Origin of the sequence: Nocardia spongicola (assembly GCF_047200775.1) — a bacterium.
Taxonomy (GTDB): Bacteria; Actinomycetota; Actinomycetes; order Mycobacteriales; family Mycobacteriaceae; genus Nocardia.
The window spans coordinates 115,344-230,686 of record NZ_JBJZOO010000004.1; the positions used below are offsets into that span (position 1 = coordinate 115,344).

Annotated in this window: 103 protein-coding genes, 1 tRNA gene and 1 pseudogene (1 of these 105 only partly in view); 40 read left to right on the forward strand and 65 right to left on the reverse strand. The window is 64.9% G+C overall.

Annotated features, from left to right (window positions below; translation table 11 throughout):
- Positions 1 to 626: 626 nt before the first annotated feature.
- Positions 627 to 2,090, reverse strand: a complete 1,464-nt coding sequence (locus ACL02S_RS10660; protein WP_412802201.1) for an MDR family MFS transporter — start codon at positions 2,088 to 2,090, stop codon at positions 627 to 629.
- Between the two features lie 752 nt (positions 2,091 to 2,842).
- Between ACL02S_RS10660 and ACL02S_RS10665 the strand changes: the two genes are divergently transcribed.
- Positions 2,843 to 4,078 carry a lipase family protein gene (locus ACL02S_RS10665; protein WP_412802202.1) on the forward strand — a complete coding sequence of 412 codons (1,236 nt, stop codon included), beginning with the start codon at positions 2,843 to 2,845 and terminating at the stop codon, positions 4,076 to 4,078.
- A gap of 198 nt (positions 4,079 to 4,276) precedes the next feature.
- Here the strand turns inward: ACL02S_RS10665 and ACL02S_RS10670 are convergent, their stop codons facing one another.
- Entirely contained in the window at positions 4,277 to 5,875 is a 1,599-nt protein-coding gene (locus ACL02S_RS10670; RefSeq protein WP_412802203.1) for a serine/threonine-protein kinase, read from the reverse strand.
- Between the two features lie 188 nt (positions 5,876 to 6,063).
- On the opposite strand from ACL02S_RS10670, the gene ACL02S_RS10675 reads away from it, so the two are divergent.
- Complete coding sequence (locus tag ACL02S_RS10675; protein ID WP_412802204.1) at positions 6,064 to 7,509, forward strand: ATP-binding protein; 1,446 nt, start codon at positions 6,064 to 6,066, stop codon at positions 7,507 to 7,509.
- 40 nt (positions 7,510 to 7,549) lie between these two features.
- Here the strand turns inward: ACL02S_RS10675 and ACL02S_RS10680 are convergent, their stop codons facing one another.
- The 3 genes from ACL02S_RS10680 to ACL02S_RS10690 all read right to left on the reverse strand — a co-directional run bounded on the left by ACL02S_RS10680 (position 7,550) and on the right by ACL02S_RS10690 (position 13,013).
- Positions 7,550 to 9,049: an AAA family ATPase gene (locus tag ACL02S_RS10680; RefSeq protein WP_412802205.1), complete on the reverse strand. Its 1,500-nt coding sequence runs from the start codon at positions 9,047 to 9,049 to the stop codon at positions 7,550 to 7,552.
- 83 nt (positions 9,050 to 9,132) lie between these two features.
- Positions 9,133 to 11,859: a hypothetical protein gene (locus ACL02S_RS10685; RefSeq protein ID WP_412802206.1), complete on the reverse strand. Its 2,727-nt coding sequence runs from the start codon at positions 11,857 to 11,859 to the stop codon at positions 9,133 to 9,135.
- Positions 11,860 to 11,975: 116 nt separating this feature from the next.
- Entirely contained in the window at positions 11,976 to 13,013 is a 1,038-nt protein-coding gene (locus ACL02S_RS10690; RefSeq protein ID WP_412802207.1) for a DUF5655 domain-containing protein, read from the reverse strand.
- A 493-nt stretch (positions 13,014 to 13,506) separates the two neighbouring features.
- Between ACL02S_RS10690 and ACL02S_RS10695 the strand changes: the two genes are divergently transcribed.
- Positions 13,507 to 13,902, forward strand: coding sequence for a hypothetical protein (locus tag ACL02S_RS10695; RefSeq protein WP_412802208.1), 396 nt, complete (start codon positions 13,507 to 13,509; stop codon positions 13,900 to 13,902).
- A 119-nt stretch (positions 13,903 to 14,021) separates the two neighbouring features.
- Here ACL02S_RS10695 and ACL02S_RS10700 read toward each other — a convergent pair whose 3' ends face one another.
- A complete protein-coding gene (locus tag ACL02S_RS10700) occupies positions 14,022 to 14,162 on the reverse strand; it encodes a hypothetical protein (RefSeq protein ID WP_412802209.1) in 141 nt (46 codons plus the stop codon).
- Between the two features lie 226 nt (positions 14,163 to 14,388).
- Between ACL02S_RS10700 and ACL02S_RS10705 the strand changes: the two genes are divergently transcribed.
- The 3 genes from ACL02S_RS10705 to ACL02S_RS10715 all read left to right on the forward strand — a co-directional run bounded on the left by ACL02S_RS10705 (position 14,389) and on the right by ACL02S_RS10715 (position 18,115).
- Positions 14,389 to 15,078, forward strand: coding sequence for a response regulator (locus ACL02S_RS10705; RefSeq protein ID WP_412802210.1), 690 nt, complete (start codon positions 14,389 to 14,391; stop codon positions 15,076 to 15,078).
- Positions 15,075 to 16,103 (forward strand): sensor histidine kinase, encoded by a 1,029-nt coding sequence (locus ACL02S_RS10710; protein ID WP_412802211.1) that lies wholly within the window; start codon positions 15,075 to 15,077, stop codon positions 16,101 to 16,103. Before ACL02S_RS10705 ends, ACL02S_RS10710 begins: the two co-directional genes overlap by 4 nt.
- A gap of 530 nt (positions 16,104 to 16,633) precedes the next feature.
- Positions 16,634 to 18,115: a DUF4153 domain-containing protein gene (locus ACL02S_RS10715; protein WP_412802212.1), complete on the forward strand. Its 1,482-nt coding sequence runs from the start codon at positions 16,634 to 16,636 to the stop codon at positions 18,113 to 18,115.
- 177 nt (positions 18,116 to 18,292) lie between these two features.
- Here ACL02S_RS10715 and ACL02S_RS10720 read toward each other — a convergent pair.
- A tRNA-Asn gene (locus ACL02S_RS10720) sits at positions 18,293 to 18,365 on the reverse strand.
- A 199-nt stretch (positions 18,366 to 18,564) separates the two neighbouring features.
- On the opposite strand from ACL02S_RS10720, the gene ACL02S_RS10725 reads away from it, so the two are divergent.
- On the forward strand, positions 18,565 to 18,810 hold the full coding sequence (locus ACL02S_RS10725) for a hypothetical protein (protein ID WP_412802213.1): 246 nt from the start codon (positions 18,565 to 18,567) through the stop codon (positions 18,808 to 18,810).
- An 82-nt stretch (positions 18,811 to 18,892) separates the two neighbouring features.
- Here the strand turns inward: ACL02S_RS10725 and dnaG are convergent, their stop codons facing one another.
- From dnaG to ACL02S_RS10755, 6 genes are all read right to left on the reverse strand, one after another.
- Complete coding sequence (gene dnaG / locus ACL02S_RS10730) at positions 18,893 to 20,809, reverse strand: DNA primase (RefSeq protein ID WP_412802214.1); 1,917 nt, start codon at positions 20,807 to 20,809, stop codon at positions 18,893 to 18,895.
- Between the two features lie 113 nt (positions 20,810 to 20,922).
- Positions 20,923 to 21,672, reverse strand: coding sequence for a Mut7-C RNAse domain-containing protein (locus ACL02S_RS10735; RefSeq protein WP_412802215.1), 750 nt, complete (start codon positions 21,670 to 21,672; stop codon positions 20,923 to 20,925).
- 16 nt (positions 21,673 to 21,688) lie between these two features.
- A complete protein-coding gene (locus tag ACL02S_RS10740) occupies positions 21,689 to 22,840 on the reverse strand; it encodes an FIST signal transduction protein (RefSeq protein WP_412802216.1) in 1,152 nt (383 codons plus the stop codon).
- Between the two features lie 65 nt (positions 22,841 to 22,905).
- Positions 22,906 to 24,165, reverse strand: coding sequence for a deoxyguanosinetriphosphate triphosphohydrolase (locus ACL02S_RS10745; protein ID WP_412802217.1), 1,260 nt, complete (start codon positions 24,163 to 24,165; stop codon positions 22,906 to 22,908).
- 6 nt (positions 24,166 to 24,171) lie between these two features.
- On the reverse strand, positions 24,172 to 24,861 hold the full coding sequence (locus ACL02S_RS10750) for a YdcF family protein (RefSeq protein ID WP_503129055.1): 690 nt from the start codon (positions 24,859 to 24,861) through the stop codon (positions 24,172 to 24,174).
- A 22-nt stretch (positions 24,862 to 24,883) separates the two neighbouring features.
- Complete coding sequence (locus tag ACL02S_RS10755; protein ID WP_412802218.1) at positions 24,884 to 25,561, reverse strand: MBL fold metallo-hydrolase; 678 nt, start codon at positions 25,559 to 25,561, stop codon at positions 24,884 to 24,886.
- A 30-nt stretch (positions 25,562 to 25,591) separates the two neighbouring features.
- Between ACL02S_RS10755 and ACL02S_RS10760 the strand changes: the two genes are divergently transcribed.
- On the forward strand, positions 25,592 to 27,568 hold the full coding sequence (locus tag ACL02S_RS10760; RefSeq protein ID WP_412802219.1) for a TPM domain-containing protein: 1,977 nt from the start codon (positions 25,592 to 25,594) through the stop codon (positions 27,566 to 27,568).
- 66 nt (positions 27,569 to 27,634) lie between these two features.
- Here ACL02S_RS10760 and ACL02S_RS10765 read toward each other — a convergent pair whose 3' ends face one another.
- Positions 27,635 to 28,912 carry a phthiocerol/phthiodiolone dimycocerosyl transferase family protein gene (locus ACL02S_RS10765; protein ID WP_412802220.1) on the reverse strand — a complete coding sequence of 426 codons (1,278 nt, stop codon included), beginning with the start codon at positions 28,910 to 28,912 and terminating at the stop codon, positions 27,635 to 27,637.
- A gap of 158 nt (positions 28,913 to 29,070) precedes the next feature.
- Between ACL02S_RS10765 and ACL02S_RS10770 the strand changes: the two genes are divergently transcribed.
- Positions 29,071 to 29,481 (forward strand): DUF1707 domain-containing protein, encoded by a 411-nt coding sequence (locus tag ACL02S_RS10770; RefSeq protein ID WP_412802221.1) that lies wholly within the window; start codon positions 29,071 to 29,073, stop codon positions 29,479 to 29,481.
- Positions 29,482 to 29,519: 38 nt separating this feature from the next.
- Here the strand turns inward: ACL02S_RS10770 and ACL02S_RS10775 are convergent, their stop codons facing one another.
- Positions 29,520 to 30,890 (reverse strand): flavin-containing monooxygenase, encoded by a 1,371-nt coding sequence (locus ACL02S_RS10775; protein WP_412802222.1) that lies wholly within the window; start codon positions 30,888 to 30,890, stop codon positions 29,520 to 29,522.
- Positions 30,891 to 31,048: 158 nt separating this feature from the next.
- Positions 31,049 to 32,440 (reverse strand): glycine--tRNA ligase, encoded by a 1,392-nt coding sequence (locus ACL02S_RS10780; RefSeq protein ID WP_412802223.1) that lies wholly within the window; start codon positions 32,438 to 32,440, stop codon positions 31,049 to 31,051.
- A gap of 240 nt (positions 32,441 to 32,680) precedes the next feature.
- Here ACL02S_RS10780 and ACL02S_RS10785 point away from each other — a divergent pair, with 240 nt between their 5' ends.
- Both ACL02S_RS10785 and ACL02S_RS10790 read left to right on the forward strand, forming a co-directional pair.
- Complete coding sequence (locus tag ACL02S_RS10785; protein ID WP_412802224.1) at positions 32,681 to 33,031, forward strand: ArsR/SmtB family transcription factor; 351 nt, start codon at positions 32,681 to 32,683, stop codon at positions 33,029 to 33,031.
- Positions 33,032 to 33,034: 3 nt separating this feature from the next.
- Positions 33,035 to 33,469 carry a Fur family transcriptional regulator gene (locus ACL02S_RS10790; RefSeq protein ID WP_412802225.1) on the forward strand — a complete coding sequence of 145 codons (435 nt, stop codon included), beginning with the start codon at positions 33,035 to 33,037 and terminating at the stop codon, positions 33,467 to 33,469.
- 92 nt (positions 33,470 to 33,561) lie between these two features.
- Here the strand turns inward: ACL02S_RS10790 and ACL02S_RS10795 are convergent, their stop codons facing one another.
- Complete coding sequence (locus ACL02S_RS10795; protein WP_412802226.1) at positions 33,562 to 34,533, reverse strand: hypothetical protein; 972 nt, start codon at positions 34,531 to 34,533, stop codon at positions 33,562 to 33,564.
- 99 nt (positions 34,534 to 34,632) lie between these two features.
- On the opposite strand from ACL02S_RS10795, the gene ACL02S_RS10800 reads away from it, so the two are divergent.
- Positions 34,633 to 35,235 carry a TetR/AcrR family transcriptional regulator gene (locus ACL02S_RS10800; RefSeq protein WP_412802227.1) on the forward strand — a complete coding sequence of 201 codons (603 nt, stop codon included), beginning with the start codon at positions 34,633 to 34,635 and terminating at the stop codon, positions 35,233 to 35,235.
- Positions 35,236 to 35,315: 80 nt separating this feature from the next.
- Here ACL02S_RS10800 and ACL02S_RS10805 read toward each other — a convergent pair whose 3' ends face one another.
- The 5 genes from ACL02S_RS10805 to ACL02S_RS10825 form a co-directional block, all read right to left on the reverse strand.
- Complete coding sequence (locus ACL02S_RS10805; protein WP_412802228.1) at positions 35,316 to 35,738, reverse strand: YbjN domain-containing protein; 423 nt, start codon at positions 35,736 to 35,738, stop codon at positions 35,316 to 35,318.
- A gap of 14 nt (positions 35,739 to 35,752) precedes the next feature.
- Positions 35,753 to 36,571, reverse strand: coding sequence for an isoprenyl transferase (locus ACL02S_RS10810; RefSeq protein ID WP_412802229.1), 819 nt, complete (start codon positions 36,569 to 36,571; stop codon positions 35,753 to 35,755).
- Between the two features lie 127 nt (positions 36,572 to 36,698).
- The gene (recO, locus tag ACL02S_RS10815) at positions 36,699 to 37,481 is read right to left on the reverse strand and encodes a DNA repair protein RecO (protein ID WP_412802230.1); all 783 of its coding nucleotides are present in this window, start codon (positions 37,479 to 37,481) and stop codon (positions 36,699 to 36,701) included.
- Positions 37,482 to 37,557: 76 nt separating this feature from the next.
- Positions 37,558 to 38,163: a TetR/AcrR family transcriptional regulator gene (locus tag ACL02S_RS10820; RefSeq protein WP_412802231.1), complete on the reverse strand. Its 606-nt coding sequence runs from the start codon at positions 38,161 to 38,163 to the stop codon at positions 37,558 to 37,560.
- The gene (locus tag ACL02S_RS10825) at positions 38,150 to 39,016 is read right to left on the reverse strand and encodes an alpha/beta fold hydrolase (RefSeq protein ID WP_412802232.1); all 867 of its coding nucleotides are present in this window, start codon (positions 39,014 to 39,016) and stop codon (positions 38,150 to 38,152) included. The genes ACL02S_RS10820 and ACL02S_RS10825 overlap by 14 nt, the downstream gene beginning before the upstream one ends.
- A 156-nt stretch (positions 39,017 to 39,172) precedes the next feature.
- On the opposite strand from ACL02S_RS10825, the gene ACL02S_RS10830 reads away from it, so the two are divergent.
- Positions 39,173 to 40,603 carry an amidase gene (locus ACL02S_RS10830; RefSeq protein WP_412802233.1) on the forward strand — a complete coding sequence of 477 codons (1,431 nt, stop codon included), beginning with the start codon at positions 39,173 to 39,175 and terminating at the stop codon, positions 40,601 to 40,603.
- Positions 40,604 to 40,661: 58 nt separating this feature from the next.
- On the opposite strand, the gene era is transcribed toward ACL02S_RS10830, so the two are convergent.
- The 10 genes from era to hemW form a co-directional block, all read right to left on the reverse strand.
- The gene (gene era / locus ACL02S_RS10835) at positions 40,662 to 41,591 is read right to left on the reverse strand and encodes a GTPase Era (protein WP_412802234.1); all 930 of its coding nucleotides are present in this window, start codon (positions 41,589 to 41,591) and stop codon (positions 40,662 to 40,664) included.
- A complete protein-coding gene (locus ACL02S_RS10840) occupies positions 41,581 to 41,982 on the reverse strand; it encodes a cytidine deaminase-like protein (protein ID WP_412802235.1) in 402 nt (133 codons plus the stop codon). The genes era and ACL02S_RS10840 overlap by 11 nt, the downstream gene beginning before the upstream one ends.
- Positions 41,979 to 43,343: a hemolysin family protein gene (locus ACL02S_RS10845; RefSeq protein WP_412802236.1), complete on the reverse strand. Its 1,365-nt coding sequence runs from the start codon at positions 43,341 to 43,343 to the stop codon at positions 41,979 to 41,981. The genes ACL02S_RS10840 and ACL02S_RS10845 overlap by 4 nt, the downstream gene beginning before the upstream one ends.
- Complete coding sequence (gene ybeY, locus ACL02S_RS10850) at positions 43,340 to 43,894, reverse strand: rRNA maturation RNase YbeY (protein ID WP_412802237.1); 555 nt, start codon at positions 43,892 to 43,894, stop codon at positions 43,340 to 43,342. The genes ACL02S_RS10845 and ybeY overlap by 4 nt, the downstream gene beginning before the upstream one ends.
- A 64-nt stretch (positions 43,895 to 43,958) precedes the next feature.
- Positions 43,959 to 45,026 carry a PhoH family protein gene (locus ACL02S_RS10855; protein ID WP_412802469.1) on the reverse strand — a complete coding sequence of 356 codons (1,068 nt, stop codon included), beginning with the start codon at positions 45,024 to 45,026 and terminating at the stop codon, positions 43,959 to 43,961.
- Between the two features lie 318 nt (positions 45,027 to 45,344).
- Complete coding sequence (locus ACL02S_RS10860; RefSeq protein ID WP_412802238.1) at positions 45,345 to 46,085, reverse strand: 16S rRNA (uracil(1498)-N(3))-methyltransferase; 741 nt, start codon at positions 46,083 to 46,085, stop codon at positions 45,345 to 45,347.
- A complete protein-coding gene (dnaJ, locus tag ACL02S_RS10865; RefSeq protein ID WP_412802239.1) occupies positions 46,086 to 47,240 on the reverse strand; it encodes a molecular chaperone DnaJ in 1,155 nt (384 codons plus the stop codon).
- A gap of 149 nt (positions 47,241 to 47,389) precedes the next feature.
- The gene (gene hrcA / locus ACL02S_RS10870; protein WP_412802240.1) at positions 47,390 to 48,421 is read right to left on the reverse strand and encodes a heat-inducible transcriptional repressor HrcA; all 1,032 of its coding nucleotides are present in this window, start codon (positions 48,419 to 48,421) and stop codon (positions 47,390 to 47,392) included.
- 251 nt (positions 48,422 to 48,672) lie between these two features.
- On the reverse strand, positions 48,673 to 49,476 hold the full coding sequence (locus ACL02S_RS10875) for an alpha/beta fold hydrolase (RefSeq protein WP_412802241.1): 804 nt from the start codon (positions 49,474 to 49,476) through the stop codon (positions 48,673 to 48,675).
- 213 nt (positions 49,477 to 49,689) lie between these two features.
- On the reverse strand, positions 49,690 to 50,898 hold the full coding sequence (gene hemW / locus ACL02S_RS10880) for a radical SAM family heme chaperone HemW (protein WP_412802242.1): 1,209 nt from the start codon (positions 50,896 to 50,898) through the stop codon (positions 49,690 to 49,692).
- A gap of 397 nt (positions 50,899 to 51,295) precedes the next feature.
- On the opposite strand from hemW, the gene ACL02S_RS10885 reads away from it, so the two are divergent.
- From ACL02S_RS10885 to ACL02S_RS10905, 5 genes are all read left to right on the forward strand, one after another.
- Positions 51,296 to 53,107, forward strand: coding sequence for a nitrite/sulfite reductase (locus ACL02S_RS10885; protein ID WP_412802243.1), 1,812 nt, complete (start codon positions 51,296 to 51,298; stop codon positions 53,105 to 53,107).
- The gene (locus ACL02S_RS10890; RefSeq protein WP_412802244.1) at positions 53,104 to 53,844 is read left to right on the forward strand and encodes a phosphoadenylyl-sulfate reductase; all 741 of its coding nucleotides are present in this window, start codon (positions 53,104 to 53,106) and stop codon (positions 53,842 to 53,844) included. Before ACL02S_RS10885 ends, ACL02S_RS10890 begins: the two co-directional genes overlap by 4 nt.
- Positions 53,845 to 53,978: 134 nt before the next feature.
- Complete coding sequence (gene cysD / locus ACL02S_RS10895; protein ID WP_412802245.1) at positions 53,979 to 54,911, forward strand: sulfate adenylyltransferase subunit CysD; 933 nt, start codon at positions 53,979 to 53,981, stop codon at positions 54,909 to 54,911.
- A gap of 1 nt (position 54,912) precedes the next feature.
- Positions 54,913 to 56,208, forward strand: coding sequence for a sulfate adenylyltransferase subunit 1 (locus ACL02S_RS10900; protein ID WP_412802246.1), 1,296 nt, complete (start codon positions 54,913 to 54,915; stop codon positions 56,206 to 56,208).
- 1 nt (position 56,209) lies between these two features.
- On the forward strand, positions 56,210 to 57,070 hold the full coding sequence (locus tag ACL02S_RS10905; RefSeq protein ID WP_412802247.1) for a sirohydrochlorin chelatase: 861 nt from the start codon (positions 56,210 to 56,212) through the stop codon (positions 57,068 to 57,070).
- A 23-nt stretch (positions 57,071 to 57,093) separates the two neighbouring features.
- Here ACL02S_RS10905 and ACL02S_RS10910 read toward each other — a convergent pair whose 3' ends face one another.
- From ACL02S_RS10910 to ACL02S_RS10920, 3 genes are all read right to left on the reverse strand, one after another.
- The gene (locus tag ACL02S_RS10910) at positions 57,094 to 58,122 is read right to left on the reverse strand and encodes an AurF N-oxygenase family protein (protein ID WP_412802248.1); all 1,029 of its coding nucleotides are present in this window, start codon (positions 58,120 to 58,122) and stop codon (positions 57,094 to 57,096) included.
- Between the two features lie 165 nt (positions 58,123 to 58,287).
- Positions 58,288 to 58,638: a TetR family transcriptional regulator C-terminal domain-containing protein gene (locus tag ACL02S_RS10915; RefSeq protein ID WP_412802249.1), complete on the reverse strand. Its 351-nt coding sequence runs from the start codon at positions 58,636 to 58,638 to the stop codon at positions 58,288 to 58,290.
- 78 nt (positions 58,639 to 58,716) lie between these two features.
- Complete coding sequence (locus tag ACL02S_RS10920; RefSeq protein WP_412802250.1) at positions 58,717 to 58,902, reverse strand: hypothetical protein; 186 nt, start codon at positions 58,900 to 58,902, stop codon at positions 58,717 to 58,719.
- 105 nt (positions 58,903 to 59,007) lie between these two features.
- Between ACL02S_RS10920 and ACL02S_RS10925 the strand changes: the two genes are divergently transcribed.
- On the forward strand, positions 59,008 to 59,691 hold the full coding sequence (locus tag ACL02S_RS10925; protein WP_412802251.1) for an SGNH/GDSL hydrolase family protein: 684 nt from the start codon (positions 59,008 to 59,010) through the stop codon (positions 59,689 to 59,691).
- Positions 59,692 to 59,702: 11 nt separating this feature from the next.
- Here the strand turns inward: ACL02S_RS10925 and ACL02S_RS10930 are convergent, their stop codons facing one another.
- The 4 genes from ACL02S_RS10930 to ACL02S_RS10945 all read right to left on the reverse strand — a co-directional run bounded on the left by ACL02S_RS10930 (position 59,703) and on the right by ACL02S_RS10945 (position 65,031).
- Positions 59,703 to 60,716, reverse strand: coding sequence for an AurF N-oxygenase family protein (locus tag ACL02S_RS10930; protein ID WP_412802252.1), 1,014 nt, complete (start codon positions 60,714 to 60,716; stop codon positions 59,703 to 59,705).
- Positions 60,717 to 61,309: 593 nt separating this feature from the next.
- Positions 61,310 to 62,893: an FAD-dependent oxidoreductase gene (locus ACL02S_RS10935; RefSeq protein ID WP_412802253.1), complete on the reverse strand. Its 1,584-nt coding sequence runs from the start codon at positions 62,891 to 62,893 to the stop codon at positions 61,310 to 61,312.
- Between the two features lie 7 nt (positions 62,894 to 62,900).
- Positions 62,901 to 63,908: an AurF N-oxygenase family protein gene (locus tag ACL02S_RS10940; protein ID WP_412802470.1), complete on the reverse strand. Its 1,008-nt coding sequence runs from the start codon at positions 63,906 to 63,908 to the stop codon at positions 62,901 to 62,903.
- Between the two features lie 163 nt (positions 63,909 to 64,071).
- Positions 64,072 to 65,031 carry an Hsp70 family protein gene (locus ACL02S_RS10945; RefSeq protein WP_412802254.1) on the reverse strand — a complete coding sequence of 320 codons (960 nt, stop codon included), beginning with the start codon at positions 65,029 to 65,031 and terminating at the stop codon, positions 64,072 to 64,074.
- Between the two features lie 219 nt (positions 65,032 to 65,250).
- Between ACL02S_RS10945 and ACL02S_RS10950 the strand changes: the two genes are divergently transcribed.
- Positions 65,251 to 65,541, forward strand: coding sequence for a hypothetical protein (locus ACL02S_RS10950; protein ID WP_412802255.1), 291 nt, complete (start codon positions 65,251 to 65,253; stop codon positions 65,539 to 65,541).
- An 86-nt stretch (positions 65,542 to 65,627) separates the two neighbouring features.
- Here ACL02S_RS10950 and ACL02S_RS10955 read toward each other — a convergent pair whose 3' ends face one another.
- From ACL02S_RS10955 to ACL02S_RS10975, 5 genes are all read right to left on the reverse strand, one after another.
- On the reverse strand, positions 65,628 to 66,623 hold the full coding sequence (locus ACL02S_RS10955) for a sulfate/molybdate ABC transporter ATP-binding protein (RefSeq protein ID WP_412802256.1): 996 nt from the start codon (positions 66,621 to 66,623) through the stop codon (positions 65,628 to 65,630).
- A complete protein-coding gene (gene cysW, locus ACL02S_RS10960) occupies positions 66,620 to 67,426 on the reverse strand; it encodes a sulfate ABC transporter permease subunit CysW (protein ID WP_412802257.1) in 807 nt (268 codons plus the stop codon). The genes ACL02S_RS10955 and cysW overlap by 4 nt, the downstream gene beginning before the upstream one ends.
- Positions 67,427 to 67,565: 139 nt before the next feature.
- A complete protein-coding gene (cysT, locus tag ACL02S_RS10965; protein WP_412802258.1) occupies positions 67,566 to 68,360 on the reverse strand; it encodes a sulfate ABC transporter permease subunit CysT in 795 nt (264 codons plus the stop codon).
- Between the two features lie 134 nt (positions 68,361 to 68,494).
- The gene (locus ACL02S_RS10970) at positions 68,495 to 69,541 is read right to left on the reverse strand and encodes a sulfate ABC transporter substrate-binding protein (protein WP_412802259.1); all 1,047 of its coding nucleotides are present in this window, start codon (positions 69,539 to 69,541) and stop codon (positions 68,495 to 68,497) included.
- A 192-nt stretch (positions 69,542 to 69,733) separates the two neighbouring features.
- Positions 69,734 to 69,823 carry an Ms4533A family Cys-rich leader peptide gene (locus ACL02S_RS10975; protein ID WP_312038717.1) on the reverse strand — a complete coding sequence of 30 codons (90 nt, stop codon included), beginning with the start codon at positions 69,821 to 69,823 and terminating at the stop codon, positions 69,734 to 69,736.
- A gap of 67 nt (positions 69,824 to 69,890) precedes the next feature.
- Here ACL02S_RS10975 and ACL02S_RS10980 point away from each other — a divergent pair, with 67 nt between their 5' ends.
- A complete protein-coding gene (locus ACL02S_RS10980; protein ID WP_412802260.1) occupies positions 69,891 to 70,946 on the forward strand; it encodes a M48 family metallopeptidase in 1,056 nt (351 codons plus the stop codon).
- 88 nt (positions 70,947 to 71,034) lie between these two features.
- On the opposite strand, the gene ACL02S_RS10985 is transcribed toward ACL02S_RS10980, so the two are convergent.
- Positions 71,035 to 71,346, reverse strand: coding sequence for a hypothetical protein (locus ACL02S_RS10985; protein ID WP_412802261.1), 312 nt, complete (start codon positions 71,344 to 71,346; stop codon positions 71,035 to 71,037).
- A gap of 103 nt (positions 71,347 to 71,449) precedes the next feature.
- On the opposite strand from ACL02S_RS10985, the pseudogene ACL02S_RS10990 reads away from it, so the two are divergent.
- A pseudogene (locus ACL02S_RS10990) lies at positions 71,450 to 73,417 on the forward strand (glycoside hydrolase family 15 protein); the annotation flags it as partial.
- Positions 73,418 to 73,518: 101 nt separating this feature from the next.
- Here the strand turns inward: ACL02S_RS10990 and ACL02S_RS10995 are convergent.
- The 3 genes from ACL02S_RS10995 to lepA all read right to left on the reverse strand — a co-directional run bounded on the left by ACL02S_RS10995 (position 73,519) and on the right by lepA (position 80,107).
- On the reverse strand, positions 73,519 to 75,324 hold the full coding sequence (locus ACL02S_RS10995; protein ID WP_412802262.1) for a P-loop NTPase family protein: 1,806 nt from the start codon (positions 75,322 to 75,324) through the stop codon (positions 73,519 to 73,521).
- 79 nt (positions 75,325 to 75,403) lie between these two features.
- The gene (locus ACL02S_RS11000) at positions 75,404 to 77,683 is read right to left on the reverse strand and encodes a hypothetical protein (protein ID WP_412802263.1); all 2,280 of its coding nucleotides are present in this window, start codon (positions 77,681 to 77,683) and stop codon (positions 75,404 to 75,406) included.
- Positions 77,684 to 78,205: 522 nt separating this feature from the next.
- Positions 78,206 to 80,107, reverse strand: a complete 1,902-nt coding sequence (gene lepA, locus ACL02S_RS11005; RefSeq protein WP_412802264.1) for a translation elongation factor 4 — start codon at positions 80,105 to 80,107, stop codon at positions 78,206 to 78,208.
- 830 nt (positions 80,108 to 80,937) lie between these two features.
- On the opposite strand from lepA, the gene ACL02S_RS11010 reads away from it, so the two are divergent.
- Positions 80,938 to 81,492 carry a type II toxin-antitoxin system PemK/MazF family toxin gene (locus tag ACL02S_RS11010; RefSeq protein WP_412802265.1) on the forward strand — a complete coding sequence of 185 codons (555 nt, stop codon included), beginning with the start codon at positions 80,938 to 80,940 and terminating at the stop codon, positions 81,490 to 81,492.
- A gap of 413 nt (positions 81,493 to 81,905) precedes the next feature.
- On the opposite strand, the gene ACL02S_RS11015 is transcribed toward ACL02S_RS11010, so the two are convergent.
- Complete coding sequence (locus tag ACL02S_RS11015; protein ID WP_412802266.1) at positions 81,906 to 82,694, reverse strand: aquaporin; 789 nt, start codon at positions 82,692 to 82,694, stop codon at positions 81,906 to 81,908.
- A 299-nt stretch (positions 82,695 to 82,993) separates the two neighbouring features.
- On the opposite strand from ACL02S_RS11015, the gene rpsT reads away from it, so the two are divergent.
- Both rpsT and ACL02S_RS11025 read left to right on the forward strand, forming a co-directional pair.
- Positions 82,994 to 83,254: a 30S ribosomal protein S20 gene (gene rpsT / locus ACL02S_RS11020; RefSeq protein ID WP_412802267.1), complete on the forward strand. Its 261-nt coding sequence runs from the start codon at positions 82,994 to 82,996 to the stop codon at positions 83,252 to 83,254.
- 179 nt (positions 83,255 to 83,433) lie between these two features.
- Complete coding sequence (locus ACL02S_RS11025) at positions 83,434 to 83,679, forward strand: hypothetical protein (RefSeq protein ID WP_412802268.1); 246 nt, start codon at positions 83,434 to 83,436, stop codon at positions 83,677 to 83,679.
- Between the two features lie 201 nt (positions 83,680 to 83,880).
- Here ACL02S_RS11025 and holA read toward each other — a convergent pair whose 3' ends face one another.
- From holA to ACL02S_RS11080, 11 genes are all read right to left on the reverse strand, one after another.
- Positions 83,881 to 84,852, reverse strand: coding sequence for a DNA polymerase III subunit delta (gene holA / locus ACL02S_RS11030; protein ID WP_412802269.1), 972 nt, complete (start codon positions 84,850 to 84,852; stop codon positions 83,881 to 83,883).
- A 66-nt stretch (positions 84,853 to 84,918) separates the two neighbouring features.
- Positions 84,919 to 87,579 (reverse strand): ComEC/Rec2 family competence protein, encoded by a 2,661-nt coding sequence (locus tag ACL02S_RS11035; protein ID WP_412802270.1) that lies wholly within the window; start codon positions 87,577 to 87,579, stop codon positions 84,919 to 84,921.
- Positions 87,580 to 87,647: 68 nt separating this feature from the next.
- Complete coding sequence (locus ACL02S_RS11040) at positions 87,648 to 88,517, reverse strand: ComEA family DNA-binding protein (protein ID WP_412802471.1); 870 nt, start codon at positions 88,515 to 88,517, stop codon at positions 87,648 to 87,650.
- Positions 88,518 to 89,303: 786 nt separating this feature from the next.
- Positions 89,304 to 90,146: a DegV family protein gene (locus tag ACL02S_RS11045; RefSeq protein ID WP_412802271.1), complete on the reverse strand. Its 843-nt coding sequence runs from the start codon at positions 90,144 to 90,146 to the stop codon at positions 89,304 to 89,306.
- A gap of 3 nt (positions 90,147 to 90,149) precedes the next feature.
- Entirely contained in the window at positions 90,150 to 90,995 is an 846-nt protein-coding gene (gene octT / locus ACL02S_RS11050; RefSeq protein WP_412802272.1) for a diglucosylglycerate octanoyltransferase, read from the reverse strand.
- On the reverse strand, positions 90,985 to 91,644 hold the full coding sequence (locus tag ACL02S_RS11055; RefSeq protein WP_412802273.1) for a histidine phosphatase family protein: 660 nt from the start codon (positions 91,642 to 91,644) through the stop codon (positions 90,985 to 90,987). The genes octT and ACL02S_RS11055 overlap by 11 nt, the downstream gene beginning before the upstream one ends.
- 2 nt (positions 91,645 to 91,646) lie before the next feature.
- Positions 91,647 to 92,057 (reverse strand): ribosome silencing factor, encoded by a 411-nt coding sequence (gene rsfS, locus ACL02S_RS11060; RefSeq protein WP_412802274.1) that lies wholly within the window; start codon positions 92,055 to 92,057, stop codon positions 91,647 to 91,649.
- Between the two features lie 177 nt (positions 92,058 to 92,234).
- Positions 92,235 to 92,876, reverse strand: a complete 642-nt coding sequence (nadD, locus tag ACL02S_RS11065) for a nicotinate-nucleotide adenylyltransferase (protein ID WP_412802275.1) — start codon at positions 92,874 to 92,876, stop codon at positions 92,235 to 92,237.
- A 232-nt stretch (positions 92,877 to 93,108) separates the two neighbouring features.
- Positions 93,109 to 94,539, reverse strand: a complete 1,431-nt coding sequence (locus tag ACL02S_RS11070; RefSeq protein ID WP_412802276.1) for a vWA domain-containing protein — start codon at positions 94,537 to 94,539, stop codon at positions 93,109 to 93,111.
- 3 nt (positions 94,540 to 94,542) lie between these two features.
- Positions 94,543 to 95,421, reverse strand: coding sequence for an AAA family ATPase (locus ACL02S_RS11075; RefSeq protein ID WP_412802277.1), 879 nt, complete (start codon positions 95,419 to 95,421; stop codon positions 94,543 to 94,545).
- Positions 95,422 to 95,530: 109 nt separating this feature from the next.
- Positions 95,531 to 96,796, reverse strand: coding sequence for a glutamate-5-semialdehyde dehydrogenase (locus tag ACL02S_RS11080; RefSeq protein WP_412802278.1), 1,266 nt, complete (start codon positions 96,794 to 96,796; stop codon positions 95,531 to 95,533).
- Between the two features lie 99 nt (positions 96,797 to 96,895).
- Between ACL02S_RS11080 and ACL02S_RS11085 the strand changes: the two genes are divergently transcribed.
- The 3 genes from ACL02S_RS11085 (at position 96,896) to ACL02S_RS11095 (ending at position 99,419) form a co-directional block, all read left to right on the forward strand.
- The gene (locus ACL02S_RS11085) at positions 96,896 to 97,774 is read left to right on the forward strand and encodes a ribokinase (protein WP_412802279.1); all 879 of its coding nucleotides are present in this window, start codon (positions 96,896 to 96,898) and stop codon (positions 97,772 to 97,774) included.
- A gap of 74 nt (positions 97,775 to 97,848) precedes the next feature.
- Positions 97,849 to 98,106 carry a hypothetical protein gene (locus ACL02S_RS11090; protein ID WP_412802280.1) on the forward strand — a complete coding sequence of 86 codons (258 nt, stop codon included), beginning with the start codon at positions 97,849 to 97,851 and terminating at the stop codon, positions 98,104 to 98,106.
- A gap of 89 nt (positions 98,107 to 98,195) precedes the next feature.
- A complete protein-coding gene (locus ACL02S_RS11095) occupies positions 98,196 to 99,419 on the forward strand; it encodes an RtcB family protein (protein ID WP_412802281.1) in 1,224 nt (407 codons plus the stop codon).
- Between the two features lie 72 nt (positions 99,420 to 99,491).
- Here the strand turns inward: ACL02S_RS11095 and ACL02S_RS11100 are convergent, their stop codons facing one another.
- Positions 99,492 to 99,974 (reverse strand): hypothetical protein, encoded by a 483-nt coding sequence (locus tag ACL02S_RS11100; protein WP_412802282.1) that lies wholly within the window; start codon positions 99,972 to 99,974, stop codon positions 99,492 to 99,494.
- Between the two features lie 143 nt (positions 99,975 to 100,117).
- On the opposite strand from ACL02S_RS11100, the gene ACL02S_RS11105 reads away from it, so the two are divergent.
- Together ACL02S_RS11105 and ACL02S_RS11110 are read left to right on the forward strand one after the other, a co-directional pair.
- Positions 100,118 to 101,050 carry an alpha/beta fold hydrolase gene (locus ACL02S_RS11105; protein ID WP_412802283.1) on the forward strand — a complete coding sequence of 311 codons (933 nt, stop codon included), beginning with the start codon at positions 100,118 to 100,120 and terminating at the stop codon, positions 101,048 to 101,050.
- 106 nt (positions 101,051 to 101,156) lie between these two features.
- Complete coding sequence (locus tag ACL02S_RS11110; RefSeq protein ID WP_412802284.1) at positions 101,157 to 103,295, forward strand: RecQ family ATP-dependent DNA helicase; 2,139 nt, start codon at positions 101,157 to 101,159, stop codon at positions 103,293 to 103,295.
- A gap of 51 nt (positions 103,296 to 103,346) precedes the next feature.
- Here ACL02S_RS11110 and ACL02S_RS11115 read toward each other — a convergent pair whose 3' ends face one another.
- Entirely contained in the window at positions 103,347 to 103,655 is a 309-nt protein-coding gene (locus ACL02S_RS11115; RefSeq protein ID WP_412802285.1) for a hypothetical protein, read from the reverse strand.
- Positions 103,652 to 103,876, reverse strand: a complete 225-nt coding sequence (locus ACL02S_RS11120) for a hypothetical protein (protein WP_412802286.1) — start codon at positions 103,874 to 103,876, stop codon at positions 103,652 to 103,654. The genes ACL02S_RS11115 and ACL02S_RS11120 overlap by 4 nt, the downstream gene beginning before the upstream one ends.
- 161 nt (positions 103,877 to 104,037) lie before the next feature.
- Here ACL02S_RS11120 and ACL02S_RS11125 point away from each other — a divergent pair, with 161 nt between their 5' ends.
- The 7 genes from ACL02S_RS11125 to ACL02S_RS11155 all read left to right on the forward strand — a co-directional run bounded on the left by ACL02S_RS11125 (position 104,038) and on the right by ACL02S_RS11155 (position 112,136).
- Positions 104,038 to 104,988, forward strand: coding sequence for a D-isomer specific 2-hydroxyacid dehydrogenase family protein (locus ACL02S_RS11125; RefSeq protein ID WP_412802287.1), 951 nt, complete (start codon positions 104,038 to 104,040; stop codon positions 104,986 to 104,988).
- Positions 104,989 to 105,258: 270 nt separating this feature from the next.
- A complete protein-coding gene (locus tag ACL02S_RS11130; RefSeq protein WP_412802288.1) occupies positions 105,259 to 106,155 on the forward strand; it encodes an SDR family NAD(P)-dependent oxidoreductase in 897 nt (298 codons plus the stop codon).
- A gap of 7 nt (positions 106,156 to 106,162) precedes the next feature.
- The gene (locus ACL02S_RS11135) at positions 106,163 to 107,083 is read left to right on the forward strand and encodes a ferritin-like domain-containing protein (RefSeq protein WP_412802472.1); all 921 of its coding nucleotides are present in this window, start codon (positions 106,163 to 106,165) and stop codon (positions 107,081 to 107,083) included.
- A 12-nt stretch (positions 107,084 to 107,095) separates the two neighbouring features.
- Entirely contained in the window at positions 107,096 to 108,607 is a 1,512-nt protein-coding gene (locus tag ACL02S_RS11140) for a flavin-containing monooxygenase (RefSeq protein WP_412802289.1), read from the forward strand.
- A gap of 182 nt (positions 108,608 to 108,789) precedes the next feature.
- A complete protein-coding gene (locus tag ACL02S_RS11145; protein ID WP_412802290.1) occupies positions 108,790 to 109,560 on the forward strand; it encodes a MerR family transcriptional regulator in 771 nt (256 codons plus the stop codon).
- Positions 109,561 to 109,806: 246 nt separating this feature from the next.
- Positions 109,807 to 110,886 carry a methyltransferase gene (locus ACL02S_RS11150; protein ID WP_412802291.1) on the forward strand — a complete coding sequence of 360 codons (1,080 nt, stop codon included), beginning with the start codon at positions 109,807 to 109,809 and terminating at the stop codon, positions 110,884 to 110,886.
- A gap of 170 nt (positions 110,887 to 111,056) precedes the next feature.
- Entirely contained in the window at positions 111,057 to 112,136 is a 1,080-nt protein-coding gene (locus ACL02S_RS11155) for a methyltransferase (RefSeq protein ID WP_412802292.1), read from the forward strand.
- Positions 112,137 to 112,169: 33 nt separating this feature from the next.
- On the opposite strand, the gene ACL02S_RS11160 is transcribed toward ACL02S_RS11155, so the two are convergent.
- Complete coding sequence (locus tag ACL02S_RS11160; RefSeq protein WP_412802293.1) at positions 112,170 to 112,529, reverse strand: hypothetical protein; 360 nt, start codon at positions 112,527 to 112,529, stop codon at positions 112,170 to 112,172.
- Positions 112,530 to 112,837: 308 nt separating this feature from the next.
- Between ACL02S_RS11160 and ACL02S_RS11165 the strand changes: the two genes are divergently transcribed.
- The 3 genes from ACL02S_RS11165 (at position 112,838) to ACL02S_RS11175 (ending at position 115,018) form a co-directional block, all read left to right on the forward strand.
- Positions 112,838 to 113,542, forward strand: coding sequence for an ESX secretion-associated protein EspG (locus ACL02S_RS11165; protein ID WP_412802294.1), 705 nt, complete (start codon positions 112,838 to 112,840; stop codon positions 113,540 to 113,542).
- 121 nt (positions 113,543 to 113,663) lie between these two features.
- On the forward strand, positions 113,664 to 114,038 hold the full coding sequence (locus ACL02S_RS11170; RefSeq protein WP_412802295.1) for a hypothetical protein: 375 nt from the start codon (positions 113,664 to 113,666) through the stop codon (positions 114,036 to 114,038).
- The gene (locus ACL02S_RS11175; RefSeq protein ID WP_412802296.1) at positions 114,035 to 115,018 is read left to right on the forward strand and encodes a hypothetical protein; all 984 of its coding nucleotides are present in this window, start codon (positions 114,035 to 114,037) and stop codon (positions 115,016 to 115,018) included. Before ACL02S_RS11170 ends, ACL02S_RS11175 begins: the two co-directional genes overlap by 4 nt.
- Before the next feature lie 98 nt (positions 115,019 to 115,116).
- Here the strand turns inward: ACL02S_RS11175 and proB are convergent, their stop codons facing one another.
- Positions 115,117 to 115,343, reverse strand: partial view of a glutamate 5-kinase gene (gene proB / locus ACL02S_RS11180; protein WP_412802473.1) — the 3' end only. Its footprint extends 916 nt past the window's final position; 227 of the gene's 1,143 nt are visible here — the last part of the coding sequence; the start codon falls outside the window, past its right edge; its stop codon occupies positions 115,117 to 115,119.

Here is a 115,343-nt window from a genome sequence, read left to right on the forward strand (position 1 = left end):
GAACCAGATATACGTTACTGGGAAACACGGTAAAGCATCCATATCTGGAAAATTCGCTGTTCACACCTCATTCATCAGATGGAAAGATGAAAATAAATACCGACCAATCGGTATTTATTATGTGAATCGAGATTAACGCGGCGCGACAAAAATATGCACACACACAGCATAATTTTTTATCCGGCCACTACGGCAATGCATCGAAACCATGCCCAGCTAACTCGAGGCTCCCTGGGCATATGTGATGCCTTTCATTGCCTGTCGGGTCATTGCCCATCGGCGGTATGTCGATTTGCTGGGGCAAGCCACCAGCGCACCGCTCGGCCTCCAGCCGATACACAGACCGGGTAGATATGGCTCACAACACAGGTAAGAGCGTCGACCGATGCACAGCAGCTCGCGCACTTCCAACCGAGCAAACCAGCCGCCGCGCCGGATCCGGCCTCCGCGCCTGATCCGCGCACAGTTGCATCGACAAGTCTTCGGCCCACACGTAATGCTCGGCTGGGTACCCCAGCCGAGCATTACGTAATCTGCCGATCATTCAGAGATAAGCGGTGTCGGCCCCTTGAAGCCGCTGTCCGGGCTGCCTGGATCTCAGCGGGCTTCGTCGTACCGAATCCCGTTCAGCTCTCGAGCAACTCCGGGGCCGCGGCCTCATGGTCCGCTACCGCTTCCGCAGTAGCGGTCCGGCTCGGCAACAGCATCGCCATGGCGACCATGATCAGTGCCAGGCCCGCGGAGATGAGGAAGGCCAAGCGCATGCCGTCGAGGTCGGCGGCGACAGAGTCGGCGCCTTCGGCGAGAAGGGTAGTACTGCGGGTCGACATCACCGTCACCACCAATGCGGTACCGAAAGCCGCGGCGACCTGCTGCAGGGTGCCGAGCATCGAGCTGCCGTGCGAGTACAGCTGCTGCGGCAGCGCGCCGAGACCGAGAGTGAAGACCGGGGTGAAGGTCGCGGCCAGCGACACCATCAGCAGCACATGCAAGGCCAGCAGCTGCCAGTACGGCATGGTCATCGAAATCCGGGTGAACCCGGCCAAAGCCATGGCGATCCCGATCGACCCTGGAACCACCAGCACCCGCCCACCGAAGCGGTCGAACAAGCGCCCGACGGTCGGCCCGAGCAGGCCCATCGCCAACCCGCCCGGCATCACCAGCAAACCGGTCTGCAAGGGGCTCAGACCACGCAGATTCTGCAGGTACAACGGCAGCAAGATCATCGACCCGAGCATCGCCATGAACGCCACCGACATCAGTACCAGCGCCTTCGCATAGGTAGCCGACTGCAGAACCCGCAGATCCAGCAATGGAGTACCGGTGCGCTGCAGACGCAACTGCCGGAACACGAACACCGCGATGAAGGCAGAACCCGCGGCGATCATCAAGGCAGGGCTGGTGAAATCGCCGCTTTCGAACCGGCTGAGTCCGAACACCAGTCCACCGAATCCGAGCGCGGCCAAGGCCACACTGGCCGTATCGATCACCCCGGCCTGCGGTTCACCGATGTCCTCCAGCCTGCGCAGGCCCAGCCAGGTGATCACCGCGGCGATCGGCAGCACCAGCACGAAAAGCCAACGCCACGAACCGACTTGCAGTACCACCCCGGACAGCACCGGCCCCAGTGCCGGCGCCACCGAGATGGCCAGGGTGACATTGCCCATCACCCGGCCGCGGTCGTGTTCGGGCACCACTGTCATCAGTGTGGTCATCAGCAGCGGCATCATCACCGCGGTGCCGCCCGCTTGGATGATCCGCCCGAGGAGCAGCACCACGAACGACGGTGCGACAGCCGACAGCGCGGTACCGGCCAGGAAGACTGCCATCGCCGCGGTATACGCCTGTCTGGTCGTCACGCGCTGCAGGAACCAGCCGGTGGTCGGAATGACCGCCGCCATCGTCAGCATGAACGCGGTGGATACCCACTGCGCCGCGCGCTCGGTGACCTCGAGGTCGGCCATCAGCCGTGGGATCGCGTTGATCATGATGGTCTCGTTCAAGATCACCACGAAAGTCGCGAGTACCAGCACCCTGATGACAGTCGGTGTCCGCCCTTTCGAAGCAAGAGCGGATGGTTCGGCAGTCATCGGGTACCTCCGGATCATGGGGTGTTGACAAGGTGTGTGGTCCGTCGCCGGGCCACCGGATCGCGTCTCGGCGCCACAGCGATCGAGACGGAAACTCATCGAGCGCGGGTCAGTATTCCGGTCGGCACCGACACAGATCATCCGATTTTCTCGCCGATCAGCCGGCAGCCCATCCGGAAATGGCTGTTCAGCATCTTCGCCGACCAGTTGCCGATACCGATTTGTGAGTCTGATCACTCACCTCGGTCGACATCGCCGAAGGGGATATTCCGGACACTGCCGCACTTGCCATCACCCGCATCGCATGAGCCGCCACCGCCCAGCTCGTTCGGCATCTTCTGCCCGAAACGGGAAACCGGGTTGAACTCTTGATTTGCGAAATATTTGCCACAGCACCGACTCCGGCTTGGTACCGTGATCATCAGCGACCGGAAGCTGTCTGTATGCCTGCTTCTAGTTTTCAACCGGATATGTGCGAGGCCCGTATGATCGATGTAAGCAACATTCACGTTTGCGCCCGCCAGAGCGCCGCAGGGCGTACTTTGCGAGTATTCTCCGGCAACTTCCACTCCCCGGAAGGGACGGTTTCCCGCAGGCGACATCAACTGGGCAGCACTACGGCCGCAGCAGTCAAGCCCCCTTGGGATGTGTCGCTGTGTATTTGCCAGTGATCGTGTGCTGGGCATCGAGCTCGTCGGTCCGCCGAATCCAGCGGACTACGAACTACCCATGGAGGTCTAGGAGGTCAGGTCGTGACTCGTCGGTTTCCTCTTTCTCTCGGCGGCAGAAGCAATAGGTGGGCCCGGCTCCTCGCTGCGCTCGGCAGCGGCGTGGCACTCGGGCTGTCGGCAACAACGGCGACCGCGGAACCGCTCTATCCGTGGCCCGATCCGGATCCCTTCTACTCCGCTCCGACGGATCTAGCGGCGCATCAGCCCGGTGATGTACTCAATGCGCGGCCACTGCCGCCATTACCGGTATTCCCCGGCGCGAGCGTCACGCTGGTGCAATTCCGCTCCAGCAACTCGAACGGCGTACCCATCGCGGCGACCACCACGGTCGTCACCCCCGCAGGTCATCGGCCGGACGCGCCACTGCTGTCGTATCAGCACTTCATCAACGCGCTCGGTACCGGCTGCGCGGTATCGCATCTGCTGTACTCCGGCGATACCAACCTGCTCGCGACCGTACCCATGCTGAACGCAGTGCTCGCGCAGGGTTGGAGTGTGGCACTGCCGGATCATCTCGGCCCCTACTTCGCGCTGGGAGCCGCGCGATTGGGTGGCCATATCGTGTTGGACGGTGTCCGGGCCGTGAAACGAATGCCCGAACTCGCCGCACAGAACAGCCGAGTAGTGCTGGCAGGCTACTCCGGCGGCGGTCTGGCCAGTGGGTGGGCTGCCGCGCTGCAGCCGACATACGCACCGGAACTGGAGCTCGCGGGTGCGGCCGTCGGCGGCACCCCCATGAACATGGAGACAATGGCCGATGTGCTCGGCTTCGAACCACACCCGGCCTTCGGGCTGGCGATGGCAGCGGCGATCGGCCTGGAACGGGAATACCCGAATCGGCTGCCGGTGAGCACGTACCTCAACGAGCGTGGCCACGAAATCGGCAATGCCATGGCCAACAGCTGTACCGCCGAGATCCTCAGCATCGGCACCGGCGGCAGCGCCCGCGAGTTCATGAATGGCGACTCGATCATCGACTTCGATGCCGCTCGGGTGATCTTGCGGGAGAACAGCCTGGCACTCTACGACGGAGCGCCGAGAACACCGGTGTTCGAATGGCATTCCCCGACCGACAGCCTGATTCCGCTCGATGCGATCGATCAGACCAATCGCCGCTGGTGCGCTGCCGGAGTGCCGGTGCAGACGCTGCAGGTACCACCCTCCGATCATCTGACCGGGGCGGTGCTCGGTGCCCCCGAGGTGCTGATGTGGATGGAAGGCCGGGTGCGCGGCGAGCCGGCGCCTAGCACCTGCTGAGCAGGATCAGGCCCGCTCCGGACGCGGAGCATCGCTACAGCGGTATCAGCGAGCCGGAAAGGGCGATCCGATTCAGGTCTCTGACCAGCGAGTTATCCTCGCTGGTCAGAGACCGTCCACTACTTCCCTTGCACGGGATGCCTGCTCACGAATACGTGGTACTGCCAGAGCTTCACAGCCGACCGGCGGTCAAGCGGCTCATCGCTCGCGCGGCATCAGCTCCACCACCGAGCCATCGATATCGGCGGCCAGATAGGCACCGCCGTAGTCGTCGGCCAGATACACCAGCACCGTCGGTTTATCATCGTTGAAGACCCAGGCCGGGTCGACGATGAGGTAGCGAGAGGTTGGCTCGGGGATACCGAGTTCGTCCTCAGCCGTCTGGAAGAGTGCCGGGAGAGCGCTCCACTCGATCGAGCGCAAGTTCACCGTCTCCGTCTCGGTGAGTTCCCCGCCGGGGCCGACATGTTCGACTTCGCCGTCACGGTAAGTGAATTCGTCGTACAGAGTCGGCTGATCCTTCAACGGCGCACCGGTGTCGACGAAAGTCGGGTAGACCGTTGTTTCAGTGAACTGCTGTCCGCCGGTGACCTGTTCGAGAGCGGTGATCGCGCGCAGGATGCCGTCCGGGGTGAGCAGATCACCGACCTGCGGTGTGTTCGGGGAGGTGGACTCGGAAGACGGCTGGACGGAGAAGGTCGGTGCGCTGGACGACTCACCCGAGCCGGCAGACGCGCTCGAATCGAACGAACCGCCGGCCGTCACGCTCGTCTCGGCGCCTCGAGGCCACAATGCGAGCGCTGCGACCACCGTAACGCAGACCACGACCGTGAGAACCGCCGCGATCCACAGCCTTCGCGACGGACCAGCCGGCCCGGTGCGCGGAGCCGACAGCGAATGAACGGATGGTCCCGATGGTCCCGATGGCATCATCGGTGCCGACAGTCCCGGCTGGACCGCAGGAATACCCCTTGACCCCGACGATTCGGCGAATGCCTGGGACAGCATCCGGTCCACATACTCGACCGGTGGCCTGTGGTCCGGGTCGGGTACCAGTACAGCTCGCAGGACCGGCGTCAGCGGTCCCGCCCGCTGAGGCGCAGGCACCTCACCCGCCATGACAGCCGCCAGCGTAGCGACCGACGTCTCGCGGCGCAGCGGGTGATATCCCTCCACCGCGACGTACAACAACAGCCCCAGCGACCACAGATCCGAGGACGGATGACCCTCGACACCACCGAGTCGTTCCGGCGCGACATAATCCAGCGAGCCGATAACACTTCCGGTGGAGGTGAGTCCTTCCAGCCCGTCGATCGCCGCGATCCCGAAATCGGTCAGCACCGGCGAACCGTCCTCGCGTATGAGCACATTCGCCGGTTTGATGTCACGGTGTAGCACGCCTGCCGCATGTGCGGCACGCAGGCCAGCGAGAATCCCCAAGCCGACCCGTGCCGTCCATCCCGGGGCCATCGGCCCGGCCTCGAGGTAATCGGCGAGCGATCGACCCCGCACCAACTCCATGACGATCCACGGATGGGTTTCCGCGGGCGAATCCACAATGTGATGGATCGCCACCACATTCGGGTGCCGGATTCGGGCCAGCGCCCGTGCCTCCCGCAATACCCGCTCGCGCTGCACACTGGCCGCACCGTTCGGCTCGGCCGCCCGCACCTCCTTCAGCGCCACCTCACGATGTAAGGCGACGTCGTACGCTCGCCACACCGTCCCCATACCGCCACTACCGAGCGGCTCGATCAACTCGAAACGCCCGTCGACCATCGTCCGCCCGGAACTCACCGCGCAAGCCTATGACTTGCGCGGCACCGACGCGAGAGCCGACCGCGAATGGCCGGGACGGTTCACTCGGAACCCTGCGGCACGGCATTCGAGGCCTACTGCTGTAGGCCGGAATCAGGTAAAAGTATATGTAGATTCTATCTACATAGATAGAATCTACATAGATTGGAATCCTATTAGGAGCGCCAATGGCATCAGGGTTCGTGGGCCGGAATGTCGAGCTGGGACTGCTGCGGACTCGCTTACAGCGTGTCGCGGAGTCTCGCAGGGGTGTCGCCGTTGCGATCAGAGGTCGCAGGCAGGTCGGAAAATCGCGGCTGGTCCAGGAGTTCTGCGATATGGCGGAAGTGCCGTATCTGTACTTCACCGCGACCAAGGGGATGCCGGTCGCCGAATCGCTCGCGATGTTCCTGGCGGAGTTGAAGAGATCAGAGATCGCACCTGACCCGGAAACCCTCCCCGAGGAGATCGGCGGCGGCTGGACCGACGCATTCCGGCTGCTGACGGCCGCGCTCGACGATACGCCGACCATTATCGTGATCGACGAACTGCCTTGGCTGGCCGAACAAGACCCGGTTTTCGATGGCGCGCTGCAGACAGCATGGGACAGGTTGCTGCAGCAACGCCCGGTCTTACTGCTGCTCCTCGGCAGCGACATCCACATGATGGAACGACTTACCGCCTACGACCGCCCGTTCTACGGACGAGCCGATAACCTCGTCCTCGATCCGCTCAACCCGGCCGACGTCGGTTGCGCGCTCGGACTCGACCCGGCCGAGAGCATCGACGCGCATCTGATCACCGGCGGACTCCCCGGCATCTTGCGCAACTGGCCACCTGGACTGTCGCCGCTCGAGTTCGTGCGACGAGAATGCGGCGACCCCGCCGCGCCACTGTTCGGCGTCCCCGAGTCCACCCTCCTCGCCGAATTCCCCGCACCTGATCAAGCGCGCCGCGTCCTCGAAGCGATCGGCGGCGGGGAACGGACCCATGCCACTATCGCGGCCACGGCGGGAAGCCGCAGCGGCGCATTGCCCTCCGGATCGCTCTCTCCGCTACTGCACCGTCTTTCGGCAGAAAAGAGGGTCTTGTCAGTCGCACAGCCGTTGTCGGTCAAACCCGGAAAGCCTGCGCTCCACCGAGTCGCGGACAGCAACCTGCGGCTCTACCTCGCCGTCCTACGCTCGGTTCATGACCTGGTTCGACGGGGTCGCGGCGACGCGGCCTACGAGTTGTTCGCTCGGCGCTGGAGCTCCTGGCGCGGCAAAGCCGTAGCACCACTCGTACGAGAAGCACTCGAACTGACCGCGCTTGTGGGAGCACTGCCGTGGAAAGACGTCACTGCGGTCGGCGGCTGGTGGAACCGCGCCTTCAACCCCGAGATAGATCTCATCGGCGCCGACCGCTCCCCTGTCGCCGATCGGGTGCTCTTCGCCGGAGCGATCAAATGGCTCTCCACCCCGTTCGATCGCCACGATCTCGCCGATCTCAGTCGCGGAGTCGCCAGCGTTCCCGGCTTTGTCCCACACGAAACAGCGATGGTCATCGTGTCGTTAGCCGATATCGAGCCCTCCCTCGCCGACACCGTCGACCTGGTGTGGAACGCCACCGATGTACTCGCTGCATGGAGCTGAGGCAGCCTATAGACGCGAAACCGCGGAGCACGCCCTTACTTCACGACTTCACCGAGTTCAGGGTGCCACGGGCGAATGTCTCCAGTATCCGTTGATGGGTCTGCCGGGGCAGATGTCGAGTACCCGGCTCGCCGTGCGGCGTTCCAGGGCGCGCAGGCACTTCCCCGAGGAGCTGATCGAGTCCGGGCCGCGTGACCAGTAACAGTCCGTGAGTGGCGCGGGTACAGGTAACGGCCAATCGACCGAACGCCGAATTGAATTCGTCGAGCTCAGCGGCGGAGTTCAGCGGGTGGATCGCGACGGTGATGCCATTCGTTTGCCCCTGCCACGAGTCGACCGTCGACGCCACGATATCGGTCTCGGCGAGCGAATGCTTCGCGCGTAATCGCTCGACGACGTCTGTCGCATCGTCCACCGCCTGATTCCGGGTCGCCAGGATCGCGATCAATGGATCGCCTGGGTTATCGCCCGGCCGACGAGTAAGTGTGTCCCCGGTCCTGGTCCCGGTCTCGTCGTACTTCGCTTGCTCGAGCGAAAACCCGGCTGCGAGTAGCTCATCGAGCAGCGATTCGACCACCTCGAGCAGCGGCAGATCGATATCCGCCGCCTCCGGGTCCGGTAGACCAGCGACCTCGAGCAAAGTCGGCACGCCGGTGCCCACCTGCCGCCAGATCTCCGCCGCCGTCGCGGACAGCCCCGCCGCGACCAGGGCCCGATCGCCAGGGGCTGCCACACAGTTGAGCTCATCCCACTCGGGGTAGAACGCCCGCCACAGGTCGAGGTGACCGGCGGCAGGTCGCCACACCGCTGGCAGCTCCGCCGACCATGTGCGCTCGTCTTGGTCGAAGTCGGTGGGCCACGCGCGATAGGGGTTGTAGCCTCGGTCGCCGCGCCACGGATTCGCACCGACCTCCAGTGGTGGCAGTTGCCCGACATCGCCGACACCGACCGTGATCGGCGCCGCCTTGGCGACCTTGTCGAACAGATAGTGCGGAAGCTGCCACGCCTCGTCGACGAACAACACGTCGAAGGCGAAGCTGTCATGGCAGGCCGGGCCGAGGTGGTCCTGCAATCTGTTCAGTTCGCCGATCGCCCCGAGCTTATGGGATGTCGAGATGACCACCGCGCATTCAGGCGGGATATCCGAGGTGGTCGTGGCCACGGTCGCGTTCACCTCGGCTTCCTCAGGAACATCGGCCAACCGATCCTTGGCGACGAACAAGCACACCTTGTCTTTGCCGAGGGTTCGTCCGAGCGATGCCGCCAGCGGATGGATCTGTTTGTTGGTGAACGCGACGATGGCGACCCGCGAACACTCCGGCTGCTCGACAGCATCAGCTACCAATCGCTGCAGCACGAACGACTTTCCCGCCCCGGCAGCCGCTTTGAGCAGGATGCGGTCCAAGGGCGCTGCGTCGGAGAGCGCATTCCGTAATGCCTCGACCGCCTGTTCGGCGACCGCCGCATTGCCTGCCGCGGCAAGGGCGTGATGAACGCGCTCGGTGCGCAGGTGCTTCGGTTGCGAGAATTCGATCATCATCAGGAATTCGCCTTGGATATCCCGCCGTTCTCGGTGGGGAGGAAAGGCGGTCGGGTGTGTCGTCGCATGGCAGTACCCCTTCCTTAATCGAGGTCGTCCATCGTCACGTCGTCGGGCGGTGTTGTCGGTGGCGCGGCGGCCGAGTTCCCTGTTGGCGCCCCGTCCGGCGCCACCTCGAACGCGTCCCCGTCCACGAGCGGTGGCCACACCTGCGGGTTGAGTTCGCCGCGAGCCCGGCGGTCGGCAAGTTGGTCGGCCCAGTCTGCCTCGGCGCTCTCGTGCGGGCGACAGCAGTACTGATGATCATCGGGATCGTCGACGTAGGAATCGCTACCGCACGTCACTTTCGGTGCCGACACTCCATCGGCTGCCGGCCTGGTGACATTGAGGAATTTATGGCTCTTGTTGGTCGAGAACCACACGAAATCCGCGACGACAAGCCGATCACCGACCGATACCCGCGGAACATGCACGGGTGCCCACTCGAACCGGCGCGGCGTGTCGTCGATGCCGGACAGCGGGCCGATCGACAACCCAGCGAACTTGAAACTGCCTTTCTGCGCGGTGACTTCGATGTCAGAGTGCTCGACACACGCATCCTCATCGATGTGTAGCAGCACGATCCTGGCCCCGTCACCGATCCGACGTGACTCGACATCAAGCACAATCGGGTCCACCTGAACAACAGTCGCGCAGGCGATCTCTCTGGTGCCCGCCGCGGTGGCCAGATCCCAAGCAGCTCGCGGATTAGCCAACGCGAGCAGTTGCGCCTGACATCTGCGGTCGCTTTCGATAACCGGAACGAGCGAGTTGCGCCAGTGGCGGTAGGTCCGCCCGAACCGCACCAGATCCGATGCGTGCAGCGCCAGCCTGCGCCGCCACACTGTCTGGGCGTCACTCTCGATCGCCCGGTGCACCTCGCGCAGCCGCGAGTTCGGCACGGCATCCAGCACAGCCAAGGCACGCTCGAGGATCGCGCATTTGTATCGGAGTTCTTCGGTCACGAGCGCGTGGTATCTCGCAGGCTCCGCGGGCCCGTCCGCCGGATTCCGACCGGACTTCGTTCCCGTCAGGGCTCGGTAGATGGCATCCGATCGGCGGTTCGTCAGTCGCGCACCCGGGGTGTGCTCGCAGGATTCGATCCGGTCCTCGAACTCTCGTGGATTCAAGCGCCGAGCGGTCATGGACTCGGCCCAGCCCACCAGATAGTCCAAGCGGAGAGAAGCGACGGCAGGGCCCCCGGCGATCACGTGTTGTGCCAGCGCCGCCCGGACATCGACGATCGGCGAGCGAAGGGTGAGCGCCCTGGCGCGATCCTCCTCCAACAGGAACGACACGGCGGTCCGGCTGGTCTCGGGTAGTTCGGGTGGGATCTGCGCCTGCTCACCATTGAAAGTCAATGGCGTACGCCCCATCTGACGGTCACGCTCCCAGCGCAACCTACTGAGCTCGATACCTGCCAAATTGTCGGCGATCGAAGCGAGAACATCGGCTGTCGACTCGTCCGGGACAACGATATGGATCGGGCTCGGCGTGTCCCTGTTCGCCGCCCGCTGCTCGGTCATCGCCTTGGTCAGTTCGCATCCGAGCAGGTGCATGACGTCGTAGCGGGTTTGCGGTGACGACTGAGTGTCGCTGAAAACAGTGAGCTGCCACGGTTCGCGGCCCTTCGCGGTAACGCGCTGCATGGCGATCCCGTGAATACCGAGCGCAGCGGCATCGGACTTGGCGATCACGACATTGACCGTGCCAGGCAGGCCCGCCGAGTCCACACGGCGCTGGCCAGTCGGCTGCGCGATCCCGTCCCGCGTCGCGATCACATTCGCCACGATCGATGCCGGAGCCCGGCCGAGTACGCCGGTGCCGTCGACGATCCCGATCACATGGGGACGAACATCCGCGGCGATCCCGAGCTCGACCAGCAGATCGGCAGGGGTGCCCGAGGTACGGAGCTCATTGCGGCAGTAGGAGAACAACGTGCACGTTGTACAGGTCGCCGGATCGAACATCGCCCGCAGGTGAGCGACGTACCTACTGAGATCTTCCGTTTCACCGAACGCCTGCCGCGCAGCCTCACGACGCCGCTCCGCCACCCGCATCCGCACCTCGGCCCGATGGTCGTCGAGCAACTCGACCAAGGCCTCCGGCTGCAGGAACGCATTGCGCGGGACCGTGAGCACACCGTGCGAATGCACCGACATTCCGTTCGGCAGCCGCGACCAGGCAGCGGCGGACTCCGCACCGAGAGCCACCTGGAGAAACCCCTTCAGCAACCTGGTGTCCTCGATACGGGAGCGCAATCGTTCGTAATCCTTGGCATCACCGAGGATCAGCCACGACCCCTCACCACCGACCGTGGCGGCTACCACCGCGAAGTCGGGCCTGACATCGGTGGCCTGTTCCCCCTCGAAGCCGGCGAAGGGGACGGCCAGTCCGTGCATCAAGGTCGCCGCGCCCGCCGTGACCGCGCGCGTATGGGCAGCGCCGAGCAGCATGGCCGTCCGGTCCACATTCGTTCGCGCGTCGACGGTTACGACTTCGGTGGGACGAGCCAAACCCAGTCGCCCGACAGCGGTGGTGGCGATTTCGCTCGCGAAATTCTCATCGCGCACCAACCGCTCGAAGATCATCGCCCGTATCCACCGCGCCTCGGGGATACGGCCGGAATCGTCGGCGAAACCGATATCGGCGGCGAGCTTCCGGCGCGTACGTCCGAGGACGAGCGGATCGGTTCCACGGAACCGCGCGCACGCGGCATGCGCTGAGGCGGCGACGGCGCTCGTACCGCCTCCGACCGATTTGCTCGGCACATGAACCCCCTGCTGGATATCGCGTGATCCGACTGTTCGCTGAGTCTGGCACATGTAGCTGCCGTTGCCCGACAATAACGAAGTTCCGAGTCGAGGGCTTGTGGCGGATTCGGCTCTCAGCTCGCGTCGTAGCTCGCTCGTAGCAGTTTCTCCGCCTTGGCGAGGTCGTCCGAGTTCTTCAGGCGAAGTTCGAGGCTGCCGGTACCGAAATGCCCGATGTTGCGCACATCCCGGGAGAACCCCGGCTCCAGTCGCACGGAGTCCGGGTCGACCTTCAAGTACACCAGCAACGTCCGGTTGTGCGGATGGACCTCGACGCAGGCGAAATTCTTCAGACGCTTGTATGCAAAATAGAGCTTGCGAGTTGTCTTTTGAACATCGTCGCCGAACGACATCAGCTGTGCGTCGAGATCTGCGTAGAGGTTCCTGAGCGATTCGGTTGCCTTCGCCAGGCGGTCGTCCATCGTCGGCTCATCAGCCGCTGATCCTGCCGAGGTCGTGTGCGCTACAGATCTGCTGTTGACCGCGGTCAACAGCTCCAGTGCCAGAAGCTCACCATTGAAGTCGCGGTATCGGACGAGTTCGATGTTGTGGTTGTTCTGCTCCACGGCATGCTCGTCGTATCGCGTGAAATCTCCAGCGACGCAGACAAGCCGCGGACTGGTCCAATCGATTTGCTTCGCGACCTCTGTGCCGAGTCTATCCATCACGAGCAGTTTGAATTCCGCCTGATGATCGAGCAGCCAGTCCATATAGAACAGACCCTGGTTGATCACGTTCTCATCGCGTGCCCGCTTGTACTCGAAGATCACCGGCGAACCCGTGTCATCGATACCCAACGAATCGATCCGACCACGATGCTTGGGTCCTGTCGAGTACTCCGAAGCCAGAAACCGAACGCCGAAAAGAGCTTCCATATTGGCCTCGATGGCACTCTGCAGGTGACGCTCCAAAGCAACTGAGCTGCCGGATAACTCGGTCGCACGACCGTCTACAAGCCGGAACAGTTTGAGATCACTCATAGACGACATGATCCACCCCGTGCAATCCGCGAGCAGCAGGAGCCCGGCTACGGAGAGGAAGCGGCGTTCAGTCGCATCGACGGCGCGGATGCCGTGTCCGCGCGCCTGTGGTTTCCGGGGTTCGAAAATCACCGAGATTCACGCGTGGGCCTGGATCTGGTTCTTAGAAAATCGTCGCTGCAGCTTTCTGGGCATGAAATGTCTCGATGCCCGCCCTGTCAGTCGAGGGACCGACCGCAGCCAAATCGAGCAACAGGACGGTTGTCGTGGACGACCCGAGCAGCAGCCGTGACCGCCACACCCCAAAGTTTTTGCGCAGCAAGGTCGATCGAGCCGCCGAGTTCCAGCTGACCGGCGGTATCGGTGCGGACGGGCGTCGGCTTCCCCGATCGACCGGCAAAAGTACGGAGCATCGGCCTCGTGCTCATGATCCTCGGCCTTGGTGATCACCGTTCGCAGGTTGGATTACCGACTTGCAATGCGCGTTCGGTGCACCCCACTGAGGCATGCCGTTGAATACTGAGGTCGTGAAGAAGATTGCCCATGCTCATGCGAAGAGGGGGAGCAAGCAGTAGATGTCGCGCGGCTTGCGGTAGCCGAGGCTGCACAGCCGATCGAAACCGCCATGTCGGCCGCCGATCATGCATTCGCGATCGAACTCGTATCGGTCATCCCGTTGGTTGGCGGACGCAATCTTCGCGAACCCTTGCCGGATGTTGTACAGCGGTTGGTATCAACCCCGGTTCGCTCTATTCGGCTGATCAGACCCACCTCCCGTTGGCCCCAACTGTTACACGCCTCAGTACAGGCAATGAAGCCGCAGCACAGGCGATCCGATCCCTTACCGACATATGAGGAGATCTGTGCATTAACGGAGGCAATCGAAGCGCACCTCGGAACAGCCCGAACCGCCGCGCAAGTGGAACTGGTGCCGGAAAGCTACTACGCGAACCCCTTGGAGCACTATGTGCTGTTCTCGCAGTCGCACGCGGCCCTCCTCGAGCTGGCAGCGACCGACTGACAGCCCCGCACCTACCGATGAACGACCGCCATTCAACAGCATGAGGGGTACACCGTGATCCGAGAGTCGTCGTACCCCCTGAGTATCAGGCCGATTTGCTGTGAACCAGTGGACTCGACTCAGCCTGATACGCAGGAGGCGAACAGTTCGGCGGCGAATGCCTCACGCAAGTGCGGGAGCCTGGCGATCTCCGTGTAGTTCCCGCCATGCGGATGGCGTACGGATGCTGCTCTGACGAACACATCCGACTTGCGAGCCACCGGCACCACCTTCACCGGTCACCGGTCCGCGATCGACCCGCCTCCCGGCAGCCAAAGCATCAATCCTCGAAGTTGTGGTAACCGCTACCGAAACCGGCAAGAAGTCGGGGCGGTTCGGAGCGGCGGGTCAGGTTTCATTGCCGAGGATGGAGATCGAACCGGATCCACACAGAATCTCCACAATCAGCGCGGTTCATCTCCACATCGCCCCCATAGGGTCGATGCCATGGAGGACAGCTTGCAGCGTGCCGGGCGGCGGATTCTGGTAGTGGAGGACGAACCCACTATCGCCGAATCAGTGGCCGCCCGACTGCGTGCCGAGGGCTTCGTCGTGAACCTCTCCCACGACGGACCCGCCGCAGTAGTGGCCGTGGAGCGATTCAAGCCGGATCTGGTGGTGCTCGATGTGATGCTGCCCGGTTTCGACGGTCTGGAGGTGTGCCGCCGTATCCAGGGGAACCGCCCGGTACCGGTGCTCATGCTCACCGCACGCACCGACGAGACGGATGTGCTGGTCGGCCTCGGGGTCGGCGCGGACGACTACCTGACCAAGCCGTTTTCCATGCGTGTGCTCACTGCCAGGGTGCACGCGCTGCTACGCCGGATCGAGCGTACCGCCGATCCGGGCACGGCGATCGTCGTCGGCGAGCTGCGGATCGATGTCGATCAGCGTCGCGTGTGGCACGGAGACATCGAAACTCATTTGACTCCAATAGAATTCGATCTACTGGTGCATCTGGCACGTCGGCCGCGTACGGTGTTGGCCCGCGAACGCCTGTTCAGTGAGGTATGGGGGTGGACGGACACCTCGGGCACCCGTGCGGTGGACTCACATGTGAAAGCGTTGCGCCGCAAGCTGGGCGCGAACCTGATTCGCACCGTGCATGGCGTCGGCTACGCGCTGGAGACGCAATGAGTTCCTGGTGGCGTGAGCGGGCAGCCCGGATTTCCGCACGGTTACCTCGCCCGCTGGACCGGATACGGTCGATCAAATTGAAATTGGCCATTCTGATGGTGGTTTCAGGCGCGATTGCCTTCGGCTATTTCGCCTGGCGCATCGGCTGGCTGCCGCAACAAACCACGCTCTACGCCACCGCGCTCGCTCTGGTGACCTCGCAGTTCCTGGCCCATGGCATGACAAGGCCACTGCGGGAGATGACCACTGCGGCAGAACGGATGGCCAAGGGTGACTATTCCCATCGTGTCCGAGCCACCTCCCGCGACGAGGTCGGCCAACTGGCCGAAGCGTTCAACCAGATGGCCGCCGACCTTGCCGCCGCCGAGCAGCAGCGCCGTGACTTCATCGCCAACGTATCGCACGAATTACGAACCCCCATAACAGCGTTAGGCGCGGTGCTGGAGAACCTGGTCGACGGTGTCGCTGAACCCGATCCGGCCACCTTACGCATCGCGCTCGTCCAGACCGAACGACTCAGTCTGCTGGTTACCGAACTGCTCGCGTTGTCAAGCGTCGAAGCGGGCGCGGTGCGCCTGCAGTTGGAAAGCACTGCGTTGCACCCCCTGTTACAAGAGGTCATCGCTGAAGCCGAGGTACTGGCCGCCGCCGTCGACCGCCCGGTCCGCTTCACCACCGACATGGCCTCCCCGGATCTCACCGTGCAAGCCGACCGCGCCCGCCTGCATCAGGTCCTGCTCAATCTGCTGGACAACGCGATCCGCCACGGCCCGGCGAACGGCCGGGTCCACATCGAAGCCCACACCCGACCCGGCCAGGTTGTGATAGAGGTCCAAGACGAGGGCCCCGGCATCCCGGTCGCCGATCGGGCCCGCGTCTTCGAGCGTTTCACCCGTGGTCGCACCGATAACGGCGGTACGGGTCTCGGCCTGGCCATCGCTCGCTGGATCGTAGAACTTCACGGCGGCACCATCGCCGTCGCCGAACCGGGTTCCCGCATCCGCGTAAGCCTCCCCACCGGCTGAACCGACACATTCACAACGACCTCAGGCTCGGGTTCGGCGCCGGGCCGGTCTCGCACACCTACGGAGATTCCATGTCTGACCGAATGCCCCCGCCCCTTCCCGAAGGTTCGGTTCCAGAGCCCGGCCGACCTCGACGAAAACGACCACCGGTCAATGCCGTTCAGCGAATAGCCGCTCGCCTGCGGTCCAGTGCTGCTGAGCAGGCCTGCGATGCACAGGAGCCGGGTGCCACCGCCGGGACGCCGCCGCCGGCTTCGGTTCCGGTGACATCGCCACCCTCGGCTACCCCGGCCGAATCGGCCGGCACCGGTGTCGCGGTCGGCACGCGCGGATCCTCCACTACGAGTAAGAATTCCAGTATTCCCGTGGCGCAATCACCTCAGCATCCCCCTGGGCCGGATCCAGCCACGCGACCTTCCTCAGAAGCATATGCCCAGATCTCTGGTGCCGGTTCCCCGCCGCACTCGTACCAGTACGATCCGAGTCACCCAGCGCCTCAGCGTGCCCCACGTCGCTCGGAGTCGGTTCCGATGCCGCGTGGCACGATAGCGGCCATACCGCTCGCCGGACTCGCCGCGGTGCTGTCCGTTCCACTGGATCGCCCTGGAATCGGCTGGCTGGCGGCTGGAGCAGCGATCGCAGGCGCGGTGTACCTCGTCGACCGCAAGGCGCGTCGCGCGGCAGCGCAGGCGAAGGACGACGAACCATCCGGCGGAGTGGTCGATTCGGCTACACGTGCGCGGCACCGACTGGCATCGGCGTGGTGGATCGCAGTCGCGCTGGGCCTGCTGGCGGTCGGGACGTTCCGGGCGGCAGAGTGGTTGTTCGTGCTCTGTCTGCTCGGGGCCGGGGTCGCCGGGTCGTTGGCGGTGGTGCGGCGATCAGTTCACGGACTGATGTTCGACATGATCGCGGTGCCGGTGTCGGCGTTGCAGTCGGTGCCGTGGCTGTATCGCGGGGTGAAGCGCGTGCGGGAACGGCGCGCGTCGTCGACGCAGCGGGTGGGATGGTCGGTGGTGGCGGCAGTCGCAATTCTCGTGATCTTCGTACCGCTCCTGGCTGGGGCCGATGCTGTGTTCGCCAGTCTGGTGCAAAGCCTCACGCCGAGGTTCGATGCCGAGGCTCCGGTGCAGTGGGTCTTCGTGTTCACCGCGGCGGCACTGCTCACGGCCGGAGCAATGTATCTGCTGGCGGGACCGCCGCGGGTGGCCGGAGAGACGGATTCTGTTGCGGGGTTGCTGGTTCGGCGGCGGTGGTCGCGTCTGGAATGGGGGCTGCCGCTGGGGACATTGGCCGCGGTGTTCGTGCTCTTCGTGGCGACGCAATTGGCGGCACTGTTCGGCGGAAACGATTATGTGCAGCGCACGGCGGAACTGACCTACGCGGAATACGCGCGCAGCGGGTTCTGGCAGTTGTCGGCGGTCAGCCTGCTGACGCTCGGTGTGATCGCGGCTGTACAGACTTGGGCCGTACAGGAATCGACGCGGGATCGGCGGTGGCTGCGGATCGGGGTCGCGGCAGTGAGTGTGTTGACACTGATGATCGTGGCCTCGGCTCTGCACCGCATGTGGACCTACCAGCAGGCGTACGGATTCACGGTGTTGCGGTTGCTGGTCGAGGTGTTCGAACTGTGGATCGGGCTGGTATACCTGCTGGTGCTGGCCGCGCTGGTGCGGCTGCGCCGGACCTGGGTGCCGCGTGCCGCGGTAGGTGCGGCGGCGGCGACCCTATTGGGCTTGGCGCTGGTGAATCCCGAACGTCTTATCGCCGAACGCAATATCGATCGCTGGCTGTCCGGCACGACCGTCGAGCTCGGTACCGGTTCCAGCACCCGCGAGATCAAGCAGGACCTCGATATCGACTATCTGAGCACATTGTCGCCGGATGCCCTGCCTGCTGTCGAACGACTGCCAGAGCCTCAGCGCGGCATAATCGCCGCCGCGATCCGGGCCGGTCTCGGTGACGAGGGCAGCTGGCAGAGTTGGAACCGATCGCGGTCGGCCGCGCGCTGAACCGGACGGTTGCCGGTGAATCGCCGGGTGCCAAGATTTCCGGCTCCGACCAGGGCTCGAGGAACCTGCAGGAGGTATGGGGAATAGCCAGTTCAGTTCCTGAGGCACCCGACTCCGATAGCGAGGAAAAGCAAATCGGTCCGTTATCTGCTTGCGCAGATAACGGACCGACCCAAGCTCCCCCATCTGGACTCGAACCAGAAACCTGCCGATTAACAGTCGGCTGCTCTGCCAATTGAGCTATAGGGGATTGCTCTCAGCTCGTCCCGTTCCCGAGCGAGCCAGGAGAAACTGTAGCGTATCGCTGACCAGTACCCAAATCGCGCCACTACCTGCTGACTCATCCAGTATCGCAGGATGCGGGCTGAGCCGGTATCCGAATCGACAGGCTTATCGGCTGTCGGGCAGGATAGGGGCGGCGAACGGGCAACTGGGAGGAGCACATCGAGATGCTGCGGTTGATCATCGGCGTGGCGGCCGGGTATGTACTCGGCAGCAAGGCCGGGCGGGCTCGCTACGAGCAGATCAGCTCGGCGACCCGTGCGGTGGCCGGGAGCCCGGTGACCCGCAAGCTCGTAGACGTCGGCAGGCAGCGACTGGCGGATAAGCTCAGCACACAGCCCAGGTTGGAGCCGATGGAACCGCTCGACGAGCGGACTACCGTGCTGGTGCCGCACGACCAGTTGCGACGCTGATCACACTGCCCGATCCCGCCTCGCACGCGGTAGCGGAATGTGTGGAATCACACCCCGTCGAGTATCTCGGGGAAGTCGGCCGCTAAGCCCCGGTGGCGAAATCGTCGTGGTTGCCCATCGCCTGGGTGAGCAGGCTCTTGCGGTACTGCTCCAGAGCGACGAGATCACCGAAGAGGGCGAAGTAGGCGTCGGGCTGTTCGGTGGAGGACACCCGCTGCAGTTTGGACTTGAGTTCGGCGATCTGCCTGCCGACCCATGCCTCCTGGGTGCGCGCCAGCACCCCGGTGACGAAGCGCGGGATGTCGGCTTCCGATTTCACCGGTAACGGCTCGGCCGCCAGTTCCGACAGCAGGGCGCGCACAGTCAGATCGTCGGTGCGGTCGGCGATGGCATTGACCCATTCGGCGCCACCGAGCCCGGCCGCTGTGCCACCGGCCTCGGTGATCAGCGTGCGGATGATCGCATAGGCGGGGTGGGTGAAGGCTTCGGATTCGAGTGCGTCGAAGCCCGCGCCCGCCATAGCCGGATATTGCAGTGCGGCGGCCAGTACCTGGCGTTGCGGCAGCAGGGTGGGATCGTTCGGGTTGGGGCGCGCTGCGGGATGTTCGGCGACCACCTCGCGCGGCGCCTGCGCGCGGCTCGCACCCGCGGAGCCGCCGTTGCGCCGTCGCCTGGCCTCTTCGCCGACCCGGCGCACGACCATCTGGATATCGTCCCAGCCGACCCAGCCTGCCAGTTTGGTGGCGTAGGCCTTGCGCAGCGCGTTGTCCTTGATCTGCGCGACCACCGGCACCGCGCGGCGCAACGCTTCCACCTGCCCCTCCGCGGTGTCCAGATCGTGGTCGGCGAGCAGGCCGCGCACCACGAACTCGTACAGCGGGGTCCGGCGCGCGATCAGATCGCGTACGGCGGCGTCACCGGAGTGCTGGCGTAATTCGCACGGGTCCTGTCCATCCGGTGCGATGGCGATGTAGGTCTGGCCGGCCAGCTTCGGATCACCGGAGAAGGCTTTCAGCGCCGCTGCCCGGCCCGCGGCATCGCCGTCGAAGGTGTAGATGATCTCGCCGCGCCAGAAGTTGTCGTCCAGCATCAGGCGGCGCAGCAGGGCGAGGTGATCGTCACCGAAGGCGGTGCCGCAGGAGGCGACGGCGGTCTTCACACCCGCCAGATGCATCGCCATGACATCGGTGTAGCCCTCGACCACCACCGCCTGGTGGCCCTTGGCGATCTCCCGCTTGGCGTGGTCGAGGCCGAAGAGCACCTGAGACTTCTTGTACAGCATGCTCTCGGAGGTGTTGATGTACTTGGCCGATATGTTGTCGTCGTCGAAGAGCCTGCGGGCGCCGAAGCCGATGACCTCGCCGCTGAGGTTGCGGATCGGCCACAGCAGACGGCGATGGAAGCGGTCCATCGGGCCGTGCCTGCCCGGTTTGGACAATCCCGCGTCTTCCAGCTCCTTGACCTCGAACCCTTTGCGGAGCAGATGCTTGGTGAGCCGGTCCCATCCGGCGGGTGCGTAACCGCAACCGAACTGCTCGGCGGCGGCAGCGTCGAAATTGCGTTCGGTGAGATACGCGCGCGCCGCCGCGGCCTCCGGTTCGCGCAACTGCGCGGTGTAGAACTCGTGGGCGGCCGCGTTCGCCGCGACCAGCCTGGCGCGGGTGCCGCGGTCGCGCTGCACTGTGGTGCCGCCGCCCTCGTAGTTGATCTGGTAGCCGATCCGGTCGGCCAGCTGCTCGACGGCCTCGACGAATCCGACATGCTCGATCTGCTGCAGGAAGGCGAACACATCACCGCCGGCGCCGCAGCCGAAGCAGTGGAACAGGCCGTGATTGGGCCGCACATGGAACGATGGCGACTTCTCGTCGTGGAACGGGCACAGACCTTTGATCGAATCCGCGCCCGCGCGTTTGAGCGCGACGTACTCCCCCACCACATCTTCGATCCGGACGCGCTCACGAATCGCCGCGATATCACGATCAGGAAGTCGTCCGGCCACGGCAGCGAGTCTAGGCGAATGCGGCGCCGACACGCCCGAGTGGCTCGGTGTGCCGAGTTCCGGGCAGGTCCGCCTGCGCGCAGGCACCCCAGGGAAGCCCCGGCACGCACTGGTCAGGATTGCCGCAATCCGGCACGGATCTCCTGCACAGTCGCGTCGAGCCGGGCCTGGTGCGAACCGGGCCAGTAGATCCGCCCACACCCGCGACACCGCCGGAAGGTGTCGTAATGCCGGCGGGTCAGCGGTTCCAGCTGAGCTTCCACCTCGGCTTTGGCCACCTCGTCGACGGCGTCCCCGCAGCGCAGGCATCGGGTGAACGGCGCGAGCCGTGCGCCGAGGTCGAGGCGCGCGATCAGCTCGACGGCCTGATCGATCGGCTGATCCGACCAGAGGTAGACCCCACGAGTAACAGCACGCCGCTTCAGCAGCCCACGGTCTCGGGTGAGCATGATCCGCTGCTCGGCCGCCGAGATCTCGGCGAGTTCGGCGTCCTCGGCATCCCATGGGCACAGTACGTCGAAACCGAGCAGCCGCATCAGCTTGGCGAGCCCGCCGAGATTGACATCGGCGACGAAGCGCGGCTCGCGCAGGGGATGTGGACGAACCTTGGTCACCTGGCCGATATCGAATGTCTCGAATACCGGGTAGACGGTGATCCGATCGCCTGTCCGCGGATGCAGGCCGAAGTCCACCGGCTGCCCGTTGACCAGCACCAGGTCGACCTCGGTGTGTGGGATTCCAATGGCCTCGATGATGTCCTTCACGGTCTGGTGCGGGCGGCACGGCCTGCGCAGTACCGTGTGCCGCTCATCGGGCCGGAGGAAGTCGTTCAGCTCGGCGTAGACCCGGATATCGACGGTCATTCGATGAATAATGCCGTCATTCGATGAATAGCGCCATCGATGCGGTGAACCCGTGCAACGCATTACGGCCCGCGATGGGGCCGATCTCGCCCGCGGCGAAGAAACCGGCGAGCGGAATACCGCCGAGCAGATCGGCGATCATCGTGGCGTCGTGGTCGGCGACCCCGAACATCCGTCTGCCACGGCCGTTACAGGTGAACAGGAGCGCACCTGCCGGAGGCCCTGGCAGATCCGAACTCACCCGCGCGAGGGCCGCGCGCAGATCCTTGTCCGCTCCGGCCGCGTCCCGCACCTGGAATTGTATGGTTGTACCGACCTCGACGGCCTCGCCGATCTCGATCACACCACTGGACAGATCGGCGCCGAGGATGCCGCGGATCAGGAAATCGCCCCGCCCAGGCACGGCCAGATGCTCGTCGACCACGATTCCGACCTGCAGGCCCTGGGTCAGCAGTTCCTGTTGATCGGGTGGCAGCGCGGCGACGATTTCCTGTAATCGCTCGACCGGCGACCTGCCCGCGAGCTCGGTGATCAGCGAGCCGCGGGCGCCGGTGACGATATAGGGGTAGCCGATCGGCCGACAGCCCTGGGATACGAGCGAGACACCATGCATACCGGGAAACCGCACACCGACAGCGCCGGAGGTCACCACATCACGGTCGCGGAACAGCCTGCTGCCCGCAGGCCCCCGCGCGCCACTTGCCAGCCCACCTACCGCGAGGGTGCCGGGCAGATCGGCATTCAAGTGTTCGAGCAGCAGTTCGGCCGGGAAGGAGTAGGGATCGGGTAGCAGCAGGTGGAAATCGCGTGTGCTCTTGTCGAAATGGTGACCGGCGAGCAATCCGCCGCTCGAGGTGCGCAGAAAATCCAGCTGGAAGGTTTCGGCAGGCAAACCTGACGCCAGCCATACCGCCACCGCGGGCTCGTCCTCGATCTCCCGGCGACCGGCGACCACCGCCTGTGCCACACACCCGACCAGGGCAGGCGCCCTGACCGTGTCCTGGACACCGGCGAGTACGGCAGATGCATTATCGCTATGAGCCCTGGACGCGAACAATACAGCCAGCGACAGCGCCTCGCCCGCGAGCTGATCCCGGGCGTGTGCTGCGGCTTCCGCACCCGCCTGCCACGCCTCCTGCGCGGTGGAAAGCCCGACTCCGATCTGCACCCCTCTATCGTAGCCAACCTTCAGCAACAATAGGTGTCGTTGTGGCACAACATATTTCGATCAGCCTAAGTGCGCAGCCGGACCGCGACCCCCTCCAAGCGGCTCTCGGTGTAGGAGGCGATCTGATCCACGATCACCCGCACCCGGTCGGTGTCGTCGGTGGCGGCGTTCCAGAAAGGCAACAGGAGCGGATCGAGGCCGTGCGGGGCGGTCACCAGCAACCGATCGGCCACCGCGAGGATACGTTCGCGCTGTTGCGCCTGACGCAGCTGATGCACCGGATCGGACATCACGTAGCGCAACGCGACCGTCTTCAGCAAGGCCACCTCGGCGGCGACGATACGCGGGACCTCCAGATCGGCGGCGTACCGGGACAGTGGTCGCGGCCCGGCGACCGCTTCGGTCGCCGAGATCGCGGCGGTGGCGAAGCGACCGACCAGCTCGCTGGTGAGGTGCTTGAGCGCGACCGATGCCTGGAAAGTGCCGTCATATCCGGATGCCGCGGCGACCACCGGCAGCTCCGATAAGCGCTGCGCGGCAGCGCTCAGCTCATCGGCCGCCAACGCGTGTTGGAACTGGCCGAGCGTGGCCAACGCGTCCTGTTCGAGCGGGTCGGCCAGTGCGCGCAGATCGATCCGACCGGCCAGCACCCCGTCCTCGACATCGTGCACCGAGTAGGCGACATCGTCGGACCAGTCCATGATCTGGCACTCCAGACTGCGGCGCCGGTCCGGCGCGTCTTTGCGAATCCACTCCAGCCGGTCGGCGTCGACCTCGTACCCGCCGAACTTCGTACCGGGGCCGGTGCGACCCCAGGGGTACTTGAGCGCGGCGTCGAGTGCGGCACGGGTGAGGTTGAGTCCGGCGCTCGTGGCGTCGGGCTCGAGTACTTTGGGTTCGAGGCGGGTGAGAATACGCAGGTTCTGCGCATTACCTTCGAACCCGCCGTAGGCATCGGCGAAGGTATCCAGCGCTTTCTCCCCATTGTGACCATAGGGCGGGTGGCCGATATCGTGGGCGAGCCCGGCCAGATCGACCAGATCCGGGTCACAGCCGAGTCCTTCGGCGATACTGCGCCCGATCTGGGCCACCTCCAGTGAATGGGTGAGCCTGGTACGTGGGGTATCCCCTTCACGTGGACCCATGACTTGGGTTTTATCGGCCAGCCTCCGCAATGCGGCGGAATGCAGCACCCGAGCGCGGTCCCTGGCGAACTCGCTGCGATGACCGGTGACGAACTCGCTGCGCGGGCTGCCGAGTCCCGCTGTCTTGGCATCCTCGCGGACGAGGCGTTCCCTATCGTGATCGGTATACCGGTCGCTCATCGAATCTCATTGTTGCGCGGTGTAGGTGAAGTCCGCCGAGAAGTGGGTGAACTGGTACCACAGCAGCGCACCGGTCTCTCTGGCGATGCCGTGCAGTTGTGATTCGCGGGTGTAGACGGCGGGACCGGTCCGGGTCGGCGCGGTCCATGCGGCCAGGCCCGCGTCGTGCGCCATGGTGCGGGTGCGCAATGAATGCCAAGGATCGCTGACCAGTACCGCCGAGGACATCTCGCGGGCCCGCATCGCCGTGGCGACCGCCTCGATACTGAGCAAGGTATTCGAACCGGTTTCGACGGCGAGGATCTTGTCACCTGGTACGCCACGCTCCTGCAGGTAGTTCTTACCCGAGGCCGCCTCGGTGAACAGGTCCCCTTCCTGTTTGCCACCCACCGTGATCACCTGTGGTGCGATCCCGGCCCGGAACAGATTGTAAGCCTGGTCGAGTCGTGCTTCGAACACCGAGGACGGCGTCCCGGAGTACTGCGCGGCGCCGAGCACGACGATCGCGTCGGCCTTCCGGTAGTCGTCGATACGCGCGACATGCCATATGCGAAACGAGGTTCCGCCGACCAGCACCACGCCCATCACGATCGAGCCGACGACCAGTCGGCGCGCCCAGCTCAGCAACCCGGCACCCGAGCCGGACGGCCGGGCGGGGGCAGCAACCGGAACGGCTCGGATGCGCTGTGTTGGCAAATCCACTCTCCAAGTGTGCCAGTTACCAGCCCCTGGCCTGCCAGGCGGAAAGGTGGGGGCGTTCGGCGCCGAGGGTGGTGTCATCGCCGTGCCCTGGGTAGACGACCGTGTCATCGGGATAGCGGTCGAAGAGTTTGGTGGTGACATCCGCGAAGAGCGAGGTGAACTCCTCAGGGGAGGTGGTGCGGCCGACGCCCCCAGGAAACAGGGAATCGCCGGTGAACAGATGAGTACGGCCGGTACCGTCGGCAAGAGCGAGTGCGATCGAACCGGGGGTGTGGCCGCGGAGGTGAACGACCTCGAAAACCAGCTCACCGAGCGTGACGGTGTCGCCGTCGGCGAGCAACCGGTCCGGACGGACCGGGAGCGGATCGGCGTCCAGCGGATGGGCCGCTGTTTCGGCGCCGGTGGCCGCGGTGGTCTCGGTCAGCGCCATCCAATGGTCGGGGTGCTGGTGGGTGGTGACGATCAGCTGAACTTTTCCAGGCACTTCCTGCTCGACGAGGGCGGCGATCCGCTCGGCCTCATTGGCGGCGTCGATGAGCAGCGCGGCACCGGTGTGCGCACACTGCACCAGGTAGCAGTTGTTGTCCATGCCGCCGACGGACATCTTGACAACGCGCGCGCCGGGGATATCGCGCTGCTGTGGGTTCGAATTCGGGGATACATGGCCGGTGTAGGGGCGATCGATGGTGATCACGAAACCATGCTAGCGAGCTAGATTCATGCCATGGCACTGCTGTCCTGGAATCGCCGTATCCGCCTGCTGGTATTCAGCGTGTTGCTGGCAGGCGCCGCCTTGCTCGGAGCTCCCGCGAGCACGGCGGAACCACCGCTGCGGATGAATACCTACGTCGAAGATCGGGCCGAGGCGCTCACCGCCGGGCAGTCCGACCAGGTACGTGCTGCGGTGGAGCGGCTCTACACTGAACAGCGGATCCGGCTGTGGGTGGTGTACGTGCGCGACTTCGACGGACTCGACTCACGCTCCTGGGCGCAGGACACCGCATCGATGTCCGGATTCAACCCGCGGGACCTGTTGCTCGCGATCGCCACCGAGGATCGCGGGTACTGGCTGGAAGGCGAGTTACCCGATGCTATGAGCGATTCCGAACTCGATGACCTGCTGATCACCAAGGTCGAGCCCGACCTGCGCGCCGGGCAGTGGGCCGAGGCCGGGATCGCTATGGCCGACGGTATCGACTCGGCGATCAGTGGCGGCAAAACGAGCGTACGCGTCCTGCTCGGCATCGCAGCGGTGATCGTGCTCTCGGCTTTCGGTCTGGTGTGGTACGGCCGCAAACGACAACGCGACCGGTTCGCGGCCACGCTGGCGGCCGCACGGCAGCTGGCTCCGGAGGACACGGTGGCATTGGCGGCCTTGCCACTGGATACCCTGCATGCCAGGTCCCGCGAAGCGCTGGTTGAGATCGACAACGCGGTGCGCACCAGTGCCGAGGAACTGGACTTGGCCATCAGCGAGTTCGGCGATACCGCGACCATACCGTTCCGCACTGCGCTAGAGCACGCGAAAGCCGCCGCCACCAAGGCTTTCGAAATCCGGCAGCGCCTCGACGACGCCATCCCGGAGACCAAGGAAGAGCAACGCGCGCTCCTGGTCGATCTGATCAGCACAGTGGGGCGCGCCGACCGAGAGCTCGACCGGCACGTCGACGAATTCGACGCCATGCGTGATCTGCTGCTCGATGCCGCTAACCGGCTGGATCGGCTCACCAGAGCCGTCGTCGACGCCACCGCCCGCTTCCCCGGCTCGGAAGCCGAGCTGGCCCGGCTCACCGCCGCCCATCCGCCAGGGGTGCTCACGCCGATCCGGGACAACGTGCGCATGGCCCGCGAACGCATCACCTTCGCCGAGCAGAACATCGACGCGGGCCGGTCCGCACTCGCTCGGCCAGTGGGCGAGCAGGGCGGTGCCGTGGCCGCTATTCGCTCCGCCGAAGCCGCTGTCGGTCAGGCCCTCGTCCTGCTCGACGCGGTCGACAACGCGGCAACCGATATCCAGCAGGCACGCGATGGACTGCCCGGCGTACTGGATGAGCTGCATCGTGATATCGCCGCCGCCAACGAACTTTCCGGCTATGGCGGGCCGGAGCTGGCCGCAGCCCGCACCGCGGCACAATCCGCCGTGGAGAAGGCGACCGCCACGGCGGGCACCGATCCGTTGAGCGCCTTCCGCGATGCCGTGGCCGCCGACGCCGAGCTCGATCGCGCTCTCGCCACCGCCACCGACCGCAAACTCGCCGCCGAGGACCTGCAGCGCAGGCTCGACCGCGCCCTCACCGATGCCGGCGCCAGGGTCAGATCGGCCGCCGACTACATCACCCCCCGCCGCGGCGGCATCGACGCCACCGCGCGCACCCGGCTGTCGGAAGCACAACGCAACCTCGACCAGGCCCAGCAGTTGAGTTCGAGTGATCCGGCACAGGCACTGCGGTATGCCACCACAGCGGCAGACCTGGGCAGCCGCGCACTGCGGGCGGCCCAGTCCAGTGTGCGCGCGTGGGAACGCAGCCAGGCGCGATCCTCCGGTGGCGCCGACACCGGAGCGATGCTCGGCGGCATCCTGGTCGGGGAGATACTGCGCGGGGCGGCAGGTGGCGCCCGGCATTCCGGCGGCGGCTCCAGCCCCGGCTCGTTCGGCGGCTCTACCGGATCCCGGCGGATCAGCCGCGGCGGAAGGTTCTGACCACCCCGCGTGGCCTGGCGCCGCACCGCACGGATCTTCCTGGCGGTGCGGCGCCGGGCTGGCAGATCAGCCCGTACGTACGGTGGAGAGCGCGGTCAGCTCCGTCCGCACCGCGTCGAGCAGGTTGTCGGCGTCCGCACCGGCGCCGAGTACGCCGATGGTCAGCTCCCGCGCGAAGGTGTAGACCAGGAAAGTGACCGCGGCCGAGGCGCCCGTGGACGGTCGCGGATGGGCGGAGAGGTAGACGATCTCGTAATCGGTCAGCATGAGGCCGGTGGGGGTGCGCAGCGTGGGGACCACACCGGTATTGGTCACCGCGATATGCCCGGCCAGGGAGTACTTCCGGTGCCCACCATAGAAATCCGGGAAGTGCAGGACGGATTGGTGCACGATACCCTCGGACAGGTCATGGTCCAGCCGAGCCGAAATCCGCTGGGCCAGTTCGAGGAGACTCGCCGCGGGGTCCACCTGCGCCGCGAACGATGCCGCCCCGACCATATTGGTGCCCGCCGCCGTGGCGACCGGCAGCGGCAACCGTCTGCGCAGATCCACCGGATACAGACAACCGAGTGCCAGTGCGCCGCCCGCGGTCTCGTTCGCGTACGCGCGCAGTAATGCGGCGGTGAGCAGGCCGTTCACCGTCACCCCCAGCATGTGCCCGAGCTCGACGATCCGCGCGGTGGCTGCCGTGTCCAGTCGCAGGCGGCGCGGGCGCGCGAGTGCGCTCGGCGCGGGCCGCGCACTGTCGCGGGGTGCTTCTTTCGGGGCGGGCGCAAGCGCCTTGGTCACCTCCTCGAACCCGGACACCGTGGCCTTGGCGATACCGCACGCCGCCACATACCACTCCAGCGAACGGGGCAGTTCCTGTGGTGTGACTGCGGCCGGAAGCCCGTCGACGATATCGGTGTAGTACTCCCACAGGCGTGCGAGCAGTTCGACGCAATGCGCGGCATCGGCGATGCTGTGGTGAACGAACAGGGTGACCCGCCAGTGGTCCCCCGCGCCTACGATGTCCAAATAGGCCAGCTGGGCGGCAGGGCGCACCGCCGGGATCTCGATCGCCGTCGGATCGCCGTCACGTACCGACGCCAGGGGCGACGCCCGCTCATCCGGCCGGAGCAGATACCCCTGTCCCACAACATCTTCTCCGATGCGGCAGCAGAGCACCGGGTACGCGTATCCGAGCAGGCCGAAGGCATCCCGCAGGGCCGCCGGATCGAGCACACCACGTACTGTCACCGATCGGCCCGTATAGGTGCCGTGCCGTACGAACCGCTGTTCTGATGGTGCCAGCACCCGGATCAGATCGTCTTCGTCCCACCACACTTCGTCATTCGAGCCCATGTCCCACAGCACCTCGAAAGCGTGCGGTACCACCGGGCCCGGCGCAAACCGACAGGCGCAAGAGACAGGCGAAACATGTGCGGCGATGAGCGGCACCGTGGGAAACGCGATACCCGGGCCACTCGCGGCGCCCGGCACCGTGAACTTACGATCACACTGTGAGCCAGGAGCATCTGCGGGCGTCCGACGCCGATCGCGAGAAGATCATCGGCCAATTGCGTCAGGCGATGAGCGAGGGGAGGTTGTCCCTGCACGAATTCGACGAACGACTACAGCAGGTATACGCCGCCAAGACCTATGGTGAGCTGGCCCCGCTGTTGTCCGACCTTCCCGTGCAGCTCGATTCCCTTCCCGTCCAGGGTGCCTCGTCACCGGATCGGATCGGCGGCATACCGAAGTGGGTCGGGATCATGTGGGCTCCGTGGGTATCGGTCAACGTGCTGTGCCTCGCGATCTACCTGTTCACCGGCGCAGGCTACTTCTGGCCGTTCTGGGTGGCGGTGCCATGGGGCCTCGCACTACTCATTCCGACCACGGTCGGCATCGCCGCGGGGCGCCGTGACCGGTGAGGGACCTACCTGAGCACCGGGCCTGCCCTCGGCCCGCCTCAGGCAGCCTGCCGCCCGAGCAGCGATATCTTGTTGACCGCGGCATCCTTCGGCCGCTTATGTGGTTTCACGCCTGCCGCCCGCAGCTCGGCGAGAAGTTCCTTGCGGAAGGTCACGTAGTCCACTTCGGTGGAGTGTCGCGGCGATTCGACGAATTTGTGGTGTGGGTGCGCCAATTCTTCGGCGAGCGCTTTCCGCATATCGGCTGGGCGGTGATAACGACCGGTCAGCTCCAGGCAGGCGAGCATAGCCTGGTAATCGGCGAGCGGCCAGATACAGCCCAGCGGCTGGAACAAACCGATGAAATAGAGGTTCGGGACCTCGGCGTGGAACATGAGCCGCCACAGCGGCGGCCGCTGTACGCCGTCCCAGTCTATAAACGACTTGTCGAAGAACGGAAAGGTGATCTTATAGCCGGTGGCCGCGATGATCGTGTCGAACTCTTCACTACTGCCATCGGTGAAATGGACGCGTTTGCCATCCAGAAAAGAAACACCGGTTTTGGGCGTCACCGAGCCGTGACCGATGTAGTAGAAGAGCTCGGAATTGATGGTGGGATGCCCCTCCAGGAACCGGTGATCGGGATCCGGCAACCCGAAATCTCTGTTATCCCCGAGAATTATGTGCATCGTCAGTCCGAATACGGGCTGACGCAGCTTGGGCACCACCCATCGCACGGTTTTCTCATAGAACACATCGGTAGGCAGCCCCCAGATGTACTTGGGCACGAACCACTGCCCATGCCGCATGGAGATACAGCAACGTTCGGCTACCTGCGAGCAGTCCACCACCACATCGGCCGCCGAATTGCCCCCACCGATGACCAGCACCCGCTTACCTGCGAACGGGCGACTGCTCTTGAACGCATGCGAGTGGATGAACTCACCGTCGAAATGACCGGGATACTCCGGCATACGCGGATCCCAGTGATGGCCGTTGGCGACCATAAGAGCGTCGAAAGTCTCGGTGCGCTCCCCCCGTGGACCACGTGAATGAATGATCCACTCCCCCGCATCGCCACGCGTAGCGTGCAACACCTGGGTGTGGAAACGAATCCTGGATGTCACGCCGAAGTAGTCGGCGTAATCCTGAAAGTACTTCTTCAGCACCGTGTGGTGCGGGTAATCGGGTGTGCCCGGCGGCAGCGGGAAATCTTCGTACTCGGAGTAGTACTTGGAACTGATGAGGTGCGTGGTCTCATAGACGCTGGAATGACCGTACTCATCCCGGTACACCCAGTTACCACCCACCTGATCGGATTTCTCGAAAACCACCAAATCGTCGCCGAGCCCATGGGCAAGGCATTCCTTCGCCGCCGCGATGCCGGACGGTCCAGCGCCGATCACCGCTACTCGCGTTCTCCGCTCCATGCGACTTCCTCCAGCCCGCAATTCGCATCAGCAACCTCTCAGACAACGATACGTTCGATATCTGGAAGTTGCAGGCGTCATTACGGTGTCTGCCCGCGAGTCAGTACACCACCCCGATTCCGTGGCCCGCAACGGCCACCGAACACAGCGAACGGAACTCAGGCCCCGATCAGATGTTGGGCCAGATAGCCTTCCACCTTGTCCAACGCGATGCGCTCCTGCGCCATCGTGTCGCGCTCCCTGATGGTCACCGCCTGGTCGTCCAGCGTGTCGAAGTCGACGGTAACGCAGAACGGTGTGCCGATCTCGTCCTGACGACGGTAACGGCGTCCGATGGCGCCCGCGTCGTCGAACTCGACATTCCAGTTCTTGCGCAGCCGCGCGGCCAGATCCTTGGCTTTCGGCGTCAGGTCCGCATTGCGCGACAGCGGCAGCACCGCGGCCTTCACCGGGGCGAGACGGCGATCCAGACGCAGCACCGTGCGGGTATCCACCCCGCCCTTGGCGTTGGGGGCCTCGTCCTCGGCGTAAGCGTCGACCAGGAAGGCCATCAGCGAGCGGGTGAGGCCTGCCGCGGGCTCGATGACATAGGGGGTGTAGCGCTCGTTGGTGGCCTGATCGAAGAAGGTCAGATCGGTACCGGAATGTTCGGAGTGCGTCTTCAGATCGAAGTCGGTGCGGTTGGCGATGCCTTCCAGTTCACCCCACTCGTTGCCCTGGAAACCGAAGCGGTATTCGATATCGGTGGTGCCAGCGGAGTAGTGCGAGAGTTTGTCCTTCGGATGTTCGAACAACCGCAGGTTCTCCGCGGCGATACCGAGATCGGTGTACCAGGAGAACCTGGTCTCGATCCAGTACTTGTGCCATTCCACGTCCTCCCCCGGCTTGACGAAGTACTCCATCTCCATCTGTTCGAACTCGCGGGTGCGGAAGATGAAGTTGCCCGGGGTGATCTCGTTGCGGAAGCTCTTACCGATCTGCGCGATGCCGAACGGTGGTTTCTTGCGCGCGGTGGTCATCACATTGGCGAAGTTCACGAAGATGCCCTGGGCGGTCTCCGGGCGCAGATAGTGCAGGCCCTCCTCGGACTCGATCGGACCGAGGTACGTCTTGAGCATCATGTTGAAGTCGCGCGGCTCGGTCCAGCGGCCGACCGTGCCGCAGTTCGGGCAGGCGACGAGGTCCATCGCGACCGCATCCGGATCGTCGAGCTTGTTCTTCAGCGCGTACGCCTCCTGCAAGTGATCCTGCCGGAAGCGATGATGACAATTCAGGCACTCGACCAGCGGATCGTTGAACACGCCGACATGGCCGGAGGCCACCCACACCTGACGAGGAAGAATCACCGAGGAATCGAGGCCGACGACATCTTCGCGGCTGGTGACCATGGCACGCCACCACTGCTTTTTGATGTTCTCCTTGAGCTCGACGCCCAGCGGTCCGTAGTCCCATGCCGACTTGGTACCGCCGTAGATCTCACCGCACGGGTACACCAGGCCCCGGCGCTTGGCGAGGTTGGCAACGGTGTCCACCTTCGACTTGGGTGCCACGCGAGAATTCTCCATTCACTGCGAGTCGGATCAATATCGGCCGACCGGGTCCGTCCCACCGAACCGGTCGGAACCATCGGGTCCGCTACAGCCTATAGACCGTGCCTGATCGGGTTTCCACCGCACAGCACGCATGTCAGAGAACCACGCGGAATCCAGCCCATTTCGGCAGGTCTATTTGACATGCACACATGTGCATACGCAAAATGGTAATAATTTCCAATTAGGAGTTGGTCGACCATGCCCGCCGAGACTGCCGCAGCACAACCACATAATCCGTATCGATCGCCCGGCCCGGTGCCCCTCCCCACGCGGACCGCGCTGGAAGACGCAGGCGAGTTGTTGCGGGCGCTGGCAGCGCCGGTTCGTATTGCTATCGTGCTGCAGTTACGTGAGTCGCCGCGCTGCGTGCACGAGCTGGTTGACGCACTCGGCGTCACCCAGCCCCTGGTCAGTCAGCATCTGCGCATCCTGAAGGCCGCAGGTGTGGTACACGGTGAGCGGTCGGGTCGCGAAGTGCTCTATGAACTCGTCGATGACCACTTGGCGCACATCGTCATCGACGCCGTCGCGCACGCCGAGGAAGGGTGATTCGTGCCAGACAACACGGCCGCTGTCCAGAAACCGGTAGGCATCCGCAGCACCAGACAGCGCAGTGCCATCACCGCATTACTCGGCGATATCGACGAGTTCCGCTCTGCCCAGGATTTACACGACGAATTGCGCAGACGTGGCGAGTACATCGGCTTGACCACCGTGTACCGGACACTCCAGTCGATGGCCGACGCGGGCATGGTGGATGTGTTGCGCACCGATTCCGGTGAATCGGTCTACCGCCAGTGCTCTCGCGGCCACCATCACCACTTGGTGTGCAGGCACTGCGGCTACACCGTCGAGGTGAAGGGCCCGACCGTCGAAACGTGGGCCGAGTCGATCGCGAGCGAGCACGGATTCACCGAGATCAGCCATACGCTCGAGGTGTTCGGCCTCTGCCCGTCCTGCGCCCCGGCGCGCCGGCGAAGCAGCTAGCCATCCCGTCTCCGATACCTCCGGGCGCCACCGAGAGCTGGATTCGAACTCTCGATGGCGTCAGGAGGAAACGCTCCCCGCTCGGGGCCGGTTCAGCCCACCGGAAGCGGATCCTCGGCCGGCGCAGCCACCTCGGTGCGCGCACCGCGCAACGCGGCGATACCGAAGAGCGCGAGCGCGGCCACCGCCCAGCCGGCGAGCACCGTGAGCGGAGCCGCCGCGGCGGCACCATCGAAGAACGCCACCGAACGCAGGAGTGAGGCGGCCGCGCCCGGCGGCAGCAACTGGCCGATCGCACCCCACGGCTGTGGCAGCAGTTCCGGCGCCGAGGTGGCCGCGGAGAGCGGATTACCGATCAGCAACATGGTCAGAGCGGCGACACCGAGACCGACGCGGCCGAATACCGCCGCGAGCCCGGCCACCGAACCCGCCACCGCGAACGAGACCAGCCCGGCCACCGCGGCGAGCACCGGATAGGGCCCTGGCAGCACCGACAGCCAGCCCTGGACGATCGTCATGCTCAACAGCCCACCCACGACGCCGAAGGTGACCAGCCCGAGCACCGCGCCGCCGACCGTCGGGATCACCACCGTGAGGAGCACACCCGCCGCGATACCGGCCATCACCAGCGGCAGCACCATGACGCCGAATGCGATGCCGCGCGGATCGTCCGTATCGGCGGGCACCACGTCCTCCGCCCTGGCAACCGGCACGCCGGACAGCTGCTGCCCGATCCGAGTGAGTTGCTGGGCGACAGCAGGGCTCGCCCCTGAGGCGACCAGCATGCGGGGTGGCCCATCACCAGTGACGATCGCACCGTAGACCTCCCGGTTCGTGATCGCGGTACGCGCGGCGGCCGCATCGGTCACAGTGATGATCTCGAAGGCATTCGGATCGGCCGCGGCGAGCGTGCCGGCCACCGCCCCGGCCTGTGGACCGGCTACGGCCAGCGGTAGATCACGTGGCGCGATATCGGCGGCAGGCCAAGCGAATGCGATCACCATCAGCACCTGGAGAAGGGCGGCACCGAGACCTACGGCGAGGGCACGCTGCACAGTGCTCATAACACACTCCCAAAAATCGAATGCTCGTTCTTTTATGCCTTTACCGTTACACCGGCTCGCCAGGTTGTCAAGAACGAATATTCGTTTTATTTTGAGAGCATGCCCCGAGTCAGCGAAGAACACCTGGAACGCCGTAGACAGCAGATTCTGGACGCGGCACAACTCTGTTTCGCCCGTACCGGATTCCATGAGACCTCGATGCAGGACGTGTTCGCCGAATCGGAGCTGTCCGCCGGGGCCGTCTACCGCTACTTCAAGAGCAAGGACGAACTGATCACCGCACTGGCGACCCAGACAACCGTCCAGCTGCGCAGGGTGATGCACGAGGCCATCCAGCGCGAACCACTCCCCACTCCCGCCGAGCTGATCGCCATGATCGCCGAGGAGGTAGTGCGACAGAGCGGCCCCGATGGGCCGGTACGGCTGGCACCACAGGCGTGGGCGCTGGCCCTGGTCCGCCCCGAGGCAGCCGTGATGGTCGGGGAGACGATGCGCGCGATGCGCGCACTGTGGGTCACCTATGCCGAGCGCATGCGGGAACACGGCTGGCTACCGGAAGACGCCGACACCGATGCCGTGGCCAAAGCGGCCATCGGCCTGGTGCCCGGCTTCATCCTGCAGCACCTCATCCTCGGCGACCCGGACCCGGAGACCCTGGCGCGCGGCGTACGCACACTACTGCCCCACGGTGAGCCCGCCTGATCGGTAACCACCTGAGCCGAGCCGTTGTCCCGAGGTGCCACTCCGGCGAAAGCACAACCGGCCCGTGGCACGCACCGATATCAGGGCACCAGCCCTTGCCTGGCGCGGCTCGCATTGGACAGCACGAGCAGCAGCATCGTGGTCAGGGCCTGATCGTCCAGGCCTGCGGCGGGAAAGGTGTAGCGCAGGATGACATCGGCGAGCTTGCCGCGACCGATCACGGTGAGCGAGCCGAACTGCAGCGCGTTGTTGCGCTCGGCCACACGCTTGTGCAACTGCGGTTTGAGTGGACGATCCCAGGCCAGCACACACGTGAGGGTGAGCACATCCAAACCCGGGGCGAGATTCACCGCGCGCAGCGAGCACAACGCACCCTCGTACTCATATCCGAGCGACCCTTCGGCATCGACCCGTACGTCGATGCCGTAACCCGACAGGCACGCGCCCGCACGCGCCTGTAACTCCTGATCCGAGGTCACGCCGGCGCCTGCTTCCGCGTTCATACCCGAGCCGCCGTTCACTTGGCACCACCGAAGCGGCGGTCCCGCGCCGCGTACTGCAGACACGCTTCCCAGAGATTACGCCGATCGAAATCGGGGAAAAGGGTGTCCTGGTAGACGTATTCCGCATAGGCGGACTGCCAGATGAGGAAATTGGAGCTGCGGAACTCACCCGACGGACGCAGGAACAGATCCACATCAGGCATATCGGGCTCATCCAGATACCGTGCCACCGTCGCCTCGGTGACCTTCTCCGGATCGATCTCGCCCGCCGCCACCCGACGCGCGATCTCCCTTGCCGCATCGGCGATTTCGGCGCGGCCCCCGTAATTGACACACATGGTGAGAGTCATGGCGGTATTGCCCGCGGTGAGCTCCTCGGCGACCTCCAATTCCTTGATCACACTGCGCCATAGCCGCGGCCTGCGACCGGCCCAGCGCACCCGCACACCCATCGCGTGCATCTCATCGCGGCGGCGGCGGATCACATCGCGGTTGAAGCCCATCAGGAAGCGCACCTCCTCGGGACTGCGCCGCCAGTTCTCGGTGGAGAAGGCGTAGGCCGACAGCCACTTCACCCCGATTTCGAGGCAGCCCTCGACGGTATCCATGAGGACCGCCTCGCCCCGCTCATGTCCGGCAGTGCGCGGCAACCCACGTTCCCGAGCCCAGCGTCCATTACCGTCCATGACCAACGCGACATGATCGGGCACCAGCTCCGGCGGCAGCTGCGGGGGCCGAGCTCCCGACGGATGCGGCGCGGGCGGGCGGGGGACGCCCGCGGTCTTCGGCTCGGTCGCGGTAGCGGAGTCTCGGCGCAGGATCACGGACTCCATCCTGCCTGATCGCCGCCACCACCCCGCTACCGCGTCGCTCGCTGAGGAATTCCGCGATTCCCGGCGGATGTCTTGCGCTTCCGCTACTCGATTCTTCCGCTACCCGGTTATCTGGTACGCGACCGCGTCATGATCGAACCACCTCCGGTGCAGCTCCGCCGGGTGGAGTAGCCCGCACCGAGGTCCGCTCGATCAGCGGCAAGGTACGCAACTGCCGCTCCAGATGCCACTGCACATGCGCCGCGACCAGGCCACTGGCCTGCTTGCGCACCGCGGTAGATGTCGCTTGCACGTACTCCCACTCCCCACTCCGCAGCGCGAGCAACAGATCGAGCACCCCTGGGGCGGGCACCGTCGAGCCAGGAGGACGGCAGTGCACACATACCGCGCCCCCGGCCGCGATATGGAAAGCCCGATGCGGGCCAGGCGTCGCGCATGTGGCGCATTCGTCCAGCGCGGGCGCCCAGCCAGCGAACCCCATGGCGCGCAACAGGAACGCGTCCAGAATCAGCTCGTGCGGTCGCTGCTTGGCGGCGATAGCACGCAACGCGCTCGCGGTCAGCGCATGCAGCCTCGGCGCGGGAGCGCGCTCCTCACCCGCCAGGCGTTCGGCGGTTTCCAGCACAGCGCACGCGGTGGTATAGCACCCGTAATCATCGACGATGCCCGCCGCGAACGATTCCACGGTGTGTACCTGAGTGACGATATCGAGGGTGCGTCCCTGATGCAGCTGTACATCGATATAGGAAAACGGTTCCAGCCGGGCGCCGAACCGTGATTTGGTGCGACGCACCCCCTTGGCGACTGCCCGGACCAGCCCATACTGCCTGGTGAGCAGCGTGACGATACGATCAGCCTCGCCCAGCTTGTGCTGGCGCACCACTACCGCCTCGTCCCGATACAAACGCACGTCGCCATCCTCCCACGACCGGCCGACCACCACCTCGGGACACGGCTGACCGCCAGGACACGCGCCGAGCGCCGATTCAACCGCTGGTGCGCAACAAACCCATGAACAACAGCAGCACCGACTGCTGGGTCTGCGCCCGTGCGGTGTCCGGGTCCTCCGCATGCGCGATGATCAAGGCAGCCTCACTGATCATGCTCATCATGAGCTGGGCCAGCACCGGGATCGGGGCATCGGCGATCATCCCGGCCGCACGGGCGCGCTCGAGCTGTCGGGTGATCAGGCCGAGGCCATGGGCCAGTTCGAACTCACGCCATGCTTGCCAGCCGAGCACCGTGGGGGCGTCGGTGAGCGTGATCTGCAGCATCTCGGGCTGCTGACAGATCCGTAAGAAGACCTCGATACCCACGGACAACCCGGCCATCACATCATCGGAAGCGGCCGAATCGATGGCTTTTTCGATCTCTTGCGTGGTCTCGCTCTCGATCTGTTGCAGCACCGCGAGAAACAATCCACGCTTATCGCCGTAATGATGGTGCAACGCGCCCCTGGTGACACCAGCCGCGGTGACCAACTCTTCCGCAGAGGTCCCCATGAAACCGCGCTCGGTGAACAGGCGGCGTCCGGCCTGCTCCAGTGCGGCTCTGGTATTGCGGGAGCGGTCTTCCTGGCTACGGCGCGGCATACCGCCGAGTGAACTCCAGAAGTGATTCGGTGAGCAACTTCGGCTGGTCTTCCGGTAGGGCGGTGTAGGAGTCGTCGATGAACTCCAGTGTCGCGTTCGGCAGGTCACGAGCCAGACGTTCGGCGAAGGATGCCGGGAACAGCCGGTCCTCACGTGCCCAGGCCAGCAGCACGGGAATATCGATGTCGGCGAAGTGCCGCGCGGCGTCCAGCGTGTACCGACGATGTACGGAGCGGAGGAAGCGCCGCAGGTCTTTGCGGATCGCGGCCGACTCGCGGCTCGGCGCCAGGTAGGAGTCGACGATCTCCGGCGGTATCGGCCGTTTGGTGAGCAGGCCGAAAGCCAGCGGTAACCGATGCAGCGCCCGGATACGCAGTAACTCGGTCAACGGGCGGATCGAGCCGGGGATCTTCGCCAACGTCGCAAGCGCTGTGAACGGCTGCGGCAGAAAACCCTCGTAGCTGTCGACCGAGGCGAGCACGACACGGCCGATCCTGGACCGGTCGCGGGTCAGCAACACCTGGGTGATCGCTCCACCGGTGTCATTGGCGACCACGGTGACATCGGTGAGGTCGAGACGTTCGAGAAACGCGGCGATGAGGTCGGCGACACCGGCCGGGGTCAGATTCGCATCCGGAACCGGGATCTCGTGTGAGCCGAGCGGCCAGTCCGGCGTCAGGCACCGATATCCGGCGGCGGCGACCGCGGGGACCACCATGCGCCAGAGGTCCGCGTTGACGAGCAGACCGTGTACGAAGACGATCGGAGCGCCCTCCCCGGTCTCGTAATAGCGGATTCGTCCGCCGGGTAGATCCACCTCATGCGGGCGGCCGAGCAATGTGCTGGTTGTCATATGTCCTCCCGGACTCGGGTCTCGGCAATTTTTACATACATACCGCATGTATGTCTATAGGAGTGACCCTGACCCGGACAGGAATGGGCATTGTCGATATGGACGGTCGACCAAGTGAGCGCTACGGTTTATCGAGTACGACGAGACGGAGCTCACATGACGTTGCCGGAGCCGGCCCGAATCTCATCCGACACATCGGAGTTGGGCCTGACCGAACTGGCGTCCGCGATCGCGGACGGTACGACCACCGCTACCGCGGCGGTCAGCAGCGCACTCGACCGGATAGCAGCAACGCAGTCCACGCTCAATGCCTTCCGGGTCGTGCGCCGCGAACAGGCGCTGGCCGAGGCCACCGAGGCCGATCGGCGGCTGGCCGCCGGGGAACGACTCCCGCTACTCGGTGTGCCCATCGCGGTGAAAGACGACACCGATATCGCGGGCGAGCCGACCGCATTCGGTTGCGGCGGCGATTTCGCGCCGAAAACCGCCGACGCCGAAGCGGTTCGGCGGCTGCGCGCCGCGGGGGCGGTGATCGTGGGGAAGACCAATACCTGTGAACTCGGGCAATGGCCGTTCACCAGCGCCGCCTGGTTCGGGCACACCCGCAATCCGTGGGAGCGCACCAGAACGCCTGGCGGGTCCTCCGGCGGTGCGTCGGCGGCCGTCGCGGGCGGGCTGATCCCCGCCGCACTGGGGTCCGACGGCGCGGGCTCGGTCCGTATTCCGGCCGCGTGGGCCAATCTGGTCGGCATCAAGCCGCAGCGCGGACGGATCTCCACCTGGCCGAAGGCCGAGGCCTTCTACGGGCTCACCGTGAACGGGCCACTGGCGCGCACCGTGGCGGACGCGGCCCTGCTGCTCGATATGGCAGCAGGCCCACACCCCGGCGATCTGCACACGCCCGCACCGATCGCCGCCTCGGACGCTGTCGGACGTGACCCTGGCCGATTACGGATCGCACTGTCGCTGAATATTCCCTTCGCACCGGTCAAAACCGTGCTCGACCCCGAAATCGAGCAGGCGGTGCGGCGGACCGCCGACACCCTGCGCAAGCTCGGACACACGGTGACCGTGGCCGACCTGCCCTACGGTGTCCTGGTCGGCCTGTCGTTCCTGCCACGGTCGATGGCAGGTATCCGACAGGCATACCAGCAGATGCCCGATATCAGGACCGATCCGCGCACCAAGGCCAACGCCAAGATCGGCCGGGTGTTCGACGGCCCGGCCCTGTACGCGGCACGCCAACTGGAACCATTGCTGCACAAGCGAATCGGAAACTTCTTCCGCGACTACGATGTAGTTCTCGCACCGACAACCGCGACCGCGCCGCCGCGCGCCGATGCGATCGACGGCCTCGGAGTGAACGCCACCAACAACCTCATCACCGGGTCCTGCCCCTATACCTGGCCGTGGAATGTCCTCGGCTGGCCGAGCGTCAACGTACCCGCGGGCTTCACCGATGCCGGTCTCCCCGTAGGCGCCCAGCTGATGGGTACGGCGAACACCGAACCCCGCTTGATCTCCCTGGCCGCCCAGCTCGAATCCGAACTCCAGTGGTACCGCCATCGTCCCACCCCGTGGTGGTGACCGATCCGCCTCCTCCCCCCGCCCCCGCGCTCGCCCTCTTCGAGCCGGGGCGGCGTGGTCAGAAGCCGAGTTTGCCGAGCTGCTTCGGATCGCGCTGCCAGTCCTTGGCCACCTTCACATGCAGGTTCAGATAGATCCTTGTGCCGAGGATGTGCTCGATCTGCTTACGGGCGGTGGTACCGACTTCCTTCAGCCGGGAGCCGCCCTTGCCGATGATGATGGCTTTCTGGCTGGGCCGCTCGACATAGAGCAGGGCGTGCACATCGAGCATGTCCTCGCGGTCCTCATACGGCAGGATCTCTTCGATGACGACGGCCAGCGAATGCGGCAGCTCGTCGCGGACCCCCTCCAGTGCCGCCTCCCGGATGAGCTCGGCCATCAATGTCTCTTCGGGCTCATCGGTGAGTTCGCCATCGGGATAGAAGGCCGGGCCCTCCGGCATCTTCGAAGCGATGACATCGACGAGGACTTCGACCTGATCCCCCTTGACCGCGGATACCGGCACCACATCGGCCTCCGGTCCGAGCAGCTCAGCGACTGCGAGCAGCTGTTGAGCGACCTGGTCGCGCCCCACTTTGTCGATCTTGGTGACCACACCGAGCACCGTTGTCTTCGGCGCCATCTGCTGGACCTGCTGCACGATCCAGCGGTCGCCGGGGCCGATCTTCTCATCGGCCGGAATGCACAGTGCGATCACATCGACCTCGGAATACGTATCACGTACCAGGTCGTTGAGGCGCTGGCCGAGCAAAGTGCGTGGCCGGTGCAAACCGGGGGTATCGACCAGAATCAATTGGGTGTGTTCGCGGTGCACGATGCCACGAATAGTGTGCCTGGTGGTCTGTGGGCGCGAGGAGGTGATCGCGATCTTCGCGCCGACAAGCGCATTGGTCAACGTCGACTTACCGGTATTCGGACGGCCGACGAAACATACGAATCCGGAACGGAATTCGTCCTTTGCACGCCGCTCGGATCGATCAGCCACCATGCACCTCATGCGCGTCGGCGGTCGCCGCGGCAACGTTCGACGAATCGGCAATACCCACGGAATCGTCGGCGATCTCGAATACCGCACCGTCCCGGCCTGCGAAGATGATCCGCGCCGCTGCCGATATCTCGCGCACCGCGGCGATACCGAAATCGGAGAGCTTGCCACCGACAACCACAGCCGCCTCGAATCCCTCGGCACCACTGGAGATCGCCGCGGCCACCGCGGCCTGCAATGCGGTGAGCCGCAACTCGGTCAGATTCACCTCACCAGCGGCATAGGTACGCCCGTCGGTGTCCCGGATAGCCGCTCCGCTCGACCCACCGGTGCGGCCGAGCGCACCACGGGCCAGCAAGACCAGCTTATTGTCCTCGATGTCCAATTCGATCATTCGATGTCTCCGTCCTCGTCACGATCGGCTGGGATCTCCCGCCCCGATCCGTTGACCCCACTTGCGCTGTGGGAGCCGTCGCCATTGGGTTTCCCAGCCTGGACCTTCGCACGCGCCGCATCGACCACAACGGTGTTCACCCGAACCCGTCCCCGGGCGTCCGTACCACCTTCTCCGTGCAGCACCAGCCCGTATACCTCGACTTTCGCGCCCGGCAACGGCACACGGCCGAGCTCGTGCGCCAGTAGACCGCCGACCGTATCGACGTCCTCCTCGGAGATCTCCAGCCCGTACAGCTCGCCGAGATCCTCCACCGGCAACCGGGCCGATACCCGGTAGCGACCGTCACCGAGGTCTTCGACCGGCGGAGTTTCATCGGTGTCGTATTCGTCGGCGATCTCCCCGACGATCTCCTCCAGCACGTCCTCGATGGTCACCAACCCCGCGATACCGCCGTACTCGTCCACCAACAAGGCCATATGGTTGCGCCTGCGCTGCATCTCGTCGAGCAGGCTGTCCAACGGTTTCGAGTCCGGGATGAACGCCGCGGGCCGCATGATCTCGCGCACCCCGACCCCACGGCCGCGATCCGTATACGGCACCAGGTCTTTCAGATAGACCACACCGAGGATGTCGTCGACATTCTCGCCGATCACCGGAATACGCGAATGCCCGGACCGCACCGCGAGCGATATGGCCTGTGCCGCGGTTTTGTCCGCCTCGATCCAGACCATCTCGGTACGCGGCACCATCACCGCACGAGCCGGAGTATCGCCGAGTTCGAAAACCGATTGGATCATCCGGCGTTCGTCATCGGCGACCACACCGCGCTCGCCCGCCATCTCGACCACCTCACGCAGCTCGATCTCGGAGGCGAACGGGCCGTTGCGAAACCCCTTACCCGGGGTAATCGCATTGCCGAGCAGAATAAGCAGCCTGCTGAGCGGTCCGAGTAACGCGCCGAGGCCCTGCAGTGGCAGTGCGGCGGCCAACGCGATCGAGTACGCGTGCTGGCGGCCGAGTGTGCGCGGACCGACACCGATCACCACATAGGACACCAGCACCATCACCGACGCAGTGGCCAGCAATGCCCCGTTCTGCGCCCAGATCCGCATGAAGCCCGCCGCAAGCAATACCGTGGCGCCGATCTCACACAGAATGCGCAGCAGCACCATGAGATTCACATAGCGGGCCCGGTCGGCGACGATCCGGCTCAGCCGCACCGCACCGGACCGGCCGGCGCGCACCATATCCTCGACGCGGGCAGCCGAGATCGTATTCAGCGCGGAGTCCACGCCTGCGAACACTCCGCCCACCGAGATGAGCAGCACCGCGCACAGCACGAAGGTCAGTGAAGTCACGCGGGTCCCAGTGACTCACCGGGGGTGGTGAAGCCCGCCTTACCCAGTAACCGTGCGTCACGTTCGGCGAGCTCGGCGCGTAGGCGCGCCGCACGCAGGCTCTCATACCATTCCTCGAGCAACCTGGCCTGCAAGGCGAACATCTCCTTCTCCTCGTCCGGCTCGGCGTGGTCGTAGCCGAGCAGGTGGAGCACGCCGTGCACGGTGAGCAGTGCGAGCTCGTGGTCCAGCGAATGCCCCGCCTTACGTGCTTGGCCGATGGCGAACTCCGGGCACAACACGATGTCACCCAGCATGGACGGCCCCGGTTCGGGGCTGTCGGGCCTGCCGCCCGGCTCCAGCTCGTCCATGGGGAAGGACATGACGTCGGTCGGTCCGGGCAGATCCATCCAGCGCATATGCAGATCGGCCATGGCGTCGAGATCGACGAGCACCATCGACAGCTCCGCAGCCGGGTGCACGTCCATCTGCGCGATCACGAACCGTGCGACACTGACCAGCTCTTCTTCGGGTATGTCGATACCCGACTCGTTGGCGATCTCGATACTCACCCGGATAGCCTACGATTTCCCCGATCGGGTCAGCGGAGCGGAGCCCCGCCCGGCCGAGTCACGTTCAGCGCCGCTCCGCTCGGTTGGCGGCACGCCGCTGCGCGCGATTGCCGCCGTAATGCGGGCCGACCTGCGGGTGTGCTTCGGCTTCGAACCGGTCGTAGGCGTCGACGATATCCGAGACCAGCCGGTGACGGACCACATCGTTGCTGGTGAGTTCGGCGAAGTGGATGTCATCGATCTCGGTGAGGATCTCACTGGCAGCCCGCAACCCCGACCGCGCCCCGGTCGGCAGATCGACCTGGGTGACGTCACCGGTGACCACGATCTTCGAGCCGAACCCGAGCCGGGTGAGGAACATCTTCATCTGCTCGGCGGTGGTGTTCTGCGCCTCGTCCAGAATGATGAACGAGTCGTTCAGGGTCCGGCCACGCATATACGCCAGCGGCGCGACTTCGATAACACCTGCCGCCATCAGCTTCGGGATGGCTTCCGGGTCCATCATGTCGTGCAGCGCGTCGTAGAGCGGGCGCAGATACGGGTCGATCTTCTCGTTCAGCGTGCCGGGCAGAAAGCCGAGCCGCTCCCCGGCCTCGACCGCGGGACGGGTGAGGATGATCCGGTTGACCTGCTTGGACTGCAGTGCCTGAACCGCCTTGGCCATCCCCAGATAGGTTTTGCCCGTGCCGGCGGGCCCGATACCGAACACGATGGTGTTGGCGTCGATCGCGTCGACATAGCGTTTCTGATTCAGCGTCTTCGGCCGGATGGTCTTACCGCGTCGCGACAGGATGTCGAGGCTGAGTACCTCCGCCGGGGACTCGCTGACACCCTCGGTGAGCATCGAGACGGTATGCCGCACCGCCTCCGGGCTCACCACCCGATTCCGGCCGGTGAGCGCGACCAACTGCTCGATGACCCGTTCGGCGAGCGCGACATCGGCCGCCTTACCGGTGAGGGTCACGGAATTACCCCGGACATGAATGTCCGCGTCGAGCAGAGACTCCAGTTCACGAAGATTCTGGTCGGCCGAACCGAGGAAAGGAAACACCGATTCCGGAGCGAGTTCGATGCTCGAACGCACGGTGCGCGCTACCGGGCCCGAACCACTGTCGCCGACGCCGATCCCCACCGCAGGGGTAGCCGTATCACCGATCTCGTCTTGTGCTCTCAAAAGTGGCTATAGCCTGCTTTCCGGTCTCGACTGCCGCTGTCCGTCGCTATATCCGAACGTTGAGAAGAGTTTAACGCTCTCCACCGACACCGCCCAGCGAATAAGTTGCCGAGAGGTCTCTGATCACAGGGTTCCCAGGCGCAGTCGCGCCCAATCCTCGCCGCTATCACCGTGAGCCATCGCACCGCGACCGATATCCGCACGGCGGCAGAACTGACCCGGCGGACTCGGCCGCGCGGTGTCGCGCGGATGCGATAGCCGCACCGCCGCAGGGGCTCACCAGCGCGTGGTCAGTGCGCCGATGGCGCCGAGAGCGACCGCGGCCGCAGTCGAAGTACGCAGAACTGTTGGACCGAGCAAGGTCACTGTCGCCCCCGCATCCGCGAAGGCAGCGAGTTCCGTATCGTCCAGCCCGCCTTCCGGGCCGACCACAAGGACGATCTCGGCAGCATCGGCGAAAGGCAGTTCAGTGAAGCGGGCGCTGCCGGACTCGTGCAGCGCCGCGACGACCGCTCCGCCTTCCTTCGCGGTCCTGATCAGCTCGATCAGATCACCGGTGTGGTGCAGATCAGCGACCTCGGGGATATAGGCCCTGCGGGACTGTCTGGCCGCCGAGCGGGCCGTGGCCCGCCATTTCTCCGTGGCCTTGGCCGCCTTACCTTCCCACTTCGCGACGCAACGTGCCGCCTGCCAGGGGACGACAGCGTCCGCGCCCGCCTCGGTCATCAGCTCGACCGCCAGTTCCGAGCGATCGGATTTCGGCAGTGCCTGCACAACGGTCACCAGCGGCACCCTCGGCACGGACCGCACTCGATCACGCACCACCAGCTCCAGCCGATCACGATGCGCCGCAACGACTTCCGATGCGGCGAGCACACCGCGACCATCGGAGAGCGTGATCGGCTCACCGATCCGGATACGGCGCACCGTTGCGGCATGCCTGCCCTCGGGCCCGTCGAGTACCGCGACCGCACCCGGTTCCGGTACCTCGTCGAGATAGAAGACCGTCGCGGCCACCTAGCGCCCGCTGAACGAGGCGCGTAACCGCGCGAACAGACCGCTGCTGTGCTCGGATTGCGCCGTCAGCACCTCGGCATGCTCGCGCTCACGCATCCCCTTGTACTTGCGCAGCAGTTCGGTCTGCTTACTGTCCAGTTTGGCCGGTACCACGATCTCCAAATGCGCGAGCAGATCACCACGCGCGCCAGAGCGCAGGCGCGGCATGCCATGACCGCGCAATACCGAGATCTCACCCGGCTGAGTACCTGCCGGAATGGTCAGCTCGGTCGGGCCGTCCAAAATGGTGTCGATCACGACAGTGGTACCGAGCGCCGCGTCGACCATCGGAACCCGGATGGTGCAGTGCAGGTCGTCGCCGTCGCGGACGAACACATCGTGCGGCTGCTCCACGATCTCGACATACAGATCACCCGCGTGCCCACCGCCAGGCCCGACCTCGCCCTGCGCGGCCAGCCGGACCCGCATACCGTTCGCGACGCCCGCCGGAACCGGCGCGGCGATCTCGCGACGGGCCCGCACCCGGCCGTCCCCGCCGCACTTACGGCACGGGTCAGGGATGGTCTCTCCGGCCCCGCGGCACGTCGGACACGGACGCGAGGTCAGCACCTGGCCGAGGAAGGAACGCTGCACGGCCTGAACCTCACCCGCGCCACCGCAGGTTTCACAGCGCACCGGCTTCGCGTTGTCATGCGCGCCGGAGCCTTGGCAGACATCACACAGGATCGCGGTATCCACGGTCAGATGCTTGGTCACCCCGACCGCGCACTCCGCCAAGCTCAGCCGAGTACGGATCAATGAGTCCGCACCAGGCTGGACGCGGCCACGTGGCTTGCGCGCGCCGCCCGCGGTGCTGTTCATACCGCCGAAGAATGCCTCGAACACATCGCCGAGCCCGCCGAAGCCCGCGCCGTTGAAGCCCGCGCCGCCACCACCGGATTCCAGCGGGTCACCGCCCATATCGACGATGCGCCGTTTCTCCGGATCCGACAGCACCTCATAGGCGCTCGACACTTCCCTGAACTTGACCTGAGCCGCCTCATCCGGATTGACGTCAGGGTGGAGCTCACGCGCCAGCTTGCGGTACGCCCGCTTGATTTCCTGGTCGGTCGCGTTCTTCGCGACGCCGAGCAGTCCGTAGTAGTCCCGTGCCACTTGAGTTCTCTAGTCCTTGGTCGTTTCGACAGGGCCGCCGATGCCCGCGCCACAGCCACCTCGCGCCGACAACAGCATCAGTCTTGTGCACTCAACTTTATCCGTCCGGAAAGTCGAGGGTGTCAGTGGTGCGTATTACCCGAACTACGTCACCGTTCGGCGAGGACCTCACCGATGTATCGGGCGACGGCCGCCACCGAGGCGATCGTTCCCGGATAATCCATCCGGGTCGGGCCGAGTACACCCATTCCGCCGAGCACCGCGCCTGCCGCACCGTAACCGGTCGACACCACCGACGTGCCACGCATCTGCTCGACCTGCGTCTCCTCACCGATCCGCACCGTAACCGTACCCGGCTGCTGCGCAGCGGCGAGCAATTTGAGTACGACCACCTGCTCCTCCAGCGCTTCCAGCACCGCGCGCAAGGAACCCGGGAAACCGAAATCGGCGGCATTACGGGTGAGGTTGGCGGTGCCGCCGAGTACCAACCGTTCCTCCGGATGCTCCACCAAGGTCTCCACCAGCACCGTAGCCACCCGGACCAATACGTCGCGCAGCCGGACCGGAGCGTGTTCCGGTAACTCCGCCACTGCCGCCGAGGCAGCCGCCAGACGTTTGCCGTCCATCGCGCCACCGAGCATGCCGCGCAGCGCGGCCAGATCCTCCTCGTCGATCACGGCACCGAGATCCACCAACCGCTGGTCGACCCGGCCGGTGTCGGTGATCACCACCAGCAACAACCGTGCGGGATTGAGCGCGACCACCTCGATGTGCCTGACCGTGGAGGCCGACACCGTCGGGTACTGCACCACCGCGACCTGCCTGGTCAGCTGGGCCAGCAGCCGGACACCACGGCGCAGCACGTCATCGAGGTCGACGCCCGATTCGAGAAATTCCAGGATGGCCCGGCGCTCCGCGGACGATAGCGGTTTCACCTCGGAGATCCGGTTCACGAACTGCCGATAACCCTTATCGGTCGGTACCCGCCCAGAACTGGTATGCGGCTGAGTGATGTACCCCTCGGCCTCGAGCACTGCCATATCGTTGCGCACTGTCGCGCTGGAAACACCCAGGTTGTGCCGCTCGACCAAGGTCTTCGAGCCGATCGGCTCCTTGGTCGCGACGTAGTCCGCGACGATCGCGCGCAGGACCTCGAAGCGCCGATCCTCGGTGCTCGACATCGGTCCCACCTCCTCGCTGCTTCCCGTCTCCGCTCGCACCGCACCCGGCACGGATCACCGGATTGCGGCAAATTTCCGGTTCGTCGGTCGATCCAGTCTAATTGCCCTACCCGCGATCGCCGGCCCACGTGACAACAATCGCTCGCACCCCCACCCGCCCCTGGCGATCACATCCGGGGCCGCCACCCACCTATGGCGCGGATGCCGCATCCATAGGCCATATCACAGGGTGGCGACCCACAGGGGCTCGATCAATGGGAAGCGGCGGCTTCGACCACTGCGGCCACCTCGTCGGGGCTGGAGACGGGAGCGGCATGTGAGGAGTCGATCTCACTGGTTCGCGCGCCCATGCGCTCCGCCATGAAACGCTGGGAAGCGGGCGGGATCACGCGGTCATCGGCCGAGACCAGGTACCAGCTCGGGGTATCCGACCATGCGGGCGGACCTGAAGGCTCCAGATTGGCCATCACGGCGATGGAGCGCTGGCGGGCGACCATATCAGCGGCGGTGGCGGCATCGACGTCTTGGGCGAAGACAGAGTTGAAACTGGCAGGCGCGATGTAGGCGTCGAGGTTCTTGCCCGCGATACCCGTGGTGTCATCGACGACCTTCACCTGCAATGCGGGCGGTAGCAGTCGGCTACCGGGAAAGCGGATCGGGTTGAGAGCGGCCTGGGACATCTCACCCTGCTCTGGTGCGAAGGCAGCGATGTAGACCAGGGATTCGACCTTCGGATCGCGCACGTTACTGATCACGGAACCGCCATAGGAGTGGCCGACCAGCACCACTGGACCGGTAATGGTGTCCACTGTGCGCTGCACGGCGGCGGCGTCATGGGCCGGTCCGCGCAACGGGTTGTCCGGCGTTACCACGCGGTAGCCGCGCTCACGCAACACAGCGGCGACACCATCCCAGCTGGTGGCGTCGGCGAAAGCACCGTGAACGAGCACGAGCGTCGGCAACTGCTGCGCCTGCGCCGGTCCCGCGGAGACGGTCGCGACAAGCGCGGCAGCGAGCACCGCCATGATGCCGCGTAGGGTCCGTCCGTATTCCATATGACTTCCGTCCCTTTCGGTTCACTACGCAATCCAGCGGCTCAGCAGCGGATTTCAGTGCTGTACACCACATCGGCCGTGCCACAGGCTAGTTGACCACCCCTCATGCCATACCCGACTCGGCAAATGACCGAACCCCTAGTGCGATAGTTCACATTCACGAGGACAGCGCATCAGAGACATCTCCCCGAGTGCCGTTCCCCGGCCACGGCGCTAGCCCAAGAGCTCGCGGACGACGCCGTCGGCGAGGAGGCGACCGCGATCGGTGAGCACGAGACGGTCATCGCCGGTGCGCTGCGCGCGACCGTCGGCGAGGACCGCGGTGACGGCGGGGGCAGCGCTCGGCGCGAGATCCGCCAGCGGCAGGCCTGCGCGCAGCCGCATCGCGAGCATGATTCGCTCCATGTATCGCTCATCGGCGCTGAGCGCCTCCCAGCCAGCGGCGGGCAGACCACCTTCCCGAACCCGGTCGGCGTACCGCGCGGGGTGTTTCACGTTCCACCACCGAACTCCGCCGAGATGGCTGTGCGCACCCGGCCCGGCGCCGAGCCAGTCCCCGCCATCCCAATAGCCGAGGTTGTGGCGGCAGACCGCACCGTTGCCCGCCGACCAGTTCGACACTTCGTACCACCCGAAACCGGCCGCGCGCAGCCTGGCATCGATGCGCTCATAGCGCGCGGCGAGCACATCGTCGTCCGGCGCGGGCAGTTCACCGCGGCGCACTCGCCTGGCGAGCGCGGTGCCGTCTTCCACGATCAGCGCATAGGCTGAGACATGGTCGACTCCCGCCGCGAGCACCGCATCCAGACTCGCGTCGAGATCGCCTGCTCGCTCACCTGGTGTCCCATAGATCAGATCCAGGTTGACATGCTCGAATCCGGCGGCACGCGCCTCCTGCGCGGCGGCCACCGCGCGACCAGGGGTGTGCGCACGGTCGAGCACCCTCAGCACATGCGCCGCGGCGGACTGCATACCCAGCGATACCCGAGTGAACCCGGCATCCCGGATGCGCTCGAAGAAATCCGGCGAGGTGGACTCGGGATTGGACTCCGTGGTGACCTCGGCGCCCACCGCGAGGGTGAACTCGCCGCGCACGGCATCCAGCACTGCCGCGAGCCCGTCGCCACCGAGCAAGGAGGGCGTCCCCCCACCGACGAATACGGTGGATACCTCCGGTGTCGTGGTCGGCAGCGCCGCGAACTCCCGCGCGGCGGTCGCCAGTTCGCCACGCAATGCCGCCAACCAGGACTGCGGGGAGGCCGAGGTGCCGAGCTCTCCAGCGGTATAGGTGTTGAAGTCGCAATACCCGCACCGCGTCGCGCAGAACGGGACGTGCACATAGATGCCGAACGGCCCCTGCCCGAAATCACGCAACACCGGCGCGTTGGCATCGATACCGCGTGCGGCGGCGGAAGAACTCACCCGTCCAGTGTGACCGCCCGGTAGACCACGCCGTCGACCGGGCAACCCGGTGCGGGCGCTCCGGCACAAGCATAGGCATTATGACTATCATCACAAAGCGGACCCGACTTCCAGGGGATTCTCCCGAGATAAGCGGAAAATGCTGGCAGCGGGCCGAAAAGCGCGCGATGGCATGGCACAATGACGGTATGCGCGCTTTAGGAGTACGGCTTGTGGCACGTCGCCATGTCGACTATCAGCGCGTCTGCAGCGCATGCTGTCTGCCCGATTCTGCCCGGTAGCTCAGCAGCCCGATTCCGGCCCGCCGATCCCGCCCGTATCGGCCCGTTGGCACCGTAGGTGTGAGCCAGCCCCTCACGCCCCAAGCAGGATGTATCACCCACAGCAGGAGCGACCCATGACGTCGAGCACCGACGCCGGTCCGGCCGATCAGCCGGGCCCCGAATCCGGAGCAGAGCGCACCACGCGCCCCGAACGACCCGCCCCCGAACGCCGCGTCCGCCCGGACCGTCCCCGCGCCGAGGCGTCCACCGGACCGCGCGCCCGCACCGGCAAGCCGGTACGCCGTAAGGCGGAGGGGCAGTGGGCGCTCGGTTACCGCGAACCGCTGAACGCCAACGAGCAGTCCAAGAAGGACGACAACCCGCTCAACGTCCGCGCCAGGATCGAGAACATCTACTCGAAGACCGGATTCGACGGCATCGACAAGGGCGACCTGCGCGGCAGGTTCCGCTGGTGGGGTCTGTACACCCAGCGTGAACAGGGCTACGACGGCAGCTGGACCGGCGATGAGAACATCGATGTGCTCGAAGCCAAGTACTTCATGATGCGCATCCGCTGCGATGCGGGCGCGCTGAACGTCGACCAAGTGCGCACCCTCGGTCAGATCTCCACCGAATTCGGCCGCGACACCGCCGACCTCTCCGATCGCGAGAATGTGCAATTCCACTGGATCGAGGTCGAGAACGTCCCGGAGATCTGGCAGCGGATCGAAGCTGTCGGCCTGAAGACCACCGAAGCCTGCGGCGATTGCCCCCGCGTTGTACTCGGCTCACCGTTGGCCGGTGAATCGCTGAACGAGATCATCGATCCGACGCCCGCGATCGATGAGATCGTGCGCCGCTATATCGGCAAGAAGGAATACTCCAATCTGCCGCGCAAGTTCAAGACCGCGATCTCCGGCCAGCAGGATGTGGTGCACGAGATCAACGACGTCGCGTTCGTCGGTGTGGTGCATCCCGAGCACGGCCCAGGGCTGGACTTGTGGGTCGGCGGCGGCCTGTCCACCAACCCGATGCTGGCGCAGCGGGTCGGCGTGTGGGTGCCGCTGGCTGAGGTGCCTGATGTCTGGGAAGCCGTCGTGGCACTGTTCCGCGACTACGGTTACCGCAGGCTGCGGACCAAGGCCAGGCTCAAGTTCCTGGTCAAGGACTGGGGTATCGAGAAATTCCGCCAGGTACTCGAGGACGAGTTCCTGAAGCGCAAGCTCATCGACGGGCCTGCGCCACAGCAGCCGACCGAGCCGATCGACCACGTCGGGGTACAGCGGCTGCGCAATGGACTCAACGCGGTGGGCTTCTCCCCCATCGCGGGCCGGGTATCGGGCACCATCCTGACCGAGGTCGCCGATGCGGTCGAGCGGATCGGCTCCGACCGCATCCGGTTCACCCCCTATCAGAAGCTGATCGTGCTCGATGTACCCGACGACAAGGTCGAGGCGCTGATCGACGAGCTGGCGCCGCTGGGTCTGCAGGCCCGCCCTTCCCTGTGGCGACGTAATTTGATGGCCTGCTCCGGCATCGAGTTCTGCAAGCTCTCCTTCGCCGAGACACGTAAGCGGTCGCAGGCACTGGTACCCGAGCTGGAGCAGCGACTGGCCGATATCAACGCGCAGCTGGATATCCCGATCACGATCAACATCAACGGCTGCCCGAACTCGTGTGCCCGCTCACAGATCGCCGATATCGGCTTCAAAGGTCAGCTCGTCGACGACGGCACCGGGAATCAAGTGGAGGGTTTCCAGGTTCATCTCGGAGGCAGCCTCGGCTTCGACAGTGCCTTCGGACGCAAACTGCGTCAGCACAAGGTGACCACCGACGAGCTCGGCGACTACATCGAGCGGGTAGTACGCAATTTCGTCAAACACCGCGAGGACGGCGAGCGATTCGCGCAATGGGCGGTCCGCGCCGACGAGGCCGATCTGAGATGAGTGCCGACGGGAGATCAACTGTGAACACCGAACTCGCGGAAAAGCTGTCCGAGGACGAGTTGCGTGCCATCGCCGCGCGTGGGGCGGCCGAACTCGACGGAGCCTCGGCGACCGAACTGCTGCGGTGGACCGAGAACACCTTCGGGACAAGCTATATCGTGGCCTCCAATATGCAGGACGCGGTGCTGGTGCACCTGGCCGCCGAGGTCCGCTCCGATGTGGACGTCCTGTTCCTGGACACCGGCTACCATTTCGCCGAAACCATCGGCACCAGGGACGCGGTGGAAGCTGTATACGACGTACACGTGGTCGACGCGCGGCCGGAACACACTGTCGCGGAACAAGATGAGCTGCTCGGCAAGGACCTGTTCGCCCGCGAACCGAACGAGTGCTGCCGGTTGCGTAAGGTCATCCCGCTGCAGAAATCGCTCGCCGGCTACAACGCATGGGTCACCGGGATTCGCCGGGTAGAAGCGCCGACCAGGGCGAACGCGCCACTGATCTCGTTCGACGAGACCTTCGGCCTTGTCAAGATCAACCCGATCGCACCGTGGTCCGATGACGAGATGCACGACTACATCGCCGCACACGGCATCCTGATCAACCCCCTGGTCGAAGAGGGATATCCGTCCATCGGCTGTGCTCCGTGCACCCGGAAGCCGGAGCCGGGATCCGATCCGCGCAGTGGTCGCTGGGCCGGCCTGACCAAGACCGAATGTGGTTTGCACACCGCATGATCGAGTCAGCAGCCCACGTAACCACGCAGGGCCCCTCGAACATGCACAAGAAAACAAGCGCAGCATGACCGAGCCAGTACCCCTCGAACATGCACAGAAGAACACCGCATGACCGGGCAGAGAAGAGAGACCGCATGACCGAGACCATCCGAGGTGAACGTTCCCTCGGCATCAGTGATTTCGATACGCTCGCCGCGTTGGAGTCCGAAGCGATCCATATCTTCCGTGAGGTGGCGGGCGAATTCGAGCGGCCGGTGATCCTGTTCTCCGGTGGTAAAGACTCCACCGTGCTGCTGCATGTGGCACTCAAGGCCTTCTGGCCCGCGCAGCTACCGTTCGCACTGCTGCATGTGGACACCGGACACAATCTGCCCGAGGTCCTGGAGTTCCGGGACAAGATCGTCGAGCGCTACGGCCTGCGCCTGCATGTGGCCAAGGTGGAGGACTACCTGGCCGACGGCAGGCTCACCGAACGCCCCGACGGTATCCGTAACCCGCTGCAGACCATCCCGCTGCTGGACGCGATCAGCGAGCATCGGTTCGACGCCGTGTTCGGCGGCGGCAGACGCGATGAAGAGCGCTCGCGTGCCAAGGAACGGATCTTCTCACTGCGCAATGCCTTCGGGCAGTGGGATCCGAAACGGCAACGTCCCGAGCTGTGGAACCTGTACAACGGACGGCACGCACCGGGTGAACATGTGCGGGTGTTCCCGCTGAGTAACTGGACCGAGCTGGACATCTGGCGTTATATCGCCCGCGAGGACATCGATCTGGCGAGCATTTACTACGCGCATCAGCGTCCGGTGTACCTGCGCGACGGTATGTGGATGACGCCAGGCGCATGGGGCGGTCCCCGCGACGGCGAGGTGCTGGAGACCAGGTCGGTGCGCTACCGCACCGTCGGTGACGGATCCTCCACCGGTGCCGTCCTTTCCGAAGCGGCCGATAACGAGGCGATCCTCGCCGAAGTGGCCGCGTCCCGACTGACCGAACGTGGTGCGACCCGCGGTGACGACCGGGTATCCGAAGCCGCGATGGAAGACCGCAAACGAGAGGGTTATTTCTGATATGTCCGACCTGTTGCGGCTGGCCACTGCCGGATCTGTCGACGACGGCAAGTCCACTCTGGTCGGACGCCTGCTCTACGACACGAAGTCCGTCCTGGCCGACCAGATCGATGCCGTCACCCGCGCGTCGGTGGACAAGGGGCTCGCTACCCCGGATCTTTCCCTGCTCGTCGACGGACTGCGCGCGGAACGCGAACAAGGCATCACCATTGATGTCGCTTACCGCTACTTCGCCACCCCGCGTCGTTCGTTCGTGCTCGCGGACACCCCGGGGCATGTGCAGTACACCCGCAATACCGTGTCGGGCGCGTCCACCGCACAGCTGGTCATCCTGCTCGTCGACGCGCGCAAAGGCGTTATCGAGCAGACCCGCAGGCATGCCGCGGTGCTCGCACTACTCGGCGTACCGAAGCTGGTGCTCGCGGTGAACAAGATCGACCTGGTCGACGACGCCGCTACCGTGTTCGCCGAGATCTGCACCGAGTTCCGCGAGCTCGTCCGCTCACTGGGCTGGTCGAACGAGGATGTGCTGGAGATCCCGGTCTCGGCGCTGCACGGCGACAATATCGCGACACGTTCGGATCGGACCCCCTATTACACCGGTCCCTCGCTGATCGAGCATTTGGAGTCCGTGCCTGTCGATGCCGACAACACCGGTGAACACCGGCTCGGCCTGCGACTGCCGGTGCAGTATGTGATCCGGCCACGTACCGCCGACTATCCGGACTATCGCGGTTATGCCGGGCAGATCGCGGCGGGTTCGGTCGCTCCTGGCGACGAGGTCGTGGTACTTCCCTCCGGTACCCGCAGCACAGTGGAGCGGATCGATACGCCGGACGGCGAACTCGCGGTGGCACAGTCCGGCCGCAGCGTCACCCTGATCCTGGCCGATGACGTCGATATCTCACGCGGCGACATCATCGCCTCGGCCACCGATGCGCCTGAGCCGACCGACACGTTCGACGCCACGGTGTGCTGGCTGGGCGACAAGCCGCTGCGCGCGGGCGCGCGACTGTTGCTCAAGCACGGCACCAGGACCACCCAGGCGATTGTCGGCGCGCTGCTGGAACGCTTCGACGAGCAGCGCCTCGCCGCCGATCCAACCCCTGAGTCCCTGGCGCTCAACGATATCGGGCGTATCTCGGTACGGGTCGCCGAGCCGATCGCGGCCGATGACTACCGGGTGAACCGGCACACGGGCAGCTTCCTGCTGATCGACCCGACCGGCGGTAACACACTGGCCGCAGGCCTGGTCGGCGATGTGCTGACCACGGTCGAGGTAGGTACCGGAGCCTGATATGACCGTATCGCGAGCCGTCACAGGCATGCCGCCGGATTCATCCGCAGGCGCGTCGGCGGACGGCTCCGGCTACCCGGAATATCGGCCGAGCGCCGCGTCGAGGGAAGTCGGTTCGGCACGGCCACCCGCGCTCATCGCGGTGGCCCATGGCAGCCGTGATCCGCGATCGGCCGCGACCGTCTCCGCGGTGGTCGCGGCCATCGCGGACACGCGACCGGACATCGACATCCGAACGGCTTTTCTCGATCTCACCGCCCCCTCGGTCGAACAGGCGGTCGACGCCGTTGCCGCCCAAGGCCATACTCATGCTGTGGTGACGCCGCTCTTGCTCGGCAGCGCCTTCCATGCCAGGGTCGACCTACCCGGACTGCTCGCGGCGGCCCGCGCCCGTCACCCCCGACTGCGGCTCACCCAAGCCGACGTGCTCGGCACCGACCCAGGATTGATCAGCGCCCTACGTGATCGCGTACGCGCCGCCTGCTGCGCAGGGCGCGCTGTAGCGGATCGGCGCCTCGGTATCGCGGTCGCGGCAGTCGGATCCTCCTCGGCTGCCGCCAACGCGCGCACCGCCGAGGCGGCCGATCTGCTGGCTGCCCGTACCGGCTGGCGCACCGAAATCTGCTTCGCGACCACCGAACCATCGGTGACCGAGGCGGTAACGCGGCTACACGCCCGCGGCGCGGACCGCGTGCTGGTGGCGCCGTGGTTCCTGGCTCCAGGCCGGCTGACCGATCGTCTGGCCCTGGCGGCACCGGACGCCATCCATGCCGATGTGCTCGGCCCACATCCTGCCCTCACCGCCGTCATCCTGGATCGCTACCACTCGGCGATCGCGCAGCGGACCGCACTCTCGGCCTGACCGGACGACGTGAGACCCGCGACTCAAGCGGCCATGTTCGCAGTACGCGAAGGCTCCGACCGATAACGCGCGGGCGGGCCGTATATCCTGAGCAGCTTCCAGATCGCCTTGGCAACAGGGTTCATCAACCCGATATCTCCAGCCAAGGTGCGCACGTCATCGAAGTATCCTCTGAAAGTATTTCTGGCATCAGGAGAGTGGTAGTACAGATTCCTGCGGACCCGATACGGGACGTGGAACTGAGCGAAGAACGCTCGCGGCGGGGTCGTCAGCATACGGCCGACAAGCATCAGGCAAATCGGCGCGATCAACGACAGCACGAACCTGTGCACCACGTTCAATCGCGGCACACGGTTTCTCATGTATTCGTGCGCGAAGGAAATATGCCTGGCTTCTTCCGCGACATGAATGGCAACCACACCGCGCGTCATCGGGTGCATCGCGTCGCCCGAACGCAGAGTCTTCTTCTGCATATTGTCGATCGGCTCCTCGCCGCCAATCACAAACAGAAAGAACAGATTCGGGAAATAGGCCCCCAGTATCGCACCCAATGATCTGAGCTTGCTGTAGAACCGGGCTATGCCCGGTACGTCCATCCCGATCCGGTTGATCATTTCATAGAACATCAGGTTGTGATTGTGCTCTTCGATCATCTCGTGGGAACAGTACCGGAACTCAGGGGAACCGATCGGCAGGCGGAAGTTGTAGAGGGTCATGCCGCTGATCAAGATGCACTCGAATTGCAAACCGACCTTGAGGACTTGCGCATACCGGTACTTGCCGATCGCGATCTTCTGCTCGATCGGCAGCGACTGATACCAGGGATGACGGCCCATCGGATCGGCCGACGGCGGAAGGATCCAGCGCTCCGGCCCCGCATCGACAGCAAAATCCGGATTGTCCCAGTCGATATCCATATAAGGGTCGAAATGCTTGTGTACCGACGCCTCGGAGAGCAGCATGACCGTTTCGGCATACTTCTGCGCCCTCTCCAGATCAGGATCGGACACAGGCGATGCGGCCGTGGTTATAGGCTTCATCGATCTCGCCATGACTGCCTCCGCAGAAAGAAACCTTTTGCCCCTGCCTCAGGATTACACCAACATGGAGTTACGTCAACTGAGTGATTGCTCGGGCCGTCCAGCCATCCGCACGATGATCACAGAGCAGCCCGCGCCCTCGACCCGACCTGGTGCGAGCCTCCCCGGATCGGATACTCAGCGGGGCACCGATCCCGGAGCGGTCCGGCCGAGCAGGCCATCGACGATAGTGCGAGCGGTGGCGACGCCCGCGTCGTCCCCGCATTGCCTGGCGCTGTGCGCCGCGGCGATCACCGCGTCCAATTCGAACGCAACGATCTCAGCACCGCCCTGCCCCATATGCCCCTGTTCCTGCGCGCGGCGAATCTCCGCAGCCAGTAATGCCAGCCAGTTCCGACGATCCTCGGCGATGGCCTCACGGACCGGCCCCGGCTTGCTGTCGAACTCCGCAAGGGTCGCGACACGAAAACATCCGCCGGAGAACAACGGTTCGGCCACCTGACCGAACCAGCGCTCGACCAGGACCACACAGGCGTGGCAATCCGGCGGGCTCGGTGTGACGACGGCAGCGATGAACGCCTGCCGGGCGGAGGCGACCGCCGCGAGCTACAAGGCCTCCTTACTGCCGAAAAGAGTGGCGACGCCGCTCTTGCTGAGACCGAAATCGGTAGCCGGCCTGCCGATACCGACCCCGTTCAGCCCTTCGACGGAAGCTATATCGGCGGCGTGCCGCGCGATCGATGCCCGCGCTCGCGCGCCTTTGGCCAAGCGCTGATCGGCGCCCCTCGACATCCCCAGCGAACATCGCCGGCGCGTCCACCTACCAGGCGGCCCCACCGGCCCGCGTCCCGCCGTTCGCCGCCAATGGCCGTTCGCCGCCATCAGTAAGGAAAAAAGATGATCGACAGCGACATTCGCACCGAAAGCAACGACCCGATGCTGCTGTCCCCCGCAGCATCGCGTCGGCTGCTCGCTGCTGCGCCATGGCAGCGGTACGCGGTGCTCGGCGACTCCATCGCTCAGGGCATCGGTGATCCGAGCCCCGGGTACGAACCTCGAGGATGGGTCGACCGCGTCGCCGCTGTCCTCGAATCGGTACGTCCCGGCCTGGTCTACCTGAATACAGGATGGATCGGCGCCACCTCCGCGCAGGCGCTCGACGAGCAGCTGCCTTCTGTGCTGGAGTTCCGCCCCGACCTGGTGCATCTCAACTGTGGCGGCAACGACTTCTTCCCGCAGGCAGCCTCTCCCGCCGACGTGCGCGCGAATCTGGACACCCTCTTCGCGGCACTCACCCGAACCGAGGCGCAGGTGGTCACCTTCACCCTGGCCAATGTCTGGGACCCCGAGCATATGGCCCCGATGCGTCAGCTACGCGACCGGATGGCCATCCTCAACGACCTGATCTGTGAACTGGCCGCGCATTACGACGCACTCCTGCTCGAACTCTGGGATCACCCGCTTCGCTTGCGCCCCGACCTGATGAGCACCGACCTCATTCATTTCAGCATGAGCGGACACGCTGTCCTTGCCTCTGAAGTGGTGCGTACCCTCGCCGACCGCGTTCCGGCAGTTCGCTGACCCCGGATGACCTAGGTGGCCCCATTCGCGGCACGTACCGGTTCCGACCGGTATCGCGAAGCAGGGCCGTCGATCCGTAGTGCCTTCCAGAACGCCTTGGCCACCGGGTTCATCAACCCGATCTCCTCGGTCAGAGCGCGCACGTCACCGAAGTTGTCGCTGAAGGCTTGCTTGGCCTCAGGAGATCCGTAGAACAGTTCTTTGCGGACCCGCTTCGGGACATCGAACTCGCGGAAGAACGACCGCGGCGGAGTCAAGATAGCCCGACCGTACCGCCGCATCAAGATCGGCATAGCCAGCGAAAGATGGAACTTCCGCACCGGCCCCGCTTGCGGCACATGATTTTTCAGGAATTCGCGCGCGAAGGAGATATGCCTGGCCTCTTCCGCGACATGAATGGCCAGAATACCACGCATGATCGGGTGTATCTCGTCACCCGAACGCAGGATCTGCTTCTGCGCATGGTCCGTCGGCTCCTCAATGGCCAATACGGTCATGAAGAACCAGTTGGGGAACCGCGCCGCCACAAACGCGGCGAAGTACTTGAGTGCTTTGAACAAAGGACGCAGACCCGGTACATCCAACCCGATCCGGTTGACCATCTCCTGGAACATCAGTATGTGGTTGTGCTCCTCGATCATCTCGTGGGAGCAGTACCGGAACTCCGGCGAACCATTCGGCAGGCCGAAATTGTAGACAACCATGCCACTGATCAGGATGGACTCGAATTGCAGGGATACCTTGGCGCTATTCGCCTGCAGATACTTACCGACCTCGATCTTCTGCTCGGTCGACAGCGCTCGATACCAGGGGTGGCGAGCCAGTGCATAGACGGATACCGGCAGAATCCAGCGCTCCGGACCGACATCGACCGCGAAATCCGGATTGTCCCAGTCGATATCGGTGAATGGATCGAAATGCTTGTCCACCGACGCCTCGGAAAGCAACAATACCGTTTCGGCATATCGCTGCGCCCTCTCCACATCGGGATCGACCACGGGCGGCACCGCTGCGGGCATGATCATCTCTACTCTACTCCGAAAATCGAGCTCTATTCGATTGAGCTTCCGAGCCACCCTCAATAATTACTCTTATGGAGAATTGCGTCAACTGAGAGATAGCCGAGAAATCGAGATTCGGGACGGCCACGCGATCACAGTCGATATCGGTCACAGTTACCTGCGTACCCCGCAGGTAACCAGTCCCCAATAATGCGACCACCCGGCTTCGGAGTCCGAAGAGTCGATTATTCAGTTGGTGCCGCAGGCCACAGGATGGTGGTTGTGGCTGCAGGCCGCAGCGCACTCACCCGTCTACCCGGCAACAGCCAGTTCGTCGACGCGGCGCAGCTTCCACACGATGTCCTCCGCGGAGCGCCGGTGGCATCCTGCCATATCCCTCACGATCCCTTCCAGCCCTGACCAGGGCCAACAAGGACGCCGATACCGGACGACCGCATTCACTGGGGAAAGGCCGCAGGCAGCATAAGACGAGGTCAAAAAAATCCGGACATTCCGGGTACCCAACTCGGTGAGCATCGGAACGGCGGCCCGCTCCGGCACCGAAACCGCAAGCGGATCGGCCGCAGGCCGGTCCGGAGCCTGCCGGGAGACGGTGATCAAGTGTGGGTCAGGAAGTGCCGGGTGCGGCGGAGGCGAGTGACGGCTCCCCCAGCGCGGAGCTCGGGTCGGCGGGACCGCACCAACCGATCGAAATCCGCCGCGCCACCCACCGGTTCGGGCAGGCGACCGCCGTTGAAATCCTCGGCCAGCTGCCGCACCGTCTCCTGCGCACAGGACTTGTTGGTACCGATGAAACCGCTGGCCCCCCGTTTGATCCAGCCGACGGCATAGACGCCTGCCAGCACCTCACCTCCCGACCGCTCCAGCACCCGACCCTCTCGGTTCGGTATCACGGCCGCGTGCTCGTCGAAGGGCAGGCCCGGCAAGGCGACACCGCGGTAGCCGACCGAGGTCAACACCAGTCCTGTGGTGAGCCGGCCGCTCTCCTCCACCGCGACTGCGCGGACCTGTCCATCCGGGGCTGAGTAGAGCTCGGTACGCGCTACGTCGAGGCCGGTCACCCGATCGTCACCGACGATCCGGGTCGGCACAGTCGAGTAGCGGAAGACGATCCGCTTCCGACCACGGACAGGCCTGGTACGGATACTGTGCAGCAATCGCAGCTTCTGCTCCAGATGGAAGGGCAATCCGGGACCGAGCTCGGGCAGCTCACCCTCGAGCACGATATCGACATCACCGCCGAGCAGATCGACGAATTCCGGAATAGTGAAAGCGGATTCAAGCGGACCACGACGACCGAGCACCACCACTTCCTCGATCCGGCTCGACCGCAGCGCACGCAACGCGTACGGCGCGATATCGGTATCGGCCAGATCAGTCGGATCGCCGGTCAGAATCCGCGCGACATCGACAGCCACATTGCCGTTTCCGATAATGACCGCCCGCGAGCCGGACAAATCCAAAACCTGATCCGTATAATCGGGATGCCCGTTGTACCAGGCCACGAAATCAGTGGCCGACACCGCGCCGGGCAACTCCTCACCCGGAATGCCGAGCTTACGATCCGCCGCCGCACCCACCGCGTAGATCACCGCGTGGAAGTGGCCGAGCAGATCGGAATGCGAGATATGCGTGCCGATCTCGACATTCAGATACCATCCGAATCCCGGCTGCGCCGAGATCACATCGAACAACGCGCCGACCTCACGAGTCTTCACATGATCCGGCGCGACACCATACCTGGCCAACCCATAGGGTGTCGGCAGCCGATCGAACACCGTGACCGACACACCCGGTTGGGTCAGCAACTCGTCGGCGGCATACATCGCCGCCGGTCCCGACCCCACAATTGCCACACGCAACGACATATCCTCGGTATGAATCCGCGCGGCGGGCACCGGCCGCGCCATCAACGGGCGCGGCCGTATCTGCCGATAGAAATCGGCATTGATCTGGATGAACGGCTTCTGTTCCTCGGTCAGCTTCGTCGCGGGCACGATGGCATCGACCGGACACGCGGTGACACAGGCACCGCAATCCACACACGCCTCCGGGTCGACGTACACCATCTCCGCGGTCAGGAAATCCGGTTCGTCCGGCGTGGGATGAATACAGTTGACCGGACAGGAATACACACAAGACGCATCCCCGCAACAGGGTTGGGTGACTACATAAGGCATCTGCGGCTCACCCGGCTTTGCTCAGCACGCGCAGCGGCTCCGACCGGTATCGCGTAATAGGACCGGCGATACCGAGCTTCTTCCAGACCACCTTGGCAATCGGATTCATCAACCCGATCTCCTTGGCCAGAGAGCGCACGTCACCATAATAGTCGCTGAAGACCTGCTTGGCGTCGGGAGATTCGTAGAACAGTTCTTTTCGGACCTGCTTCGGGATGTCGAATTCGGTGAAGAATGACCGCGGCGGAGTCACGATGGCACGACCGAGCAACCACATAACGATCGGCATAGCCAGCGAAAGAATGAATTTCTGCGTCGGATTCGATTGCGGTACGTGATTTTTCAGGAATTCGTGCGCGAAGGAGATATGCCTGGCCTCTTCCGCGACATGAATGGCCATCACACCACGCATGATCGGGTGCACCTCGTCACCCGAACGCAGGATCTGCTTCTGGATACGGTCGATCGGCTCCTCGCCGGCCAGCACTGCCATGAAGAACAAGTTGGGGAACCACGCCGCCACCGGTGCACCGAGGTACTTGAGTTTGCTGACCAACGGACCCATACCAGGTACATCCAGCCCGATCCGGTTGACCATCTCCTGGAACATCAACGTGTGGTTGTGCTCCTCGATCATCTCGTGGGAGCAGTACCGGAACTCCGGCGAACCATTCGGCAAGCCGAAATTGTGGATGATCATACCGCTGATCAAGATTGACTCGAACTGTAAGCCGACCTTGGCGATATTCGCCTGCCGATACTTACCGACCGCGATCTTTCGCTCGGTCGACAATGCCTGATACCAAGGATGGCGAGCCAACGTATCGGCGGATACCGGCAGGATCCAACGCTCCGGACCGGCATCGACCGCGAAATCCGGGTTATCCCAGTCGATATCGGCGAATGGATCGAAATGCTTGTTCACCGACCCTTCGGAGAGCAGCAACAGCGTTTCGGCGTATCGCTGCGCCTTCTCCAGATCGGGGTCGACCGCGGGCGGCACGGCTGTGGACATCGTCGTCACCGCTCTCCTCTGAGGAAACCATTTAACTGTATCCAATGGTTACACCTACAGAGAGTTACGTCAACTGGGTGATCGTTCGAGCCATCCGGCGGCGCGCGCCCTCATCCCGCGCACCGCCGGAAGGCATCCATCGATACCACCCGGGCAGCACCCGCTACCGCGGCCCGATCCTCGCCCAACGGGCACGTATTCCACTACCGGCCGTCAGGAACGAGGTCGCGAATCCAGCTGTCCGCCCGCCTCCGGCGACGCCGGTCCCGAGCCACCGACGCCTGGTCCGGCGGGACGGGAACAAGGTCATGGCGGCCGCGTGACCACGGGCGCGACCATGCCGGAGCGGCCGCTTCGGCACCTGCGCCGCGACCACCGCCCTACGACCGATGAGGGCGGCTCCATCGGCTATGGTCCGCCCCGGATCCGGAGCGGTGATCACCGGCCTGGCAAGCTCCTCCACGAGCACCCGGGACACTTCGGCAGGCCGCGCCGCGCCACCGACCACGAGAACACAGTCGATATCGGAAACAGTGACCTGCGCGAACCGCAGGCAGCGCGAGACGAGCTCGAGGGAATCCCGGATATGCCGGGTGCGCAGCTCGGCGAGCCTCGGACCGGCAACCCGCTCCTGCGCCGCCCCCGCGAGCGGATCGGCCCCGGCGTATCCGGCGAGCGCGGCGTCGAACGCGCGGCCACCGAATTCAGTGGAGCGCAACGAAACACCCATGATCGGATGGCTCCGGTCCGCCCCGCCCACTCCGACTACTGTGACGTCGAGTCCGGCACCGCCGAGATCGTAGACCAGTACCAGGCCTGGAGGTAAGGGCCCGTGCTCGGCTTCCAACCAGGTCACCGCCGCAACAGGTTCGGCGACCACGGCGACCTGCCCGAGCCCGACGGCATCGAGCGCCGCGGCCAACGCGTCCACCTGCTCATCGGCGTAGCGGGCCGGATAGGTCAGCGTGGCACCGAAACCGTTTCCGCGCGAAGAGCCATCGGGAAGCATCTCGCCGATCAGGCATGTGACGACCGTGGCGACGAGGTCCGCGGGCTCCAGCGCCCGATTCCCGACCCGCGCCCTGGTTCCCGATCGGCGCGTGAGATCGGCGAATTCCGTCACTACGCGACCATGCCAGGTACTCATGCCGAGCCCGGCCGTGCCAGTGCTGTCGAAGCTCAGCGTTGTCCGGCGCATGAGTGCCCGCGAGCATGGTGTGGCACGCCGCCCCGGCGGAACCTGAGTCGAATCTTCCGCCACGAGGACGGAAACCGTATTCACGGTACCGACGCTCATTCCGAGACCAACCGCCATCGCAATCCACCCGATCGCCGTGTCGATGTGCTTCGAACGCAGTCCAGGCAACCACTCCGCGATCATCATGCCAAGTCCGGACAACCGATTGTCCGCAAGCCGCCTATCACCCGCCGCCGGGTACGCGTACTCGCGGGCACCTCCACCTGGACCGCCGACGCACACCAGGAGATCACCGGAAGACCTTGCGACACGCCAGGCCCGGTGGATATCCGCTATGGTCTGGCCGACCTTCGGGAATCAGCGCGGTACGCCGCACCGGCTGACGATCGACATGCGGTGGTTCCCCGCAGGCCATCGACAAGGACGCTGTCGTGAAATCAGCCGATCGAAAACCCAGAAATACAGCAACTTCTCAGCACCGGACCGGCATAGAGAACAATCCCTCCTCGGCCAGGAACCGGTCAGCGCTCTGGAAGTTCCGGAATACGAGTGGCACGGGCGTAGACCGTCTCACCGTCCGAAAGCCGCAGTGCCTCAGCGTCACCGCGTGTCACCTGCGCGGTGAACAAGTCGCCGGTCGCGGCATTACGTAGTTCCACACGCACCTCGAAACCGAGAGCGACCACTCGCTCCACGGTCGCCCTGGTGACACCAGCCGATTCCGCGGTACCCTCATGCGCCGCGAGGGCCATACTCGGATCCCGGCCCACCCGAATATCGTGTGGCCGCACCAGATGTCCGTTGAGCCGGGCCACCGCACCGAGGAAAGACATGACGAACTCGTTGGCAGGCCGGTCGTATACGTCTTCGGGCGTACCGATCTGCTCGATGCAACCGGAGTTCATCACCGCGATCCGATCGGCGACATCGAGTGCCTCTTCTTGATCATGGGTGACCAACACAGTGGTCACATGCACCTCTTCGTGCAGGCGGCGCAGCCACGTGCGCAGATCGGCGCGCACTTTGGCGTCCAATGCGCCGAACGGCTCATCCAGCAACAACACTTGCGGATCGACGGCGAGCGCGCGGGCCAGCGCCATCCGCTGCCGCTGACCGCCCGATAACTGCGCCGGGTAGCGATGCTGGAAACCGTCGAGACCCACAATGCCGAGCAGTTCGTCGACACGCTTGCGGATCTCAGGTTTGGGGCGCTTGCGGATCTTCAGGCCGAAGGCCACATTGTCCCGCACCGTCATATGTTTGAACGCCGCGTAATGCTGGAACACGAACCCGATATCACGCTTCTGCGGCGGCACCCGGGTGACATCGCGTCCCGCGATACTGACCACACCGGAGTCAAGCGACTCCAGACCGGCGATCGAGCGCAGTAACGTCGACTTTCCCGAGCCCGAAGGACCGAGCAGCGCGGTCAGCTCACCGGAGGGGATATCGATGGTGACATCGTCGAGGGCCGCGAACGAGCCGTAGTTCTTGTTCGCATTGGTCACGGTGATCACTTGGCGCTCCGCTTACGCTCGAGGAGGGTCATCAGCAAAAGAGTGAGAAGGGCCATGCCCATCAGCAAGGTCGCGGCACAGTACGCACCGAAGGTGTTGTGATCGTTGATGTATCGACGGTGCACCAGCAAGGTCAAAGTCAGCGACTCACCGGGTAGCGCGGAGGAGACCATGATCACCGCACCGAACTCACCGAGCGCGCGGGCCACGGTGAGCACCACACCATATGTGAGGCCCCAACGAATCGCCGGCAGCGTGATCCGCCAGAATGTCTGCCACCCGGACGCACCGAGCGTAGCCGCGGCCTGTTCCTGGTCGTCGCCGATCTCGTGCAGCACCGGTTCGACCTCGCGCACCACGAACGGCAAGGTGACGAAGATGGTCGCGATCACCATGCCCGGCAAGCTGAAGATGATCTTCAGACCCAGGTCTTCCAGTCCACCGAACCAGCCGCCCGCACCCCACAACAGGATCAACGAAACACCGACGACCACAGGAGAGACGGCGAACGGCAGATCGACCATGCCTTGCACCAGAGTGCGTCCAGGGAACTTTCCTCGCACCAGAGCCAGCGCCGTGACCACACCGAAAACCACATTGATCGGGACAACGATCACCACGATGAGCAGGGACAACTGGAAGGCGGAGATCGCCGCCGGCGTGGTGATCCAGTCGATGAACGCTCCGATGCCCTGTCCGAAGGTGCGCCACAGAATGATCAGCAACGGCAACAACAACAGTGCGAACAGGTAGCCGAGCGCCACCGTACGCAACGAGATACGGGTCAGTGCCGACAATTTCATCGGGCCGGCCCCGTCCTGCGGGAGTTCCCGCACCCCAGCGACCCGACGAACGCTACGCGATCATGCTTCATCGGGTCGCGCTCTGCCCTGCGGGAGTTCCCGCACCCCAGCGACCCGACGAACGCTACGCGATTATGTTTCATCGGGTCGCTTGCTCCTTACGCGCGGTACGTTCGGTGAGCAGTCGCAGAACGAGCAGCGTCGCGAAGGCGATGCCGAACAGCACGACCGATACCGCCGCCGCGTTCACAGGCCGATCGATCTCGATCTGCTTCTGGATGTATTGGGAGGCCACCTCGGTTTTGTGTGGAATCGCGCCGCCGATCAGCACCACCGACCCGTACTCACCGATCGCGCGCGCGAAGGCGAGCCCGCCACCGCTGATGATCGCGGGAGTGAGCGCGGGAAGCACGATCCGCCGGAAGGTGGTCCAGTTGTTCGCGCCGAGAGAAAGCGCGGCCTGTTCGACCTCACGGTCGGCCTCGATCAGTACCGGCTGCACCGAGCGCACCACGAACGGCAAGGTGACAAACGCCAGTGCCACCATCAGGCCAGGCTGGGTAGCGCTGAGATGGATGCCGACCGGGCTCTGCGGACCGTACAGCGAGAGCAGCACGATGCTGGCCACGATCGTCGGCAACGCGAACGGCAGATCGATCAAGGTATTGACGATGCCTTTGCCAGGAAATTCGTCACGAACCAGCACCCAGGCGATCACCGTGCCCATCACGACATTGATCAGCGCCACCACCACCGAGACGAACACGGTGACGCGCAACGAGGCCAGTGCCGCGGGCGCGGTGACGGCGTCGAGGAAACCGGACCAGCCGTTCTCGAAGCTGGTCACGGTGAGCGCGGCCAATGGCAGCAGCACGATGATGCTCAGCCACAGCACCGCGGTGGCGATACCGAGCGGACCTACCGACCCGCTCATCCGCAGCCACGACAAGCTTCGGCGACCGGTCCTACGGTTGATATCTGAGACGCCGGAGTCGTCTGTCGATACAGATCCGGCGTTACGGCGGTCGATCACAGTCTTCCAGTATCCGGGGTAATGGGGATCATCTGTCACCTGGTCGCTTCGTCGTATACCAGCGCGATGGAACCACTGCCCTGGGCGAACAGTTCCTCGTCCACAGTCTTCCAGCCGCCGAGGTCAGCGATCGTCCACAGCTGCCGTTGGGCCGGGAAGTCCTCGGCATAATCGGCGGCGATCTGTGGATCGACCGGCCGGAAACCGGCCTCGGCCCAGGCCCGCTGTCCCTCGGGAGTGAACAGGAAATCGCGGAAGGCGACGGCTTTCTCCGGGTTCCTGCTGTTCTTCGGCACCGCCACCGGGTTCTCGATCTTGAAGGTGACCGGCGGGACGATATGTTCGATCGGCTCCCCCTTGCGCTCGGCGAAGATCGCCTCGTTCTCGTAACTCAGCAGCACATCACCGGTACCCTGCAGAAATGCCTCGGTTGCCTCGCGACCGGATTTGGGTTGCACCCGCATGTGGTCGGCAGAGATCAACTGCCTCAGATAGTCGAGACCCGCCTGCGGATTCTTGCCACCGTCGCTCTTCGCCGCGTACGGCGCGAGCAGATTCCATTTGGCCGATCCGGAGCTGAACGGGTTCGGGGTGACCACCTCGATGCCAGGCTTCAGCAGATCATCCCAATCCTCGATCCCCTTCGGGTTGCCCTTGCGCACCACGATCGCGACCACCGAACCGAACGGAACCCCCTTGGTGGCATCGGCGTTCCAGCTCGGGTCGACCAGACCCGCGTCGACGAGACGGGTGATATCGGGCTCGACCGAGAAGTTGACGATATCGGCCTCGGCGCCGTCTTTCACCTTGCGGGACTGGTCACCGGAAGCACCGTAGGAGGACCGGATCTGCACGTCCGCCCCCTGCTCGGTCTGGTTGAACTCGGCGATCACCTTGTCGAAGCCAGGCTTCGGTACGGCGAAGGCGTAGAGATTCACGGTGCCACCGCTGCCGTCGACGCTACTGCCCCCGACCGAATCGCTGGCTCCGCCGCCACATGCGGTCAGCACCATCGCCGCGAGCACGGTAAGGGCGACAACGCCGCGGCGGCGGCGCAGTGCGAGCCGAGATGTGCGAGCCATCGGGGTGGACCTTTCGTGCGGACCGCCACGTCCGATAATTCTTCGGTGGCAGCGACAATGAACGTTGATCAGCAGACCTGGCGATAGGACATGCGATAACAGAGCAGCGTATCGGCCCCGGAGAAGACCGCGTCCCTCCGCTGCGCAGGCGCGAGCCCGCGGGGACAAGACACGGACGTGCCCGGTCACCGATCAACGACAGTAGATGTCCGCGACCGCGAGATCACCGACAGCGATCAACGCCAGCTCATGGCGGACCTGCGGGACGGCGCTCGAAGACACGGGCAGACTGTAGCAGAGCCGACGGCGGAGTCCGAATCGAAGAGTTCCAGGAAGAGGGGGTAATCCCATGACCGTAAGCCCGGATCGCGTCCGCGCGCAGTTTCCCGGTATCAGCACCCGTGCATGGGAACACCCCGCCGACCGCACCGCCCTGGTCACCTTGCGGTCGCTGACAGGGTTCGACGTCGTACTGCGGACACTGTCGAGCCTGCTCCAGGAACGTCAACACCGGTTGTTGTACCTGGCCACCGCGGTCAGGGTGGATGAACGCCAGTTCCGTACGCTGCACCAGTTGCGGGACGACTGTGTGCACATCCTGGACGCACCGACCACGCCTGAGCTGTTCGTACTGCAGAACCCGCAAGTGAATGCCTTCACCATCGGTATGGATCAGCCTTTCATCGTGCTGACCACAGGACTGATCGATCTCATGGATACCGAGGAGCTGCGTTTCGTGCTCGGCCACGAGCTGGGGCACGCGCTGTCCGGACATGCGGTATATCGGACGATGCTGATGCATCTGCTGCGGCTCACCGCGAGCGTCGGATGGATGCCGGTAGGCGGGTGGGCGTTGCGTGCCATTGTCGCGGCGTTGATGGAGTGGAGTCGCAAGTCCGAGCTGTCGGGTGACCGCGCGGGACTGCTATGCGGACAAGATGTCGAAGCCTCGGTACGAGTGCATATGAAGATGGCGGGCGGCGCCTGGGTCGAGCAGATGAATCATGGAGCGTTCCTGGCCCAGGCCGACGATTACGAGCGTTCCGGAGATCTGCGCGACGGGGTGCTCAAACTGCTCAATCTCGAATTACAGAGCCACCCGTTCTCGGTGCTGCGCGCGGCCGAGCTGCGGCGCTGGATCCACAGCGGTGATTACGACCGCATACTCTCTGGCAGCTATCCACACCGTGACCAGGACCAGGGCACCAGGATCACCGACGAGATGAAAGAAGCCGCCCGCACCTACCGCGCGAATTTCGATCAGTCCGAGGATCCGCTCATCCGGACAGTGCGCACCCTGGGCCGGGATGTCGGCGCGGCGGCGAGCACGGTCGCCCATGAGGTCGGCGATACCGTCTCGAAGATCGGCAAACGACTCACCGGCCGACGGACCGGAACACAGTGAGCGCACCCGGCTCAGCGGGTGAGCAACCAGGCGATGACGACGAGCACGAGCAGGGCGATCAGCGCGAGCTGGACTCGGGAACGAGGCATCACCGGACTCCGCTCTGTACCGGTCGGCGCTGTACCGGACCACGGTCGTCGGCCACCCGCTCCGGCTCGAGCTCCGTCATCTCGAACCGGATATGCGCGGTGTCCACGGAGTGACTGTGATCACCGAGGACACGATCGCCCAGACCACGATCACGCAGACGCAGTACGGCACGCAGGACTCGGTCGAGCCCATAGGCAATGGCGAAGCTGATCGGAACCATACCGACGAGGACCACCAGGAACTGCGGAATGAACGGCAGTCCCGCGACCCACAGCTCGAAGCCGTCCCACCATCCTGCTATCTGATGCACGGGTCCAGCCTAGTAGGCCCGAGAACCAGTGCCGTCACACCATGCGGGCGATCACGGCGACCGGCGAGTGGACTATGGGCCTACCCGGTCCGAAGATGGGAGTATGGCGTCCTCCGCTGACTTTTTCACCGACACTCCCGAGAGCCTGGCCGCATCGAGCCTGACCGAACCGCAGCGCAACGGGGCCTACCCCCCGATCGATGACTACGCGTTTCTGTCCGACTGTGAGACCACCTGCCTGATCGCCAGTAATGGCTCGGTGGAGTGGATGTGTGTGCCACGGCCGGATTCACCGAGTGTTTTCGGCGCGATCCTGGATCGCAGCGCCGGTCACTTCCGGATCGGACCCTATGGGGTCAACGTGCCCGCCGCTCGCCGCTACCTGCCAGGGGGGATGATTCTCGAGACCACCTGGCAGACCCAAACCGGCTGGCTGATCGTGCGTGACGCACTGGTACTCGGACAGTGGCACAACAACGACCAACGCAGTAAGACGCACCGGCGTACCCCGATGGACTGGGATGCCGAACACCTGTTGCTGCGCACAGTGAAATGCGTGAACGGGACCGTGGAACTCGAAATGAGCTGCGAACCCGCGTTCGACTACCACCGGGCCACCGCCCACTGGGAGTACACCGGCAAGGTGTACGAGGAAGCCACCGCGATCCGTAGTGACGATCCGAGTTCGGGTCCGTCCCTGGTGCTCACCACGAATCTGCGCCTCGGCCTCGAAGGCAGGGAAGCTCGCGCCCGCACCAGGATGGAGGAGGGCGACCAGGTCTTCGTCGCACTCACCTGGTCGGAACTGCCCGCACCGCGCACCTTCGACGAAGCCTCGCAGAAGATGTGGCAGACCACCGAATGCTGGCGCCAATGGATCACGCTGGGTAAATTCCCGGACCATCCGTGGCGCGCCTATTTGCAGCGCAGCGCCCTCACACTCAAAGGACTCACCTACGCGCCCACCGGGGCGCTGATGGCCGCCGCGACCACGTCACTACCGGAAACCCGTGGTGGTGAACGCAATTGGGACTATCGATACACCTGGGTACGGGACGCCAGTTTCGCTCTGTGGGGTCTGTACACGCTCGGTCTCGACCGTGAGGCCGACGACTTCTTCGCCTTCCTCAACGATGCGACCAATAGCGGAGACGGCGAACCCGCTCCGCTGCAAGTGCTCTACGGCATCGGCGGCGAACGAGAGCTCACCGAAAGCGTTCTCGACCATCTCGGCGGCTACGACAACGCACGACCGGTACGGATCGGCAACAACGCCTACAACCAGGACCAGCACGATATCTGGGGCACCATGCTTGACGCGGTGTACTTACACGTGAAGTCACGGCAACAGGTACCGGAAACATTGTGGCCACTGCTGGTCCGCCAAGTACACGCGGCCATCGAACATTGGCGAGAACCCGACCGTGGCATCTGGGAGGTGCGCGGTGAGCCACAACACTTCACATCGTCCAAGGTGATGTGCTGGGTGGCGCTCGACCGCGGCGCGAAACTCGCCGAACTACACGGCCAGTTCGACCACGCCACCGAATGGATGGCGATCGCGGAGGAGATCAAGGCCGATGTCCTGGCCAACGCGGTGAACTCCAAGGGCGTGTTCACCCAGGTCTACGGGGGCGATACGCTGGACGCCTCGCTGCTGCTCATGGTCCTGACTCGCTTCCTGCCGCCGAACGATCATCGAATACGCGCTACAGTGCTGGCCATCGCCGATGAGCTCACCGAAAACGGCCTGGTACTGCGGTATCGGACCGAAACAACGGACGATGGCTTGATCGGCACCGAGGGCGCGTTCACCATCTGCTCGTTCTGGCTGGTCTCCGCGCTGGTCGAAATCGGCGAACTCCAGCGCGCCTTGCATATGTGCGAACGGTTGCTCGGCTTCGCCAGCCCACTGCGGTTGTTCGCCGAGGAGATCGATCCACACACCGGTCGCCACCTCGGCAACTTCCCACAGGCATTCACCCATCTCGCCCTGATCAATGCTGTGATGCACGTGATAAGGGCGGAGGATCTCCGGCGTGCGGGCCAGTTCCAGCCCGCGCATACGCCCGCGGGCCAGTTCCAGCCCGCGTATCCCGCCGCGAGCCAGGTCCCATCGACGCGCCAGGCACAAGAGTCTCCGGGTGAGCGGGGCGGCGAATCGGAAAGCGGCTAGATCAGTGTCGCGGCGCGTTCACGCAACGACCGCAGGCGGACAGCGCGTTGCTCGATATCGGCTATCCGGCGATTGCGCCGTTCATCGGAGTACACCACACCGGCCTCCTCCGCGGTACGCAGCATCGCATCGAGCGAGCGATGCATATCGTTCGCGACCTGGGTGAAGTGATCGCGCTGCGCCCGCTGCACCGCGCGCAACCGAGTGCGCGATTCCCTGCTGACCTGAAAGAGCACATCATCCATGAGCCGTGTGACCGCGACCTTGGCCTCGGCTTGGCGGCGATTCTTCGAGGCCTTGCGCTCATCCCAGAGCGCACTGGCGCCAAGCAGTACGCCCGCTGTCACCGAATACCAGTTCACCAGCGACATATGCAACATGCTCGTGACGAGCCCGACCATCAGGATGCCGCCATAAGATCCACGCAAGGCACTGAGGAAATGAGCGAGAGCCGTGGACTTCGCGCTGGCCAACGGCTCCAGCGGCACGACAGCGTCCAGCACATCGCCAGGTTTGGCCAGCCGCAGCTCGGCTAGCTGTGGGCTCCGCTGATCGGCGGGGAACAGCGCAGCCACCTGTTCGGACAGCTCGACCGACCGGTAGTACGCCATCTCGAAGTTCTGTTCGACCGCCTCGCAGATCCGCGCATCCAGATCGGCGCCGAACTCCTTCCACTTGGGCGCCGGATCGGTCTCGGCTATCTCGGCTTCGGCGTCGCGAGTCAGGCTACGTAACCGATGGCGCAGATCATGTTCGATATCCGCCATCTGCTCGGTACCGCCATCCGCCAGGGCGACCTGCCAGTTCGCGGTACGCTGCCGGAGCTGGTCGGCCTCATCGCGGGCGCGGGCGAGCTGATCGACGATCTCGGTCCTGCGACGTGGATCACGCAGGACCTCGGCCTCGGAGCGCAGCGCCGAGGCGAGATGGTCACAGACCAGATTGATATCCCCGACCGCTGCCTCCAGCGTCACCGCGTCGGCACGGGCGATCACATAATCACGCAGGTGATCGATCAGTTGCGGCACTCCGGATTCGATATCGTCCTGATAGACATCACCCCGCATCCCGGCCTGCCGATACAGCTGTGCGGACACCGGTGCCACCGCGAAACCGAGCCCCGCCGCGTCGAGTAGTTCCCGATCGCGCTGCTGTATATGCGACCAATGCGGAAAAAGATCGATCTTGTTCAGCACACAGACCACCGTCGGACACATCCGCTGGATATGCTGCAATTCAGCGATCTGCTCCATGGTCAATTCGGCGCCGGCATCGGCGACATAGAGCACGGCGTCGGCCGCGGCCACCATCGACCACATGGTGCGGTTGCCACCCGGGGCGCCTGGTGCGTCCATGACCACGACACCGCTGGCGAGCAATGAGCTCGGCTGGGTGAATTCGGCGCGGATCACACCTCGAGCGGCCAGAGTCGGACCGGCATCGAGCGGGTCGACCGGTCGGCGTTCGATACGGCCGTACTCGGTCCGGCACACCAGTGTCGCGGTCGGCTCAGGGCCGTATTCGACGATCACCGGAACACTCGCATCGCTGTTCGTCGCGCTGACCGAGGCGTGGACCAGGCTGTTGACCAATGTGCTCATGCCGTTTTTCGGCTGACCGACAACCACAAGCCGCAGCCTGGGATCACTGACTCTGGCACGAGCCATGCTCAACCGGCTGCCGAGGTCATCGCGCCCCACGAATTGAGCTATTTCCCGCAACTCGTCGAGTATGTGGATGAGCGGGGCCATCGTGTCCGGATGCTTCACAGTCGCGGCCTTCAGCCCGGCAGCGGCAGACAACCCGCCTCCTTTTACTCTCGATCGATGTACTCGCGGACACCCCGCGATCGGCCTCCCCCTTGCCGCCCTGCCATATCAGCTATATCAGCGATATGTCCGACGCACCGGAAAAGGTATGCGGAGTAGTTCCAGGTATGAACGGTTCCGGCAGCAGCCCGCTCGAGTGCCCCATGGTAAGCGGTGCCGAAATCCCTTGTGGGCTGTGATCGATCCCCTGTGCCTCGGTCGGCATCCGAGCCGGAGTCGGGAACGGAGTGATATCGGCCACCATGGGCGTGGGGTACGGATCGGAGGCGGGCGCACTGTAGGAGGGCGGCGCAACCGGTTGGTCCGGTGCGGAGAACACCGGTGCGGATGACGGGGCCGCGGAAGGCACGGCGGCGGACGGTAGATCGGATACCGTCTGCTGAGTGTGCGGAACTCCCGCACCCGCACTCGGAACGCCGGTATCAGGGCCTGATGCAGACGCATCGTCGCCGAGATCGGATGTCGAGATGCGCGTCGACGGCTGATCCTGGGTGCTCGGCACACTCGGGGGCTCGATACTCGTCACATCAGGGGGCGAGGGCTGCGTGACCGTCACGCTCGGGGTGTCGATACTCGTCACATCCGGAGTAGGAGTACCGGTGGCGCCGCCGGGTGACACCGTAGGGGTCGCGGTGACATCGCCGGCCCCTGTACCGGGAACCGGCGAAGTGGTCGCCGTGGCTGGAGCACTTGGCGTCGACGTGGTCACGGTGGTCGCCGAGGGCGAACCGGTCGTCGAAGGCGAACCGGTCACCGAGGTCGAAGGCGAACCGGTCACCGACGTCGAAGGCGAACCGGTCACCGACGTGGAACCGGTCGTCGAAGGCGAACTCGACGTCGAGGGCGAATCCGTCACCGATGTCGAACCAGTCACTGTCGTCGGGATAGTTGCCGTCGGTGTCAGGATCACTGCCCCACCTGTCACCGTCGGATCCGCTGCCGTTGTGGTTACAGATGAGCCGGTCGAATGGGATGACGGCGGGTCGGTCGGCGTTGGCTTCACCGCTGGCGTCGGCCGTGCCGCGTCGAACAATGCGGGAACAGCTGCGGCTGGTGCGGTCAGCACCGACGGCCCTTCTGGAGCCGCGAGCACATTGGCTATCGGCGTCGTGGCGGCATCGGGCTGGATAGTGGTCTGCAACGGAGTGGCCGCGACCACCGGCGGGGGCGCGACAGCTGGAGCCGCGACAACCGCCGGACCTGCCGCGGCAACCGTGGGGGCAGGGGCAGCAGGCGCAGTGCCGATCGGCGCCGAAGAAGGCGCCGTACCACCCGGCACCGACGAAGGCGCCGTACCACCCGGCACCGACGAAGACGGCACACCACCCGGCACCGACGAAGACGGTGCAGTCGACGTACTCGCGGCCGGTCCCCTCAACTCACCGGGCGAACCAGGGTTGTTCTGCCCCGGCATCTGCGCTACATCGATCACAGGATCCGTGCCGGACGGTATCCGGATGTTGTCACCCAGCCAGTGGGCGTATTCGTCGAGTTGATCACCGACTCGGCCCACCCCGAATTCGACTTTCATCTCCGACTCGAGATAGATCCCGTCCAGGCCGATCCCGAAATCGACCGACCACTGAGTACCGACGAACACTCCGAGATGCTCGCCGCCCTCGCCGACGCCATCGAACAGATCCCCCGCCGACGCCGTCGTCGTACCGAGCCCGTTACTTCCCGGCAGGTCGAAGACGGTGGAACCGGGGGCGACGAATCCGTACGGACCGGGCAGGCCGAACCCGTGCCCCTCCGGGCCGAGTCCATGGCCGGGCAAGCCGAACCCTGGCACCTCCGGATCACCTGCGGATTCGGTGCCCGCACCGGGTATCGAAAGTTCGCTCGGCACAGTCCCTCCTACCCCAGGAAGCCCGAACCCAACTCCGGAACCGCCGGGTACGCCACCGGCCGAGTAGCCATACAGTGTCAAATCCGCATCGGTTCCGCCGTACCCACCATCGAGCGTCGGCAGTGTCATCCCCGCGGACTCGGTGCCGATATCCGGCACCGAGTCCGAATGCGATGCCTGGACATCAGCGGCAGCCGAAGAGAACTGCGCCGGCTCGGCCACCGGATCCGGGAAGGAGACCACCGGGCTCGGCTGATCGGGATCGGGATCGGGGTTGTACGCCCATCCAGCGTTCCAGCTATCGAGCCGGGATTCACCGGGTTGCGCGGGAACACCGCCACCATTGGCCGCTACCAGGGCGCCACCGGTGACGTAGGCGCCCGCCCGCGCGACCCGTGCGACGCCGGTGGCCACACGATAGGCGGTGTCACCCGCGCGCTCGTCCCCTTCGGTGTCGTCGGCGAAGGGCAGATCACGCGTCATCAGAGCTCCACTCTCGGGTTGTCCGGCATCCCACGCCGGTTCGATCGAGTGCAGATCCCCCAGCGGTTTCTCGGGAAAACTCGGCTTTCACATACTTCTGGACTGTAGAGAATCCTGCTGCGCCGAGCAACACAACTCTCTCATGCCAATTATGAGATGGAAAGCTCTATTCCTATCGGCTTTCCAGACCGAAAGAGCCTTCCAGCCTGCAACGATCGGAAACAGCCCAGCTGAAGTCGATAAGCATCGGGTCGAATGAGCGAAAACTAAAGACTGACTGAGAGTTACCGGTGAAGCACCGCAGAACCGGCCTCCTGCCGACGAATCGGACGACCTACGCATTCGACGGAAGCGGCACGAAGATGCCCACGTTCCCATCACGTTCATGCCGGGCTCGGCATACCAGGCTGTCACCGGACAGACAACACCGGCACACCGAAATACTTTCCGGCACTGCCGGACTCGACGAGAGCGCGGCGGAGGCACCGAGCCGCCGCGCACCTCCACGGCAGGCCCGCGACCCTACTTCTTATCCTTCGGCTTGTCCGCGGCCGCGTCGGAGGACAGTGCGGCCACGAAGGCTTCCTGCGGAACATCCACGCGGCCGATCGTCTTCATCCGCTTCTTGCCTTCCTTCTGCTTCTCCAGCAGTTTGCGCTTACGGCTGATGTCACCGCCGTAGCACTTCGCGAGCACATCTTTCCGAATGGCCCTGATGTTCTCCCTCGCGATGATCTTGGAACCTATCGCGGCCTGGATCGGCACCTCGAATTGCTGGCGCGGAATCAGCTCGCGCAACTTGGTGGTCATCTTGTGGCCGTAAGCCTGGGCCGCGTCCTTGTGCACAATCGCACTGAACGCGTCCACTGCCTCGCCCTGCAGCAAGATATCCACCTTCACCAGCTGCGACTCCTGCTCACCCGACTCCTCGTAGTCGAGACTGGCGTAACCGCGGGTACGCGATTTCAGCGAGTCGAAGAAATCGAAGATGATCTCTGCCATCGGCAGGGTGTAGCGCAGCTCGACCCGGGACTCCGAGAGGTAGTCCATCCCACCGAGTTCACCGCGACGGGCCTGGCACAGCTCCATGATCGAACCGATGTACTCACTCGGCGAGATGATGGTGCACTTCACAACCGGCTCGTAGACCGTGCGGACCTTACCCTCCGGCCAGTACGAGGGATTGGTGACAACATGCTCGACACCGTCTTCCATCTCCACTCGGTACACCACATTCGGCGCGGTAGAGATGAGATCGAGGCCGAACTCACGCTGGAGTCGCTCTCGGGTGATCTCCATATGCAACAAGCCGAGGAAACCGCAGCGGAAACCGAAGCCGAGTGCCACGGAGGTTTCCGGTGTGTAGGTCAACGCGGCATCGTTGAGCTGCAACTTCTCCAAGGCATCCCGGAGATCCGGATAGTCGGAACCGTCTACGGGATAGAGGCCGGAGTAGACCATCGGACGCGGTTCGCGGTACCCGGTGAGCGGCTCGGCCGCGCCACCACGCGCACTGGTCACGGTGTCGCCGACCTTGGACTGACGCACGTCCTTCACACCGGTGATGAGATAGCCGACCTCGCCGACCCCCAAGCCCTGGGTCGGTTTGGGCTCAGGCGAGACGATGCCGATCTCCAGCAACTCATGGGTCGCGCCGGTGGACATCATCTTGATCTTCTCGCGCGGAGTCAGTGTGCCGTCCACCACACGGACATAAGTGACCACACCGCGATAGGTGTCGTAGACCGAGTCGAAGATCATCGCACGGGCGGGCGCGTCGGCGACGCCGACCGGCGGCGGCACCTGGTCGATCACTCGGTCGAGCAGATCGGCCACTCCCTCGCCGGTCTTACCGGAGACACGCAGCACCTCCGAAGGCTCGCAACCGACGATATGCGCCAGTTCAGCGGCATAACGCTCCGGATCCGCGGCGGGCAGATCGATCTTGTTCAGCACCGGGATGATGGTCAGATCCTTGTCCAGCGCCAAGTACAGGTTGGCCAGCGTCTGCGCCTCGATGCCCTGCGCGGCGTCCACCAGCAGAATCGCGCCCTCACACGCCTCCAGCGCGCGCGAGACTTCGTAGGTGAAGTCCACGTGACCGGGCGTATCGATGAGATGCAGGACGAAATCGGTGCCCGTGTTCTCCCCCGATCGGGGTTTCCAGGGCAGTCGCACATTCTGGGCCTTGATCGTGATACCGCGTTCCCGCTCGATATCCATTCGGTCCAGATACTGAGCGCGCATCTGCCGCTCCTCGACAACACCGGTCAGTTGCAGCATCCGGTCGGCCAGCGTCGACTTACCGTGGTCGATGTGCGCGATGATGCAGAAGTTCCGGATCCGAGCGGGATCGGTGAACGTCGTGTCTGCGAAGCTGGCGGGCACTCCACTCCTCATGGTTATCGGCGAACTGCCATCCATCGTCCCATGACCAGTACCGTGCTTGTGTGTTGGATGGCAGTGCCTGATTGGCAGCGCCTGCGGCGCTGCGTGTTCACGGCCCCTTCAGGGCTTGTGTCCGAGTGGGCGAGACTCGCGACTGCGTCGCATGCGCTTCGCCCACTCGGACACAAGCCGGGCCGTGAACGGTGCTCGTAAGACTCGCACCCGACGGGGCTGGGGGCTACTGAGAGGCCGAGGGCTGCTGAGCCGATCGAGGTCTCCGGCATCGAGCGGCACTTGTACCCGACCAGGCCCTGAGCGCTCCTTCTACCGCTTTCTTCCAGAAATCGACTTCTTCTCCCGCCTGAACTCGGGAGATTCCTGGGTTCACACCCGGGGTTTCCTGTTTCACCGACAGTCGCCTCCCCGCATCAACTGCGGGGCAGACTCACACCATCTCCGCAGGCAAGCACCGCCAGCCGACGGCTTCTATGCTCTTCGCGGCAATCACGTACCTGCAGGAAGCACCGACAATCCCGGTGCGACGCCCCTACTCTTCGGCTGCTCCGAAACGGAACACACCACGAACATGACTCGCCCGGGTACTCCGACCAGTTGCCCCCTCGGCGAAACCAGGTCGCCGGGAGCACCTACCAACCGGATGAACCCCTGTACACCGGACACCCCACCGCTGCCTCCCTGGCACGAACTCGACCGCTGACCGAGATCGGTATCCGAACGAACCGGGGCACTCCGATGGACTGCCGGTCCAGGTGGGAGAGCGGGTACCGGCCGAATCGCGGTGGCACCGGCTACGCGATGACTCCGGAGCGGATGAGAAGCGGCGGGTACCCCATTATCCTCCAGAGATGGCCCGAAGTTGGAACTCACTCGGCAAGCAGATCGGTCTCATCGCGAAGGAGCAGGGGCCGAAGATCGTCAAGCAGCAAGGGCCGCGGCTGGTCGAGCGGCTGGTGAGCACTCTGGCGCAGCGCCGCGCATCCAATGGCATCGCGGTACGCCCCGCCGCGTCGAGGCCGGTCCCGACAGCCGAGCGGGCCCGGCAGGTCGTGTACGCACCACACCTGGACGGCCGCGCCGATCCCGGCGAGATCGTCTGGACTTGGGTGCCGTTCGAGGAGGATCCCGGCAACGGCAAGGACCGCCCGGTGCTCGTGGTCGGGCGGGATCGTCATACGCTGCTCGGTCTGATGCTGTCGTCCAATCCGGCCCGCGCGCACGACCACAATTGGATCGGCATCGGCAGCGGGTCCTGGGACCACGAGGGACGACCGAGCTGGGTTCGACTCGACCGGGTGCTCGACGTCCCGGAAGAGGGCATCCGCCGCGAAGGCGCGATCCTGGCACGCAAGACATTCGACTCGATAGCCCATCGGCTCTGTACGGAATACTCCTGGTACTGAGCGCCACCGCGAGGCGGACGGCCAGCCGAAGGACTCATACGGAAGGCGACTCGTAGCAACGCTCCGAAAGTACACAGGCAACGGGCCGTCGCTGACAGACCAGACCACCCGACCCCGTCGGGTGCGAGCCGAACGTCTACACCGACTCCATCAAGTAGACGCGTGACGGATCAAACCACCCAGCCCCATCGGACACGAGCCGAACGTCTACACCAACTCCATCAAGTAGACGAGTGACGGATCAAACCACCCAGCCCCATCGGGTGCGAGTCTTACGAGCACCGTTCACGGCCCGGCTTGTGTCCGAGTGGGCGAAGCGCATGCGACGCAGTCGCGAGTCTCGCCCACTCGGACACAAGCCTTGAAGGGGCCGTGAACACGCAGCGCCGCAGGCGCTGCCAATCAGACACAGCTCAAGAGATCATGTCGCGGGAACGCCCGTAGAGCAGGCTGTACAGCAGCGCGCCCAAAGTGCCACCGATCAGTGGGAACACCACGAATGCCCAGACCTGGCCCATCGCACCGGGCTGGTAGGGCGCCACGGCGAGACTGCGGGCCGGGTTGACCGAGGTGTTGTCCACCGGGATCGACACCAGGTGGATGACGGTCAACGTCACACCGATGGACAGGCCTGCCAACGGCACATCGGAGAGCTGATCGGTTGAGGAAAGCACCACGAAAACCAGTAGCGCCGTCAGCATCACCTCGACGATGATCATCGCGGCCAGCCCGTATCCGTTCTCCACGACCACCTCGGCGAGCGGACCCCGTGCCGCCGCCGGGCTGTGCTCACCCCACCCGTTCGCACCGAGCCCGTCGATCGAACGATCGTAGGACGGCAGGTTCTTGGCCAGTGCGAACAAAACAAGGCCTGCCAGGAACCCGCCGATCAGCTGCGCGATCACATACCCGGCCGCGGCCACCCCACCGATCCGCCCGAGCAGTAGATGCCCCACTGTGACCGCCGGATTGACGTGGCAACCCGAAATCGGCCCGATCGAGTAAACGAGAAACATCAGTGCCAGTCCGAAAGCCACCGCGACGCCGAGTACACCGACCCGCTCACCCGCCAGCACCGCGGTACCCACCCCGGACATGACCAGGACGAAGGTGCCCAGCGCCTCGGCACCCCATTTCTTGCTCTCGGGAATCGGTTTGTTCTCGACAGCCTCTTCGACTACTTCCTGGGCCGTTGGAGACATCTGTCCACCTTCCACGTTCCAGACATGTCATGACGAGTCGTGGTACCGCTTCGACAACAGAGCCGCTCGAAAACAACGGTTATTCTTCAGGACGCTACGCGAGTCCGATGCTCTCTACAATGGCTTCTGGGCCGACTCCGAGACCGTGGCGCCACCCCGCCGAAACGGTGCCGATTTCGTGAGCTGGAGTACGACTGGTAGCCTCGATCTTCGGCGCTGCGTTGCCCGGCATTACGGGTGTGCCGCGCGCTCCCGAACTTCCAGGACAGACCACCAGACAGGAACACGAGGAATCAGGCGTGGCCAACATCAAGTCTCAGATGAAGCGGATCCGCACCAACGAGAAAGCGCGCAAGCGCAATCAGTCGGTCAAGTCCGCGCTGCGCACTGCCATCCGTAGTTTCCGTGAAGCTGCGGCCGCCGGTGACAAGGACAAGGCCGCCGAGCGTCTGCAGTTCGCCAGCCGCAAGCTGGACAAGGCCGCTTCGAAGGGTGTCATCCACGCCAATCAGGCCGCCAACAAGAAGTCGGCGCTGGCGCTGGCCTTCAACAAGCTCTGACTCTCTCCGGTATCGCCTGGATACCGCCCGCAAGCTCTGACGCAGCCACCGTGGCCTCGACGACCACGGTGGCTTTTGTCGTTGCACTGGCATTTCGCCGGCATTCCGCCGGAAGGGCGCGATCCAGAGGTTTCTGGATCACCCCGCACGTATCCGAGGTTCCAGCTACCATTCCGCACATGGTAACCGTGTATGCCAATCAGACGGTCGTCCGTGCCGAGGATCTGCCCGATGTGATCCGGGCGGCCGAGGTGCTCGGATTCGGGTTGAGGATCGAGAATGTGCTGGTTCCCGACGACGAGGGCGGTTACTCGTTGGAGTGGATTGTCACGCGAGATGAGGATGTACCCGCTTTCGAGGAGTGGGAGAGCCGCTACGAGGAAGCGGACGGCGAGGTCGAGCTGGTACTCAACTCGGCGGAATAACCCGGTACGGCGCATGGCTCGGCGAAAAGGACCCTGCGCCGCCGGAAAGTGCTCGTCAATGGCCTGATATTGCGGCGCGCCGACCATCGGTGCTCGACGCGCTGCTCAGCGAGTCACCGGGGCATCCGGCGCGGACCTGCGCACTCGTCATCCAGCCGATGCGGTGCCGATATCCGCGTATGGCGCGACACTCCACAGTTCCTACCCTGTGCCGTGCAGATCCAGAATCCGGACGAGGGCGTGTTCGAGGGCGTAGCCCGAATCGGCGGCACCACCTTTCACCTCGGCGTTGAGAGTCGCGACCACGTGGAGCGCCGAGCCGATACGCTCCACGGTCCAGCCACGCGCCTGGGCCTGCGCCTTCTTCACCTTCCACGGCGGCATGCCGAGCTGCTGGGCCAGCTTGAACGGATCACCTCGCCCAGCCGAACCGACACGTGCGATGGTGTGCACCGAATCGGCGAGCGCGTCGGCGAGCACGACATGCGGTACGCCACGATCGCTCGCCCAGCGCAGCGCTTCCATCGCACCGGGGCGATCCCCGGTGACCGCGCGCTCGGCCACGTCGAACCCGGAGACCTCTGCCTTACCCGAGTAGTAGCGACGCACCGCCGCGGTATCGACTTTTCCACCGGTGTCCGCGGCGAGCTGACCGCAGGCCGCGGCGAGTTCCCGCAGTTCCGAGCCCACCGCCTCCAACACTGCCTGTACGACGTCACCGGACGCCCGCACCCCTGCGTTGCGAAACTCACCGCGCACGAATTCGGCGCGTTCCGTGGCCTTGGTCAGCTTGGCGCAGTCATGCGTGACCGCACCTGCCTTCTGCAGGGCGGGCACGAGTGCTTTGGCTCGCCCACCACCGGAATGCAAGACCACCAGCACCACGCCGTCGGACGGGTTCTGTGCCGCCTCGGTGATCACCGCCACTGCGTCTTTACCCGCCTCTGCGGCCGCCTCGAGGACGATTATTCGATCCTCGGCGAACAGGGAGGGGCTCAGCAATTCCGCCAGCTCCGCTGTGCCCGCTTCTCCCGCGCGCAGCCGATCCACCGGTACCGCGTCCGGATCAGGGGCCATCGCGCGTACCTGTCCGGTCAACGCTGCCACTGCTCGCTCGACCAGCAGTTCTTCTTCGCCGAGCACGAGGTGTACCGGGGCGGGATGCTCACTCACCACACCACCGCCCCTCGGCCGGACGATCCTCGAGCTCTGCCGAATTGGTCCGCTCACCACGCTCGCTCACAGCCCGATCCTACGATCCGGCATCACCCCCTTGCCCGCCAGGCGATGCCGGTCTCTGGTTGCTCCGAAGTACACCGCTCGACGTGAACTGGTCATACGCAGCTGTCCGCCGTTACCGAGCAGGACGATATCGCCGTGCCGGTCGGTTCGCGCCACTGTCGCACCGAGCGCGGACAAATCTGCGAGGACATCAGGGTGTGGATGCCCGAACGAATTGCCTGCGCCGACACTGACCAACACCAGACGAGGATGCACCGCTGTGAGGAATTCCCTTGCGGTAGTGCGTGATCCGTGATGTGGAAGCTTGAGGATATCTGCTCGGACAGGGGCGCCGGCACGCAGCAACGCGCGTTGCGCGGCCGCTTCGATATCTCCGGTGAGCAGAATACGACCGGCGGGGGTGTCGGCGGCGACAACTACTGAACGATCGTTCGCGCCATCGGTTTCCGCGCCACGAACCGGACGGGGCCCGCTGCGGCTCGGAGCCAGCACCTCGAGTTCGACCGAGCCGAAATCCAATACCTGTCCGGCCGCCAGCTCCAGCAACGGCACGCCTGCGCTCCTGGCTACGGTCACAACCTGCGCCAGCCCGGTATCCGATATCCGCGGACGGTCGGCACCCGCTCTCGACATCGCTCGCTCGGTACCGAAATCCACCGGACCACAAGGCATTCTCGATGAAGAAGCTGGGTCGTCCCCGCGGGTCGGGCATTCGGAACCAGTTGCCCGGGTCGATCGAGCGGGTTCCAGCGCCGCAGTCTGTGAGAGCACGCCGAGTTCATGGACACCGACAGCCAGCGCATCGACCGTGCGGTCGTGCAATGCGCCCGCGAGCCCACCGATGTGGTCGGCGTGCGGATGGGTGAGGATCAGCAGCGGAATGCGCGAAATACGCAAACCATCCAGGCACCTCCGGATCGTCCGCGGATCGGGCCCGACGTCGATGACCACAGCGGTACCCGGACCGGTCGCGAGGGCAAGGCCATCCCCTTGGCCGATATCGCAGGCGGCGAGCACCCAGCCGTTCGGCGGCCAGCCAGGCTGCCAGAACCGCACCGGAAGGACAACCGCTGCGACACCGAGGAGTACAACCGCGATGACCCGCCGTATGGCACGCGAACGCAGCACCGCGATGACGAGCACAACGACAACACCTGCCAGCAGCCCGGCGCCGAGACCACCTGGCACCGCGATAACCGCGCCGGGCAATGCCGCGGCCTGTCCCGCGACCGTCAATAACCACCACAGGGGCGGCGCGGTACAGCAAAGGACGAGCTCGGCCGGTGTAGACCACAGGCACGACAACACCGCGCCACAGGCGCCGATCACCGTGATCGGCGCAATAACCGGCGCCACGAGGATATTCGCGAACACGGCAACCAAACTGAGCTCACCGGTAAGCGCGATCATGATCGGCGTGGTCACCAGGAACGCCCCTGCGGACACCGCGACGATCTCGGCAGGCACGCGCCACCACCCTCTGGCCAGCAACCAGTCCGCCCAGCTAGGCGCCAACAAGATCAACCCGCCGGTCGCGACCACCGATAGGGCGAAACCGGCACTGACAGCCAGTCCCGGCCAAAAAGCCAACAGCACGATGATCGCCGCGCACAACGCGGGCAATGCTTGTTTACGACGACCGGTGAGGACGGCGAGGAGCGTGATCGCGCCCATCGCACCGGCACGTAACACGCTCGGATCGGGTCGTGCGACGACCACGAACATCAATAGCGCCACCGCGGCAACAACCACCGCCACACGTGGTCCCAAGGTGAGCAGACGCGCGATGAACAGGACAATCGACAGCAGTATGGTGAAATTCGCACCACTGACCACGCATACGTGCTGTAGTCCCGCGATCTCGAAATCGGCACGCACCTGATCGGGCAGCTTCGAAACATCGCCGACCACCAGCGCGGGCAGCAATCCGGCGGCGTCAGCCGGGAGAGCCCGCGCCGCCGATGCCGCGAAATCCGTGCGTATCGAATTCGCGATGTGCTGCCACCACGGCAACGGCCCGGCGATTACAGGTGATCCCTGTGCTCGGAGCGTCACAACGGTGAGATCGGCTCGTCGCGGCTGATCCACCCGAGCCAAGAACTCCACCGGCCTGCCCGGCGAAAGTTCGGCCCACTCCGGACCGGTGGCCAGCACCACCACCCCACCCCCGACACGTACCGTCTTGTCCGCACGCCGGTACTGCCTCAGGTCAGCCCGGACCATCCACTGGTTGCCGTTACCCGATATCGCGGTACGCAGCGGTGTCGGATCTCCCGTCGGTGTGACGACCACACGCAGCGACAGCCCGGAGAGGGCGCGCAGTGGATGCGTGGCGACCCGATGTTCCCGCCACGCGACCGCACCGGCGAAACCGGCACCGAGCAACACGGCCGCGAGCACGACCAGCACCACCGCTCGGCGGCGTCGGTCGCGCCGTACGGTAGGCAGGCGCAGTAACACCCACAACCCGATAGCCAGCGTCGCCGATACCGCGGCCAGTGCCACCCCGGCCTGCCTACCCGCCGTCAACACCACCACTGTCGCACCCCAGCAGCACAATGCGGCGGGCAACAATCGCGCATCGAGCACCTGGGCGACACCGGAACCGACCGCGGGCCCACCACCCGCATCCGGATCGGATTCGGAACGGATACGCACGCCGGTCCCGGCCGATTGCCCACCAGGGACCCGACCCTCATGAACCCTCCCCCTCGGCCGATCGGCGTTCATACCGTGACCAGATCACGCAACCGAGCCAAGCGGACCGGGCCGATGCCATCGACCTCACCGAGCTGCTCTACAGAGGTGAAGCGCCCATGGGCTGTGCGCCAGGCGATGATGGCACCCGAGGTGACCGGGCCGACCCCGGGGAGGGCATCGAGTTCGGCCTCGGAGGCCGCGTTGAGGTCGACCTTGCCCGCTGGTGTCGGCAGCCGCCCTGGTTCGGCAGCTGACAACGGCAGGCCGCCCGAGCTGATGGTCGTGCTCCCTGTCTGCGGCAGACCGGTATCGGCTCCGGCCGGACCGACCATGATCTGATCTCCGTCCGCCAATCGTTGGGCCAGATTCAGCCCGCTGGTGTCGGCACCCTCACGCGTGCCACCCGCCGCGGCGAGCGCGTCAGCGACGCGTGCGCCGGGATGGAGCCGGATCAGGCCGGCACGATGCACCAAGCCGACCACACTGACCACCAGATCCGCGGCCTGCTGCCCCGCGATGGCCGCTCCAGACGGTGCGGTAGACACAGACGCCGTGCCTGGGCCTGCGACCGCGTGCTCCGGCCACGCGGCATCCGGCAGATCCGTGGCGACAGCAGGCATGATCGCGGGCACCGGTGGCACCGGTTGGGTGATCGGCCGTTCCAGGAACACCACGACTCCGGCGATCACCATCGCGGCGAGCCCGACCAATGCCAGCACGCGCACCCCTCGGCTGCCCGGATCGAGCCGCATACCCCGGAAACGTTCCGGGATAAGACGATCCCGCCAATGTGTTTCGGCGACAGGGTCGTCCAGCCAACCAGGCGATCGCACGCGACCGACAGCATCGTCCTCCTCCCGTGTCGAACCCCAGTCCTGGTCCTGATCAGCAGGCAACTGTTCGAGATCCCACCGCCCGGCTGGAGCCCGGCGATGCCGTGCTCCGGTCCGGGACACATGCCCCTGGCCGGCGGACGCCCACTGCGCCTGCTCCGATCGATACCCAGCAGCGCTGTGGACGGAGTCCATCCCGCCTGCTTCACCGCTCGCCGACCAGGAGTTCCGCTCGTCACCACCCCGTGGCGGCGATGGCTCGGCCGGAGCCGATACGTGCTCACGCACCACCGCTTCGCGCGTAGCTGCCTCGCTCGCCGCGGCTCTACTCGCCGCTACCCCGCTCAGTACTGCCGAATCATCCGAAACGATCGGCTCGGAACCGGCCGCCTGATCGGTCCACTCGGAATTACGTGCCGGCTCACGTGACGGCCACATCGTGCGAGCGAACGGAACTCGTGCCTGTCCCGGATCGACGAGAGCGGTTCGCGCACCACCCATTCGGCTCGCACCGACCCGGCCGGACAGTTCGTCCAACCGTCGGCGCACCCGCTCACGTTCGTCCTGTCGTGACATGGCGGCGACAGTAGTTCCGCCACACCATGCGTGATCCGTGCCGACCAGCTGATTCGATAAACCTGTTGATAACCACCGTGCTGTGTACGGCGCGGCCTCCGACACCAGGACCACGGTGTGGTCCGCCGGGTTCCACACCCAAGAGATGCGCCACATACGCCTTACCGCGACGAACTGGATCCTGATTCATCGCGATCACACAGCCGCTCCTGCCGAAGCACCGCCTCCGCATCGGGCGGGAGCACCACCCTGGCGGTGGTCCGAGCAATGGAGTTACCCGCAACCACCGGGGACGACGAGAACACCGACCGAGCCGAGACCGAGGTGCACCGCCAGCGCGGGACCGAATTCGGCGACCAAGAGTTCACCGATGCCGGGGACGAGTTCGCGCAGCCTGCCTGCGATGGTATCCGCTGCCTCTGCGGCACCCAGGTGCTGTACGGCCACCGCCGCACCGTCCGCACCCGCCGCGTCCACCGCCGCCGCCACCAACTTCGTGTAGGCCTTGGACCGGGTACGGACCTTCTCACGAAGTTCGAGCCGCCCCTCGACCATCTGGAGTAATGGCTTGGTAACCAGTTCGGATCCGAAGAACGACGCCGCCGAGGACAGCCTGCCGCTGCGGCGTAACTGCTCGGTCCGATTGACCAGGATGAACGTGCGGGCACGCGCGGCGGTAGCGACCGCGGTGTCGTGGACCGCTGCCAAGGGGGCATTCCTCCGTGCCTGGCGCGCCGCGGCCAGTACCGGAAGTCCGGTCGCCAAACCGGCCCCGAGCGAGTCGACCAGACGGATCGTGCCGTCGGCGCCCATATCGCGCACGGCCTGCCGACCGGCCTCCCATGTACCGGACAGCTGCCGGGAAAGGTGCACCGCGACAACACCGTCCCCGCCACTGCGCTCCAACGCCTGCTCGTACACCGCGCGTAATTCACCGGGTGAGGCAGCCGAGGTGGTGACCGTATCCGAGGCATAGTCGATGGCCACCGGATCGATACCTTCCCGGAGCGCCTGATCGCCGACCAAGATATGTAGCGGAACGACGGCGATACCCAGTTCGTCGAGGATTTCGGGAGGAAGACTGGCTGATGAATCGGTGACGACCACGACGGCCACGGACTACTGAACCTCCTGCAAGGTCTTGACCATCGCGTTGGCCACCGACGTATGCCCCGCCCAGCCCCAGTGGATGCCGTCCGGGTTCGCCTCACCGGAGAAAACGTTGTCGCGCACCGCGGAACCCAGATCGACCAGCGGTACCGACGTCCGCTCGGACCAGGCCAGCAACGCTTCGACAGCGGGCGACCTTCCGGTGTGCACGCGGGCATAAGCGTCGCAGTTGTGTACCGAGGGCAACACGGCGACAACAGGAAGATCAGGACGCAACTGCTCGAGTGCGGTACGTGCCTGTTCCAGGTACTCGATGCTCACTTTCGGCGGAAGAGCCACGGGGCGGCCGAGTTTCGACAGTCTCGGCTGCAACCAGGTGTACGCGGCGCGGACGATGCGACGCATGGCGGGCGGCCGCACATAGCGGATCAGCTCACGCAACGCCGTCGGCAGCGGCGAGGGCAGCGTATCCATACCACCAACGGCGAAAACCACCGCGCCGGCACGCGGTACCGCGGCCCAGACCCGGGGATCGCCGATCAATGCCCAGTACGCGTCCCGACAGGTCCAGCCGATCCGCGCGACCAGCTCGACATCCCAATCCAGTTCGGCCGCGACAAGATTCGGCCAGATTTGTGGATGATTCGCGGGCAACCCGCCCTTGGGGCCGAAATAAGCGAGCGAATCGGCGAGCACGAGCAGTACCGGGCGCCCGGTTTCTCCCGATTCGGCGGAATCGGCGGCGACAGCGGATTCGGGGTCGGTCGCCCCGACCGCCGATTCATCGTTCGCCTGCGCCGACCCGGCATGGGACGACTCGGCCTCAGCCGATCCGATCCGCTCTTCAGAGGACATCCGGTGCCACCTTCGCCGCCGCGTTCCACACATCCAGACGCCATCCGGGCTGTTCGATGCTGGGGCCATGGCTGCTGAGCTGCACCCAGCTGGTATTGGCCAATCCTCCGAGAATGGGCCAGTTCCGCGGCGGCAGATCGAGCAGCGCAGCCGTAAGGGCCGCGATCAACCCGCCGTGCGCCACCAAAATGATAGTCCGGCCTGGCCAATCCTGCCGCTCGGCCAGCAACTCACGTACCACCGGCAGCGCCCGCGCGCCGACTTCGAGTTTGCTCTCTCCGTTCGGCGGGGTATAGCTCGCATCAAGCCGCCACGCCATCCGTGCGCCCGGATAGTCCGCATCCACCTCCAAGTGGGTCAATCCCTCCCACTCGCCGAGGCTGGTCTCGCGCAGCCTGATATCAGGAACGACAGTGAGCCCGGTGTGATCGGCCAGCGCCGTGGCGGTATCCCTGGCTCGGCGCAGATCCGAAGAGAGGATCGCGATGGCATTGCGCGAGACCAGCTCACGCGCCGCTTCTTTGGCCTGTCTGCGACCGAGCTCGGTGAGATCGGTGTCTATCTGCCCCTGCATCCGGTCGGCGGCGTTCCATTCGGTTTGCCCGTGGCGCAACAGGATCAGGGTGCGCACGCCGGCATATCTGCTCACGATCAGGCCTCGTCCTCCATCGTGGTTGCGGCGTGCTGTTGCGCAGCCGCACCGGTGATCCCGGCGACCGGTACGACAGGGCAGTCCTTCCACAGCCGTTCCAGCGCATAGAAATTGCGCTCGTCGTTGTGCTGAATGTGCACCACCACATCGACGTAGTCCAGCAACGCCCAGCGACCTTCCCGAGTACCCTCGCGGCGGACCGGTTTGTGCCCCGCCGCGCGGAGCTTCTCCTCGACGTTGTCGACAATGGCATTCACTTGACGCTCATTGGGCGCGGACGCGATCACGAAGCAATCGGTGATCACCAACTGCTCGGACACATCGAGCACCACCACGTCCGACGCCAGTTTCTCATCCGCCGCCAGGGCCGCGACCTGTGCCATCGCCACCGCCTCGACCGACGCACTCATGCTGCATTCCTTCCGGCACGAGCGGAGCCCTCCGTGGTCACGCTCCGCTGCCTCCTCCGGGCCTGACCGCTCATGCCATATTCCTTCCGGCACGAGCGGAGCCCTCCGTGGTCACGCTCCGCTGCCTCCTCCGGGCCTGACCGCTCATGCGGGACACCTCGTTGCGCTCGCTCACGCTCAGCTACCTTCCGCTGCTCCGGGCACATACAGGTGCCGTTTCGATATGTACTGCACCACGCCGTCGGGGACGAGGTACCACACCGGCCGGTTCTCGGCGGCGCGGCGACGGCATTCACTCGACGAGATCGCCAACGCGGGGATTTCGATCATGGTCACCGCGTCCACCGGAAGATCTCGCAGATACTTCTCGAGATGATCGGTGTTCAGCTCATACCCCGGACGGCTCACCCCGACGAATTTCGCCAGTTCGAACAGTTCCGCCCAATCCTGCCATGTCAGGATGTTGGCCAGCGCGTCCGCACCGGTAATGAAGTACAGCTGGGCCCCGGGATACTGCGATCGCATCTCCCGCAGTGTGTCCACCGTGTAGGTGGCCTTACCGCGATCGATATCCATGCGGCTGACCGAGAATCGCGGGTTGGACGCGGTGGCGATCACCGTCATCAGATAGCGATCCTCGGCCGGACTGACCTGCTTATGCGATTTCTGCCACGATTGTCCTGTCGGGACGAATACCACTTCGTCCAGGTCGAAGCGATGGGCGACTTCGCTGGCCGCGACCAGGTGCCCGTGGTGGATGGGGTCGAATGTGCCGCCCATCACCCCGAGCTTGCGCCCATCCCGACCTGTCTCGTGCATGACTGCCGAGCTTAACGGGTCTCCTCCGCCCGGTACGGGGCGGTGAGCAGAGCCCGGTAAGGGACAGTGGACACAACCCCGCACAAGCCCGGCAAACGAGACACATACCGACTGATGACACCTGCCCGCACACAGGCTCCGACAACGATGGTGCCGTTCGGATCATCCGGCCGAGCACCCGGTCCGGCCATAGGGGGATGACCAGAACCCGATCTCGGCCACTATCCGGTCTCTACACCGGAAGCAATTGGGAGACCACCGCGGTGAGCTGTCCGGCTGTACGGCATTCGTGCATCTCGATCACCTCGCGGTAGGCATCGGCGGCGGAATCACCGGACCCCCACTGGCTACGCGGCTCCGGATTGAGCCAGTGCGCATGCTTGGCGACCTCGACCAACGACCGCAGAGTGGACAATTCCGGGTCGCGGTAATTGGTCCTGGCGTCGCCGAGGATCAGCAACGAACTGCGACTGGTGACCGCATCCGGGTAGGTATCGGCGAACCCGGCCAATGCGTGGCCGTAATCGGAGTGCCCGTCGAGGCCGACCACACTCGCTTCGGTGAAGATTCTGGTCATCGCCTGATCCGGCGGAGTATTCGGATCGAAGAAACGGGTCACCTCGTCGACCTGATCGACGAACGCGAAGATCCGCACCCGGGAGAACTGTTCGCGCAGCGCGCTTACCAGCAGCATCGTGAAGTTGCTGAAACCGGCCACCGAGCCGGAGACATCGCACAACAGCACCAGTTCCGGACGTCCGGGTCGTGGCTTGCGATTCACCAGATCTATCGGCACCCCACCGGTCGACATGGACGCACGCAGGGTTCGCCGCAGATCGATCTCGCCGCGTCTGGCGTGCCTGCGCCGTACCGCCAACCGGGAGGCCAGGATGCGGGCCAACCGCTGGGTACTCCGCTTGAGTTCGGCGAGTTCGGTCTCGGAGGCGCGCAGGAAATCGACATCCTCGGCCTGCCTGGCGACACCGTAACTCGCCACCCGCTCGCGACCGATCCGCTCGGCGACGCGCCGCTTGGTCTCCGCTTCGACGGTCGCGCGGAAACCGGCGATGCGCCGGCGCCCCGCACGCCGGGCGATCTCCAGGTCGAACTCACCCGCGTCGGGTTTATCGACCAATCCGGCGAGCATCTTGGCCAGCAAGGTTTGTGGCTGCACATCTTTCAGTGCCTGGTACGCCGAGAACGAGGGACCACGCGCGGACTGGTACTGGCCGAGTTGCTCGACCAGCCCCGCGGCCAGCGCCTCCAGCTGCTGCGCCGCGGTGTCTCCCTGAGCGAGCAGTTCCGCGAGCAGCTCACGTAATGCCGGGATATCCACCTGCCCCGACGGCTTACGTGGAATCTCGACCTCGTCTACCGCCGCGGTGCGCTCCCCGACCGCCACCGGGAACCACAGATCGAACAGCCCGTCGAAGGTAGCGCGATGAGTGGTGCGGCGTAGCAGCGCGCATGCCAAACCTTCCCGCAACGTTTCACGGTCCAGCAGATCCAGTACGGTCATCACCCGGCCCGCGTCCACCGTCTCGGCGGGGCCGACCGGAATCCCGCGCGCCCGCAGCGCCGCCACGAATCCGACCAGATGTCCGGGCAGCCCGTGCGGCGCGTACGACGACGCGGTATCCGCAGGGCCCGATCCCGCGGTCATGGCTCAGGCCAGCTTCAGTTCGGCCAGTGCGCGCCGATGGTCGCTCTGGTGTTTGAGCACAACACCGAGCGTGGCCCGCACGGTGGTGTCATCCAGATCCTGCGCCCCGAGCGCGAGCAGCGTGCGCCCCCAGTCGATCGACTCGGCGACCGAGGGCAGCTTCTTCAGCTGCATCCCGCGCAGCACGTGCACGATCCGCACCAGCTGCGCGGCGACCGCGTCGGACAGCTCCGGTACCCGGCTGGCCAGAATGCGCCGCTCCAGCTCCTCATCCGGGAAGTCCAGATGCAGATAGAGACAACGCCGCTTGAGTGCTTCGGACAGCTCACGGGTGGCGTTGGAAGTGAGTACCACGAACGGCTTCCGCTCGGCGGTAATGGTGCCCAGCTCCGGCACCGTCACCGCGAAGTCGCTGAGCACCTCCAGCAGCAAGCCCTCGATCTCGACATCGGCCTTATCGGTCTCGTCGATGAGCAACACCGTGGGATCGGTGCGCCGGATCGCGGTCAACAGCGGCCGCGACAGCAGAAACTCTTCGGTGAAGACATCGGCTTTCGTTTCCGCCCAATCGTTCTCGCTGGAAGCCTGGATCCGCAGGATCTGCTTGGCGTGATTCCATTCATAGAGCGCGCGGGCCTCGTCCACACCCTCATAGCACTGCAATCGGACCAGCTCGGCATCCGAAGTCTGCGCGACCGCGCGCGCCAGCTCGGTTTTGCCGACGCCTGCCGGTCCCTCGATCAGCAGCGGCTTGCCCAGCCGATCGGCGAGGAATACCGAGGTGGCGGTGGCCTTATCCGCCAGATAACCGGTACTCGCCAATCGGTCGATCACATCCTGCACCGATTCGAAGACCGGTTCCTGTTCTGTCCTGTCCGACACCACCCGGCACCTTTCCTTCCGAACCCATCTCCACGCTACGGCAGCACCAGGGTGACGCCGTAGCGGCGTCACCCTGGTGGCCCGACCTGTGGATCGAACGACCTGTGGATCAGGCGGGCCGGATCTGGCCCTCGCCCCAGACGATCCACTTCGTCGAGGTCAGCTCCGGCAGGGCCATAGGCCCGCGGGCATGCAGCTTCTGCGTGGAGATGCCGATCTCGGCGCCGAAACCGAACTGTTCACCATCTGTGAAGGCGGTGGAGGCGTTCACCAACACCGCGGCGGCGTCGACCCGGCTGGTGAACTCGCGCGCCGCGGCCAAGTCGCCGGTGACGATGGCCTCGGTGTGGCCGGTGCCCCAGGTATTGATGTGTTCCACCGCCGCATCCAGATCGTCGACCACATCGAGCGCGATGTCCAAGGTGAGGTATTCCTCGCCCCAGTCGGCGTCGGTGGCAGGGACCTGGCCCGGCAGATTTCCGTGGATGGTGACACCGTGCCGCTGCAGCGCCTCGGTGAGCCGGGGCAGCGCGGTATCGGCGATCGCGGCATCGATGAGCAGGGTCTCGGCCGCATTGCACACGCTGGGGCGGCGGGTCTTGGCGTTGATCAGGATCTGCTCGGCCATATCAAGATCAGCGGCGGCGTGCACATAGACATGGCAGTTCCCGGTGCCGGTCTCGATGGTCGGCACCTGTGCGTCGCGGACAACCGCGTTGATCAGTCCGGCGCCACCACGGGGGATGACCACATCGACCAAACCGCGCGCCTGGATCAGATGGATCACGCTGGCGCGGTCCTCGCTCGGCAACAGTTGCACAGAGTCTTCCGGGATACCTTGCGCGGCAAGCGTTTCACGCAGGATAGCGACGAGGGCCGCATTGGAGCGGGCCGCCGAGGAGGAACCACGCAGCAGGGCCGCGTTACCGGACTTGAGCGTGAGTCCGAAGGCGTCGACGGTGACATTCGGCCTGGCCTCGTACACCATGCCGACCACACCGAGCGGAACGCGCACCTGCTTGATCTCCAGGCCGTTCGGCAAGGTGGAGCCGCGGATGATCACACCGACCGGATCGGGCAACCCGGCCACCTGACGCAGCCCGGAGGCGATGCCATCGATCCTGGCCTCGGTCAGCCGCAGCCGGTCCAGCAACGACTCCTCGGTACCTGCGGCCCGTGCCGCGGCGATATCCTCGGCATTCGCCGCGAGTACCTGATCGGCGCCTGCCAGCAGCGCGTCGGCGGCGGCATGCAGCGCGTCGTTCTTCTGCGCGGTGGTCAGCTGCGCCAACGCCCGCGCCGCGATCCGAGCCCTGCGTGCGGCCTGGTGTACCACTTCGCGCAGCTCCGGCTTGGTCGTCGTTCCTACCGTCATGGGTACAGCCTACGCACCGGGTACGGCGCTGTTTCCACCCGCTGCGCGGCGCGGCGACTCGGATGCGCGGCGCGGATTCGGCGACTACCGTCCGGCAGCATGACAGCCGAATCGGACGCCCCGGTGATCGTGGTGCTCGGCAGCATCAACATGGATCTGGTGACCACGACCGCGCGAAGACCCGATCCAGGTGAGACGGTGCTCGGCACGGGTTTCGCCATGGTTCCTGGCGGAAAGGGCGCCAATCAGGTCATCGCGGCGCAGCGATCCGGTGCGGTAACGCAATTCCTCGGGGCGGTCGGTGACGATATGTTCGCCGCGGAGCTACGGAGGGCGCTCACAGACTCCGATGTCGCGGTCGAGCGGCTGCGCACGGTCCCTGGTCCGAGCGGCATCGCCACGATCGTGGTCGACGATGGCGGCGAGAACACCATCATCGTCGTCGGCGGAGCCAACACGCGGCTGACCGAGCTGACCGATGCCGATCTGGCGGCCATCGCGGCAGCCGATATCCTGTTATGCCAGTTGGAGATCCCGATCGACACGGTGGCCACCGCGGCGCGGCACGCCCGCGCTCACGACACGACGGTCTTGCTGAACCCCTCCCCGGTCCGCTGTTTGCCCGCCGAGTTATGGGCCGATATCGATGTGGCCGTGCTGAATTCAGGTGAAGCCGAACAGCTGGGTGCCGATCTTACCCCGGTTCCGCATGTGGTCGTCACCCGTGGTGCGGCGGGCGCCACCTATCGCGGACCCGGCGACATACAGTTGTCACGCCCCAGCCCACACGTGGACGTCATCGACACCACCGGAGCGGGCGACGCCTTCACCGGCGCACTGGCCGCCGCCTGGCGGCGCGGGCCACAATGGGCTCTGAACTGGGCTTGCACCGCGGGATCCCTGGCAACAACCCGGCTGGGAGCGAGCAGCGCGATCCCCACAGGGGAAGAGATCGCCGCCGTCATGAGCGCTGAGTAGCAATAAGCGATTACCGAGTGGCAACCAGCGCTGCTTCGACCTGGAGCGGGCCAGAGCCGTTTATCGTCATGCACATGGCCACCGCGCCGGACCGCATTCCCGCCGAGGTCGACACCAAGGCGCTGATCGACGAGTTCGACGCAGCCATGGTCGCGCTGACCTTCGTCGACAACGCCGGTATCACACGAATGAGGGCGGTGCCCACGCCGCGGCTTCCCCATGCGGCTCGGTTCGGCGGCGGCGTTTCGCGCACCGACCACCGGTGCCACGGTATCGACAGCGGCACAGCCGAGCGCGGCTACCGCGCTGGGTTCGGCCACGACACCGGTTGATCGGGCGCCGTCGCCGATCGATATTCGAGTGCGTCGAGTGCCCTCGATCCCTACCGTTGATGACGAAGACGACAGAGAGGATCGAGACCATGTTTCCCGTCGAGCTGCGCGGCACCGAGGCGCAGACGCTGATGTGGGCCCCCGAGCAGGAGATCGAGCAGACCACGCTCGAACAGCTGCGTAATATCGCCGCGCTGCCCTGGGTACACGGCGTCCGCGTGCTGCCGGACGTGCACCTCGGCAAAGGAGCCACAGTCGGCTCGGTGATCGCGATGCGTGATGCGGTCTCACCCGCGGCGGTCGGCGTTGACATCGGCTGCGGTATGGAGAGTGTGCGCACCGACCTCACCGCTGCCGATCTGCCGGACAACCTGCGCACCCTGCGGTCACGTATCGAGGCCGCGGTGCCGGTCGGGTTCAAGACCCACCGCGACCCGGTCGACATCACCCGGCTCGGCGCCCAGGTCGCCTGCCTCGGCGCGAGCACAGCGACGCTGCGCACGGGCTGGGCGCGTTTCTGGGACTCCTTCGATACCCTCGATGGTCACGTACAGGCACGAGAGTCCAAGGCGCACAAGCAGATGGGCACGCTCGGTGGTGGTAACCACTTCATCGAGCTCTGCCTGGACCAGGACGACCGGGTATGGATTCTGCTGCATTCCGGTAGCCGGAATATCGGTAAGGAGCTCGCCGAACGGCATATGGCGATCGCGCGGACACTGCCGCACAATGCCGATCTACCCGATCCGGACCTGGCGGTCTTCGTCTCCGGCACACCGCAGATGCAGGCGTACCGACGTGATCTCACCTGGGCACAGGAGTACGCCGCGCGCAATCGCGCAGTCATGCTCGCCCTGGTCTGCCGCGCGGTGAGTACCGAGTTCGCCGGGCGCGCGGTTCGTTTCGAGCAGCCGATCTCCTGCCACCACAACTATGTGGCCGAGGAGCTCATCGATGACGTTCCGATGCTGGTGACGCGCAAAGGCGCCGTACGAGCAGGCGCCGGCGAGCTAGCGTTGATCCCCGGCTCGATGGGTACCCGATCGTATGTCGTTCGCGGCAAAGGGAATCCGGCGTCGTTCCAGTCGGCCTCGCACGGTGCGGGACGACGGATGAGCCGCAATGCGGCCAGGAAGCAGTTCAGCGTCGCCGATCTCGTCGCCCAGACCGAAGGTGTGGAGTCCCGCAAGGACGCGGGCGTGGTGGATGAGATCCCCTCGGCGTACAAGGACATCGATGAGGTGATCGCGGCACAGCGGGATCTGGTCGATGTCGTCGCGACACTGCGCCAGGTGCTCTGCGTCAAGGGATGAACACGATCTGATCGGCTCGGATAGTCGGCTTCGCGCCCGGCGAATCACATACGCCCGGCACGAGGCCGACATTCAGCGTCGCCGCAGTGCGGCGGCGAGCCCGGTACCGATCAGGACGAGTCCGAGCACCAGAGCTAAACCGTTGAGTACCCAATGATGGGCGGCCGAGCGAAGTTCCGGCGACAGTACCGTGGATTGCTCGATCAGGCGCCACGTGTCGTCGGGAAAGAAGATCTGCGCGAGACCTGGCAACAGACCCCACACCAAACCGGCGAGCACCGTGCCAACGGGTGAATAGCCTGCCAGCAGCGCGACCAGCAACAGCAGCAGTGCGCCTCCGAGGATCTGCGCATTCGAGCTCCATCGGTCCTCAGCGGCCCCGAGGATCACCCATTGCCTGCTGCCGAGGCCGCCATTGGCTACCAGACCGATTCCGATCGGCGTCACCACCAGGCCGATGAGTGCGCCGAATACGGTGCGGGGGAAGTGTCCACTGGTACGGAACTCCGCACCTGGCGGCACCCAACCCGCCTGCGGTTGGTAGTGGCTCGACATAGCTGCCTCCTGCACGAAACCTGGACCGGGATACTACCGACTCTATTGTCCGGCTTCGACAGTGTTTTCACGGAGCATGTCGCCCGGTATCGAACGATATCGCCGACGTAGATTTCCCAGCGGTCTCCTGGATACCATTGGTTATGCCTTGGCGGCCCTCGTTCCTCCTCCCCGCGGCGGACCCCGCCCCGGTAGCCGATCCGCCGGAGATCCGTGGCGTGCGCAGATCATTCGTCACCGCACGCGATGTCCGTTTCCACGTCACCGAGGCCGGGCCTGTGGACGGGCGCCCTGTGCTCGTCCTGCACGGCTGGCCGCAGCATCACTACGCCTACCGTCACCTGCTCGTCGACCCGCCGGACGGGCTGCGGATCATCGCGCCGGACCTGCCAGGATACGGCTGGTCGGGGCCCGCGCCACACCGCTGGGCGAAGGAGGATGTCGCCACGGACCTGCTCGCGCTGCTGGACGCGCTCGGTCTCGAGCGTGTGCTGCTGGCCGGGCACGATTGGGGCGGTTATATCGGCCACCTGCTGGTGCTGCGGGCACCGGAGCGATTCGACGCGCTCTTGGCGCTGAACATCGCCCATCCCTGGCAGACACCGGGTAGTTTCCTTCCGCACGCGTGGCGCATGCTGGCCTATCAACCATCGGTCGCCGCCTTCGGCGAGTACCTGCAGCGGCGGACCCGATTTCTGGAACGGCTGGTCTTCGCCGGTGGCGTCCGCCATCGCGACGCCTTGGGACCGGAGGTGATCCGCAGCTACGCCGACCGCTTCCGCGACCCGATCTGCGCACGCAGCGCGACCGACACCTATCGCACTTTTCTGCTGCGCGAAATGCCACACTCGGCTCGGCACGGGGAACAGCGCCGGGCCCGAGTACCCATCCTGGCCCTCTTCGGCGTCGATGACATCGCGGTCCATCCCGCACTCGCGGCCGAGGCAACGGCTCGAGCCGATGACTATCGCCTCGAGCTGGTCGAGGACTGCGGGCACTTCATCGTCGAGGAGCGACCGGATCTGGTCCGAGCCCGGCTGATCGAGCTGGCCGCGGCGACTACGCGACCCGCCTGAGCGCACAGACCATCGCCCACCTGAGCACACAAACCATCGCGGCGAGCCTGAGTGTGCGGCACCCTCTGGCACGAGTGTGTCGGCAGCCTCGGGCACCATGGAGCGCATGACCACGACGACCGATACCGCGTCGATCGATCTCACCGCCCCGGACCTGCGCGAACACGCCGAACAGCTGTTACGCGAGCTGGCCGGGCCGAGCGCTCGGCTGCGCGCGGACCAATGGACCGCCATCGAGACACTGGTCGTGCGGCGGAGCAGGGCGTTGGTCGTGCAGCGCACCGGATGGGGCAAATCGGCGGTGTACTTCATCGCCGCGGCGTTGCTGCGCGGAGCCGGTCACGGACCGACGGTGATCGTGTCGCCGCTGCTCGCGCTGATGCGTAACCAGGTGGCCGCCGCACAGCGTGCCGGAGTGGTCGCCGCGACCATCAATTCGGGCAATGTCACCGAATGGGACGATATCCACGCGCACGTCGCCGCTGGCCGGGTAGACGTGCTACTGGTCAGTCCGGAGCGGCTGAACAACCCGGACTTCCGCGACCATGTGCTGCCCCGGCTCGCGGCGAACGCGGGGCTGGTGGTGATCGACGAAGCGCATTGCGTATCGGATTGGGGCCACGACTTCCGGCCGGATTACCGGCGTATCCGAACCCTGATCGCCGACCTCGGCTCCGATGTACCGGTACTCGCGACCACAGCGACCGCCAACGACAGAGTGGTCACCGATGTCGCCACCCAGATCGGCACTGATACCACGGTGTTACGTGGCTCGCTGGATCGCGAGTCGCTGCATCTGTCGGTGCTCCGGTTCGGCGATGCCGTGGAACGCACCGCCTGGCTCAGTGATCAGCTACCCGGACTGAGCGGTTCCGGCATCATTTACACCCTCACCGTCGCCGCCGCACACGACTTGGCCGATGTGCTGAACGCGCACGGCCATACCGTCGCCGCCTACACCGGCCAGACCGACCCCGCCGAACGCGAGGCACTGGAAACCGCACTACTGAACAACGAAGTGAAGGCGCTCATCGCCACCTCAGCGCTCGGTATGGGATTCGACAAACCCGACCTCGGGTTCGTGGTGCATATCGGCGCGCCCTCCTCCCCCATCGCCTACTACCAGCAAGTAGGACGTGCCGGGCGCGGCAGCGCGCGCGCCGAGGTCATTCTGCTGCCCGGTCTGGAGGACACTCGGATCTGGAGCTACTTCGCCTCCGTCGCGTTTCCGCCCGAACACCTGGTACACGCGGTGCTAGAAGCATTGGCCCCAGGTCCATCCGGCGCTGAACGCGTACTGTCCACCGCGGCACTGGAACCCATGGTCGAGCTGAACCGCTCCCGGCTGGAGATGGTGCTGAAAGTCCTCGATGTGGACGGTGCGGTGCGCCGGGTCCGCGGCGGCTGGATCGCCACCGGTCGCCCCTGGACCTACGACACCGAACGCTACGAACGCCTGTCTGCCGCTCGTAAGGCCGAACAGCAGGCCATGCTCGACTATCAGGCCACCTCCAGTTGTCGGATGGAGTTCCTCCGGCGCCAACTCGACGACCCAGGGCTACCCGCCGATCCAACGGATTCGCTCGGCTGTGGTCGCTGTGACAACTGCACCGGCACCCGCCCCGACCCAGCAGTCGCCGCCGACACCATCGCCGCGACAAGAGCTCGTCTCGACCGTCCCGGCATCGATATCGCGCCGCGCAAACAGTGGCCGACCGGGATGTCGAAACTCGGAGTTCCCCTGTCCGGCAAGATCACCACAGGCGCACAGCCAGGTCGGGTACTCGGCAGGCTGACCGACCTCGGCTGGGGGCAGCGGCTGCGTGCCCTGCTCGACGGACCGGACACCCCCGTCCCCGACGATATCTTCGATGCGTGCCTCGACGTGCTACGTGAATGGGATTGGGCGGTCCGTCCCACAGCGGTGCTCGCGCTGGAGTCCGCACGCCATCCCGTGCTCACCACCACCCTCGCCGCCCGGCTCGCCACAGTCGGACGCTTACGCGACCTCGGCACGCTACGCTCCCGACCGGGCAGGCCACCGATCTCCGCGGCGAATTCCGCGCATCGCGTCGCGGGCCTGTTCGACTCATGGGAGGTTCCAGATCTCTCCACCGTGCCGGGGCCGATCCTGCTGGTGGACACAGTCACCGATACCGGCTGGACATTCACCGTCGCCGCCCACACGCTGCGCACCGCCGGCGCCGCGGCCATCCTGCCGTTCGCATTGGCCACGCCGACGTGACCGCACGCAGTGACCGGGATGACGCCTGCGGGATGATGTCAGGCGCCGCGCTCAGAGGCTGAGCGTCGCCCGCAACCGTGCGTCGAGGGATTCCGTCTCGACCGGGCTCAGCATGCCGCGATATTCGGTCAGCCAGGGACGATAAGCGCGATACAGTTCGAGCGCGTCGGCCCAGCCGTGCTCGGTCCTTGTGGCCAGCACATGGCCGGGGTCGTGTTCACGCAGCGGGATGACATGCAGCCAGCGATACCGTGCGGTGATCATCGCGGAATCGGACACCAACACCACCGTCATACGACGTGGGAACGGCGTGCCATCACTGAGCGTCGGTGCGTAGCGCCAGATCTCACCACGCCTCATGCCGTGCCGTGCGCATCGTCGTCTTCGGCGGCCTGAGTGAGCGTTATGTCCTCGTAGGCGGCAGCCAGCTCGGCCTGCTCATCGATGATCAGCGCGCTCAGACTGTCGTGCACCAACGCGGTGCGCAGTGCGGCGTTGATCACCGAGGAGACGCTGCGCTGCCTGTGATCGGCGACCTCCCTTGCCCATTGGGCTACCTGAGGGTCCAATGTGATGGTCACCCGAGTCGCCTTGCCCATACCTGCATACATACCAGAGCGAGATAACGGCTGGAGCCCCTACGGCATACTCTCGTCGCTACTGCGGTGCTACGTTGACAGCGGCGGTCCAACCGCTGTTCAGCTGCGCCAGCCCTGTCCATCGCGTCGAAGGAGATCTGTCCGTGAGCCGAGCGGCCGTGCCGATCGCGATCGGCCCCACCGACCCTCCTTCGATCCTGCTGGAGAAAGCGGTGTTGGAGGCAGGCGCGGTCATCACCGAGCTCGACGAGGCACGCGGGCTGATCTGGGTCGGCGGCCCCAGCGAGTTCCCTGGCACCCTTCCCACCACAGTGGAATGGGTCCAGCTCCCGGCCGCCGGCGTCGAGGATTGGTTCGCAGCCGATATATTCGCCGAACATCCCGGTGTTGTCTTCACTTCCGCCGCAGGAGCTTTCGCAGCCAGTGTGGCCGAACACGCACTCATGCTGCTCCTCGCGGGTATCCGCTACCTGCCCGAGCACCTACGCGCGACGGGTTGGCGGCAACAGGACTTCTTTCCGTACGTCGGCACACTGCGCGGTAAAACGGTGACCATCGTCGGCGCGGGCGGCATCGGCCGCGCGCTGATCCCGATGTTGCTCCCACTCGGCGCGCATATCATCGCGGTGAACCGCAGCGGGCGACCGGTCAGCGGCCCCGGTATCCCGGAGACCGTGGAAACGATCCCCTCCGTCCATCTCGGCCGGATCTGGCCGCACACCGACCATGTGATCATCGCCGCGCCCGCCACGCCCGCCACCAGACATCTCATCGGCCCGGACGAACTCGCCCGGCTCAAACCATCGTCCTGGATCATCAATGTGGCCCGCGGCAGCTTGATCGACACCGACGCGCTGGTAGCGGCGCTGGCATCGGGCGCGATCGGCGGCGCGGGACTCGATGTCACCGATCCCGAGCCCCTCCCGGATGGCCACCCACTGTGGTCGCTACCCAATGCCATTGTCACGCCACATGATTCGAATCCACCGCAATTGCGCCTCGCGGCATTCGCCGATCATGTCGCCGCGAATGTCCTGCGGTTCAGCACCGGACAAGAGCTCTTGGCTCCGATCGATCCCGCACGCGGCTACTGATCGAGGCTCGCCACCCGCGCACCCCGATTCCGCGCATCCGCCCCCATCGGCATCGGCGGACACCGAAAGGATGCGAAGACTTGATCAGCCTTCTATTGATGAACCATTGACAACTGGCACATTACTGACTGATTCTCAATAGATGACAGGGTCGCCGCGGACCTCGGTCCTCGGCGTTCCCATCACACTCTCGGCACGCACCACCCGCGGACCGCGCCGTCAGCTTCTTGTGTGCCAATGGCCATCTCCGGCGCGGAAAGGCGATCTGAGATGTTCGGATCGGACAGACTACTGGGCAGGTCCCGACGCACCTATGGCGCGCACGCCGTGGTCACCGGCGCGGGTAGCGGCATCGGGCGCGCGTTCGCCCTGGAGATCGCCGCCCGTGGCGGCCATGTGCTCTGCGCGGATATCGATGCGGAACGCGCCGACGAGACGGTCGCTCTCATCGAACGCACCCGGCCTGGCGTCGCCCACACCTTCCACTGCGATGTGGCCAGGCACGAAGACCTGAAATTGCTCGCTCATGCCACCGAGGCACTCTTCGAGCTCCCGGTCGACCTGGTGATCAATAACGCTGGTGTCGGCGTCGGTGGCACACCGGTGGGTCATATCGGATTCGACAACTGGCAGTGGACCCTTGATATCAATCTGCGGGGCGTGGTCCATGGCTGCGAGGTATTCACCCCGCGATTGCGTGCGGCAGGGCGCGGCGGCATCATCAACGTCTCCTCTGCCGCCGGATTCGCCGCCGCACCCTCGATGGCCGCCTACAACGTGTCCAAGGCAGGTGTGTTGGCCCTATCGGAAACTATGGCCGCGGAGCTGAGCGGCACCGGTGTCGTGGTCACCGTGGTGTGCCCGACCTTCGTCCAGACGAATGTCGCACGCGACGGCCGGATCACCGAGGAATCGGCGCAGCTGGCCGACTTCCTCATGCGCTGGATCGGTTCCTCACCCGCGCGCATTGCCCGCACCGCCCTCGACTCGCACGACCGCGGGCAGCTCTATGCGCTGCCCCAGCTGGACGCACAGCTGGTCTGGCTGCTCAAGCGGCACTTCCCCGCGCGGTACACCTATGCCTTGGGATTGCTGAAAAAACTACTGCCCCATGCGGACTCCAGCACTACCGGGAACACCTCGGCCGCCACGAGGACAGGGAGCTGACATGGCTATCACAATGGACTTCGACGATATGCTGCGCAAGATCAAAGACCGCCAGTGGGCACTTGCCGATATCGATTGGCAGGCGCCGGGCGCCGAGCTGATCAGCCCCGAACTACATGCCAAACTGGCACCGTTCATGGCCGACCTGGTGTGGATCGAGAACGTCGGGGCGCGCGGTTTCGCCGCGATGGCGAAAAAGGCGCCGAATGCGACCCTGCGCGAGATCTACCGCTACTTCCACGCCGAGGAACAACGGCATGCCAATGCGGAACTGGCCCTGATGCACCGGTGGGGCATGCTCGACGGCGATGAGATCCCGCGACCGAATGTGAATGTGGCACTGGTGATCGACTTCCTGGACAGATACTCCGACGATATGTCCCTGTCGTTTCTCGGTACCGTGATCCCGATGCTGGAGGTCACGCTGGACGGGGCGCTGATCAAGTTCATCATGGACGAGATCGAGGATCCGATCTGCCAGGAGACCTTCAAGAAGATCAATGCCGACGAATCTCGCCATCTGGCAGTCGATTTCGCGGTGATGGATCTACTCGGGCACGCGCGGACGCGGAAACTGCTCATCGACCTGGTCGGCGGCTGGGCCAAACCCTCATTGCTCATCGGCGTACTGAGCTATATCCCGCTGCTGAACAAGATGCGCGACAATATCGTCGCGATGGGTGTGGACGAGGAAAAGCTGTACACCGCGCTCAAGCGATACGCCGGGGTCGGTGAACGCAGTGAGTTCGCTCGCAGGCTCCCGATGTACCAGATCGTCAAGCTGCACGGCAGCTGGGTCATCAACCGTCACCATCCCTACCACCTCCTCGCCGACGCATTGGTGCGGATCACCGGCCTGGTCCCGAAAGCGACACTGCGCCGTAATCCGACCTGGTCGAGGGAGCTGACCCATAAACCGGCCGCATAGCGGGGGAACCACATGAGCACACACACCCTCGATGTCGCTGTCATCGGCGGCGGATTCGCCGGAATCGGCACGGCTATCCGCCTGAAGCAGCGCGGGATAGATAATTTCGCGATCCTGGAGCGCGGCCGCACTCTGGGCGGCACTTGGCGGGACAACACCTATCCCGGTGCCGCATGTGATATTCCGTCCCGGCTGTATTCCTACAGTTTCGCACCGAACCCGGAGTGGTCACATATCTACTCCGGCAGCAACGAGATCCTCGGCTATATCGAAGCCGTAGCCACCGAATTCCACCTGCACCAACACATTCGATTCGAGCACACGGTCGATGGCCTCGTATTCGATGAACAAGCGGGGCGCTGGGAGATCACGGTCGAGGGGCACCGCGACGCGCTCCTCGCACGCACCGTGGTGCTGGCATCGGGGCCGCTGGCGAAGCCGGGACTCCCCGATATCCGCGGTATCGAGACCTACCGAGGCCACACCATCCACAGTGCGCGGTGGGATCACGACTACGATTTCACCGGCAAACGAGTCGCGGTCATCGGCACCGGAGCCAGTGCCGTGCAGATCATTCCCGAGCTGGTCGACAAGGCCGCCGCGGTCAAGGTGTTCCAACGCACCCCCGGCTGGGTGCTGCCGAGAATCAACCCGCATACCCCCGGTCTCCTCAAAGAGCTCTACCGCAGGGCGCCCGTCACCGAACGGTTGGCTCGGCGCGCCTGGTTCTACGGGCACGAGTCGGTCGCACTCGGGGTGGTCTGGAACACCCCACTGACCCGAGTGGTCGAACTGGTCGGCAAGGCACAGCTGCGCAGACAGGTCGAAGATCCCTGGCTGCGCCGCCAGCTCACCCCGGAATTCCGGGCAGGCTGCAAACGCCTGCTGCTGAGCGACGACTACTACCCAGCCCTCCAGCGCGATAACTGCACGCTGATCACCTGGCCCATCGCCAGGATCTCCGAGCAGGGCATCCGTACCGCGGAAGGTATCGAGCACCAAGCGGATTGCCTCATCTTCGCGACCGGATTCGAAGTGCCCAAGACCGGAACACCCATACCGGTGATCGGTCGAGACGGACGGATTCTCGCCGAGGAGTGGGCGAATGGGGCCTACGCCTACAAGAGCATCACGGTGGCGGGATACCCCAACCTGTTCCTCACCTTCGGACCCAACTCCGGACCTGGACACAATTCGGCGCTGGTGTATCTGGAGGCGCAGATCGATTACCTGGTCGACGCCATTCGCACGATCCTCGACCTGGATCTGCTGATGCTCGATGTCCGGCGGGATCGACAGGACCGCTACAACACCGCCATTCAGCGCAGGCTCGCCGCCACGACCTGGAACTCGGGATGCCGCAGCTGGTATCTCACCGAAGACGGATTCAACCCGACCATGTATCCGGGGTTCGCCACGCAATACCGCCGCCAGCTGCGGACCGTCGATCTGGACGACTACCTCGTGGTCGAGTCGCCCGCCGACCGGCGGCAACCACAGCTCCCCTCGCTCGTCGGCTACTGACCCCAGGAATTCACCGGCATCGGAATCATCTGTGCGGCAAAGGAAAGACCTATCTCATCCACCGTGCCATAAGGACAGACGAAAAGCGGAGGCCAGGGACCAGGTATGCAGGCGATAGAATGCGATCCGCGGGAATTCAGCCACGTACCGCCGCTCCGACAATGCCGCGGTGAGCGAAGGAGGTGAGGTCGACGCCGGAGTACCGGATCGATGACCTCGCGCGCGCCGCGGGCACCACCACTCGCAATGTGCGCGCCTATCAGGAACGCGGACTGCTGCCACCGCCGGTCGGCAAGGACGGCAGGGCCAGCATCTACGCCGACGCGCATTTGGAGCGCCTGCGCCTGATCGACGCACTGCTACAGCGCGGCTTCACCACCGCGCATATCGCCGACTTCATCACCAGCTGGGAGACCGGTAAAGACCTGACCGAGATACTCGGTCTGCAACATGCCGTGACAGCCGCCTGGGCCAAGGACGAAGCCTTCGAAGTACCGCGCGAGCTGATCGGCACCATACTCGGCGCCGAGGCCGATGAACTGGTCGAGCGGCTGCACGAGATGAAGCTGATCCGGTTCGAGGGCGATACCGTGGTGTTCACCGAGACCCAACTGCTCACCACGTTCACCGAGCTACACGAATACGGTCTGGAATTGCGCACGCTCATCGAGATCTACGCCGCGGTGGCCGAGCGGATCGATGACATCACGCACATTATGATCACCGCCGCCGAACAACACATCATCGATGCGCACGGACCCGGCTGGCTGCCGGAAACCAGCAGCGAGATCACCGAAACCACCATGATGCTGAACAAAATGCGCGAGCTTGCGGTCGCCTCGGTACACGCCACGCTGGCCCGTTCCCTTGACGTCACGCTGCGGCGCGAACTCGGCGACTATCTGGCCACGGCCGCGGACCGGGAGCGTACCGAATCCAGTCCGGAGCCCTGAGCCTGCTGCGCATCCCGGCGGGTTCCCGCCGGTGTTCTCGGCAATGGCGCTCGCAGGCATAACCACGGCAGCACCACCCGGCCGACACGCACAATCCGATATGCCCGCTTCGGCGTACATCAGCTCCGGCACGACGTACCCTCTCTAACAGTCGTGACGTATTTCTCAGTCGACACAAAGTCCCAGCTCTGGCTCGAGCCGACCTTCGTCCCTCCGACAGATGGAGTCGCTGTGCTGTCCGATCGAATGAGAATCCCTCCCCTGCCGCTGGTCCAGACCGTCGAATCGATCCGCAATCTGCTGGCCACGGCGTATCGCAGACTGGTGCCAGGGCATGTCGCGCTGATGGAGCTGATCACCGCCGGATGGATCACGCAGGCGATCCACGCCGCCGCCGAGCTCGGTATCGCCGATGAGCTCACCGACGGACCCCGGTCGAATGCGGAACTCGCGGCCGCGGTCGACGCGGACGCCGATGCCCTTCAGCGGCTGCTGCGACTGCTGATCAGCTACGGCATCTTCACCAAGCAACGCGACGGCAGATACGCGCTGACACCGATGGCGGAGGCGCTACGCCGCGACTCACCGGTATCACTACGCGACGCGGTGCTGCTCTTCGGCTCGCCCAGCCACCGCAACCACTGGTCGTACCTGGTCGAGGCCGTCCGCTCTGGTGAACCTGTCCCCGAGAAGCTGCACGGTATGCCGTTCTTCGAATACCTGCAGCGCGACCGGGACTTCGGCGAATGCTACGACCGCGCGATGAGCAGCATGAACGCCTTCGCGCTGGAGCCGATACTGGCAGCTTACGATTTCGGCCGCTACGAGACCATCGCCGATATCGCGGGCGGCGAGGGCACGCTGCTCACCGAGATCCTGCGGCGCGCGCCGCGGTCGCAAGGCATTCTGTTCGACCTGCCCGATGTCATCGCTTCCGCACCCGATCGTTTGGCCGAGCTCGGACTCGCCGACCGCTGCACCGTCGAAAGCGGATCATTCTTCGACAGCGTGCCCAAGGGCTGCGACGCGTACCTCCTCAAACACATCCTGCACGACTGGGACGAGCACGACGCGGGGCGCATCCTGGACACGGTGCGCGCCGCCATGGAGCCGAGTGCCCGGTTACTGATCATCGAAATGGTCCTGCCGGAACACGCGGGCCTACACCCGGGCAAGTTCATCGATCTGGAAATGCTGGTGCAGGTCAGCGGTAGAGAACGAACCGAAGACGAATACCGCCTGCTCCTTGCCCGTCATGGGTTCACACTGACCAGGCGGGTGCCGACAGTCTCCCCGGAGAACATCCTGGAAGCTCGGGTGAGCTGAACCGAATGCCCGCGTGGTCGCCGCCGGCCTACGCGCGACCACACCTGCATCGGCACAACCCTGTCCGCCCGCTCTCGTAACGCGGTATCCGCTACTTCGGTCGTCCCGCGAAGTGGGCGACGTCGCTGCTCGACGTACTGGCTTATGGAGTCGCTGTGATATTCGATCGAATGAGAATTCCTCCCCTGCCGCTGGTCCAGACCGTCGAATCGATCCGCAATCTGCTGGCCACGGCGTATCGCAGACTGGTGCCAGGGCATGTCGCGCTGATGGAGCTGATCACCGCCGGATGGATCACGCAGGCGATCCACGCCGCCGCCGAGCTCGGTATCGCCGATGAGCTCACCGACGGACCCCGGTCGAATGCGGAACTCGCGGCCGCGGTCGACGCGGACGCCGATGCCCTTCAGCGGCTGCTGCGACTGCTGATCAGCTACGGCATCTTCACCAAGCAACGCGACGGCAGATACGCGCTGACACCGATGGCGGAGGCGCTACGCCGCGACTCACCGATATCACTACGCGACTTCGCGCTGTTCATCGGTTCGTCCGTGCACCGCAATCGCTGGTCGCATCTCGTCGACGCGGTACGCACAGGCGAACCCGTCGGTGAGAGGCTGGACGGGGTGCCGTTCTTCGAGTACATGCGTCGTGACCCCGAATTCGGTGACCTGTTCGACCACGCGATGACCAGTGTCGGCACCATGGAGATGGAACCATTGCTCGCGGCCTATGACTTCGGTCGTTACGAAACCCTCGTCGACGTGGGTGGCGGCAAGGGCTCGATGATCATCGAGATCCTGCGCCGTGCCCCCGGATCGCGAGGAATCCTGTTCGACCTGCCCGATGTGGTGGCCGCGGTACCCGACCGGCTCGCCGAAATCGGCTTGGCCGACCGCTGCACCGTCGCGACGGGATCGTTCTTCGACAGCATCCCCGAAGGGGGCGACGCCTACCTGCTCAAGCGCATCGTGCACGACTGGGCCGAGCCGGAGGCCGAGCGCATCCTGAGCGCACTGCGCGCCGCCATGCACCCCGATGCCCGGTTATTGATCATCGAAATGGTCGTCCCCGAGCACACCGCTCCACACCCGAGCAAGGCCATCGACCTCGAGATGCTTGTCCACCCCGGCGGCCGGGAACGAACCGAGTCCGAGTACCGGGAATTCCTCGCTCGACACGGCTTCACCCTGATCGAACGGGTACCTACCGTAGCCTCCCTGGACATACTCGAGGCCAGGCTCAGCTGAACCACGACCAACGGATGACCGGATCGCGGCTTACTACAGCATCGCGACGGTCACGACGAACGCAGCGGTCGCGACCCCAACGGCACTATCGGACACACATGTCACGCGCATCGGCGTGCCCACTGGTGTCCGCTTCGACTCGAAACCGCTGTAGCGACCGAATACCGGCCCGGATTGTGCCGATGGAACGTAGAAACCGAGACACTCGGCCTCCAAGACCGACAACCCCTCACCACTGTGGCAGAGAGCCGCGGCATCGGTAACACCCCGGTCGACATAACAGCCGGTCGGTACGGCCCCGGCCGGCCCAGCGGCAGCGAGGACGAGTCCCCCTGCCACAACGGGCAGACCGGCTCCGCCGCATACTCGCACCATCATCCTGTGCACCGCCACCCCTTTCTCGGTACATCGCGCCCATACCTGGTCGTTGTTGCCGGAAGGGCAGCTCCGCCGCACTCACGGCCCTGACCCTTCCAGGTATTCCACCAGAAACAGCGGCATCGATCGAGTGCGACACCACAGCACGACAATGCCGCTTCGCCAGGTCCGCCAACCGAATCGGCGAACTGCAGGCACAGCACATACCGCTCCACGACATCGAACCCCGATCCTGGCCGTACTCATCGGCTCACTTCAGTATCGGGCCGAAAGCGCTAGGCTGACAACAACATCAGCGAATTCGTCGAAGAGGTGATTCGACCGTGGATTGGACATTCACCCCAGATGAATTCGCTCATATCTGGTGTGAGACCGGCAGTGATCGCCTTCCTTTCCCACTGCGCGTCATAGCGACACCCGGCACCGAGAACGAAGCCGAACAGCTTCGCATAACGCTCGCCGAGCGGCTGCCAGCGCGATCCGATCCCGATCTGTCGGCGTGCCTGCGCATCCTGGCCGAACCACACACCAGGATCGTGGTCGTCGGCGGTACCAACCAACCTGGCAACGAACTACGACTGCTGGCCGCCTGCGTCTACGACCATGCTGTGCTCGCGGTACAGCGACCGGGAACAACCCCGGATTTCGGTGGTCACGTAGATATTTCGATCGGCCACAGTGCCAAGCTCGGCAAGCGGATCGCGGCACTGTTGCCACCCGCCCCACCGGGCACCGAACCCGCTCGGGTCGCCTCCGACGACGCGGTGCGCGATGAGCAGGCCGTCGCGGCGCCGCGCTCGGTCGCGGCGCGGATCCGCAGATTGCTGCTCGCTCCGCATACCGCGGAAGGACATATCCGCATCGAAATGCGGTTGGATCGGCCTGCCCAACCACCGCCGATCCACTACACCTGGATCGATGTGAACGACGACGGCCGCTATCTGATCAGGGCAGGCGGTGAAGTTCACATCACCCCGGCCTCGCCCGAACAGATCGCTGTCCAATTGCAGAAACGCATTCCTGGATAAGCCGGTCGCAGTACCGGTGCCGGACCGGATGATGTTGTCACCGCACCCTTTCTGGTTAACCCCGACCTGGCGCCCGCTTCCGGTTAGTCTGAGCCATATCGACCGACCTCAGGGGTAAGCGATGACGATCGAGACCAGCCGAGCCGATATCGCCCGATTCAAACAAGCAGCGCAGGCCGGGCGCATCCAATTCGATCCGGCGGCAGCGCGCAGGTGCGCCGAAATGTATCACCTGCAGGCCGATCGGCTGCTCTACCTGCAACAGCGTTTGGAATCCGCCGAAGAACTCGACGGATTCGGCGAGTTCGTCTCCGCACAGCAGTTACAAGCGGGTTTCCGGCATAAGGCCAAGGACGCGGCAGCCCTGCTCGACCACTACATAGCGGCGGCCTACCAGCTGCAGGAAGCATTCCTGATCAGCGGCGGCCTCCTCGAAGAAGCCGACGCCGCCGGTGCCGCCGCCCTGCGCGCCATCGAGACGAGGCTGTCGCGATGACCGGCTTCGATCCCACCTACATCAGCTCGATGGAACATTTCGAATCGCTACGTCATGAAGAGATCTACGCCAAAGCACAACAGATCGATGCCGCGCAGATAGTGTGCGCCGCGACGACCTGGCTGGAGGTGGCCGCAGCACTCACCACCTCGTTCCCGCTCACTCGCGCTGCCGTGGAACGTGTCATGAACTCGATGGAATGGGAAGGAGCCACCGCGGACGCCGCCGAGGCGGGAACTCGCGGCTTCGCGGCATCGATCGACGAGCTGGCCGCAGTGCTCGACCAGGTCGGTGCCCGACTCGGCGGGGTCGCCGCGGCTGCCGAAGCAGTGAAAGTAGCGGTGGCACCACCCGGTGGCACCGGACCGGTCGGCACGATCGCGCGAATCCTGGAGGCCGCGCAGGTCATCGATGCGCAGATGGCGCGGGAAGCGCTCCGTCAAGAGGCAGTGCTGGCGATGAACATGATCTACAAGCCTGCCTACACCGCGGCGGGAACCGGCGTCCCTGCCCTGCCCGCCCCACCCGGCACGCCATCGGCAACGCCCCCATCGCAACCGATCAGCCCCAGCGGACCAGCACATCCGCTCCCTGAACCGGAGTGTCCGGATATCGAATCAGATTCTGAAACAACGCATTCCGCGCCTTACTCCCCCAAAAGTCCTGCACCACAACCGAACAATCCACTACCGTCGGCACCCGCACCGCAATCCCCGGTACCCGAACCGCAAGCACCCGCACCCGAGCCACCACCACAGAGCAGACAAGCACCGCCCCCCACTCCGACACCAGCACCGTCGAGCCCACCTCCCGCACAGCAGCTTCCAGAGTCCGCACCCTCGACACCACCTCCGGCCCCAGACCAAGCAGAACCCACCGTCCCACTACCCGACCCAGGAGGCCAACCCGGTGTCACCGGCCCGATAGAAGACAACCAGCACCAGCCACCAACGGCGAATCAACCCGGGGTCATCCCTTAGCGAGCGCATCGTCCCGGCACGACACTTCCCGCTTTCGCACCGAAGAACGCTTGCGGTACAAGCGGTCTCGCGCTTCGCGACACACACTCCGATATGGACTACACCTTGACCAGATCGTCGGCGTGGATGACGGGGCGTTGCATCGTGTCGGGTAATTCGGTGGTGGAGCGCCCGAGCATGCTCGCCAGTTCGGTGCTGTCGTATTCGACGACGCCGCGGGCGACAACACGATTATCGGAGGTCACCAGATCGACTACATCACCGCCGTAGAAACGGCCCCGGACGCCGACGATTCCCGCGGCAAGCAGTGATCGACGCCGGTTCG

Excerpts from the sequence above, each read along its gene's own strand:
- ACL02S_RS10680 (WP_412802205.1), bottom strand. The coding sequence starts at position 9,049 with ATGATGATCGAATTCTCGCAACCGAAGCACCTGCGCACCGAGCGCGTT.
- ACL02S_RS11025 (WP_412802268.1), top strand. The coding sequence starts at position 83,434 with ATGGTAACCGTGTATGCCAATCAGACGGTCGTCCGTGCCGAGGATCTG.
- ACL02S_RS10980 (WP_412802260.1), top strand. The coding sequence starts at position 69,891 with ATGACCGTAAGCCCGGATCGCGTCCGCGCGCAGTTTCCCGGTATCAGC.
- ACL02S_RS11100 (WP_412802282.1), bottom strand. The coding sequence starts at position 99,974 with ATGTCGAGCCACTACCAACCGCAGGCGGGTTGGGTGCCGCCAGGTGCG.
- ACL02S_RS10735 (WP_412802215.1), bottom strand. The coding sequence starts at position 21,672 with ATGACCGTCGATATCCGGGTCTACGCCGAGCTGAACGACTTCCTCCGG.
- ACL02S_RS10930 (WP_412802252.1), bottom strand. The coding sequence starts at position 60,716 with ATGATCATGCCCGCAGCGGTGCCGCCCGTGGTCGATCCCGATGTGGAG.
- ACL02S_RS10840 (WP_412802235.1), bottom strand. The coding sequence starts at position 41,982 with ATGATCGAATTGGACATCGAGGACAATAAGCTGGTCTTGCTGGCCCGT.
- ACL02S_RS10830 (WP_412802233.1), top strand. The coding sequence starts at position 39,173 with ATGACGTTGCCGGAGCCGGCCCGAATCTCATCCGACACATCGGAGTTG.
- octT (WP_412802272.1), bottom strand. The coding sequence starts at position 90,995 with ATGTCCTCTGAAGAGCGGATCGGATCGGCTGAGGCCGAGTCGTCCCAT.
- ACL02S_RS10935 (WP_412802253.1), bottom strand. The coding sequence starts at position 62,893 with ATGCCTTATGTAGTCACCCAACCCTGTTGCGGGGATGCGTCTTGTGTG.
- hrcA (WP_412802240.1), bottom strand. The coding sequence starts at position 48,421 with ATGTCGAGCACCGAGGATCGGCGCTTCGAGGTCCTGCGCGCGATCGTC.
- ACL02S_RS11155 (WP_412802292.1), top strand. The coding sequence starts at position 111,057 with ATGAGAATTCCTCCCCTGCCGCTGGTCCAGACCGTCGAATCGATCCGC.
- ACL02S_RS11010 (WP_412802265.1), top strand. The coding sequence starts at position 80,938 with ATGGCCCGAAGTTGGAACTCACTCGGCAAGCAGATCGGTCTCATCGCG.
- ACL02S_RS10820 (WP_412802231.1), bottom strand. The coding sequence starts at position 38,163 with ATGCCGCGCCGTAGCCAGGAAGACCGCTCCCGCAATACCAGAGCCGCA.
- ACL02S_RS11175 (WP_412802296.1), top strand. The coding sequence starts at position 114,035 with ATGACCGGCTTCGATCCCACCTACATCAGCTCGATGGAACATTTCGAA.
- cysT (WP_412802258.1), bottom strand. The coding sequence starts at position 68,360 with ATGAGCGGGTCGGTAGGTCCGCTCGGTATCGCCACCGCGGTGCTGTGG.
- ACL02S_RS10825 (WP_412802232.1), bottom strand. The coding sequence starts at position 39,016 with ATGACAACCAGCACATTGCTCGGCCGCCCGCATGAGGTGGATCTACCC.
- ACL02S_RS10940 (WP_412802470.1), bottom strand. The coding sequence starts at position 63,908 with ATGTCCACAGCCGTGCCGCCCGCGGTCGACCCCGATCTGGAGAAGGCG.
- ACL02S_RS10920 (WP_412802250.1), bottom strand. The coding sequence starts at position 58,902 with ATGTCGAGGGGCGCCGATCAGCGCTTGGCCAAAGGCGCGCGAGCGCGG.
- ACL02S_RS10725 (WP_412802213.1), top strand. The coding sequence starts at position 18,565 with ATGCTGCGGTTGATCATCGGCGTGGCGGCCGGGTATGTACTCGGCAGC.
- ACL02S_RS10800 (WP_412802227.1), top strand. The coding sequence starts at position 34,633 with ATGCCCCGAGTCAGCGAAGAACACCTGGAACGCCGTAGACAGCAGATT.
- nadD (WP_412802275.1), bottom strand. The coding sequence starts at position 92,876 with ATGCACGAGACAGGTCGGGATGGGCGCAAGCTCGGGGTGATGGGCGGC.
- ACL02S_RS10660 (WP_412802201.1), bottom strand. The coding sequence starts at position 2,090 with ATGACTGCCGAACCATCCGCTCTTGCTTCGAAAGGGCGGACACCGACT.
- cysW (WP_412802257.1), bottom strand. The coding sequence starts at position 67,426 with ATGAAATTGTCGGCACTGACCCGTATCTCGTTGCGTACGGTGGCGCTC.
- ACL02S_RS11140 (WP_412802289.1), top strand. The coding sequence starts at position 107,096 with ATGAGCACACACACCCTCGATGTCGCTGTCATCGGCGGCGGATTCGCC.
- ACL02S_RS10885 (WP_412802243.1), top strand. The coding sequence starts at position 51,296 with ATGACGTCGAGCACCGACGCCGGTCCGGCCGATCAGCCGGGCCCCGAA.
- ACL02S_RS10765 (WP_412802220.1), bottom strand. The coding sequence starts at position 28,912 with ATGGGCTCGAATGACGAAGTGTGGTGGGACGAAGACGATCTGATCCGG.
- ACL02S_RS11015 (WP_412802266.1), bottom strand. The coding sequence starts at position 82,694 with ATGTCTCCAACGGCCCAGGAAGTAGTCGAAGAGGCTGTCGAGAACAAA.
- ACL02S_RS10775 (WP_412802222.1), bottom strand. The coding sequence starts at position 30,890 with ATGGAGCGGAGAACGCGAGTAGCGGTGATCGGCGCTGGACCGTCCGGC.
- ACL02S_RS11150 (WP_412802291.1), top strand. The coding sequence starts at position 109,807 with ATGAGAATCCCTCCCCTGCCGCTGGTCCAGACCGTCGAATCGATCCGC.
- ACL02S_RS11085 (WP_412802279.1), top strand. The coding sequence starts at position 96,896 with ATGACAGCCGAATCGGACGCCCCGGTGATCGTGGTGCTCGGCAGCATC.
- ACL02S_RS10675 (WP_412802204.1), top strand. The coding sequence starts at position 6,064 with ATGGCATCAGGGTTCGTGGGCCGGAATGTCGAGCTGGGACTGCTGCGG.
- ACL02S_RS10785 (WP_412802224.1), top strand. The coding sequence starts at position 32,681 with ATGCCCGCCGAGACTGCCGCAGCACAACCACATAATCCGTATCGATCG.
- ACL02S_RS10745 (WP_412802217.1), bottom strand. The coding sequence starts at position 24,165 with ATGAGCGACCGGTATACCGATCACGATAGGGAACGCCTCGTCCGCGAG.
- ACL02S_RS10970 (WP_412802259.1), bottom strand. The coding sequence starts at position 69,541 with ATGGCTCGCACATCTCGGCTCGCACTGCGCCGCCGCCGCGGCGTTGTC.
- ACL02S_RS11170 (WP_412802295.1), top strand. The coding sequence starts at position 113,664 with ATGACGATCGAGACCAGCCGAGCCGATATCGCCCGATTCAAACAAGCA.
- ACL02S_RS11090 (WP_412802280.1), top strand. The coding sequence starts at position 97,849 with ATGGCCACCGCGCCGGACCGCATTCCCGCCGAGGTCGACACCAAGGCG.
- lepA (WP_412802264.1), bottom strand. The coding sequence starts at position 80,107 with ATGGATGGCAGTTCGCCGATAACCATGAGGAGTGGAGTGCCCGCCAGC.
- ACL02S_RS11115 (WP_412802285.1), bottom strand. The coding sequence starts at position 103,655 with ATGAGGCGTGGTGAGATCTGGCGCTACGCACCGACGCTCAGTGATGGC.
- cysD (WP_412802245.1), top strand. The coding sequence starts at position 53,979 with ATGACCGAGACCATCCGAGGTGAACGTTCCCTCGGCATCAGTGATTTC.
- ACL02S_RS10805 (WP_412802228.1), bottom strand. The coding sequence starts at position 35,738 with ATGAACGCGGAAGCAGGCGCCGGCGTGACCTCGGATCAGGAGTTACAG.
- ACL02S_RS11000 (WP_412802263.1), bottom strand. The coding sequence starts at position 77,683 with ATGACGCGTGATCTGCCCTTCGCCGACGACACCGAAGGGGACGAGCGC.
- ACL02S_RS10900 (WP_412802246.1), top strand. The coding sequence starts at position 54,913 with ATGTCCGACCTGTTGCGGCTGGCCACTGCCGGATCTGTCGACGACGGC.
- ACL02S_RS11095 (WP_412802281.1), top strand. The coding sequence starts at position 98,196 with ATGTTTCCCGTCGAGCTGCGCGGCACCGAGGCGCAGACGCTGATGTGG.
- ACL02S_RS10925 (WP_412802251.1), top strand. The coding sequence starts at position 59,008 with ATGATCGACAGCGACATTCGCACCGAAAGCAACGACCCGATGCTGCTG.
- ACL02S_RS11105 (WP_412802283.1), top strand. The coding sequence starts at position 100,118 with ATGCCTTGGCGGCCCTCGTTCCTCCTCCCCGCGGCGGACCCCGCCCCG.
- ACL02S_RS10905 (WP_412802247.1), top strand. The coding sequence starts at position 56,210 with ATGACCGTATCGCGAGCCGTCACAGGCATGCCGCCGGATTCATCCGCA.
- ACL02S_RS10705 (WP_412802210.1), top strand. The coding sequence starts at position 14,389 with ATGGAGGACAGCTTGCAGCGTGCCGGGCGGCGGATTCTGGTAGTGGAG.
- ACL02S_RS10910 (WP_412802248.1), bottom strand. The coding sequence starts at position 58,122 with ATGGCGAGATCGATGAAGCCTATAACCACGGCCGCATCGCCTGTGTCC.
- ACL02S_RS10715 (WP_412802212.1), top strand. The coding sequence starts at position 16,634 with ATGCCGCGTGGCACGATAGCGGCCATACCGCTCGCCGGACTCGCCGCG.
- ACL02S_RS11070 (WP_412802276.1), bottom strand. The coding sequence starts at position 94,539 with ATGACCGCGGGATCGGGCCCTGCGGATACCGCGTCGTCGTACGCGCCG.
- ACL02S_RS11130 (WP_412802288.1), top strand. The coding sequence starts at position 105,259 with ATGTTCGGATCGGACAGACTACTGGGCAGGTCCCGACGCACCTATGGC.
- ACL02S_RS11110 (WP_412802284.1), top strand. The coding sequence starts at position 101,157 with ATGACCACGACGACCGATACCGCGTCGATCGATCTCACCGCCCCGGAC.
- ACL02S_RS10760 (WP_412802219.1), top strand. The coding sequence starts at position 25,592 with ATGGCACTGCTGTCCTGGAATCGCCGTATCCGCCTGCTGGTATTCAGC.
- ACL02S_RS10695 (WP_412802208.1), top strand. The coding sequence starts at position 13,507 with ATGTCGGCCGCCGATCATGCATTCGCGATCGAACTCGTATCGGTCATC.
- ACL02S_RS11080 (WP_412802278.1), bottom strand. The coding sequence starts at position 96,796 with ATGACGGTAGGAACGACGACCAAGCCGGAGCTGCGCGAAGTGGTACAC.
- ACL02S_RS10710 (WP_412802211.1), top strand. The coding sequence starts at position 15,075 with ATGAGTTCCTGGTGGCGTGAGCGGGCAGCCCGGATTTCCGCACGGTTA.
- era (WP_412802234.1), bottom strand. The coding sequence starts at position 41,591 with ATGGTGGCTGATCGATCCGAGCGGCGTGCAAAGGACGAATTCCGTTCC.
- ACL02S_RS10810 (WP_412802229.1), bottom strand. The coding sequence starts at position 36,571 with ATGGAGTCCGTGATCCTGCGCCGAGACTCCGCTACCGCGACCGAGCCG.
- ACL02S_RS10795 (WP_412802226.1), bottom strand. The coding sequence starts at position 34,533 with ATGAGCACTGTGCAGCGTGCCCTCGCCGTAGGTCTCGGTGCCGCCCTT.
- rsfS (WP_412802274.1), bottom strand. The coding sequence starts at position 92,057 with ATGAGTGCGTCGGTCGAGGCGGTGGCGATGGCACAGGTCGCGGCCCTG.
- ACL02S_RS10875 (WP_412802241.1), bottom strand. The coding sequence starts at position 49,476 with ATGGAATACGGACGGACCCTACGCGGCATCATGGCGGTGCTCGCTGCC.
- ACL02S_RS10890 (WP_412802244.1), top strand. The coding sequence starts at position 53,104 with ATGAGTGCCGACGGGAGATCAACTGTGAACACCGAACTCGCGGAAAAG.